The 115,343-nt window shown below is 33.5% G+C and carries 111 protein-coding genes and 1 pseudogene (2 of these 112 running past the window's edge); 44 read left to right on the forward strand and 68 right to left on the reverse strand.

The annotated features are described in order from the left end of the window. The 4 genes in view from BUA89_RS10090 to BUA89_RS23300 are tightly spaced (at most 17 nt apart) and all read left to right on the forward strand, a layout consistent with a single transcriptional unit that may run on beyond the window. Positions 1–229, forward strand: partial view of a hypothetical protein gene (locus tag BUA89_RS10090; RefSeq protein WP_072956655.1) — the 3' portion only. Its footprint begins 224 nt before the window's first position; only the last 229 of its 453 coding nucleotides appear in the window; its start codon lies off the left edge, out of view; the stop codon is at positions 227–229. Positions 230–246: 17 nt separating this feature from the next. Further along, a complete protein-coding gene (locus tag BUA89_RS10095; RefSeq protein WP_072956658.1) occupies positions 247–654 on the forward strand; it encodes a 5-fold beta-flower protein in 408 nt (135 codons plus the stop codon). Between the two features lie 4 nt (positions 655–658). Beyond that, the gene (locus BUA89_RS10100) at positions 659–1,513 is read left to right on the forward strand and encodes a hypothetical protein (protein ID WP_072956661.1); all 855 of its coding nucleotides are present in this window, start codon (positions 659–661) and stop codon (positions 1,511–1,513) included. Between the two features lie 9 nt (positions 1,514–1,522). Then, positions 1,523–2,572 carry a hypothetical protein gene (locus BUA89_RS23300; RefSeq protein ID WP_228420547.1) on the forward strand — a complete coding sequence of 350 codons (1,050 nt, stop codon included), beginning with the start codon at positions 1,523–1,525 and terminating at the stop codon, positions 2,570–2,572. A gap of 159 nt (positions 2,573–2,731) precedes the next feature. Here BUA89_RS23300 and BUA89_RS10110 read toward each other — a convergent pair whose 3' ends face one another. The 5 genes from BUA89_RS10110 to BUA89_RS10130 are packed head-to-tail and all read right to left on the reverse strand — an operon-like array spanning position 2,732 to position 7,975. Then, positions 2,732–3,517 carry a phosphatase PAP2 family protein gene (locus BUA89_RS10110; protein WP_072957138.1) on the reverse strand — a complete coding sequence of 262 codons (786 nt, stop codon included), beginning with the start codon at positions 3,515–3,517 and terminating at the stop codon, positions 2,732–2,734. Between the two features lie 55 nt (positions 3,518–3,572). Beyond that, complete coding sequence (locus BUA89_RS10115; RefSeq protein ID WP_072956665.1) at positions 3,573–5,540, reverse strand: LTA synthase family protein; 1,968 nt, start codon at positions 5,538–5,540, stop codon at positions 3,573–3,575. Between the two features lie 60 nt (positions 5,541–5,600). Next, entirely contained in the window at positions 5,601–6,884 is a 1,284-nt protein-coding gene (locus BUA89_RS10120; protein ID WP_072956669.1) for a sensor histidine kinase, read from the reverse strand. 27 nt (positions 6,885–6,911) lie between these two features. Beyond that, positions 6,912–7,274: a four helix bundle protein gene (locus BUA89_RS10125; protein ID WP_072956672.1), complete on the reverse strand. Its 363-nt coding sequence runs from the start codon at positions 7,272–7,274 to the stop codon at positions 6,912–6,914. 23 nt (positions 7,275–7,297) lie between these two features. Next, positions 7,298–7,975 (reverse strand): response regulator transcription factor, encoded by a 678-nt coding sequence (locus BUA89_RS10130; protein ID WP_072956676.1) that lies wholly within the window; start codon positions 7,973–7,975, stop codon positions 7,298–7,300. Between the two features lie 337 nt (positions 7,976–8,312). Here BUA89_RS10130 and ppk1 point away from each other — a divergent pair, with 337 nt between their 5' ends. After that, the gene (gene ppk1 / locus BUA89_RS10135) at positions 8,313–10,334 is read left to right on the forward strand and encodes a polyphosphate kinase 1 (protein ID WP_072956679.1); all 2,022 of its coding nucleotides are present in this window, start codon (positions 8,313–8,315) and stop codon (positions 10,332–10,334) included. Positions 10,335–10,337: 3 nt separating this feature from the next. Here the strand turns inward: ppk1 and BUA89_RS10140 are convergent, their stop codons facing one another. The 8 genes from BUA89_RS10140 to BUA89_RS10175 form a co-directional block, all read right to left on the reverse strand. After that, entirely contained in the window at positions 10,338–11,069 is a 732-nt protein-coding gene (locus BUA89_RS10140; RefSeq protein ID WP_072956683.1) for a hypothetical protein, read from the reverse strand. Positions 11,070–11,546: 477 nt separating this feature from the next. After that, positions 11,547–11,681, reverse strand: a complete 135-nt coding sequence (locus BUA89_RS23390) for a hypothetical protein (protein WP_262487539.1) — start codon at positions 11,679–11,681, stop codon at positions 11,547–11,549. Positions 11,682–11,721: 40 nt separating this feature from the next. Next, entirely contained in the window at positions 11,722–12,252 is a 531-nt protein-coding gene (locus BUA89_RS10150; protein ID WP_072956691.1) for a hypothetical protein, read from the reverse strand. Positions 12,253–12,259: 7 nt separating this feature from the next. Beyond that, positions 12,260–12,697 (reverse strand): hypothetical protein, encoded by a 438-nt coding sequence (locus BUA89_RS10155; RefSeq protein WP_143152312.1) that lies wholly within the window; start codon positions 12,695–12,697, stop codon positions 12,260–12,262. A gap of 142 nt (positions 12,698–12,839) precedes the next feature. Next, positions 12,840–13,076 (reverse strand): hypothetical protein, encoded by a 237-nt coding sequence (locus BUA89_RS10160; protein WP_072956698.1) that lies wholly within the window; start codon positions 13,074–13,076, stop codon positions 12,840–12,842. A gap of 4 nt (positions 13,077–13,080) precedes the next feature. After that, positions 13,081–13,455, reverse strand: a complete 375-nt coding sequence (locus BUA89_RS10165) for a hypothetical protein (protein ID WP_072956701.1) — start codon at positions 13,453–13,455, stop codon at positions 13,081–13,083. A 49-nt stretch (positions 13,456–13,504) separates the two neighbouring features. Next, entirely contained in the window at positions 13,505–14,068 is a 564-nt protein-coding gene (locus BUA89_RS10170) for a hypothetical protein (protein ID WP_072956704.1), read from the reverse strand. A 94-nt stretch (positions 14,069–14,162) separates the two neighbouring features. Continuing rightward, positions 14,163–14,699: a hypothetical protein gene (locus tag BUA89_RS10175; protein WP_072956707.1), complete on the reverse strand. Its 537-nt coding sequence runs from the start codon at positions 14,697–14,699 to the stop codon at positions 14,163–14,165. A 396-nt stretch (positions 14,700–15,095) separates the two neighbouring features. On the opposite strand from BUA89_RS10175, the gene BUA89_RS10180 reads away from it, so the two are divergent. From BUA89_RS10180 to BUA89_RS10210, 7 genes are read left to right on the forward strand one after another with little or no spacing between them, the layout of a single operon-like run. Then, positions 15,096–15,572 (forward strand): pentapeptide repeat-containing protein, encoded by a 477-nt coding sequence (locus tag BUA89_RS10180; RefSeq protein WP_072956711.1) that lies wholly within the window; start codon positions 15,096–15,098, stop codon positions 15,570–15,572. Between the two features lie 29 nt (positions 15,573–15,601). Continuing rightward, positions 15,602–15,925, forward strand: coding sequence for a hypothetical protein (locus tag BUA89_RS10185; RefSeq protein WP_072956713.1), 324 nt, complete (start codon positions 15,602–15,604; stop codon positions 15,923–15,925). A 44-nt stretch (positions 15,926–15,969) separates the two neighbouring features. Further along, the gene (locus BUA89_RS10190; RefSeq protein ID WP_072956717.1) at positions 15,970–16,533 is read left to right on the forward strand and encodes a pentapeptide repeat-containing protein; all 564 of its coding nucleotides are present in this window, start codon (positions 15,970–15,972) and stop codon (positions 16,531–16,533) included. Between the two features lie 12 nt (positions 16,534–16,545). After that, on the forward strand, positions 16,546–17,142 hold the full coding sequence (locus tag BUA89_RS10195; RefSeq protein WP_072956720.1) for a hypothetical protein: 597 nt from the start codon (positions 16,546–16,548) through the stop codon (positions 17,140–17,142). A gap of 23 nt (positions 17,143–17,165) precedes the next feature. After that, positions 17,166–17,789 (forward strand): hypothetical protein, encoded by a 624-nt coding sequence (locus BUA89_RS22735; RefSeq protein ID WP_083531654.1) that lies wholly within the window; start codon positions 17,166–17,168, stop codon positions 17,787–17,789. Positions 17,790–17,813: 24 nt separating this feature from the next. After that, positions 17,814–18,266, forward strand: a complete 453-nt coding sequence (locus BUA89_RS10205) for a hypothetical protein (RefSeq protein WP_072956724.1) — start codon at positions 17,814–17,816, stop codon at positions 18,264–18,266. Between the two features lie 39 nt (positions 18,267–18,305). Continuing rightward, complete coding sequence (locus tag BUA89_RS10210) at positions 18,306–18,707, forward strand: hypothetical protein (RefSeq protein ID WP_072956727.1); 402 nt, start codon at positions 18,306–18,308, stop codon at positions 18,705–18,707. 29 nt (positions 18,708–18,736) lie between these two features. On the opposite strand, the gene BUA89_RS10215 is transcribed toward BUA89_RS10210, so the two are convergent. The 13 genes from BUA89_RS10215 to BUA89_RS10275 all read right to left on the reverse strand — a co-directional run bounded on the left by BUA89_RS10215 (position 18,737) and on the right by BUA89_RS10275 (position 33,257). Beyond that, positions 18,737–20,227, reverse strand: coding sequence for a leucine-rich repeat domain-containing protein (locus tag BUA89_RS10215; RefSeq protein WP_143152313.1), 1,491 nt, complete (start codon positions 20,225–20,227; stop codon positions 18,737–18,739). A 497-nt stretch (positions 20,228–20,724) separates the two neighbouring features. Further along, positions 20,725–22,662, reverse strand: coding sequence for a leucine-rich repeat domain-containing protein (locus BUA89_RS10220; RefSeq protein WP_072956733.1), 1,938 nt, complete (start codon positions 22,660–22,662; stop codon positions 20,725–20,727). Positions 22,663–22,723: 61 nt separating this feature from the next. Next, entirely contained in the window at positions 22,724–23,338 is a 615-nt protein-coding gene (locus BUA89_RS10225; RefSeq protein WP_072956737.1) for a hypothetical protein, read from the reverse strand. Between the two features lie 79 nt (positions 23,339–23,417). After that, positions 23,418–24,815 carry a hypothetical protein gene (locus BUA89_RS10230; RefSeq protein WP_072956740.1) on the reverse strand — a complete coding sequence of 466 codons (1,398 nt, stop codon included), beginning with the start codon at positions 24,813–24,815 and terminating at the stop codon, positions 23,418–23,420. A gap of 78 nt (positions 24,816–24,893) precedes the next feature. After that, complete coding sequence (locus BUA89_RS22740) at positions 24,894–27,317, reverse strand: ankyrin repeat domain-containing protein (RefSeq protein WP_083531655.1); 2,424 nt, start codon at positions 27,315–27,317, stop codon at positions 24,894–24,896. A 626-nt stretch (positions 27,318–27,943) separates the two neighbouring features. After that, positions 27,944–28,243 (reverse strand): hypothetical protein, encoded by a 300-nt coding sequence (locus tag BUA89_RS10240; protein ID WP_072956744.1) that lies wholly within the window; start codon positions 28,241–28,243, stop codon positions 27,944–27,946. Between the two features lie 271 nt (positions 28,244–28,514). Continuing rightward, a complete protein-coding gene (locus BUA89_RS10245; protein WP_072956747.1) occupies positions 28,515–29,411 on the reverse strand; it encodes a hypothetical protein in 897 nt (298 codons plus the stop codon). A gap of 294 nt (positions 29,412–29,705) precedes the next feature. Further along, complete coding sequence (locus BUA89_RS10250; protein WP_072956751.1) at positions 29,706–30,263, reverse strand: alpha-ketoglutarate-dependent dioxygenase AlkB; 558 nt, start codon at positions 30,261–30,263, stop codon at positions 29,706–29,708. Then, positions 30,253–30,723 carry a hypothetical protein gene (locus tag BUA89_RS10255; RefSeq protein WP_072956754.1) on the reverse strand — a complete coding sequence of 157 codons (471 nt, stop codon included), beginning with the start codon at positions 30,721–30,723 and terminating at the stop codon, positions 30,253–30,255. The genes BUA89_RS10250 and BUA89_RS10255 overlap by 11 nt, the downstream gene beginning before the upstream one ends. Positions 30,724–30,726: 3 nt before the next feature. Continuing rightward, positions 30,727–31,290, reverse strand: a complete 564-nt coding sequence (locus BUA89_RS10260) for a hypothetical protein (RefSeq protein WP_143152314.1) — start codon at positions 31,288–31,290, stop codon at positions 30,727–30,729. Positions 31,291–31,415: 125 nt separating this feature from the next. Next, positions 31,416–32,207 (reverse strand): DUF4261 domain-containing protein, encoded by a 792-nt coding sequence (locus tag BUA89_RS10265; RefSeq protein WP_072956761.1) that lies wholly within the window; start codon positions 32,205–32,207, stop codon positions 31,416–31,418. Positions 32,208–32,339: 132 nt separating this feature from the next. Continuing rightward, on the reverse strand, positions 32,340–32,648 hold the full coding sequence (locus tag BUA89_RS10270) for a hypothetical protein (RefSeq protein WP_072956765.1): 309 nt from the start codon (positions 32,646–32,648) through the stop codon (positions 32,340–32,342). A gap of 51 nt (positions 32,649–32,699) precedes the next feature. Beyond that, positions 32,700–33,257, reverse strand: coding sequence for a hypothetical protein (locus BUA89_RS10275; protein ID WP_072956770.1), 558 nt, complete (start codon positions 33,255–33,257; stop codon positions 32,700–32,702). 450 nt (positions 33,258–33,707) lie between these two features. On the opposite strand from BUA89_RS10275, the gene BUA89_RS10280 reads away from it, so the two are divergent. The 4 genes from BUA89_RS10280 to BUA89_RS23395 all read left to right on the forward strand — a co-directional run bounded on the left by BUA89_RS10280 (position 33,708) and on the right by BUA89_RS23395 (position 35,680). Continuing rightward, the gene (locus BUA89_RS10280) at positions 33,708–34,391 is read left to right on the forward strand and encodes a hypothetical protein (protein ID WP_072956774.1); all 684 of its coding nucleotides are present in this window, start codon (positions 33,708–33,710) and stop codon (positions 34,389–34,391) included. A gap of 18 nt (positions 34,392–34,409) precedes the next feature. Then, the gene (locus BUA89_RS10285; protein ID WP_072956777.1) at positions 34,410–34,772 is read left to right on the forward strand and encodes a hypothetical protein; all 363 of its coding nucleotides are present in this window, start codon (positions 34,410–34,412) and stop codon (positions 34,770–34,772) included. 33 nt (positions 34,773–34,805) lie between these two features. Then, positions 34,806–35,432 carry a hypothetical protein gene (locus BUA89_RS10290; RefSeq protein WP_072956780.1) on the forward strand — a complete coding sequence of 209 codons (627 nt, stop codon included), beginning with the start codon at positions 34,806–34,808 and terminating at the stop codon, positions 35,430–35,432. 125 nt (positions 35,433–35,557) lie between these two features. After that, positions 35,558–35,680, forward strand: a complete 123-nt coding sequence (locus BUA89_RS23395) for a hypothetical protein (RefSeq protein ID WP_262487540.1) — start codon at positions 35,558–35,560, stop codon at positions 35,678–35,680. Between the two features lie 96 nt (positions 35,681–35,776). Here BUA89_RS23395 and BUA89_RS10295 read toward each other — a convergent pair whose 3' ends face one another. The 5 genes from BUA89_RS10295 to BUA89_RS10315 all read right to left on the reverse strand — a co-directional run bounded on the left by BUA89_RS10295 (position 35,777) and on the right by BUA89_RS10315 (position 41,982). After that, positions 35,777–36,940: a serine hydrolase domain-containing protein gene (locus tag BUA89_RS10295; protein ID WP_072956783.1), complete on the reverse strand. Its 1,164-nt coding sequence runs from the start codon at positions 36,938–36,940 to the stop codon at positions 35,777–35,779. A 105-nt stretch (positions 36,941–37,045) separates the two neighbouring features. Continuing rightward, positions 37,046–37,597, reverse strand: coding sequence for a helix-turn-helix domain-containing protein (locus tag BUA89_RS10300; RefSeq protein ID WP_072956787.1), 552 nt, complete (start codon positions 37,595–37,597; stop codon positions 37,046–37,048). A 451-nt stretch (positions 37,598–38,048) separates the two neighbouring features. Next, positions 38,049–38,927 (reverse strand): NmrA family NAD(P)-binding protein, encoded by an 879-nt coding sequence (locus BUA89_RS10305; protein WP_072956790.1) that lies wholly within the window; start codon positions 38,925–38,927, stop codon positions 38,049–38,051. Between the two features lie 77 nt (positions 38,928–39,004). After that, positions 39,005–39,574 carry a Crp/Fnr family transcriptional regulator gene (locus BUA89_RS10310; RefSeq protein WP_072956793.1) on the reverse strand — a complete coding sequence of 190 codons (570 nt, stop codon included), beginning with the start codon at positions 39,572–39,574 and terminating at the stop codon, positions 39,005–39,007. Positions 39,575–39,825: 251 nt separating this feature from the next. Then, on the reverse strand, positions 39,826–41,982 hold the full coding sequence (locus BUA89_RS10315) for a glycoside hydrolase family 97 protein (protein ID WP_072956798.1): 2,157 nt from the start codon (positions 41,980–41,982) through the stop codon (positions 39,826–39,828). A gap of 413 nt (positions 41,983–42,395) precedes the next feature. Here BUA89_RS10315 and BUA89_RS10320 point away from each other — a divergent pair, with 413 nt between their 5' ends. Together BUA89_RS10320 and BUA89_RS10325 are read left to right on the forward strand one after the other, a co-directional pair. Then, complete coding sequence (locus BUA89_RS10320) at positions 42,396–43,199, forward strand: SDR family oxidoreductase (RefSeq protein ID WP_072956804.1); 804 nt, start codon at positions 42,396–42,398, stop codon at positions 43,197–43,199. Between the two features lie 177 nt (positions 43,200–43,376). Next, complete coding sequence (locus BUA89_RS10325) at positions 43,377–44,150, forward strand: helix-turn-helix domain-containing protein (RefSeq protein ID WP_228420548.1); 774 nt, start codon at positions 43,377–43,379, stop codon at positions 44,148–44,150. A gap of 142 nt (positions 44,151–44,292) precedes the next feature. Here BUA89_RS10325 and BUA89_RS10330 read toward each other — a convergent pair whose 3' ends face one another. The 10 genes from BUA89_RS10330 to BUA89_RS10370 form a co-directional block, all read right to left on the reverse strand. Next, the gene (locus BUA89_RS10330) at positions 44,293–44,937 is read right to left on the reverse strand and encodes a response regulator (RefSeq protein WP_072956806.1); all 645 of its coding nucleotides are present in this window, start codon (positions 44,935–44,937) and stop codon (positions 44,293–44,295) included. Continuing rightward, entirely contained in the window at positions 44,937–45,701 is a 765-nt protein-coding gene (locus BUA89_RS10335; RefSeq protein WP_228420549.1) for a sensor histidine kinase, read from the reverse strand. Before BUA89_RS10335 ends, BUA89_RS10330 begins: the two co-directional genes overlap by 1 nt. Positions 45,702–45,766: 65 nt before the next feature. Continuing rightward, the gene (locus BUA89_RS23400) at positions 45,767–45,892 is read right to left on the reverse strand and encodes a hypothetical protein (RefSeq protein ID WP_262487541.1); all 126 of its coding nucleotides are present in this window, start codon (positions 45,890–45,892) and stop codon (positions 45,767–45,769) included. A 281-nt stretch (positions 45,893–46,173) separates the two neighbouring features. Further along, positions 46,174–47,607, reverse strand: coding sequence for a hypothetical protein (locus tag BUA89_RS10340; protein WP_072956814.1), 1,434 nt, complete (start codon positions 47,605–47,607; stop codon positions 46,174–46,176). Between the two features lie 10 nt (positions 47,608–47,617). Further along, positions 47,618–50,419: a fimbria/pilus outer membrane usher protein gene (locus BUA89_RS10345; protein WP_228420550.1), complete on the reverse strand. Its 2,802-nt coding sequence runs from the start codon at positions 50,417–50,419 to the stop codon at positions 47,618–47,620. A gap of 10 nt (positions 50,420–50,429) precedes the next feature. Continuing rightward, the gene (locus BUA89_RS10350; protein WP_228420551.1) at positions 50,430–51,230 is read right to left on the reverse strand and encodes a fimbrial biogenesis chaperone; all 801 of its coding nucleotides are present in this window, start codon (positions 51,228–51,230) and stop codon (positions 50,430–50,432) included. 83 nt (positions 51,231–51,313) lie between these two features. Beyond that, the gene (locus BUA89_RS10355) at positions 51,314–51,859 is read right to left on the reverse strand and encodes a peptidoglycan-binding protein LysM (RefSeq protein WP_072956816.1); all 546 of its coding nucleotides are present in this window, start codon (positions 51,857–51,859) and stop codon (positions 51,314–51,316) included. Between the two features lie 391 nt (positions 51,860–52,250). Next, positions 52,251–52,796, reverse strand: a complete 546-nt coding sequence (locus BUA89_RS10360; RefSeq protein ID WP_072956820.1) for a peptidoglycan-binding protein LysM — start codon at positions 52,794–52,796, stop codon at positions 52,251–52,253. A gap of 202 nt (positions 52,797–52,998) precedes the next feature. After that, entirely contained in the window at positions 52,999–53,541 is a 543-nt protein-coding gene (locus tag BUA89_RS10365; RefSeq protein ID WP_072956823.1) for a peptidoglycan-binding protein LysM, read from the reverse strand. Positions 53,542–53,844: 303 nt separating this feature from the next. After that, a complete protein-coding gene (locus BUA89_RS10370) occupies positions 53,845–54,102 on the reverse strand; it encodes a helix-turn-helix domain-containing protein (RefSeq protein ID WP_072956826.1) in 258 nt (85 codons plus the stop codon). Between BUA89_RS10370 and BUA89_RS10375 the strand changes: the two are divergent. Then, a pseudogene (locus tag BUA89_RS10375) lies at positions 54,067–54,479 on the forward strand (IS1 family transposase); the annotation flags it as partial. The gene BUA89_RS10370 and the pseudogene BUA89_RS10375 sit on opposite strands and share 36 nt — an antisense overlap. A 129-nt stretch (positions 54,480–54,608) precedes the next feature. Here the strand turns inward: BUA89_RS10375 and BUA89_RS23405 are convergent. Continuing rightward, positions 54,609–54,737, reverse strand: coding sequence for a hypothetical protein (locus BUA89_RS23405; protein WP_262487542.1), 129 nt, complete (start codon positions 54,735–54,737; stop codon positions 54,609–54,611). A 445-nt stretch (positions 54,738–55,182) separates the two neighbouring features. Here BUA89_RS23405 and BUA89_RS10380 point away from each other — a divergent pair, with 445 nt between their 5' ends. The 6 genes from BUA89_RS10380 to mobC all read left to right on the forward strand — a co-directional run bounded on the left by BUA89_RS10380 (position 55,183) and on the right by mobC (position 61,966). After that, positions 55,183–55,509, forward strand: a complete 327-nt coding sequence (locus BUA89_RS10380) for an ArsR/SmtB family transcription factor (protein WP_072956832.1) — start codon at positions 55,183–55,185, stop codon at positions 55,507–55,509. Between the two features lie 56 nt (positions 55,510–55,565). Further along, positions 55,566–56,039 (forward strand): DUF6428 family protein, encoded by a 474-nt coding sequence (locus BUA89_RS10385; RefSeq protein WP_072956834.1) that lies wholly within the window; start codon positions 55,566–55,568, stop codon positions 56,037–56,039. A 14-nt stretch (positions 56,040–56,053) separates the two neighbouring features. Further along, entirely contained in the window at positions 56,054–56,665 is a 612-nt protein-coding gene (locus tag BUA89_RS10390; RefSeq protein WP_072956839.1) for an arsenate-mycothiol transferase ArsC, read from the forward strand. Between the two features lies 1 nt (position 56,666). Next, positions 56,667–57,158, forward strand: coding sequence for a GNAT family N-acetyltransferase (locus BUA89_RS10395; protein WP_072956842.1), 492 nt, complete (start codon positions 56,667–56,669; stop codon positions 57,156–57,158). Positions 57,159–57,164: 6 nt separating this feature from the next. Next, complete coding sequence (gene arsB, locus BUA89_RS10400) at positions 57,165–58,196, forward strand: ACR3 family arsenite efflux transporter (protein ID WP_072956846.1); 1,032 nt, start codon at positions 57,165–57,167, stop codon at positions 58,194–58,196. A gap of 1,769 nt (positions 58,197–59,965) precedes the next feature. Beyond that, a complete protein-coding gene (gene mobC / locus BUA89_RS10415) occupies positions 59,966–61,966 on the forward strand; it encodes a conjugal transfer protein MobC (protein WP_072956855.1) in 2,001 nt (666 codons plus the stop codon). A 194-nt stretch (positions 61,967–62,160) separates the two neighbouring features. Here the strand turns inward: mobC and BUA89_RS10420 are convergent, their stop codons facing one another. The 6 genes from BUA89_RS10420 to BUA89_RS10445 all read right to left on the reverse strand — a co-directional run bounded on the left by BUA89_RS10420 (position 62,161) and on the right by BUA89_RS10445 (position 69,243). Beyond that, the gene (locus tag BUA89_RS10420; protein ID WP_072956859.1) at positions 62,161–64,224 is read right to left on the reverse strand and encodes a type IA DNA topoisomerase; all 2,064 of its coding nucleotides are present in this window, start codon (positions 64,222–64,224) and stop codon (positions 62,161–62,163) included. 77 nt (positions 64,225–64,301) lie between these two features. Then, entirely contained in the window at positions 64,302–65,789 is a 1,488-nt protein-coding gene (locus BUA89_RS10425) for a DUF3945 domain-containing protein (RefSeq protein WP_072956862.1), read from the reverse strand. A 103-nt stretch (positions 65,790–65,892) separates the two neighbouring features. Further along, positions 65,893–66,186 (reverse strand): helix-turn-helix domain-containing protein, encoded by a 294-nt coding sequence (locus BUA89_RS10430; protein ID WP_072956866.1) that lies wholly within the window; start codon positions 66,184–66,186, stop codon positions 65,893–65,895. 38 nt (positions 66,187–66,224) lie between these two features. After that, a complete protein-coding gene (locus BUA89_RS10435) occupies positions 66,225–66,488 on the reverse strand; it encodes a helix-turn-helix domain-containing protein (protein ID WP_072956869.1) in 264 nt (87 codons plus the stop codon). A 150-nt stretch (positions 66,489–66,638) separates the two neighbouring features. Continuing rightward, a complete protein-coding gene (locus tag BUA89_RS10440) occupies positions 66,639–67,493 on the reverse strand; it encodes an RteC domain-containing protein (protein WP_072956873.1) in 855 nt (284 codons plus the stop codon). Between the two features lie 46 nt (positions 67,494–67,539). Further along, the gene (locus BUA89_RS10445; protein WP_072956876.1) at positions 67,540–69,243 is read right to left on the reverse strand and encodes a helix-turn-helix domain-containing protein; all 1,704 of its coding nucleotides are present in this window, start codon (positions 69,241–69,243) and stop codon (positions 67,540–67,542) included. Positions 69,244–69,519: 276 nt separating this feature from the next. On the opposite strand from BUA89_RS10445, the gene BUA89_RS10450 reads away from it, so the two are divergent. The 3 genes from BUA89_RS10450 to BUA89_RS10460 all read left to right on the forward strand — a co-directional run bounded on the left by BUA89_RS10450 (position 69,520) and on the right by BUA89_RS10460 (position 71,807). Further along, entirely contained in the window at positions 69,520–69,747 is a 228-nt protein-coding gene (locus BUA89_RS10450; protein WP_143152316.1) for a hypothetical protein, read from the forward strand. 182 nt (positions 69,748–69,929) lie between these two features. Next, complete coding sequence (locus BUA89_RS10455; RefSeq protein ID WP_228420552.1) at positions 69,930–71,477, forward strand: MauE/DoxX family redox-associated membrane protein; 1,548 nt, start codon at positions 69,930–69,932, stop codon at positions 71,475–71,477. 54 nt (positions 71,478–71,531) lie between these two features. Continuing rightward, a complete protein-coding gene (locus BUA89_RS10460) occupies positions 71,532–71,807 on the forward strand; it encodes a DUF6520 family protein (RefSeq protein WP_072956882.1) in 276 nt (91 codons plus the stop codon). Between the two features lie 355 nt (positions 71,808–72,162). Here BUA89_RS10460 and BUA89_RS10465 read toward each other — a convergent pair whose 3' ends face one another. After that, the gene (locus BUA89_RS10465) at positions 72,163–73,425 is read right to left on the reverse strand and encodes a chloride channel protein (protein WP_072956885.1); all 1,263 of its coding nucleotides are present in this window, start codon (positions 73,423–73,425) and stop codon (positions 72,163–72,165) included. An 809-nt stretch (positions 73,426–74,234) separates the two neighbouring features. Here BUA89_RS10465 and BUA89_RS10470 point away from each other — a divergent pair. Continuing rightward, on the forward strand, positions 74,235–75,371 hold the full coding sequence (locus tag BUA89_RS10470) for a serine hydrolase domain-containing protein (protein WP_072956888.1): 1,137 nt from the start codon (positions 74,235–74,237) through the stop codon (positions 75,369–75,371). A gap of 268 nt (positions 75,372–75,639) precedes the next feature. Here the strand turns inward: BUA89_RS10470 and BUA89_RS10475 are convergent, their stop codons facing one another. Together BUA89_RS10475 and BUA89_RS10480 are read right to left on the reverse strand one after the other, a co-directional pair. Then, complete coding sequence (locus tag BUA89_RS10475) at positions 75,640–76,179, reverse strand: hypothetical protein (RefSeq protein WP_072956892.1); 540 nt, start codon at positions 76,177–76,179, stop codon at positions 75,640–75,642. 854 nt (positions 76,180–77,033) lie between these two features. Continuing rightward, positions 77,034–78,152 carry an alkene reductase gene (locus BUA89_RS10480; protein ID WP_072956895.1) on the reverse strand — a complete coding sequence of 373 codons (1,119 nt, stop codon included), beginning with the start codon at positions 78,150–78,152 and terminating at the stop codon, positions 77,034–77,036. Positions 78,153–78,298: 146 nt separating this feature from the next. Here BUA89_RS10480 and BUA89_RS10485 point away from each other — a divergent pair, with 146 nt between their 5' ends. Beyond that, complete coding sequence (locus tag BUA89_RS10485; protein WP_072956899.1) at positions 78,299–78,715, forward strand: winged helix-turn-helix transcriptional regulator; 417 nt, start codon at positions 78,299–78,301, stop codon at positions 78,713–78,715. 73 nt (positions 78,716–78,788) lie between these two features. On the opposite strand, the gene blaOXA is transcribed toward BUA89_RS10485, so the two are convergent. From blaOXA to BUA89_RS10530, 9 genes are all read right to left on the reverse strand, one after another. Then, complete coding sequence (gene blaOXA, locus BUA89_RS10490) at positions 78,789–79,592, reverse strand: class D beta-lactamase (protein ID WP_083531656.1); 804 nt, start codon at positions 79,590–79,592, stop codon at positions 78,789–78,791. Between the two features lie 139 nt (positions 79,593–79,731). Further along, positions 79,732–79,938 carry a nuclear transport factor 2-like protein gene (locus BUA89_RS23305; RefSeq protein WP_072956903.1) on the reverse strand — a complete coding sequence of 69 codons (207 nt, stop codon included), beginning with the start codon at positions 79,936–79,938 and terminating at the stop codon, positions 79,732–79,734. 350 nt (positions 79,939–80,288) lie between these two features. Further along, the gene (locus tag BUA89_RS10500) at positions 80,289–81,251 is read right to left on the reverse strand and encodes a S41 family peptidase (protein WP_083531657.1); all 963 of its coding nucleotides are present in this window, start codon (positions 81,249–81,251) and stop codon (positions 80,289–80,291) included. 42 nt (positions 81,252–81,293) lie between these two features. Further along, the gene (locus BUA89_RS10505) at positions 81,294–81,689 is read right to left on the reverse strand and encodes a hypothetical protein (protein WP_072956909.1); all 396 of its coding nucleotides are present in this window, start codon (positions 81,687–81,689) and stop codon (positions 81,294–81,296) included. A gap of 61 nt (positions 81,690–81,750) precedes the next feature. Continuing rightward, positions 81,751–82,629 (reverse strand): DUF6602 domain-containing protein, encoded by an 879-nt coding sequence (locus tag BUA89_RS10510; protein ID WP_072956913.1) that lies wholly within the window; start codon positions 82,627–82,629, stop codon positions 81,751–81,753. A 149-nt stretch (positions 82,630–82,778) separates the two neighbouring features. After that, on the reverse strand, positions 82,779–84,410 hold the full coding sequence (locus BUA89_RS10515; RefSeq protein ID WP_072956916.1) for a T9SS type A sorting domain-containing protein: 1,632 nt from the start codon (positions 84,408–84,410) through the stop codon (positions 82,779–82,781). Positions 84,411–84,625: 215 nt separating this feature from the next. Then, positions 84,626–87,199 carry an alpha/beta hydrolase family protein gene (locus BUA89_RS10520; RefSeq protein WP_143152317.1) on the reverse strand — a complete coding sequence of 858 codons (2,574 nt, stop codon included), beginning with the start codon at positions 87,197–87,199 and terminating at the stop codon, positions 84,626–84,628. Beyond that, positions 87,133–88,509, reverse strand: a complete 1,377-nt coding sequence (locus tag BUA89_RS10525) for a RagB/SusD family nutrient uptake outer membrane protein (RefSeq protein WP_072956924.1) — start codon at positions 88,507–88,509, stop codon at positions 87,133–87,135. Before BUA89_RS10525 ends, BUA89_RS10520 begins: the two co-directional genes overlap by 67 nt. A gap of 36 nt (positions 88,510–88,545) precedes the next feature. Next, entirely contained in the window at positions 88,546–91,545 is a 3,000-nt protein-coding gene (locus BUA89_RS10530) for a SusC/RagA family TonB-linked outer membrane protein (RefSeq protein WP_072956928.1), read from the reverse strand. Positions 91,546–92,185: 640 nt separating this feature from the next. Here BUA89_RS10530 and BUA89_RS10535 point away from each other — a divergent pair. The 11 genes from BUA89_RS10535 (at position 92,186) to BUA89_RS10585 (ending at position 102,144) form a co-directional block, all read left to right on the forward strand. Further along, on the forward strand, positions 92,186–92,485 hold the full coding sequence (locus tag BUA89_RS10535) for a helix-turn-helix domain-containing protein (protein ID WP_072956931.1): 300 nt from the start codon (positions 92,186–92,188) through the stop codon (positions 92,483–92,485). A gap of 268 nt (positions 92,486–92,753) precedes the next feature. Beyond that, positions 92,754–93,326, forward strand: a complete 573-nt coding sequence (locus BUA89_RS10540; RefSeq protein WP_072956934.1) for a hypothetical protein — start codon at positions 92,754–92,756, stop codon at positions 93,324–93,326. Between the two features lie 414 nt (positions 93,327–93,740). Next, positions 93,741–95,036: an AAA family ATPase gene (locus BUA89_RS10545; RefSeq protein WP_072956937.1), complete on the forward strand. Its 1,296-nt coding sequence runs from the start codon at positions 93,741–93,743 to the stop codon at positions 95,034–95,036. A 1-nt stretch (position 95,037) separates the two neighbouring features. Continuing rightward, positions 95,038–95,604 carry a DUF4276 family protein gene (locus tag BUA89_RS10550; RefSeq protein ID WP_072956940.1) on the forward strand — a complete coding sequence of 189 codons (567 nt, stop codon included), beginning with the start codon at positions 95,038–95,040 and terminating at the stop codon, positions 95,602–95,604. 13 nt (positions 95,605–95,617) lie between these two features. Next, positions 95,618–96,349: a hypothetical protein gene (locus BUA89_RS10555; RefSeq protein ID WP_072956943.1), complete on the forward strand. Its 732-nt coding sequence runs from the start codon at positions 95,618–95,620 to the stop codon at positions 96,347–96,349. 68 nt (positions 96,350–96,417) lie between these two features. Then, positions 96,418–96,927 carry a hypothetical protein gene (locus BUA89_RS10560; RefSeq protein ID WP_072956947.1) on the forward strand — a complete coding sequence of 170 codons (510 nt, stop codon included), beginning with the start codon at positions 96,418–96,420 and terminating at the stop codon, positions 96,925–96,927. Positions 96,928–97,212: 285 nt separating this feature from the next. After that, positions 97,213–98,280 carry an ABC-three component system protein gene (locus BUA89_RS10565; protein ID WP_072957160.1) on the forward strand — a complete coding sequence of 356 codons (1,068 nt, stop codon included), beginning with the start codon at positions 97,213–97,215 and terminating at the stop codon, positions 98,278–98,280. Continuing rightward, on the forward strand, positions 98,267–98,740 hold the full coding sequence (locus BUA89_RS10570) for an ABC-three component system middle component 2 (protein ID WP_072956950.1): 474 nt from the start codon (positions 98,267–98,269) through the stop codon (positions 98,738–98,740). Before BUA89_RS10565 ends, BUA89_RS10570 begins: the two co-directional genes overlap by 14 nt. Then, entirely contained in the window at positions 98,740–100,509 is a 1,770-nt protein-coding gene (locus tag BUA89_RS10575) for an AAA family ATPase (protein ID WP_072956953.1), read from the forward strand. Before BUA89_RS10570 ends, BUA89_RS10575 begins: the two co-directional genes overlap by 1 nt. An 87-nt stretch (positions 100,510–100,596) precedes the next feature. Further along, the gene (locus BUA89_RS10580; protein WP_072956956.1) at positions 100,597–101,058 is read left to right on the forward strand and encodes a hypothetical protein; all 462 of its coding nucleotides are present in this window, start codon (positions 100,597–100,599) and stop codon (positions 101,056–101,058) included. Positions 101,059–101,226: 168 nt separating this feature from the next. Then, positions 101,227–102,144: a hypothetical protein gene (locus BUA89_RS10585; protein WP_072956958.1), complete on the forward strand. Its 918-nt coding sequence runs from the start codon at positions 101,227–101,229 to the stop codon at positions 102,142–102,144. A 7-nt stretch (positions 102,145–102,151) separates the two neighbouring features. On the opposite strand, the gene BUA89_RS10590 is transcribed toward BUA89_RS10585, so the two are convergent. Then, entirely contained in the window at positions 102,152–103,057 is a 906-nt protein-coding gene (locus tag BUA89_RS10590; protein WP_072956961.1) for a putative phage abortive infection protein, read from the reverse strand. A gap of 260 nt (positions 103,058–103,317) precedes the next feature. Between BUA89_RS10590 and BUA89_RS23110 the strand changes: the two genes are divergently transcribed. Beyond that, entirely contained in the window at positions 103,318–103,458 is a 141-nt protein-coding gene (locus BUA89_RS23110) for a hypothetical protein (protein ID WP_178362450.1), read from the forward strand. A gap of 42 nt (positions 103,459–103,500) precedes the next feature. On the opposite strand, the gene BUA89_RS10595 is transcribed toward BUA89_RS23110, so the two are convergent. The 5 genes from BUA89_RS10595 to BUA89_RS10615 form a co-directional block, all read right to left on the reverse strand. Then, complete coding sequence (locus BUA89_RS10595; RefSeq protein WP_072956964.1) at positions 103,501–105,642, reverse strand: DEAD/DEAH box helicase; 2,142 nt, start codon at positions 105,640–105,642, stop codon at positions 103,501–103,503. Then, positions 105,639–106,955 carry an ATP-binding protein gene (locus tag BUA89_RS10600; RefSeq protein WP_072956967.1) on the reverse strand — a complete coding sequence of 439 codons (1,317 nt, stop codon included), beginning with the start codon at positions 106,953–106,955 and terminating at the stop codon, positions 105,639–105,641. Before BUA89_RS10600 ends, BUA89_RS10595 begins: the two co-directional genes overlap by 4 nt. Next, a complete protein-coding gene (locus BUA89_RS10605; protein ID WP_072956971.1) occupies positions 106,945–108,414 on the reverse strand; it encodes a tellurite resistance TerB C-terminal domain-containing protein in 1,470 nt (489 codons plus the stop codon). The genes BUA89_RS10600 and BUA89_RS10605 overlap by 11 nt, the downstream gene beginning before the upstream one ends. 274 nt (positions 108,415–108,688) lie before the next feature. Further along, entirely contained in the window at positions 108,689–111,388 is a 2,700-nt protein-coding gene (gene ligD / locus BUA89_RS10610; RefSeq protein WP_072956975.1) for a DNA ligase D, read from the reverse strand. Positions 111,389–111,478: 90 nt separating this feature from the next. Further along, entirely contained in the window at positions 111,479–111,670 is a 192-nt protein-coding gene (locus BUA89_RS10615) for a DUF3606 domain-containing protein (RefSeq protein WP_072956979.1), read from the reverse strand. Between the two features lie 295 nt (positions 111,671–111,965). On the opposite strand from BUA89_RS10615, the gene BUA89_RS22750 reads away from it, so the two are divergent. Both BUA89_RS22750 and BUA89_RS10625 read left to right on the forward strand, forming a co-directional pair. After that, complete coding sequence (locus BUA89_RS22750) at positions 111,966–112,178, forward strand: response regulator (protein ID WP_083531660.1); 213 nt, start codon at positions 111,966–111,968, stop codon at positions 112,176–112,178. Positions 112,179–112,445: 267 nt separating this feature from the next. Next, positions 112,446–113,042: a Crp/Fnr family transcriptional regulator gene (locus tag BUA89_RS10625; RefSeq protein ID WP_072956982.1), complete on the forward strand. Its 597-nt coding sequence runs from the start codon at positions 112,446–112,448 to the stop codon at positions 113,040–113,042. Positions 113,043–113,470: 428 nt separating this feature from the next. On the opposite strand, the gene BUA89_RS10630 is transcribed toward BUA89_RS10625, so the two are convergent. Beyond that, positions 113,471–114,730: an exodeoxyribonuclease VII large subunit gene (locus BUA89_RS10630; RefSeq protein ID WP_072956985.1), complete on the reverse strand. Its 1,260-nt coding sequence runs from the start codon at positions 114,728–114,730 to the stop codon at positions 113,471–113,473. 125 nt (positions 114,731–114,855) lie between these two features. Next, positions 114,856–115,343, reverse strand: the 3' portion of a protein-coding gene (locus BUA89_RS10635) for a hypothetical protein (protein ID WP_072956988.1). The gene runs 52 nt beyond the window's last position; the window shows 488 of its 540 coding nt (coding positions 53–540); its start codon lies beyond the right edge, outside the window; it ends in the stop codon at positions 114,856–114,858.

The raw sequence follows: 115,343 nt of genomic DNA on the forward strand, positions 1-115,343 counted from the left end.
CGGCGATATTTTTTATTCAGAATTTGGTCAGGCACAAGTTCCGGTGTATTACATGGAGACAGATGCTGGAAAACCATGGATTGTTTTCGGAACTGCCGATTCGGAAGAGAAATTTTTATCAGAACTTATGGATAACGAAGATAATGACGATTTACAGGCTTTAAACCCGATAGGAAATCCGATAAAAATCAATGCTTATTTCGTCACTTCAAACGATTTTAACGTTTAAAATAAATATAAATTCTTATGAAAAAACTATTAACTTTTGCTGTCGCTTTAGCCGGCATTTCATTTGCCAACGCACAAACTATTGAATCAGGAAGCCGCAGTACAGCCGGTTACATCAAATCGGACGGAACAATTGAAAACAGCAGCCATTCCACAGTGGGCTACATTAAAAGTGATGGCTCTATTGAAAACAAAAGCCACAGTACGATTGGCCGCATCAAAAGCGACGGAACCATAGAAAACAAAAGCGGTTCCACGGTTGGGTATGTTAAAAAAGACGGAACGGTAGAAAACAGCAGCCATTCAACGATTGGTTACATTAAAGATAATGGAACGGTGGAAAATAGCAGTCATGGAACTGTGGGGTATGCCAGTGGAGTTAAAAAAGAATGGGCAGCAGTAGCTTTTTTCTTCTTTAAACTATAATTGAATGGCATCTTTATACAACGCAAAAGTAAAATCAATTGATGCTGAGAACAAGATCGTTGTTCTGGACTTAGATACAATTCATCCGGATGCTATGTATTTCAGTAATAATCTGGCATTTGCGCTTCGGTTAATTCATGATGCGGCGTTGGGTGATTCACCGATTGCAAAAAGCTTCGATGCATATTGCCTTTTCGATAAGAATTGGCTTAAAGATAATACCAAAGGTTATATTTCAAAATGCGAACTCGATGAAGTACGAGCCCCTGAAGTCACTGAAATCATGAACGATGGGAAAGAATCTTATTGGCGGGGTGAAACAAGCCACGCCCATGCTACAATGACGATTCATTTTACAAGTCATTGGTGGATGAAACACCTGAATCCAAAGTCGAACTGGAAATGTACAGCTTATCCTGCCGACGTGGATTTTATCGATCGTGCTCCCATCGATCCTTCTCATGAAGGATCAGATTTTTCGGAGGATTATAAAAATAGTGGCGGGTGGGTTTTAGTAAAATCAGACACACTGAGAGGTGCAGAAAGCTTTTGGACGGAAGAAATGTTTATCCCGATTTACACCGAAAAGTCATACCGACGAATCAACAAGCTTTCCGGAGCAGATTTGAATAAATCGACACTCGACGCCTTGTTATACAAAACAGTTTTCTCTTTGGGACGTAACGGATTTAAAAATTTCGGTGTGTTTGTTCCAGCAGATGAAAACCGATACGGAATCATTTCTTTTTCTAAAGGAGGTTACTCGGGAGCATATTACGAAATAGCTGATTTATTGACTTTAGGAGCAAGTGAATTTAATATTAATGACAGTACAAAAGCGGTAAGGTTCGAGGTTTAATTAAAAAGTATGAGCACAAAAATAGCACAAGATACCCATAGACCAGCAGTGCTGGTCTTTCATTTGTCGGAGTTTTTCAGAACTTTTGGGATGTTGGAAAATGATATCTCGAAAGTTGTTTACGATTCTCCTTTCTATATCTATGACCAATCGTATGAGGATGCGGGTCCTAAGTTCGAAGAGGAAGAGGAAATAAGCGATGAAGACTGTACTATTGGTTTTTCAATCATCAGGAAAATATGGACAGAATATGTAGGAAAAGCGAGCACACCCTGCTTTAATTATATTTTTAAAATAATTAAATATCCTGAAAGTGATGGTGACTTTGTAGGGCCTATTCACGGATTTGCTCCCGGCTACACAATGGATTCTGCGATCGAAACCATGATTAAGCAAAATTTTACAGTCATCAGTTGGGATGAATTTTGGAATGAAAATATAATAATTGAAACCGAATCAGAATCAATAGGCGAATTTTATTCAGATAAAAATCAAGGTATTAATTTATTGATTAAAGCCAATACGGTAGATGATATTGCTAAAACGAGTTTTGGAGGGCTTCCGGTAAAAGATTATAATGTACCGTTTGAATGGCCCAAATGCGATTGTGGGACCGAATTGCAGTATCAGGGGAAAATTAAAACCGATATCGGCCTTGAAATGATTTTCATGCAAAACTGTGATGATTGGGGTAATAATAAGGTGGTGATCGTTGAATCTGAAAACTTGGAATTTGTATATCCTGGAGAAAAACAGATTGCATTAAGAAAAGCACAATATGGAGCAAGAACAGTAACAGTAGATGGAGACGATTACAATATGGCTAGAGAATGCTATCCGATTCGCCGCCGCGATATCTTAGGGCAAATAAGCGGAAGTCCTGCATGGTTACAGGATGACGAGACTCCCAAGTGTAATTGTTGTGGCGAGAAGATGCGCTTCGTTGCTCAGCTGGAAGAAGGTCCTGATTATGAAACTGCAATGAATTTTGGCGGTGGATGTGGGTACCTGTTCGATTGTCCAGTTGGCAAAACAGCTAAATTCATTACGCAGTGTTGATTTTAATTTGATATAAAAAGCATTGAAACGTCTTTCTATACCAATAAATAAAAAGACAGCTATGGGTATGATATCTCATTAAATACAAAATATAATCTGATATAACATTAGCACTGAAGAAGTATGAATGTTATATCAGGTTATTTGACAATCAATGGTTCAAAAATTTTTCACCAATCCAATTCCCACAGTTTTGTTCTGGTAGAAAGGCATCATCGTCGTAGAAGAATTTTTATTTTTTCCAGAAAATAGCTTATTGATTTTAGGATACAACCAATACGCTGCTTCCGTAGATAAAATCCCGATACCTGCACCGGCTACTACATCACTGAACCAGTGCTTGTCATTCAGCATTCTGTAAACGCCGGTAAAAACTGCAAAAGAATATCCCGAAATACCCAGCCAGAAATTGACATCCTTATATTCCCGGTACATAAATTGGGCAGAAGCAAAGGCTGTAGCTGTATGACCCGATGGAAATGACAGCCGATTCGACTGATCCGGTCTTTCTTCTTTTACAATATGTTTCAGAGGCATTACCACAGCAGAGGTCATCAATAATGACGTTCCGTAGATGATGCTTCGGTCCCGGAGGTTATGTTTCCCTTCAACTCCCAGAGCATTTAATCCGTAAACCAAAGCTGCCGGGGCAAAGCGTGTATAATTATCCAAATTGATATGATTCGGATTATGCTCATTGATTTCCGTCCTTGTCGAAAAATTCAGCTGTTTTAATTTGTCAAACTTTAAAGTGGCAACGCCATATCCTATGAAAGTGGCCGGAATAATTAGTTTTTTGTAACTGAATTGATGTGTATTATCGATATGGAGTTCAGCAACAGAAGTGCTGTCTTCCGTCATATTTTTTATAGATAAACTATCCTGAGCAAAAATACCCTGAGCGCTCAAAACAATTATTAAAATCCCTGAAAATAGTAGTTTCATAAAGAATTCTGATTTAAAATTAATTAAAGAAGAAACCGCTTGCAAGCTTGTTGGATCACTTTATTTTCATTTTCCCATTTTTAAATCTCTCGCTCGCAGTTTGATAATAGGAAATCGTCTCGGCAATCAGCTTCTGATTTTTGAATTTGACTTCGGATAAACATTGATTTGATTTTTTTACATCAAATTGCTTGACCTTTTTTCTGTCATCAATCTGAGTGAAAATATTGCCTTTCAACATTCCCAGAGTTCTGTAATTTCCGATGAAAGCGCGTTCGTCGCCAACTTTTGTCTGATTAATGTCTTTTCCGTACAAGCTTGTCGTGTAATTCCAACCGAGATAACCAAATAAAGTCGGCATCAAATCAATCTGAGAAGTCAGACGATTGATTTTTTCTGCTTTCTGAGGAAGATTGTAAATAACCGCAGGAATATGGTGTTTATCGATATTGATTTCCCACTTTCCGGCGCTGCTCGCACAATGGTCGGCAACGATGACGAACACAGTGTTTTTGAACCAAGGTTTTGCTTTAGCATTAGCCAGAAATTTCCCCAGAGCATAATCGGTGTATTTCACAGCTCCATTTCTGTTGCCTTGCGGAAGGTCGATTTTTCCAGACGGAAAAGTGTAGGGCTTATGATTGGAAGTCGTCATCACAAACTGGAAAAAGGGCTTGTTTAATTTACTGCTTTTATCAGCGTATTTAATCGATTGTTTGTACAAATCTTCATCACAGATTCCCCAGGCATTTTCAAAACTCACTTCGTTGTCCGGAATATTGAAACGCTGTGTTTTGATTTCGTCTGACAAAGGATTTCCCCGATTCCTGTCTACAATATCAAAGCCCTGTCCTCCGAAAAAATTATTCATATTATCAAAATAACCATCACCACCGTAAATGAAATAAGGCTGATAATTTTTCTCTTTAAAAACCGTCGCCACAGAAAATAGATTCTGATTATCTGGTCTTCGAACGATACTGTTCCCCGGAGTCGGCGGAACAGACAAAGTTAAAGCTTCCATTCCACGCACAGTTCTGGTCCCGGTTGCATACAGATTGGTAAAGAAAATACTTTCGTTAGCCAGTTTATCATAATTTGGAGTGAGGTTATCTTTGTTTCCGAAAGCTTTCAGAAAATCTCCACTGAAGCTTTCTATCGCAATCAGAATGACGTTAGGATGTTGCTCGTTTTCGGATTTTGTAGTTCTGGAAATATCGTCCCATTGGTTGGAAACATAAGTCTGATTTTCCTGCAAAAGATTTTTTTTCAGAACAGAATATGCTTCTTTATCATCGATTTTCGGGTAGAAAGTTTCGTAATCCAACTCATTGGATTTGAAAGCGGTGAAAAATGAGAATGTTCCGTTTTTTCCTAATTCGTTTAAAACCAAATTATTGCTGAAATCTGCTTGTTTATTTTTCAATATTAAACTTAAAATTAAAGCCGGAATCAATACAGAAAAAAGAGCGAATCTTTTTGAAATAGGTATTTTGTCTGAAAATGTACTTCTGAATATTTTTCTTTTCTGAAGGAAAACAAACGTTACAACAATCAATGCGACCAATACAAAAATGATTAATGGCAACGGATAAGATTCGTTGATGTTCGAAATCACTTCGTAAGTATAAATCAGATAATCAACCGCAATGAAATTGAATCTCACGCCAAATTCATCCCAAAAAGGAATCTCCGCCAACAAGCTGAAATAGATGATGAGAAGCACAATTGCGAGATAAACATAGGTGAAAATCTTATCAAATCTGGAACCCATCCACCGTTTCGGAAAAACCAAAAGATAAACTGAATACAGCAGTAAAAACAATGTTCCAACCGCAAAATCATAGCAAAATCCGGTGAAAAATGCTCTTACAATGTAGAACAAATTAAAGTCTACATCTTTCGAAGACCAGAACAAAAATCCAATCCTGATAAGGGTTGAAAATAAAATATATAAACTTAAAATTGAGAATAAAACAGCAAATCTGCTGTCAAATATTTTTTGAAATTTTTTAAGAATCATTACTTTTTACGCGTTTAAAAACGTGTAAAGATGAAACTCAATTTAGAAGAAATTTAGAATTTACAGTTTTACCGAGAAAATATGATTATGATTTTCGAATCTGTAATCAATAGTCCAGTTCTGAGATTTGCAGATTTCTTTTACAATAGCGAGTCCAAGTCCACTTCCGTTATTGTCTTTCGAGAATCTGGAAAACCGTTTGAACAGCAAATCTGAGTTCAGTTTTTCTGTCCCCGAATTAGAAACTTCGAAAACAGAATTGTTTAATTTTATAGAAATCGAACCGTTAATCGGAGTATGGCGGATAGCGTTCAAAATCAAATTATTAATCAAAACTTCGGTTAATCCAATGTTTCCGTTCACTTTTATATCAGAAGAAATTTCGCTGTGAACGGAAATGTTTTTCTGATCAAAATGTTCCTGCAAAATCTCCATACTTTGATTGAGTAATTCGTCCAGATGTATTTTGGAATTATCAAACTGATTGTTTTCAATTTTTGCTAATAATAAAAGATTTTTATTGATTCTTGAACTTCTGGACAAAGCGCGGTTCATTTCTTCCGCAATATGATATTGTTTTTCCGTCAAATCTTCGTTTTGCAAAAGAATATCGAGTTTGTTTTTTAAAATCGCCAAAGGAGTCTGGAGTTCGTGGGAAGCATTTTCTGTAAACTCTTTCTGTGTTTTATACACGGAAACATTATGTTCTATCAGCTTGCTTAATGATTGATTCAGTTCATCAAATTCAGTGACATCGGTTTGCGGAAATTCAATTTTTGTCTGATTATTGAGGCTGAAAGTTTTCAGTTGATCCAAAGTCTCACGGAAAGGTTTCCAAACCGATTTTGAAAGTCTTCTGTTGAGAAATAGCAATCCGCCGACAATCAGAATGAAGAGAATAACCGTGGTTGCGGATATGAAAAAAATAGTTTCCTGAGATTCTTCGATATTGGTTTCGATATTGAAACGATATGGTTTTTTGTTGAGATAAATAATCTTCGACAAACACCTGAACCTGTCAATGTCATTAAAATCAAGAAAATCGTGTGGCTTTTCTACAATGAAAATACTGTCCTTAAAATGGTCGTTTTTATCTAAATTCCGGATGTTTGTGGTGGGTTGTACATCGTTCCACAACTTTATCGTTTCGTTCAGTTTTTCATCGGATAATTTTAAACTGTTGATTTGAGAGCTGGTTTTTTCGGCTACAATTTTGTTGTGCTCATCCAATTCGTGTTTCCAGATCGCATCCACCACAAAATAATACAGCGGAATGCTGATGACCAGAATAATCAGGACATAGATAATGAAGGGTTTTGTGGTTTTGTTTAAAAGCGGCTTCACAAAGAATTATAAGTTATGAATTATAAATTATGAGTTTTTCATTTTGGTTGTGATGATGGCACTACGAATTATTTTCAATATTTCTAAAGCATCATTATTGATGTTTTCATATTCTGTGGATGATAAGAATTCGGTTTCAAATAAAAGTTCGAGCCAATAAAGAGATTCATCACATTCCTTTTGAGCAATAGCAAGCTTATGAATGAAGTCTGCTTTGCTCTCTGCGTTCTGAGCTTCCCGAATTAATGCACCAATTGCGGTTCCGCTTCTCAATAATTGCTTACTTAATACAAATTCCTTTTTATCTGTTATAAGATATTTGTAAAGTTTTACGATTCTTATAGCAAAACTAAAACTCTTATCCTTCAAAACATTTTTCTTTTCACTCATAATTCATCATTTATAACTCATCACTAATTTGATTCCCATTTATAACCAGTTCCGTAAACAGTTTTCAGGTAAGGTTCGCAGCCTGCATCATTCAGTTTTTTCTTTAAGTTTTTCACGTGTGCATACACAAAATCGTGATTGTCCAGCATATCTGCAAAATCTCCCGAAAGATGCTCTGCCAAGGTACTTTTGGATATGACTTTGTTCTTGTTGCCGATAAAATAAATGAGTAAATCAAACTCTTTTTTTGTTAATGCAATGATTTCATTATTGACTGATACTGTTTTTGCCAAAAGGTCGATTTGTAATTCATTTTGATTGATAATATTAGAATTGTTAAACTGTTTTCTTCTGATTATGGAATAAATTCTCGCCATTAATTCCGACAAATGGAATGGTTTCGTCAAATAGTCATCCGCACCAAGTTGCAAGCCTTTTATTTTGTCATCCAACGCATTTTTTGCAGAAACGATGATAACGCCGTCCTGCTTATTTTGCTTTTTCAGCTCTTCCAGAATTTTCAACCCATTCCCGTCCGGCAGCATAATGTCAAGAATAATACAATCGTATTGGAAAGTTTCAATCTTGTACATCGCTTCATAGAAAGTGAAGGCAAATTCACAGAGGTAGTTCTCTTCAGAAAGGTATTCTGCAACACTTTTTGCCAATTCGGTTTCGTCTTCTATAATGAGGATTTTCATCAGTAATTTTTTTAATTAGATCTAAGTTTTTAACTCCGCTAATTTATATTTCGAATTTAGAAGAAATTTTGAACTTCTGCTAAACTTTTTTAATTTACTCAGTTTTATTTTTTAGCAATATCAAAAAACTCTATACTCCTTTTCTAAACCATTTTTTTATTTAAATTATCTGATTTTAAAATCTTTGTAATTTTCATACGATATTCCTGAAGATCATTTAATTTTTGAGTTAACCTGAAATTAAGATAAAGTTCAACTTCAATCGATTATTTCCATGTATCTTTAAGTTTTGATAATTACCTGATATAAGTAGGTGTTTCATTTTAAATTCTGCAACATGGTAAAAAACAGCAAAAAAGAATCTCAAGCTGCTTTTCCGGCTGAGCTTTCATGGTTATCTTTCAATAATTCTGTATTGGAAGAAGCTGCAGACACGAGTAACCCTCTTTATGAAAGAATAAAATTCCTTGCGATACATTCTTCAAATCTTGATGAGTTTTACAGGGTAAAAGTTAATAATCTTTTGATCCGTTCGGGATCTGATAAAAAACTGCTGAAACAGATTAACCGAGAGATTGCGCATCAGCAGGAACAGTTCGGAAAAATATGGAATAAAAAAATTCTTAAGGAACTGGCAGAAAACAGAATTATTTATTATGAAAATCAAGCCATGGAAAATGTCCATCTTGATGAAATAGAAAGTTATTTTAAGAGTAAAATACTGTCGTATATTCAATTGGTATATTTATCAAAAGAGCCCTCTCAGGAATATTTTTTAAAGAACCGGCAGCTTTACTTTTTAGTGAAATTAAAAGAAGGAAACACCGAAAAATACTGTTATGTAAATATTCCTTCTGACAAGCTGAGCAGATATGTATTGCTGAGCAAGGTTGATGATAAAGATTTTATTATTTCGCTGGATACGATCGTTAAAAAATGTCTTCACTATATTTTTATAGGGCAGGAAATTTTAGGCGTGTATGCTATTAAAATTAATAGGGATGAGAATTATTTAATTGAGGATGAGACGTCGGGAAATCTGGTTTTTAAAATCAAAAAGAAAATTGAAGAGCGAAAATCCGGGGTTTCCACAAGATTTTTGTATGATCTGCATATGCCTTCTGAAATGTTGGAAATATGCAGGAAAGCTTTTAGACTTAAAGATGATGAAATTGTAAAAGGAGGCACTCATCATAACTTTTTTGACCTTTTCAAGTTTCCCAATCCCCAATTTCCTGCTTTACAAAACAAGCCTTACCCTGCTATCCGTTACCTGCCGTTTGAAAATAAGAAATCAATTTTTGAAAATCTGACGGAAGCCAATCATTTGCTTTCGTTTCCCTATCATTCTTATCATTATGTTCTTCAGCTTTTTAATGAAGCTGCTGTCAATAATGATGTAACGGATATTAAAGTTACTCTGTACAGAATATCATCACAATCACTGATTGCGAATGCTCTGATAAGTGCGGCTAAAAATGGTAAAAAAGTAACCGTTTTTGTTGAAGTAAAAGCCCGTTTTGATGAAAGTAACAATCTTTTCTGGGCACAGGAAATGAAAAATGCTGGCATTACGATAATTTACAGTATGCCCAACCTCAAGGTACATGCAAAAACTGCTCTTTTTACTTTAAAACCGAAAAATAAGAAAGCCTATTCTTACGCGTATATTTCAACGGGAAATTTCAATGAGAGTACGGCGGGAGTGTATTCTGATTTTGGCTTTTTTACTTCAGACCGACAATATACCGATGATCTGAAACAGGTATTTAAGTTTCTAAAGACTAAAAAGAGTGAACAAACCATTAGTCATCTATGGGTTTCCGGATTTAATCTCAAAGAAAAAATTTTAGAACAGATCGATACTGAAATTCAAAATAAAAAAAATGGAAAAGAAGCTGCAATATTCATTAAAGCCAATGGTCTGGATGAAAAATCAGTCATTAAAAAACTGTCGGAAGCCAGTAATGCAGGAGTTCCCATTACGTTAATAATAAGAGGAATATGCACTCTTCTACCCGGAATTCCCAATTTTTCTGAAAATATTAAAATATACAGAATTGTCGATATGTTTCTGGAGCATTCCAGGATTTATAAATTTCATAATGACGGAGATGAAAAAACATATCTGTCATCGGCGGATATGCTAAGCCGAAACCTCAACCGCCGGATTGAAATTGCATTTCCGATATCAGACAGAGAATTAAAAGAACAATTGAATACGATCATAGATTATCAGCTTAGAGACAACAGTAAAAAAAGAACTCTTAACAGTAAGGGTGTGGCTGTTATTGAAGAAAATGACGATGCTGCAGTTTATAGAGCACAGGCTGATATTTATGAGTTTTTAAAGACTTAGGGATTATTCAGTTGAATTAGTAATAAAAGATGTTATATGATGGGTCTTAAAAAACTCATTCCGAAATTCCGTGTATTCCTGTAACTGTTTTTCATTTAAGACAGTTGTCGTTTCTTTATTTTCTATGACAGACAGAGCCCAAAAAAGTTCTTTTCCTATAAATTGTTCTATATTCTTATTGTTTCCAGATGCAGGCAGTGCATTAAGACGACCTATGAGCATATATTCCAGATCATTATATACATGTGGTTTTTTGAAAAAATTTTTAACCAAATCGGATATAAATTCATAATATTTCCCTCTTAAAAATATACTTTTATCACCCTCATCATTGTTAAAAACATAAGTATCTTCATCAATTCCTCCTATGATAAATGATATGATCCCATTTTCTTGTTTATACTTTTTATACCACTCCATAAAAAGATCACTGGTCATATTTTTTATTAAATGATTACTTGTCCATCTGTTTTCGATGATGCATATTGCCCAATAAAATGGCATTTCGCCTGTTATAATATACACATCATCATAATCTTCCAATGTGTTCAACAGATTTAGAAAATCACTGCGAAAATCATTATCGGGCAATGGTTCTTCAAAAAAATCTGTAATTATGGCGCATACCAATTCATTATACTTTTCTTTAAGAAATGTACATTCATTACCAAATTCGTCTTTATAGATGTATATACTTTCCATTTTATTATTTTCTTTGGCGCGAGCCGTTTCCATTGATGTTTTATAAAAATAAAAACTTTTTGAGAGAGTATTTAGAAAAAAGCCATACGAGAAGGATTTGTGTGGCGACGGGTAAGTTTTTAATAGAAATTTTGCCTTTTTATTATTTCAAATTTTTCAAATATTCAAAATTTTCCAAGTCTTCGGTATATCCCTCGTTTAATAAATCATCTTTTATACTTTTTAAAAGCTTGTTTCATTCACTGATAAAGTAATCAAAATCAACTTCAATATTTAAATCTAATTTTCTGATTTCTTCATTTGTTAAAAATATATCATTATCTTTTATGTTAGCTACAAAAAACTGAGGATTAATTGTAATTGTCTTATTTTCAACTGTGAAATTCCAATATACTGTAAATGTACTGGATCAAAAACCGATTTTAAATAGAGAGTTATTATTACTCAGCTCTTCTTGCATATCTATAATATCATTATAAATATTACTCATATCTCCCCTTTTATCCAGTTCTATCTGATAACCCAATGAATAAATATGTCCGATTTATACTCAGGATAAATTGACCAGATTGCTTCATTAACAGATGTATCTTCCACATCTTTTGCTCCTAATTCTCTTGCTTTATTAAACTCTATTTTAAACATAATTTTTCTTCCATCTTTTAATTTTTATCAAATAAACGGATTACCAAGTTCTACTATCAATTTCAAAAGAATTTTTTAAAATATGCTCTTTTATTTTTTCTAAACTGTCTTCCATTCTTATATAAATTTTAGAATCTATACTGATATTCCCTATAACATATTCATAATCTATAAATTCAGATATTTTAGATATCAGCTTTTTGTGCCTGTCATCTTCAAATAGAGTGTCTTTATGAGCATAGGAGACTACAAAACCTGACAGATATTTATCATTCCATGTTAAGTAATTAATTCCCAAATCATATTGAAAATCCTGATGTCTGTATGTTAGCAATCCCAACCCTTTCCATGAGCAAACCAAATCTACTACCTCTTCATCCGTCATTGATGTATCGAGCCAAATTGGTTCTTTTTCTTCCTCATTTCGATCATCATTAAAAACCATGACTTCAGAATCACTTTTTTCAAGCAAAACATTGATGGATTTTAAATTTTCATTAAAGTTCAGTATAAAGGATTTTGGATCTTTCTTTTCTTTTAATAGGATTAATGTTTCGTAAAAAATGCTCATTTTTCTTTTACTTTATTTGATCTACTATATTCTTAGGGAGATAATCTGTTGGGGATTCAAATTTTCCGGTCCAGGTTTCGTCCGGCAAATACGTTTCTATTTCAATATCACAGAATGCACTGATGTATTCTTTTCGGTCAAAATCAATAAAAAACAGTATTTCGGAGTATTCTTCTGAAAAATTCTCAATAATACTTTTTACTTCCGGAATAGAAATCTGATCTTCTAAAATAGCCGTTAAAAAAGGCTCAAGCTGATCATCGGTTACGTTTAAAGCCCCATTTCTAAAATCCTGACGGGAAACATCCTGTAATATTGAGGGGCTGTATTTTTCATAATTTAAAATCCACCAGGCAATCGGCATTAAATAAAAGTGATAATTATTCTTATATTTTATGCAGCCTACTATATAATTTTCTCGTAATCTTTGTTCTATACTCTTCATGTTATTAAACTTATGATTGTTTAGCTTTCTTCAAATGTCGCAAACAATTTTTGAAAAGTCATTTTTTATCTTTGGTTGAACCAATCCTTCACTTTTTGCCAGAAAGAAGTGTTGTTTCGAGCCGACGCATTTTATAGAGATATCATCTCCATGAAATCATTTCATAATTAGAAAAGTTTATTTTCATATCTTCTATTCTGTCTTCAAGAGTTTTAATACCCTCTTTTAGATATTTTTCTTTTTCAGATTCACTTAGAATATAGATGACATCGAATCCCGGGTTTGGTTTAGGAATAGGAACAGATAATTCAATCATATTATTTCCTTCATAAACATAATATGCCCAATCTTTTTTCTCTAATAATTTTTTTTCACTCATAATTTTAATTTATTAATGAATCTAATAAGTTAAATTTGTTGACATATTCTTCAAACTTTTCCGGGCTTGTGGCCATAATTGATTTAATTAAATCTCCATTTTGGTCATATTCATTTAATAATATTGAATTCGTTGAGTCCCAAATGCAGAGCTTTTCACTTTGTAAATTTCCACTTGGATAATATTCATTAACCCAGCCCATTATTTCTACATATCTGTATTCTTTTTCATACGATATCTTCCCATCAAGAAAATAATCTAATACGGCATATCCTGTGAATAATTGTCCTTTATAACCTAGTTTTTCTTCTGATGTATTAGACATATACTCTAAATCATCAAAATTTATCCTTATCTTTTGTGGTTGTTTGAATGGCATTTTTTTATTTAATAATCTTTATAATATAACTCAGCAGATAAGAAAATATCTATTCGCTAAACTTATACGCATATTTTTGATGGATATTTCCTGACAGAACATCTTCTATCACATCAATTTCATGATAATCTTCCTGATAATAATTTGTTGTTTGTGTGGCAGCAATTACTTTAATACGTTTATTGATTTCAGCAAATACTTTTTTCAATTCTTTTTCATGTGCCAATTCAAAAATATTTTCCCTTACGTAAAAAATAACAGCTTCTATATTTTTGTAATCAAATGATAGAAAAGCAACCAATAAAGTATATCCTAATGCATGTTTATCCTGATTATATCCCCAATGCATGTCATAACTGTAAGATCCTCCTGTAGGATGTTCTTTAAATTCTTCTAAAGTTTTTAAGGCATCTTCTAAAGTTTCTACCATTATCGATTTCGCATCATCAGTATCACTATCTGGACTAGGATCTGTGTCTTCAAAGTAAAAATGAGTATAATCATAAGCAAGTGTGAAATTATTTTCCAGCATAATTTCATCTACGATATTTACAATCTCTTTCGTAAGAGTTTTTTCTATTACTAAAATAGTATCTGTTGAATGACTTCCCATAATTGTTTAAATTAAATCATTAACTGAATATTTCTATTCATAAAATATCATTGAGGATTATTTCAAAATAAATGTCTTTATAATTCATCTCAAATTATCTTAAATACTTCAGAATTTCCTCTATTTCCTCCATTTCCAATTCGTAAGAACTGATATTTATTCTTTCATAAAGATTTTTACAGGCATTTGAAAATTCTTTCATAAAGATATTCCTATTCAGATAAAAAATATCTTTATTGCCTATTTTTATGCCTACAAGTTCTTTTTCTTTCGTTACAAAAACCTCAACAGGCTGATCTGGAAAATAAAATTTCACAGATTTTTTATTATCAATAGTAATCTCATAAATAGCATGAATAAAATAGGAACATAATTGATCTATCAAATCCCAATATCTAAATCCGATGAGCTCTTTTCCAAAATATGTGATACGCACGGCTCCTTCTATATAAAAATCGTCATCCGATAAATACTTCATTAATTCACTTTCAGTCAATTCATTAAAGCGAAGGAAATAAGATTTCCAGTTCTGTGAAATATTTTTTAAATCATCAATGACAATATCTCTCTTTTTTAAGAAAAATTCTACATGAATTTCTTTATTTTGTATACAATTGGTGGATTCTCCCATCTTAAAATCTTAATTTCTGTGGTTAAGTTTTAGATTACTGGTTTATTTTTTTCAATTATAATTAAAATATACAAATCTATAGCCTTCTATCATTCAAAATATAATTTTTCCATAAAAATAATCTACAAATTAAAGTTAATATCTTTACGCAAACGGATGTTATGTGTACGCTCAAGCGGAATCAGAAACACAAAGATGACCCAGTTGTGCATTTTATTTACTTCCGTCACTTTGAATAAGGAGTAAGAAATTTGTAATTTTAAAGATAGATGATCTTCTCGATACATTTTTTCTCCACTTTGTTGCGAAAAAACACTCGAAGTGACGAATTTATGTCAAAATTTTTCAAAGTGTACAACGAGTGATAATAATATGAATGGAAAATTTTAAAACAAGATGGAAAACAGATTTAATTTGTTTAGCGAAATAAAGGAGAAAAATAATTACACTTCCGATGATTTGCCTAATTTTAATGAAATAGAAATTAAAGATTTAATTATTAACGATATTAATCTGGATAACCTGATTTCTGTAAAATCTAAATACATCAATATTGAATTTAATACTCTATCACTTTATTCATCATATTTTGTTCAGACATTGTTTGAAGAATGCATCTTTCAGAATGTTGATTTTACAAAATCAAACTTAAACAACACCTCATTGAAATCCTGTTCCTTTATATCCTGTTCTTTTGCAAGTGCTGAAATAATGGGAGCAGAAATTACAAATTGTAATTTTAAGAACTGTAATTTTACCGATATCATTTTTAGTGATAATACTATAAATGACACTCAGTTTGAGATCACAGACAAATCTTTTTCCGCAATAGGTGATAATGTAGAGAAAAATGTAGTTTGGTTATTTAGCTAAATAAAGTAATCACCACAAATTAATAATCCATGGAAACCGCAAAAAATATGATTTCAAATGAAATCGAAAGGCTCAATGAACTGATTAAGAAAAGCGAAAACAAAGACGAAAACATCAGGCTGAAAAATGAATTGCTTGAAGTTCTGTTTTTAATCAACTTATCTAAAACCTATCATCTTTCTCAAAGTCAGATAGAACATATTTTTAAAATTCCTGAAACCAATACAGGTTATTCTGAATTCCGGATTATCAATGACTGCGAATCGGACGATCCATTACGCTGGGCAGAAGTGATAATTGATAATGAAAATGTACGCCTGAATGAAAATGATATTATTATTAAGTTTAAATAATTGATAAAGTGTTTTTTACCTGAAAAGATCGTAAAATCATCAACATGGAAAATATAAAAGCGAAGATACAGTTGCATAAAAAATGGCTTGATCGCACAGGAGGGCAACAATTGGATATCCAAAATGAAGAATTCAGTCATATCGCATTCGAAGATGAAGATTTGAATACATCTGTATTTGATCATATAAAATTTACCTCAAGTACTTTTAATAATGTTAATTTAGGAGGCAGCTCGTTCTTTAACTGTATTTTTTCTTCAGTACATTTTGAAAATTCTTTTTTACGGAAATGTGAGTTCCATCAATGTAAATTTATCAATTGTACTTTTTCAGAAGATGAAATCACAAAAGCCGAGTTTTATGATGTTTCCATAGAGTTTTGTACCTTCAGTACAATCCAATTAGGATGGAGTTATTTTGGAGATTGTCTTATATCCGACACAACTTTTGATACAACAGAATTAGACCGTTTAACCTTTATTGACAGTAAGTTTAATGCAGTTACTTTTAAAAATGTAAAATTCAATGTTGATTATCCTTTGAAAATCAATCATCATGAAAATATTACCGATATTGATCAGTTGAACGTTTCAATTAAAAATTTATAAAAACCAAATAACATGAATTTAGCCATCTACGATTTTACCCCTTTTGCCAATGAACTCCCTAAGTTTAATTTAAAGCTATTATTAAATATCGAAGATCTGAATAACGCTATTTTTGACGAAGTTTTTAATATCCTCAAACCCCATCAGCAGGAACAGTATCTAATTTTTAAAGAATCTGAAGAGGCTAAAAGTTATCGGGAATATAGAAGTACTCAACTTCCTTATATAGATTTCAATAATTTACCTGAAATCTTGGATGATGGGTTATTGCAAAAAATTATAGTGTATAAAAAAAATAATGAATTAAGAAGGGTTGTGTATGATTTGTTATCAGAAGAACAAAAAGTCCAGATAAAACAGTATGAAATACAAAACCCTGAATTAAAAATCACAGAAGAAATAAAAGAAGCAGAAGAAACTCATGAAAGAAAACGTTATCCCCATAAGTTTAACGGTAATATGGGAGAACCTGCCAATGCGGACGAATTTGTATTAATGTTCGGAGTAAATCCTTTTACGCATGAACCTGAAACTATTAAAAGTTTCTATGAAAAATACGCTATTAATCCTAACGATGGAACAATTTCACCAAAAGAAAAGAAGGAATAACGGCATCTTTAAACACATTAAACATGATTAAAAAATTTGAAATCAGCAGGCAAAAATTATTTGACGGAGCTGAAGAAAAATGTCTTGAAGAGATTTTCGAAATCAGACATCAAAAGATCAGATTAACTGATTTTTACAACAATCCGTTAAGAGATCTGAAAAAGGAAATAGATGAGGAAAGTTTTAATACAATTGTTAAAGGAAGTAAATTCAGCCTAACCAACAGTTTTATTGAAAAGTATACCTCTGAAGATGGATTGGAAGTTAATTACCTCAAAAACAACAACTTTATCAACCTCTTTTCTTATGGCGAATATCAGGCAGGAAGGTATTTGTTATTTTTAGAAAATATCTGGCTTTATTCGGTAAAGAAAAAAATGGATAAAGAAAAGTTTATTTCCAAAATTCAATCGAACAAATCCTGTCATTACATTTATCAGGAAAATGAACGGAATAAAAATACCGGCTTAATAAAGGTTTGGCTATACAATGGGAAGATTATTTTAACATGGGAAGAATGTCCACCAGGATTAATATATGATGAATCTACCTATACAAAGGATGAATTGCACAACTTTAACAGTTTTGAAGAGCTTGAAGCTTTTTTTAATGATCATAATATCCTTTACGAAAATTTCAGTTCTTAATAAATATTCAAACAGAAATATCACATGCAGATATATATTAACAACCTTGAAATCAGTTCCAACGATATATTTTATGACGAACATTTTTACCGAAAATACATCGAAGGAAAAGAAATACATCCTGTCGAAATAAGCATTGAATTACAAGATTTCAATGAAAAAATGAAACCTCAATATCAGGAACTATTGCGTGAACTGATAGAAGATGACGAAAAAATGGGCGAAAATTATGCTTTAGAATTATTCGAAACCCTTGCAGAATATCCCTCTTATGAAGATATTTTAAATACCACCAGAATAGATATGAAAGAAAAAATGAATTTTCTGGATACTTTTTTTCTCTCACAAATTTTTAAGGAATTTCTGTGGCACGGACATTCTATCAGCGGTATCAGCTGGGTTATAAAAGAGGTTTTCTATTTTAATAAAATCGGTGATACTATTGTGATGAAAGGGAATACTCAGAAAATAAATTAATTACAGCCATTAAAAGAAGACATACTAAACACAGAAAACATGAATAAAATTAAGATAAGTGTAGCTATTGAGCAGACAGAAGCAATCCTAATATTTACAATAAGTTTATATAATTTCTCCGAAAAAACCATAACCTCGAGTATCTCTGATGATTCGGGAGGTTTTACAAGAAGAACAGTTAATTTGTATGATGAGAATCAAAATAAAGTCGCAAGAGGAGTCAATTATCTGTCACCCATTAAATACACGGAAAATTTAATTACCCTTGAAGTCGGAGGATCTGCCCAATTTGTTATAAAAGCAAAACTTGAAGAAATCAGCAACAGCTTATTTCTCGATTTCAAAGGGGTAAACTTCAATGTCGTTAAAAATAAAACCTATTATTTTCAAATAGAATATCTTGATTCAGCATCCGAAATGATACCTTTTCATATTAACTAAAGATTTGTAATACATCTAAACTTATCTTTTTAAATCCCAAATTCGTCCCTCTCCCAAATCCATAAATTAATCGTTGGTAATCCACAATAAATCATAATTTCCGGACGATCTAATTGTGCTTCAAAATTTTGTTTTTTATAATTCCATACCAATAAATTAACTTCTTTTAAATTTGGTAAAGAGTTTAGTACCCGCACATCTGTTACTTCGGTCTGGTATAAATCAAGACGTTCAAGCTTTTTTAACGGTTCTAAAGCTGAAATCTCGTTTAAACCAAAGCTTTCCATTAAGTTTAACCATTTCAAATTGGGAAATTTTGAGATTTCTTTTAAATTAATATCACCCCGAACGCATGATAAATCTAATCTTTTCAGGGAAGGCAAGGTTTCAAACGAAGAAAAATCTTTAATTCCGCTATTATCCAAATCCAGCACTTTTAGCTTTTTCAAGTTTTCCAATTGCAGTTTCTTCACTCTCTTAAGACTCAGAAATTCTAAATTCGGAAATCGACTCAATCCTTTAATCTTACAACCAGAAGCATCAAAACTCAACCTTTTCAGAGATTTTATTTTTGGAAGTGTGCTAAAATCACATTTCCCGTCACTGCTTATCTTCAGAGATTTTAAGCGTTTCAAATGTTCAAATCCTTGGTATCTAACATTTGATTCACTATCAATGTCTAAAAATTCTAACCTTTTTAAATTTCCTATATCGATAACCTTCTTTGCTTTTTCTATCCTTATTTTTAATTTTTTTAATTTTTTAAGAGTAAGAATGGATTCTGCAGTCTGTAACGAAACATCAAAACCTATTTTTAAAGATTCCAGTGCCGTAAATTTTTCAATAGGATAGTTTGCAGGTTTATCATGAGATTCATAAAAATCCAGCTCTTTCAGCTGTTTTTTTAGTGGAAGCAATTTTGAAAAATTTCGGATATCTATACTCTCTTCTTCAACACAGTTTAATTTAAAGCTTGTCAAGTTAGGAAAATGATTCAAATAACTATGTTTTTTAATCGCTGAATCACTAATCTCTACGCTCTTGATTTGTTTTGCAATGGGTAAAAATGCATCCACATAAAACTTAGATTTCTCAAATGTAAGACTATGTAACCTTTCAAATTTTTCCAGATTATCAATTGTTTTTCCTTTAAAATTGGTAAAATGTATATGAGTAATATAATTTTTGAGTACCAATAAGTTTTTTAAATCCATCGGCTTTTTACCTTTCTTGAAAAAGTAAAAATCACAGGTAATTTTTTTATTAAAAGGATTTTCCAGTTCCCTTGTATCTTCAACTATAGAATCATTATCGAAGCCAATTTCTTCAAGTTTCTTAAACTCCGAAATTCCTTCAAAGCTTCCTATACGGCATTTTGTAAAATCAATATCCTTTACCGATTTTTTAAAAGGTATAAAAGAAATATCCTCAAACTGTGAGCAGGAAATGTCAATCCGGCGAATTGATTTCTCTTTTATTTTTCTTGGATGATGGGTAAAGGTTATTTCATCCAGCATCAATTTAGACAGACCTGCGATATTACCCAGTTCTTGGATATTATCGATATGACAGTTTTGAATTTTAAAGTATTTATTCCCCTTTTTAGGTCCTGATGCCTGCAAACCGTTCAGACATTCTGCATCAAAGTTCATATTGGAAAAACGAATTTCGTAAGGAAAGTCTTTTATAATATTACAGTCGTTGTTTGTAAACTTCACATTATCCAGATAAAAATAATTGCAATCATCCAACTTCAATAATTCGGAAAAATTGGAAATGGTAGAATCGATGAGATCCAGAGTTAGTACATTCCTGATCAAGGGCAAGATGATAGAAAAATCGTCAGTTGTTAAATTTTTGAGTTTTATTCTCGCTCTTGCATAATCTTTCGAGGGTTCCTCTCCTAAAATTTCTTTTAATCTTTTATAGGCTTCTGATGTTTTATCTGCTTGATAATCTTCTTTTATTATACTCATTGTTTAACTTCTGAATGGTTACTATATTTTTTGCAAGGTTTTTAAATCCCAAATTCGTCCTTTTCCCAAATCCATAAATTCACACTTGGTAATCCACAAAAAATTCCTATTTCAGGACGATCCAATTGTGATTCAAGATTTAATTCGTAATTCTCTACTGCTAAGTTGACTTCCTTCAAATTTGGTAACGTATTCAACACCCGAACATCCGTAACTTTCGTCTGGTATAAATCAAGACGCTCTAATTTTTTTAACGGTTCTAAAGCTGAAATATCATTTATCTCATAGCTTTCCAATAATGTTAACCATTTCAAATTGGGAAATTTTGATATTCCTGTTAAATCAATATTATTTTGAATGCATGATAAATCTAATTTTTCAAGCGATGGTAAAGTTTCAATGGAAGACAAATCTTTAGTATTACTATTTCGCAAATCCAAAACTTTCAGCTTTTTCAGAGTTTTTAATTGCAACTTCTGTATGTGTTCAAGCTTCAGAAATTCTAGATTAGGAAACTGGCTCAACCCTTTCACGGCACAATCTTCATGGCTGTAAAAACTCAATCTTTTTAGAGATTTCATTTTTGGAAGCTTATTGATATTACATTTCCTGTCACTGCTTATCTCAAGAGATTTTAAACGTTTCAGGTGTTCAAATCCCATACAACGGAAATCTGATCCACTGTGAATGCGTAAAAACTCCAAGTTTTTTAGATTTCTTATATCGATAATTTCCTTTGTTTTTCCTATCCATAGCTCTAGTCTTTTCAACTTTTTTAAGGTAAGAATAGATTCAACAGTCTGTAACGAAATTTTCCAACCAATTTTTAAAGATTCCAGTGCTGTAAACTTTTCGATGGGATAATTTGCCGATTTATCCCGAGATTCATGAAACTCCAGCTCTTTCAGCTGTTTTTTTAGTGGCAATAGTTTTAAAAAATCTCGAGAATCGACCATATCATCCTGAGTACAGGAAAAATCAAAATTTGTTAAATTAGAAAAATGGGTAAAATAAATATGCTTTTTGATGGCAGAATTTCTAATATCTATTTTTTCTATTTGTTTAGCAATGGGTAAAAAAGCATCCACGTAAAACTTAGATTTTTCAAATGACAGTTTATTTACCTTTTCAAATTTTCCAAGACTATCAATCGTTTTTTCTTTAAAATTGGTAAAATTGAATTGATGAATATAATTTTTAAGTCCCAATACATTTTTTAAGCTGAATGGTTTTTCCGCCTGAACAAAATGACAGATTATTTCTGTATTAAAAGGATTTTCCAGTTCCTTTGTGTCTTCAACTATCGTATTGGTATCGATCTCAATTTTTTCAAGCTTTTTAAACTTCGAAATTCCTTCAAAGCTTCCTATCTTACAATTTTCAAAATCAATATCCTCTACCGATTTTTTAAAAGGTATAAAAGAAATGTCTTCAAACTCAGTGTTGAAAATATGTATCATCCGGATCGATTGCTCTTTTATTTTTCCGGGATGATGGGTAAAGGTTATTTTGTCGATATGTAATGAGTACAGACCTTTTATATTGCTTAGTTCCTGAATATTATCAACATGACAGTTGTTAATGAAAAGATGTTTGAATCCTTTACTGGATGATGGTAAATGAAGACCACTCAGCCATTTGGCATCAAAGCTCATATTAGACAATCGGATTTGATATGGGAAGGCTCTTATTGTAGTGCTGTCACTGTTTCCAAACGTCACATTATCCAGATAAAAAACGGAACAATACTCTAACTTTAACAATTCTGCGAAGCTTGAAATGCTACAGTTCGTAAGATTTACTTTTATTACTTTGCCGAGATAGGGCAGAAATTTGGAAAAATCATCAATCGTTACATCTTTGAGGTATAATGTACTCTCTTTGTAATCTTCTCCAGGGTTTAATCTTAGAATCTCTTCTATTTTTTTCGTTTCTTCGTCAGTTACTGGTGGTAAATTTATTGGATAATCTTCTTTCATTATTGGTTTTGTTAAATATTAATTTTGGTTTTACAGAATAAATTATGGTTTTTTTCCGAATTTATTCAAAAACTTCAAGCGGTTTCAGAGTAATCTGATCCAGATCTACCTCATTTATTTTTTCAAATAAGAAGCTAAACTTCTGTTCGGGTCTGATAAATACATTTACCTTATGAAATCCTGTTTCTAACATTATTTCAGGAGATTTTTCAAACAATCTTGCCTCTTCTTGGATACGAAATCTTATGCGGTCTTCAACAATGGAATCTAATGTTATTGTTTTTTCAATTCCTCTCATAGCAAGGATTTTTTGCTGAAATTCAAGCATTTCAATATCTCTTTCGTTTACCGTTTCACTTTTGCCCCATTCGCTGCACACTCGTGTAAAATTACCGTAAGGAACCAAAAGTATTTGATCGCCTTCTTCCACATGCAGATAGTTGTAAGTTGCGATATGTTGCCATTTGTCTAAATCAATTTGTGATTGATGAGAGAAAAAATTCAGATGATTAACCGTTCCCTGAGTTGTCATTATATAGACAATTCCTTTCAGAATTAGTTCCGAAAAACTTTCAGGATAATCGTAATTAAACTGTTTTTCGCTGTAATACTGCTTGCATTTTGTTATATTGGCGATCAGCAATACACCTTCGGTATTGAATGTTTTTATGGTCATCTTCTGTAACTTTAAATTAGTTTTTGGTATTGGTGAAATTTCTGAGGTATTTCAAAGAAAATAGTCGCATTTTGCCTGTTTAAGTGCATTGGAAAAATTGTCTCACCAATCGTGTCTTAGGTGAAAAATAAAGATAGTAACTTCCGAACAGTACACCTTCATACAATTCAGCAATAAACTCCATTGTATCTCCATTTTCGTCCTTCAATTCCTGTACATTATAATCGGTTACATAATCTCTTTCCAAAAACGGGTCCTCATACATCATCATATCGTAAGCATCATCATCTGCCTGAACTTCTTCTTCTGTTTTCTCACGCATATAGTCTGTTTGATCCCAAAAAGGTTCCGTACCAATACTTATTAATAATGAATCATACCCTTTTTTAGAATCAGAAGCGGTAAAATAATAAGATTTTTCCGGAATTTCGCCAAAATATGTATCTATGTGATCTTCGCACATGTTAATAAAATCAGGAGTAAAATCGCCCGGTAATTTATCATCAAAACACAAAACTTCATATTTATTATCATCGGTTAATCTGAAATCTACCCAGGTATTGAAAACGGGTACAATTACAAAATGAAATACGAGATCAGCATACTTTTTATTAACGATGGAGCCCGGGAAACTGTACTTAGGCAATAGAATTTTCTTATCAAAATAAAACGGATCAGTAAAGACTTTTGCAGGATCCGACATTTCCTCTAAAACTTCTGTTTCTGACTTTTGATTTTCAATTTTATTAAAATAAATTTCACGACTTCTTCTTTTCGGAAATTGTGAAAACTGCCGAACAAGTTTTGTTTCTCTTGAATAAAAAATATAATGCGACCCCGGAAAATGTGATGCATGCAGACGACAGATAAATTCCAGGGTATTTCCGTTCTCATCTTTGAAAACAGGCAGATCATAGTCGGTCGTATAATAGAAATCTTCATATCCAAATTCACCAGCTTCTTCAAGCTCATTGAAGACTTCTTTTTCTTCTTCCGTAGTCGGGCGTAAGTATGTATCGAAATGCCATTTAACTTTGCCTGTCACTAGCCGGATGTCTTCTTTTTCATATCCAAAGACACTTCCATCGTCTTCACTGTAAGTTGATGATTCGCCTATTTGTTCCAAATGTTCCTGCATAGCTTCGACACATTCAGTTATAAATTCTGGTGTGAATTCAGAAACGGGTTTGCCATTCAAGCCAAGGAATTCATATTTGTTTCCATCTATTAGACGGAAATCGGCATATTCAAAAATCGTTGGAAATGCCATAAAATGAAAGGTTAAGGCTTCCAGCTCAGGTTCTGCAAGAACTCCGGGAACGGAAAATTCCGGAATAAGAATTTTCTGTTCTGTGTATTTTTTATCTTTTTCGACTAAGGTTTCCGTTGGATAACTCGTCACTATTTTATCGGGAAAGTTTTGTGAAGCTCCTGGCGAACCACTTTTTTTGTAATTGGTTATTAGTCTTTGTTTCACTGTATTTTTAGTAATTTTTTTTAAAATATGATGATTACGGAATATATTATTTCGTATTGATTTTTTTTAAAATTTGAATTAATTCAATGCCGATTGGACTTCGGCAATGCGCTGCCCCACTTTCCCGATCATAGTCTTGAAATTAACTTTTGTAACATATTCGTAGAGTTCGTTAAGTTTGAACAAACGTCTTGGAGCACAATCCATTTCCCACAAATCGAGCAGCGCTTTTTGTTCCCATTTTGTGATCTTTTTGCGTTTTTTAAGATTAAAATCCAGAAAATAATCAATCGGATTACGTTCTACAGACCAAGTTAATGAATGTCCAAGATCATACAGGATACGCATCTTTTTTATCTGGCACTCAATTCTGTCCTGATAATTTTTACTAAGCGGTTCATAGAGTCTGTACAATATCGTATTCATTTCATGATTTCCACCCAATTTCAGAAAAGCGTCGAACATTTCTGAGGAGCCATACTCCGCAATTTCTACTATCGACGGATATCCGTGTCTGTTCGGCATATTGATATCAAATCCTATCTCAACCAGTTTTTCAACAACTTCTATTGTTGCAGTTAGTTCAAATGCATTTTTATAGCGATAGAATGTATAAAGAGAATTTTTGTCAGCCCCATACTCAAGTAACAAATCAATGATTGCAGCTCCATTTCTTTTTGACTGCAAAACGTAATGCAAAGGCGTTCTCTCTTCATCCTTATCTTTTAAATTAGGATCAGCTCCGTTTTCCAGCAGATATTGAACAAACCAAAGCATTCCGCTACGACAAGCACAATGCAAGACAGACAATCCTTCCGGCGAAATGGCATTTATATCTGAGCCGGCCTCAACAAGGCTTCTTACCATTTCATCACCAAACTCATTCGTTGCACGGATCGTAAATTCCTGGATGAGCAGTTTATCATAATTTGCTTTATTCGGATCTGCTCCAAAATCGAGCAAAAGCTTCAATATTTCGAGGTGAACAGCTTCAGAACGCCAACTTCTTCCAATGCTTTCAATGGCATAATTTCCGTAATTATCTTTCAATGTATCAGGATGAACTCCGGTTTCTAAAATTTTGGCAATTTTTACAACATCCTTGTTTTCAATAGCTTCAAATACTTCCTCGCTATAATCCTGATTTTTATTTTCATTGATTTTAGCCTGTCTTGTCGCTTGCTCGATTCCTTCTTCGAGATTGTAAGCCGTATCAAAATTTTTATAAATAAGCTCAAAGCCTTCGTCTAATTTCTTGAACGCAAAAGCTTCTGCCCGATTGTTTTCTTCTTTGTAATATCCCGGGCTGATCCCTCCTATCACTTTTCCTTTTGCTTCTGTGCCAATTTCTCCTTCTTTAGCAATCCAACCTCCGCCATCGCTTACATAAAAAAGGAAATATTGAGAAGTTGTTTTATTTTCCAGATACCAAAGTGGAGAAACGTTGAATTCCGGAACTTTAACCCAATTTCCAACCTCGATTGTTTCAAGCATTTCGGGTTCATTTACCGTGATTGTTATTGTTGCCTGCTGTAACTGCTCTCGCATTTCTTCATTAATTTCCTCAAATTCTTTAAATGCTTTTTCTTCCCAAAGGTCTTTTCGGAAAGTCAGATCAAAATCAGAAACGATGTGTGATTTGATGTAATGTCTTGCCGTAGAAATATGATTTTGATCAAAATAAAATACAGAAACCGCATCTTTCCATATAGATGGCGTTTTAGAATTCTCTATGAGCGAGAAAATAATATTGAGTGAATCTGTATGCGTTCGTGGGAAGTCGACATCATGTTGTCGTGTTCTATACATCCTCACTGTAAGTGTATCTTCCGTTTTGTCAAGTACTTTTACAGCACGGAACGAACCTAAAGCATTATAAAAATGGGTATCCAATTCCGGCTTTTGAGCCATACGAACAATTTGTAGCTCAACAGGACGTTCGACGTAACCCGTTTGATATTTCTTCAAAGCAATAACAATTCTTTTCGGAAGGTTGATTTTACCGTTGTTGAACAAATCATAAAGTGTTAATCCATCACGATTTGGTAAATTCGGATCTGCACCATTTTCAATCAGAAATTCGAGGTTTTCGAGCGAAACATAATATCGGCTCGCCGCATGCTGCAACAAAGTATAGCCTGATTCTGGATGCAGTTGATTCAGATTTATTCCTGCATTAATCATCGGTCGAAGAAAACTGTCGACCCCTTTTTGCGGACTTGCAATTTCAAAAATAATGGGTTCTCGATTTACAAACGTAGACGATGGCGTGTCGGGATTTGCTCCATATTCAAGCAATAATCTAAAGTTTGTGTATTCGTTTCGGCTGTATGCCAATGAAAGAACAGGAACGTTAAACTGCGGTTCTACATAGTTTGCGTCTGCACCTGCCACTAAAAGTGCTTCAAGAAGTTCTATCTTATTGAAAGCATCGAAAATATTCTTTCCGTCTGCTTCTAAATTATGTTTTTCGAGAATAGATTTTGCGTATTCGAAAGTCATTTTTTCCGTTATAATTTAGGTTTGTTTTTTTTATTTGTGTTTGTAAAATTCGATTAGTTAAGCGAAGATGTTATTGGATACTGTGGCAAACCCTTTTTTCTAAAATTGGTAATTTTATTGTTTTCATTATGTTTTTGAAGTTTATTCAATGATATTGAATATCTCTCTGTTATTAGTTATATGTGTTTTGTAAATTTTCTATAAACCTTTACATTTTTCAGCAATATAGCAAGTTTAATTGAAATGTATGGTAATTTTTTCTGTGTTTATTATGATTATTCAACAACTTTTTTTAGGACACAACGGATATTTTTTTTATATCTATGCAGTATCTTTTCTATTACGAGAATAGTATTTGTTGTATGGGAACTCATAATTTTTTTAATTAAGTTATTAAATTGAATGCTCTATTCGTACAGATATAATCGGCGATCTATTTCAAAAGAAATATCTGTGTAATTTTAATCCTGCCAATTCTAAAGTTTCGTCCTACAAAAGATGTTCTACCTTTTCTCATTTAAAGTTTTAACCCTCTGTTTTTCAGCCAAATCCCGCATCAACTTATCAACTTCGATGGATTTTTTTGATCATAAATATTTTATTTGTTATTGATAATCGTTGTAGAATTAAATATTTTTTGAATAATGCTCCATACCGTCTTCATCATCTGCCGGTTCAAGATAACGTTTTATGTTTATTGGCTTTTTAAGAGTTTTAAAAGAGAGATCGTCAAGCCCTTCCGGAAATTCGAATTTACTTTTCTTACCTACATCACTGCTAAAAAGATATGATTTTACAATCTTTAAATTCCCTTCTATTCTTGTTACAAATAAACAGTCACCATAAGTTAAAATTCTCTTTGGATTACGTAATGAAAGATAAGCTATATAGACTTCCCCATATTTTTCATTCACTTTTATTTTCATTTAAATTTTTAAGCATATAAATAATGTCATTGTAAGTAACACTTATATCCCATCTTCTGGTTAAATAAATAAAGTAATTTCCAAAAGTCATGGTAACATGCTTATCGTCATCATCTCCAAGGTATATAGAATAGATTGCCTCACTTACTGTCGTATCTTCTGCGTCTATTTTTCCTAATTTTTTTTGTAGCTGTAAATTCTATTTTAAACATAAGCTATTAAAAAAAAATTCTTTTGCTATCAATTGAAAGTCACTGGATGTTTTATAATTTTACTCTTTTAAAAATGTTAAAAACTGCTTGACAGATTTTTTATCTTTATTTTTCTCAATAAAATCTTTTATTAAATCTGTATTTTCGTAACCGGCTTTATATGCAAGATATAATGTATCTTCCTGAATAAATTCATCTTTAAAAGTCAATAGGAATTCATAAAAATTTAAATCTTCTTCATAATATTCACTATACTTGAATACCGACAATATTTTATACAGAACATAAGCATAAGAATCTCCTACCCTTTCATATTCTTTATTTTTTATATATAATATCAACCTATCCCAAAACCTGAAAATATCAATATCATCCATTATCTTAATGACATTAATTATCGTATCACTATCATTACTTTCAAGCCCTTTCAATAAAATATCATCCTTTACATATTGAAAATATTTTTTATCAATCATAGCGAGACCATCAAATAGGTATTTTTCTTCAATCCCTAGAATGTAATTTCTATCATGTAATTGTAATTCTTCTGCTTTTGGATTTAGCATTGATATCAAATGTGCTGAAAAATCTCTACACATATATTCTTTATCAAAAAGCAACATATAAGATAACTTTAATAATTCCTGTTTGTATGGGTAAGTCAGATTTTTAAACTTATCTTCTTCATATAAATATCTTATTATCTGAGTTTTTACTTCCCAATCATTTCCCACATATAAAAAACAAACTCCTAATAGCGGCGTGAGATTAAAACACTGCTTTTTAAATATATAATTCAATAGACTCTCGCTATCATAGCCTTTATGATAATTTGTAATAGTAAGTATTTTTTTAAATAAATACTTTAGTTCTTCATCGATGATTGGTTGATGTATATTGATCGTATTTTTATCTTCATATTTTTGCCTAATCTTAACTTCATTGTTTACATTCAAATTAAGATTAAGATCCAGTAATACATTACTTTTTTCCTTTTCAATATCGATACTAAGTTCATCAACAATACAACCTACAATTTGTAACTGATCTGAGTTGAGAATAATCTTTGTCCCTCGTAAATCGCAAAAGAAAAATGAATGTTTCTCATGTAATTCTATTATTTGATTACTAATTTTTTTGCCTAATATTTACTTCATAATCTTACTTAAATTTCATTTGCATGACCATTCACTTTTCCCCAACTTTTAAAATGCTTTTATAAATGCTCTGGAATAACAAAAGAAGTTATCTTATTCTTGTATTTTTCTGAAAGTGATAGAAATTCGTCTTTCTCTGGGAATTATGGTATTAAACCACTTATCATTTTTTACAGCTTTTATGCCATGTTTCCAATTATATCTTGCTTCTCCGCTTAACAGCAAAATACTTCGGGGTTCTAACAATATTTCCTGTTTTTCTTTATCTTTTGAAAATTGCATAACGCAGGAAGACAAAAGGCTGATAGAAATAATAACGTCTTCAAAACAAGGGATACAATCTATATGATTTGAAATTCCCTGTCCAGGCTCGTATTCATTGACAATAACCTGATTAAAGGATTGTTCCAGATTAAAATTCGTTGTTATTTTTCTTTCCAGTAAAACAAGCCAATCGGGTAATTCTCCTATTTTTAAATCCTGCTTGATATTTTTCTTCTTATAATCATACAAGTATCCATAATGCTGAACTCTGCGCTTCAAATTGGTATCCCAAACTGCATGATCTATTTCTGAAATGATGACTTTCTCTTCCTCAACACTCAGGAAATCATTCTGATAAAGAAGACCGTTGATGATGTTATTCTCCATTTTCAATCGTTAAAATATATTGTAAAAAATCTATAAAATTTTTGTAAACAGGTTGGTATCCGGCTTCCAATTCATTAGAAACCCAAATTGAATTTTCATTTTCCTGCGTGGCATGATATCCGTAAAAAATAACTTTATCACTGTTATCATAATATTGATCTGCCAACAGATAGATATCCGCATCATTCAATAATGGAGTTGTAAGGAGACTTGGATTGAGCCAGTCGTCAAAACTACAAATACTTATATCAAAGCCATCACCATAAATGTTGCACCCTCCATATTCGCTTAAAAAGTAAAAATAAGCATCATCTTTTATGAAGTTAGCATCTTTCATAATACCTAACGTTTCTTCTTCCCAAAGACGTTCTATCTTTTTCTCATTTAAAGTATCAACTCTGTACTTTGCAGCTATTTTCTGCATAAGGTTGTCTACCTCAATCATCTTTTTAATCACCATATTTTATTTATCTTTCAAATATTCATCAAGTGAAAAGCCGTCTCGGTTACCCGGTTCAAGATATCGTTCCGTTTCAATAAATTCCCCCAGTTTTTTGATATCTAAATCTGAAGGATTGTATACACTTGCTTTCCAGCCTTCAACTTTCATCGTTGAGCGGTTTTTATATTTGATCATTGTTCCAATGATTCTTAATTCATCTTCAATTTCACTTATCATGAATGCTTCAAAAATAGTATAAGCCTTAGGATCAGAGTCAGTTGTTGTACTCGAAACATAGGCTACCCAGATATCTCCGTAAATTTCATTTTTATAAGCACTAAGTTTGTATAAATGGCGGGGTTTATATGTGATCGGATTATCTGCTATTTCTTTTTCAGTTCTCGTAAAAATCCCAAAATCAGTTCTTTCGGAAATCCCCAGTCCTTTTTCAACTCCTTCTATTGCCATGCTGCGAAATTCTCTTACCTCCTGATTAAAAGCATCCAGCTCATTTGAATGCAATCTATTCCAGCACTCAGATTCTTTATTCAAAAATTTCAGAATGAATTCTTTTACTTTTTCCAATAAATCCAATTTATATAATGCTTTACCCTTTTATTTTAATTAAAAGCCTGTTTAAACTCATCTTCGATTTTTTCGTACAAAAGTTTAAACAAGCTATGAACAATAATAATTTGACTATCAAAAATTTACAATTCAAGTTTAAAGGATTCCCCTTCCACAAATACACCTTTTGACTGTATGATCTTAATCTTCTGCTCGGCAGTAAAACCTAGAGTTTCCCCATTTTTAAAAGTTACATTGCTGTTGATGACATAACCACAAATCTGGCTTAAATAGGTGTGCAGTTCTCTCAAATCAAGAGGAGCATTTATAAATTCCATTTCCAGTTTATCGAAAGCTTTTAATCCGTAAGAATAGGCACTATTCCCATGTTCTCCTCTTCGGATACCGATGTAAATCCACAAATCCAACGGAACCAAATCTGATTTTAGAGCTTCTGCACTATCCAGATATTGGTCTTTGGGAATAAGCAAAGATTGAGAACCTTGGTATACGCCAATACAGTTGCTTGTCGCAAGAATTGCCGTTAAAACTTTCGTTAAAATCGCAAAACGTTCTTTATCGCTATTATTGCTTGATAATATGGTGACAAGGATGTGCGAATTGTGATCCTTTAAATCTGCAGTTGCTGTTGACCAATTGTAAGCATATTGCGCAGTTCCCTCAATATCTCCCCACGGAATTGGTGCGGCAACTGTTCCCAAGACAACCATTTCGCCATGAACAGAAAAACTCACCGTTCCTGAAGAACCTTCAATATCAGTAACTTCAATCCCCCAATCTGACAAAAGGTAGGAAATGACTTTATCCAGATCAAATGTCTCTCCGTTATTAAACATCGGCATAGCCAATAATACATTGCTTTTAGGAGTTTGTTCTTTCTGTTCCTTCTTTTCTTTCTTTTTAAATAATCCCATTGTTTTTTAATTGTTATAGTTAATTGTTTTAGTTTTAGTGTGAGTAATATCGGATATTCGATTGGTTCTTATTGATTTCCACAATTTCAAATTCATTTATTTCAAGACCTAAATCTGTATCTTTTTTGTTTTTTATAGCCAACTACCATGAAATAATTTCATCTGCTCTACTGTTCCCTGAAACTGTTCTTCTGTAAATGCATCCTGCAAACGCATAAGACTTCCCTTCTGTGCAGCAAAAAAAACAGTTTTCTGATCTGTTATGACCTTAAATAATGACTCATAACCAGCTTCTCTCGAATAAATATACCCAAACTCAACTTTAGTGTATGCTAATTCCGTGAAGTCTTCGCCCTGTTCTAATTGTGTAACTGCTTTATTGGCAAGAATTTCCTTTACTTCTTTGATTTGATCGCCTGAAATTTTGTTTACTTTTTCCACGTTATATTTTTTGTTTTATGAATTATTTTCTATTTAATTGGTTAGAAGTAATCACTTAATTTTCAGCGAGTCCACATAAGCATATAAATAATTTAAAATTTGAGATAAACCTGTTTTTGCTAAATTGACTTCCGGATGATTTTTATTCATCCATGAATTAAATTTTTGTCCTTTCGAACCCACTTCTTTGATATAATTATCATAATCTTCGGTAGGTGCAAGTGTTACCATACTTACTTTATCTCCTATTGTGGCGATGCTCATCTTCCATGTTGGAAATTTCACATCAAGCAATTTCATATACAATGACTGATCTTCTACTAAATAATTGTTTTGATTTTTTTCATCATATTTCTTAATTACCTGAAATTTAGCGTCCAGCGTTTTAGAATCTTCTAAATATTTATTTAAAAATTCATTTCGATCTGTAATTTTAGACGTGAATTCTCTTTTAAATTTAAAATCGGGGGTTAAAATAGACTCTAATTCTTTCTTTTGATAATTGTTAAGATAACTTAGGAATTTATCTGCGGTATTATTTTGTTGTGCAGATAGTGTGATATAATTGATTACTATCGTCAGCAAGCACAGACAGAATTTGATTTTCATAGTTGTTGTTAGCTTATCGTCCTTAAAAAACATCTCTTATAGTAAGATGTTGTTTCAATGATCCATTATGATTTAATAATTTCAAAAACGGGAACACAATATATAAATTAAAATCAAACTGAGGCATAAATTTTTGTTTAAATGTATATTGGTCATCGTAATAAAAATATCCGTTTAAATAAGATCAATATTCAGGAAACACATAAAAATTCGTAAACTTCTGAAAGTTCCAAATAAATTTTCGCTTAATTTTTTACTATTCGGATTTAAACTATATCTTTAACAGAAATAATAACCTTTACTGACCGATATGAAACAATCCTTTGCTTTCCAATCTTTTCATAGCTATCATTTTTCGCATATTTTTTCTTAACATTTTAATCGCTATTTTTCAAATACTTTACGTGAGAAGGACTGGCTTAATTATTAGAATTAATATATCAAAAAAATATGAATGAAGTTTGTATAGAGGAAATTGACAATTTTACGATTGAGGAATTGAGTCAATACGTTTTTGGAGCTAGCGATCTTAGCCATAAAATTGCTCATAAGAAAATCGGTGAAGTAAATACAACAGATTTATTATATTTGCTCAGGCACTCAACATATACAGAAATCGCTGTTCTTTTGGCAATCAGGGAAATTGAAACCAATGGTTTTTATGGTCATAGCTTTAAATATGATGATAATTCAATAACACAGCAGGACATCCTAAAAGAACTCATCCTATTGCCTGATGATTTTTGGGATTATAATCAGCGCTCTTATCACAAGCTAAAACCAATAGCAGAAAAAAACAGTATACATGCCAACGTTTCACATAAAATTGTGAAACAGTTTTTAGAATTAGAACCTCAGCCAATTGTATGGACAAAAAAAGAGATAAACGACATTTCCTATTTTGAGATAATTGGCATATTGAGTATGTTTGAAACGGGCAAAGATAGTGTGAGAAAGCTTAAACGAGCAGTTGATGAAGGCATTAAAGTGACGTTGAATTGGAAAGAAAAAATAATTGAAATCAGAAGTAAATCGGAGATAAAAGAACATATTATCCCATTACTTACTAAAGATCCTGACTATCTTGAAGATTTTGAGGAAATCATTGAAAATGAAGTTAAAATACTTTTTTAGAAATTAATCTTAATAACTATGAAGAATATACAATTAACACAGCTTGATAAATACAAAGAAAATCCGAATTACGAACTGACAGAGGGCAATATCTATAAAGATATTGAAGAAAACCATTACGTTTTTTCTTTGAGTTATGAATTGGAAGAAAACGAAGATTCACAATATCCGCTGGAAGATATTCTGGATAAATTTTACCTTCATGTCTCTGATTTTATTGATGAAGACAATTACTATACTTCAAAAAATATTATCCTGGAATTAGGTGGTGATTTGGAAGATGTAAAAGCAGCCATAAGTAATATTATTGGTAAGCGTGTTTACAATGAAGAATATAATGATGATGAAGGTGTAACAAGAGTAAAATTAGTAATCGTTTAAAAACTAAAACTTTACATAAAATCAGATAATAAAATGAACAATAACGACGAGCAATATATAACACACTACAACCTGAAACAACAGGCAATTGAGAACATATTAGGAACTTCAGCAGAAGTAATTGGCCATGCTATTATGCCCTTCAGAGTGCTTGCAGGCATGACATTCGGATCTGTGGATATGCACTATTTTCCCAATCATATTGAAGGAACAGGGTTTACCACCATGGAACTCATCAATCCTGATGGCACAGGCCCAAAACCTAATGAAAAAGGTACTTACGAATTGGTAGCTTTTACCAAACAACCTTTCAATGATATTAATGAAGAGCCTTCTACTCCATTCAATACCATCGAAAGACGTATGTGCGAAAACTTTACACAAATTGCAGGAGCAGCACACAATAAAGTTTTCAATCCGTATGAGATATGCCAGATATCCGGCAGTGATGGCAAACCCAGATACATCATTTTTGATATATACAAAGAATTTGAGGTCGAAAACCACAAACACCACCTTTTGTTATGCATGGAAATATTTGAAGAGGAACTTGTTACCGTAGAAAATTTTGGACATCAGGGATTTCTTGAAATGTTGAAAATGATCAATATTTATCCATACAGCGATTTGGACAGAAGTTGGGTAGGCGTAAAAAAATAATCTAAAATGGCAAAAGAACTCATATTATCACCTTCAAAAAAGAATTGAAGGTTTTCCGAGCCTGAAAAGTTGTATAACTGATATAAAAGGCTTCAATAAAGTGCTGTTACCCATTGTGAAACTTGATGGCAGTATTATTAATGAAAAATGGGAAGGCATTCCGTTTACTTTCATCATTCAGAATGTCGATGTTAGTCGTCTATTACTTAAAAAATATTATCGAAATTGATAAAGTATTGCCTTATTAAGATTAGTTTGAAGTTCTTGTTTTCCTCAAGATTTTTTTAAGTTGTATTTCACGTAATAAATATATGGTTTTATTATAAAATTATCAAAAGTTATTTTCATTCTGAATCTCTATCCAAATGTCCCAGCCATTTCAATGGCGAATAAGTATCTCCTATACAAAGCTTTAGAATCTTTGCGTTGTTCTTTTCAAAGTTTTCACTGTTGCTGAGAATAACCACTGCTGTTCCGTTTTCGGGAAATGCAACAGCATAATTCTGGTTGGCATCACCATGTCCTGTATGGAAAAAGGCCTTGCCAAAAGGCGAAGCGAACAGTCCCACTCCTAATCCCCAAGCCAGACGAATTTCATCATTCTCATTGGTGATACTGTCTTTCAAAGGACCGAACCCCCTCTTACTTTTTACCATGATCTGTGGTTTAAGCATCTGAAGATAATTTTTATCGGTTAGCCCCTTTCTCTTCATCAGGTTGATCATAAAATTCGCATAGTCCTTCGCTGTGGTAGACATTGAACCCGCTGCCCTGCTGCTCTCTCTTCTTTCAGATCCATATTTCTTTCCATCTTTGAAGTAAGCATTGGAGAAATTGTCTGTAAATCTATCTTCCCAAATCATGCTTGTATGTCTCATTTCCAGAGGTCCGAAAATCTCTTCATTCATAATCTCTTCAAGTTTCTTTCCTGTGTACTCTTCGATCATAAATCCCAAAAGATTGATTCCTTCGTTGGAGTAATAGAACTTTTCTCCCGGCTTGGCGATAAGGTTGACTTTGTTACCGTACAATTGCCGAAGAACTGGTAGCCCGGAACTATGGCTTAAGAGCATTCTGGGGGTTATCTGATTGAAAGATTTAGAATCATGTGCAAGATCTTTCCATTTTGTATAATCACCTATCGGTTTCTTGAGGTATTTATAAACAGGCTGATCAAGGCTGAATATCCCTCTGTCTACCAAACGTATAAAAATGTATGCACTCACGGGTTTGGTAAGCGAGGCTGCGTACATCACTGTACTGTCGTTCAGTTTCTTTTTACTTTCAACATCCCTGTAACCGAAGCTCGACGAATAAACCAACTTATTATGGTTGACAATGGCAATCTGCAGACCGGCAATCTTAGCGCTATCTACCAAATGCGATAACCGCTGCTCCAGAATTTGCGAATCGATAGTTTTCCCATCGAGATGTCTGATTTTAATATTTTTCTGAGCAATTAGAGGCAATATCCAAATCAGGAATAAAAGAGTGAAGCATTTTTTCATGAGGAAAAGATTTGTGACAAATTTAGCAGCAAATCAATACATATTACCACGACTCTTTCACGACATGTGTACGTCATTTAGCTATTTATGGACATTTTGAAAAGGTTATTTTAAAAATTGATAGTTCAAAGGATAAAGTCTGCTTCTTTTATTGATACTCCTGAAAATGTTGATGACACACATCACGAAAGCATAAAGATAGACGATCAGTAGCAGTGGAAAGCCAACAGAAAATACGAAAACCATCAATATAATCAACGGTATAAAAAGAAGTGATAGGGTAATCTGAAAATTAATGACCGACTTCCCTTCAAGATCGTAAGTCCGGGATTCGTCTTTCTTTAAAAACCAAAAAACTAAAGGAAGAATGATATTGAAAACGGGGAAAAAAAGTCCAATCAGCGCTAACAGGTGAAAAATTGGTGTCAGTTTATCCACATCCTTAATTTCCGCGGATTCTGGCAACTGTCGACTTATCGTTAATTCTTCAGTTTCTATTTCGAGTGCGTCTGCAATCATCTTTAGTGTTGCAGGATGCGCCTCGGCCTTTCCGCTTTCGATGCGTTGTATCGTTCTTGCGCTCACCCCTGAAACATCAGCAAGCTGCTGCTGACTTAGTCCCTTATTACGCCTGTATTCCGCTAATTTTGAATTCATTGTTACACAAAAATAATAAATTATTACGGTAATGATATACTTAATAAACTCTTAATTAATACAATACAAATTACCCACAAACATTTGTTCCCATCTAAAAATTTTACATTAAAATTGTTATATTAAAGTAAATTAAACTCACGGCACTAAGTCAAACGGCATTTATTACAGATGAACGGCAGGAAAATATATATATATTTGAAATGATTATATGATCTTTTTGTTTGTGTCTACAAGACAAACATAACCAAATAGATATTTACTATTACATACAGTTCCTTATTGATTTTTAAAGCTAAATTACAAACATAATCTAAGGGAGTTACTTTGATAAAATAACCTTTGTAATTTTTTAATCTGGCTTAATCTTACCTTATAGCTTATTGAATTGAAGCGGTAAAGTGAGTTTAAATAATAATTTCCTTTTTCCGTTGATGTATCACTACTTGTTTCACTTTAATTTAGAAACCAAATTTTCATTCATCCACTCTCTAATGGTTGTTGGTGTTGAATTAACTACTGCTCTTTGCTCAATTTCATATAAGCCATTATCAATCGCTGTCAGCATTTCCGTCAAAGAGATTGCAAATGCCTCGCTCGTATGGTGTTGCTCCAAAAGTGTTTTTATATATTGATCTTTTGATACCTGCAGAAAACGAATGTTTTTTCCTGTCAGTTCACTCATCTGTCGGGCAATTTCGTTGTAGCTAAGATCTTCCGGACCGAGAACCGGAAATCCTTGAACGCCTGTCCAGGTCGCATCCGTCAAAAACTCTACTGCTTTGGATGCAATATCCTTTATGGCGATTTGCGGGGATTTATGATTTCTATCCATTGGTAAAGAGAATACGCCTTTTTCTTTTAGAGATGACATCTGGTACAGGATGGTTTCAAAAAATACCGGGCAACGCAGTGCTCTTACTGCTGCCCCTGATTGGCTGATAATATCTTCAGCCCTGTGCAGTGCTGTTACAAGACCTGCCTGCAAATTACTTTCTTTACCTCCGCTGGATAAATAGACGACTCTATTTGTTCCTGCATTTTTAATTGACCGCGAAGCCACTTTTGCAAAATCTTCATAATAAGCATTTACATCTTTCTGCGTATTGCTTTGAGGCACACAAAAGTAAAGCGTATCACAGCCTTTCAATGCATCTGTAAATTCATCTTCGTTGAGTAGAGAGCCCGTGGTAACTTCTACTTTTTCTAATATATCAGCAGATATTTTTTGAGGATCCCTTAAAAAAATTTTAACCTGCTGCCCCTGCTGTACCAATTTCCGAAGGATCATAGAGCCTGTATTACCGGTTGGCGTTGTTACTAAAATCATAATTGAACTTTTAATTGTTACTTAAGCACAAAGATGATAATAGTTAATATTGTAAACGTTGTCCTATATTCACATTTTCAGATCTTCGATTTTAATCTGCTTAAGGTTTGAGGCGTTAATCCTAAGTAAGAGGCCACCATTTTATTGGATAGCCTTGTCAGCAATTTTGCCTGATTTGTTAAAACCCAGCGGACTTTTTCTACCGCATCCAAACCTTGAAAACAATAGATTCTTTCCTGCGATTTTATGTAGGCTGATTCTAAAATCTGTCGGTAAATAAAACCAAACTGTGGAATGGTGCCAACCAAATGAAAGAAATCTTCGCGGTTTATCACTAAGAGTTCCGAAGCTTCAATGGTCTGCATGAATTCAAAAGAAGGGCGCTCATTGATTAGACTGGACAGTGCGGTACCTAAGGAATCTTCAAAATGAAAATATCTTGTGGCTTCTTCTCCTTCTTTATTGATGTTAAAAAGTCGAATACAGCCTTTGTTGACAAAGTAAAAATTCTTACAGATTTCACCCTCTTTCAGGAGAAATTCGTTTCTTTTGTTTTTTTTGAATTTGAAATGCGGGTAAATATAAGAAAGTGTCTTATTGTCAATTTCAGTTCTTGAGGTCAGATATTTTTCTAATTGTGTATACACTTTGTTTGTTATTATTTAATTTTCATAAAAGAGGCAGTGAACCGCAAAATTACGGATTATCACGATCTAAACTGTTGGGCATATTTCGAACCTGTTTAAACTTTTATTTTCCCTAATAAACAAAAGAGAGAGTGCTAATAATGAAGACTCGTACAGGTAATATTTAAATTTTCAATATCCATTAATAATCTTGTAAAAACATCGAAAGACCTTAAGTCGTTCGTAATTTGATTGATTATTTAAGGGTGTATTTACTTCTTTGATGTAAGACTGATTGCGAAACCTCCACTTCTTGCCATTTTAAATTTAATCTTTGATTTGTTTGTAACCGTCTTCTTGTAGATATTATAACTCTGCGGATTATCTATATAATCTGCATCAGCAGCATCTTCATAAATAATTGCGTTATATTTCTTATTGTTATCTAAAAAAGTGAAATCAACGACAAATTCCCTTTTGTTTTCGTCTGTAATACCCCCTACAAACCAATTCTCACTGTTTTTTGCTTTTCGCGCTGTAATAATATAATCACCTGGTTCTGCCTGTAAGATCTTTGTGTCATCCCAATCTGCAGCCACATCTTTGATAAATTTAAAAGCATCCATATGCTTTCTGTAATTCTCAGGTAAATCGGCTGCCATCTGAAGAGGCATATACATCACAACATACAATGCAAGCTGCTTGGCCAACGTTGTTTTTACGAATCGTTTGTCTCCTGGAAAATAATAATCAAGCTTAGTCTGAAAAATCCCCGGTGTATAATCCATTGATCCTCCTATCCAGCGGGTAAAAGGAAGAATTGTCTGCTGATCCGGGTTGTTTCCTTTGAATGCCTCATGCTCAGTTCCTCTTGCAGCTTCTGCAGTAATCCAGTTGGGATAAGTCCTGCTTTCGCCGCCTGGTCTTATCGATTCGTGGGAATTGACCATAATTTTATACTCGTTTGCTTTTTCAGCAATTCGATAATAATGGTTAACAGTCCATTGAGAATAATGATGTTCCCCTCTTGGAATAATGTCACCAACGTAACCTGTCTTCACAGCATCGTAACCATATCTATTCATGAGCTGAAAAGCTTTATCTGCCCAACGCTCATAATTGCTGGCCGACGCGGATGTTTCATGATGCATGATGAGCTTTATTCCTTTACTGTGTGCATATTGGTTCAACATCGCAATATCAAAATCAGGATAAGGCGTAATAAAATCAAAAACAAATTCCTTATCATGGCCCATCCAATCTTCCCATCCTACATTCCAACCTTCAATCAGCAACCCGTCAAAACCGTTTTCTGAGGCAAAATCTATGTATTCTCTCACCTTTTCATTGTTTGCACCATGCTTTCCGTTAGGTGTTAGTTTTGTATAGTCTGTCTCACCTAATTGTACGCTGGAGTTGGTGGAATACGCCCATTTAGATTTTCCAATAATCATTTCCCACCAAACCCCCATGTATTTAGTAGGATGAATATATGAAGTATCCTGGTATTTAGTTGGCTCATTAAGATTAAACAAAAGCTTTGAATCTAATATCTCTGCGGCTTTGTCAGATACTATAATAGTTCGCCATGGTGTAACTGCCGGAGTCTGGAGGTATGCTTTGACCCCCAATCTATTTGGTGTTAAATGTGTTTTAAACTTAAACTTTTCAGCATCTACTTCCAAATGAGATGCCGGATAATTAAGCACCGCAGCTTCTGCAACATTAATATACAGAGAGTTCTTACCTTCTTTTTTCAATAATAATGGGGATTGAACAGCATTTTTCACCAAAGTCTGGGAAGAATGCTTGTCGTAAGCTTTAACCCATTGCTCGGGAATCTGAGAAATTAATGTGGTCTGCGGCTGATACTCCTGCGAATCATAATCAGCAACAATCCACCATGCTTTCATATCTGTGGGAAAATCAAATTCTGTGTCTTCTTCCCGGATCCGAAAATGCTCAAAATTTTTCTGATATGGAAATTCATATCTAAACCCCAATCCGTCGTTGAACAGCCGGAATCTCACTACAAGATTTCTATCAGATGATACCTGGTGTAGTGTAACGCTCAGTTCGTTATAATGATTTGTATACGATTTTTTTTCGCCGAGAACAGGATTCCATATCTCATTTTTCTGACTCCTCTGTTCAGATATTTTGGTAAAGCCACCTTCAAGATCTGAGCTGCTGCCTGATGGTTTTTCTTCCTCAGAAGCAAAATGGACATAAGTATCATCAAATAAACGTAAGCCCAGCCTTGAATCCTCAATAACAACCGTACCTTTATACATCAAATTATAAAAAGGAATTCCCTCCTTAATGGTAAATGACATTTCAAGTTTTCCATTGGGCGACTGTAATTTCTGTGCCTGTAGAAAATAAGGTGTAAGTAAAAACAGAACGAGGTTGAACAAATAGCTTTTCATTATACAGAGGATTTGGAGTGATACTGATTATAACGTAAAGTATACAAGTAAAGTACCAGATCTTAGATATGCTGAATTTAATTTCCATTAGCTTATTATCAGCAATAAGAAGTACAAATATGCTCAAAGAATTGAAGAATTACGAATAGCTATTTTTTTGGTCATCTTTAAATCAACCTGTTTAAACTTAAAAAAATAATATGACTAAAAACAGGAACTATCGCGCACATAACATATTAAGGTTTTTTCAGAAAAAGACCCATGATAGATTGAAACATCAATAGAAATAAATCTTTAAGTTTTTTTATTGACATCTTTAAACGTTTACTCCGATCTGGAAACATATTTCTCTAATTTGGAAACACTTCATAACCTCAAATGCCTGACCTTTGCCGAAACAATTTACAAAGCAAATGCAAAAAACAATATTTATAACCGGCGCATCTACCGGATTGGGCAAAGCAACAGCAAAATTATTTCAGCAGAAAGGCTGGAAAGTTATTGCAACAATGAGAAATCCAAGCATAGAGGAAGAACTTTCAACCTTAGAAAATGTCCACTTGCTGTCTCTGGATGTAACAGACCTAGAGCAGGTTAAATCAGCGGTAACTGCGGCAATTGCGTTAGGTAAGGTTGATGTGGTATTTAACAATGCTGGATATGGGCTTTTGGGAGCCATGGAAGCTTTTGAAGATGAAGATATCGTAAAAGAATTAAATACAAACGTCTTGGGTGTTTTCAGAGTTACCCAGTCGTTCATCCCTCATTTCCGTGAAAACAAAAGTGGACTTTTTATAACCACCACATCACTTGGTGGGTTTATAGGTTTCCCCTTAAATGGAATATATAATGCTACTAAATTTGCACTGGAAGGCTGGTCTGAAGGAATGTCCTTTGAGCTTGCACAACATAATATCGGAATCAAGACTGTAGCACCAGGTGCCATTGCCACAGATTTCGGCGGCAGATCGCTGGACAAAAGAACACATCCTGCTTATAAGGAAACTGAGGATAAACTTTTCGCCACTATTGACACAATGCTTGCGGCGGCTGCAAGTGCAGAAGAAATTGCGCAGGTTGTATATGAAGCTGCCACGGACGGCAAAGATCAGGTATCGTACATAGCAGGTGCCGATGCAACCGCACTTTGCCAAAGACAATCGGAAATTGGACGTGAAGCCATGCGGAAAGAACTGGGAAAATCCATCTTGGGATAAATTGATGAAAAAATAAATTTTCTACCGTACCTTTGTGAGATCATGATGAATATAATACATTCAATCTCTGCATACCATCAGCTGATATCAATTCGCCCGCCTACACATCCTTTGATTAGTGTAGTGGATCTGTCAAAGATTCGATTTATTGAGCACAAGCTGTGGGAAAATTTTGCAATGAAGTTCTACTGTATATCCTTAAAAAAAAATATCACGGGCAAGACAAAGTACGGCAGAGAATATTATGACTATGATAAGGGAATCATGACCTTCGTTTCCCCAATGCAGACACTCTCTCTTGAAGGCCCGCATATGGAAACCGACAGGTCGGCGTCGGGATTTGCTTTATTTATACACCCCGATTTTCTAAGCGGGCATTCCCTGTCCACAATGGATAAAGACTATGGCTTTTTTTCATATTCAGTCAATGAAGCTCTTCATTTATCTGAAAAGGAGGAGGAAAATACAATTGAATTATTTTTGAAGATTGCACAGGAATATGAGTCAACTGATCAACATTCCAGACAGATACTGCTCGCACAGATTGAGCTGCTGTTAAGTTATTGCAACCGGTTTTATATGAGACAGTTTGAAACCAGAAAGGTACATAATAATAGTATTATAGACAAATTAGACCATTATCTGAATAACCATTTTGATGCGCAGGACAGCTTAAGGGTCGGGATTCCCTCTGTAGAAGCTATCGCAGAAATGTTGAACGTCTCAACTCATTATTTAAGTGATCTAATGCGATCCATGACCGGATATAATACACAGCAATATATTCAGAACCGACTTTTAGAAAAAGCGAAAGAATATCTGCACAAAACTGATCTTTCGGTTGCCGAAATAGCCTATCTGCTTGGCTTTGAGTATCCCCAGTCATTTAATAAACTGTTCAAAAAGAAAGTTAACTTGTCTCCCTTGGAATTTAGACGTTCCTTTTTATAGTACTTTTATGAAACGCTCGAGAAATGACATGCCAAATATGAAATGTAAGCTCTTTTGTTAATTCCAAAGATATGGGCCATTCATTGAGATAAGATTGAATTTTTTATGCTTTCGTAAAAACAAAAACGCTGTGATAGAGACTTTACTGATTATATAGCCTAAGAATCTCTACCAATTCGGGTATGGACCGTATTTTCAGCTTCTCAAACAATCTGTTTTTATAGGTGCTGATCGTCGATGAATGGAGATTCAATTGATTAGAAATTTCTTTAAGAGGAAGACCTTCCGCAAGCTTATTGGCAATTTGCAATTCGCGGTCTGATAGTGCTTCAAAGGGAGAATTTTTGGCTGTTCCATTTAATGATTCTAAAAAAATAGCTTCTTTTACACTATCACTTACATATCGGCCTTTGCTGAGCATTGCAGTTAAAGCAGTTTCAATGACTTCAGTAGAGCTTTGCTTGCTTAAATAGCCACCAGCACCCATTTTTAGGTAGCGTATGCCATACAACTCTTCATCCTGTGAAGAAAATATTAGAATTTTTAGTTCAGGTCGGTGAATTTTTATGTAATCTATTGCTTCCTGAACAGTCCCATTAGGCATGTTAACGTCCATAATGGCCAGATCCAATTCTTCTTTCAGAATAAGTTTGTACAACGATTTGTAATCCTCTACTTCAAAAATTACGGCATCGGGCATGAGTCGTTTGATTGTTTGTATCAAGCCCATTCGGACGATACCATGATCATCTGCTACCGCAATATGAACGTTTGTTTTTGAACCCATCACTCTATAAATTTACTTAAAAAAATGGAAACCGTTGTGCCTTTATTTTCAGCGGAAATGATTTGGATGTTTCCATGCAGCAAGGATATAAAATTTTTTACAATTTTCAAACTTAGTCCAACTCCTTTCTCGCCAGAAGTTCCCAGGAATATAGGAATATTATAAGTGTAGATCCCAGATAAATATTTTTCATTCATTCCCGTTCCGAAATCAGTTACAGAAAGCACTACCTGATCATCTTCTGTAATCACCTGTAAATAAACATCTTGTCCGGGAAGGGAGTATTTTGCCGCATTGTTGAAAATTTTGTCTAAAATATATTCGAGCAAGATCCGATCGCTTGTGACAAAGGTATTGGGATCTCCTTTAAAATAAAAATTAATGTTTTTTTCTTTTAACTGAGCAGCATATCTTTCTTCTAAATAGTGAAAAAGATCCATCACTCTAATTTTAACGGGTTTAATCTTAAACTCCCCGTATTGTGTTTTTAGCCAGGCAATACTGTCCTGGACAGTTTGCAAATTTTTTTTTGCATCATTTTTTACCTGCGGCAACAACGTAAAAAAATCTTCCTCACTTATGTTTTTTTGCTCTAGCTCTTCTATAAGGAACAAAAATGTTCCAAACAGTTCTTTTGAGTCATGAGACAATATCGAGATCAGTCCGTTTTTGAAATTGATTTCGTTTTCCAGTCTTTCGATTTTTAACTGCAGTTCGTTGACAACATCATCCATAAATCTAGTATTAATGCTTAAAAAATCCACTACTGCCTTTTTAAAGCACGGTTAACTATTATTTTTTTATTCTATGCCAAACCATTCTTAAATCCTCAGACCATATTTTTGGTATAATTAAGGTTGATTAATCTCTGATTCAGGTTTGCAGACATTTTTTTCTCACAAAGAGGATTTAACGCCAATAATGCAATAATAGGTAATTCAATTGTCTTTTCCAAGACTATTTTTTGATTTGATACCAAAAAGACGGATGAGTCTGATTATAAAAGATAGTGTTGGCGCCTGAGCATACTTCTGAGATGAAAACGAAGTACTGGAACATAGAAAGATAGGCGTAGTATTCATGATACGACGTTATATTGATTTTTGGCAGCAGCGCAAACTGATAAAGGAAAAACACCAAAATATTTTTTCCCAGCAATGAGATCCAGGATATTATTCTATTCCTATGATTGATTTCAGCTTATATCATCTAAAATAAAAAACTTTAAAACTACTGTTAAATTGCGGTAAAGCTATAATAAACATTAATAGAGTAAGTGGTATTTTCCTTTCCAACCAAACTTTGGGCACCCGCAGCCGGTATGGTGTATCTTACGTTGAGTCCGCGATCCAAAACAGGTGTTCCGTTTAAGAGTATTTTTTGGGGAGTTTTGGATAGAGGAACATTTACAGAACTTCCATCCAAGCCAATTTGTAGTATATTGGAATTGATGTCGGTCTGAATACCACCTTTCTTGAAATAATTTTCGTCCGATTTCACATAAACCTCAAAACTTTCATTATTGGATAAAATAATCTGGTTGGGGATCATTTGTGACTGGCCGTTGTTGTACTGGGCAGCAGTATTGAAATTGAAGTTTACATTTCTCCCGGAACTGGGGATGATGATCTCCGACAGAGGAAGCACCTTTAACTGAACAGCCGTATTTTGTAAACTGTTAATTGTATTATCTGTACTTTTAGCATTGAAGTTCAGTTCAAACGTATACGTTCCGGCTTCAAAAAAAAGGTTTTTAAAATCGTCCGCATTCACATAAAGCCCCGGAGTGAAGTTATTTCTGTTTCCTGCTACGACATTGAAATTAGCTGCGGAAAAATTCTGAAAATCGGCAGACAAAGCCTTGGTCGTAAGTGCAGCTCCACTGCTACCTAATTTAATGGATGCTATACTTCTGGTTCCCGGAACACCTTTTGAAGAAGTGAACTGAATATTGGCAGCAGCAGCTTTTGCCCAAAAATTAAAATCAACTGTATGTGCAATTTCCGTATTCCCCAAATCCCACACCTTCGTGCTCGTATTGCGGTAGTCGTTTAAAGAAGATATTTCTATGTATTTTGTTAAAGATGTTGTGATCCATCTGATGGATGAAGGAATAACTAAAATTGTTTTAAAATTACGCGGTGTAAAATCATTATAATTCTGAGTAATATCCATTGAGTAATTCCCGGCCCGGAATGCATTGGCTGTAAACTGAGCAGCTGGTATTTTAAACGTAAAATTGATATTTCCTTTGTTAAATCCCCCTCCGACACTGATCGATGGCGGTTCAAACCATTTTAGAGCACTTGTACTGAACGACTGAAAACCTGGTAAAGAACCTGAATATCCTGTAGACGGCAGCTGTCCTCCCATACTTTCTAACTGCCACAGAAGTGTGGTGTTGGGTAAGGTGGATGAGGAAGTAGAGTGCGTAAAAGTGGATCCGGATACAGAGGTAAATGTAGGAGCTGTTGGAAGTAATCCCAAAAAGGCATAATCCCAGTTTGTTCTGTTGGCATTCGACATTACCCTTGTAGGTACTGAGGTAAATTCAACCCTGTTAAAAATATTATTTTCAGGAACCGACAGGTACACATCCTGAGCTTTCGTGATCGTAGACCCGGAAAACACAATAAAAATTCCTGTTAAAAAAGCCCTCATCGTTTTCATACTTTTAAATTTAAAACTTTTTCACCTTAATATTGGTGTCTTTCTTCTTATATTCAAAAATTACGGTTTCCGCATAACCTTCTTTTGTCACCTTAATAGTTTGGATTGGGTGTGTGTAGCTGTATTTGTCATTTTCAATATAGAGATCGTATTTTCCGTCTTTCAGGAAAAACTCAAACTCATTTTTTTGATTAACTACTGCGGTATAAATTTTACCATCTTCACCTTTTGCATACACCATAATTCCCGTTACATCCGTTTCTACAGTATCGTAAGCTTGTTTGATTTCCGTTAATTTCCCACTTACCCTGATGTTTTTTACCAATCCCACTTTGCGGTTGATATTTTTATTTACCATAATGACAGGATCCATCATCAGCTGAGCACCCGCATTTTCGTTTACCTTCAGCGTATAATTACCTTCAGGCACATTCTGAAAAACGACTTTTCCGTTTTTATCTGTCAATGCGACAAAATTGTCCAGTTTCACTATTTCATTGGCAAGTACCGATTCACCAGGCTCCAGAAGTCCATTGAAATTTTTATCTTCAAAGAACTGGAACGTCACTTTATGATTTCCAAGCGTCGTAGCTGCAGTAAAATATTTTTTAATCCCCACTCTGAACTGATAATAACTGTCACTGCTTGTATATTCACCGGTAGATTTATATCCTGATAGGTTAAAATAACCTGTAGTAGACCAGGAAGGCGAAATTTTGTATTCCAGATTACCGCTCACATTGCTGTTTAAGTTTCTATAAAGTTCCGAATAGGAAGTCCCGGCTGAAAAAGATCCGATCAGATTATGATTAAGCATCTGAAAATTATACGAAGCATATACATTATAGTTGGCGAAATTACGGTCTGTATTGTAATAAGAAGTTAAATCAAAGACATTGACTGCGTTCCATTGAGCAGTTCCGTTTAGGGAAAAAGATTTATATCTGTAAGACAAAGTTGTTTTCAGACTGTTGAACCAATCGGTATGATTTTTCTCTTTTGAATAAGAATATTCCGCCGTGAAATTCAATCCGTGAGCACCAAACGTAGCACTTATGTTGGTTTCTAACCGATAAGAAAAAAGCTCCTGCGATGTATAAAAATTTGCTGTTTTCTGCCTTTCAACTTTTGGAGCCAGCAGAAAATTCCACTTATTTAAGGAAAACTGGTAACCTGATCCCAAAGATTCTGTACTGTTGAAATAATAACGAAGATTAGCGCTATTCCCAGATTGGATGGGCGCACTCTGGAAACTCAGGAACTCAGGATCTACCTGCGAATTCTGATATTGTATAAAAGCACGCTGAGAATCAGAAAACTGGCGGCTGATCCGCTGATTTGAGATAAAAGATCCCCTTCTAATTCCTGCATAACTTTTGGTAGCAAAGGAATTAACAGACTGGATATCCCATTTCCCTATTTTTCCTTCGTAATTGGCTCCTATTAAAGCTCCCGTGTTTTCATCTTTATTTGAAAGACCTTTTTCTTGGCTCAGCCCCAGCTCAGTACGGATAGCATGTTTATCGTTAATTAAATATGATGCCGTCGCGTTTGCGACCTGCGTATCTATGTTAAAGCGCGGATCATGGTCGAAGATATAAGACACTTTTCCATTGAAAGATTTAGCATTTCCAAAAGCATATTTTGCACCCGCCATGGTAGACCCTTTTGTTTGCTGAAAATAAGTACCGTAAAGATTATAATTGTTTTCCAGCCCAAGAATTTCAACCTGATTATTTTGACCAAATTTTGTGGAAATTTTCCCACCTCTTCCGAAAACCGGGTAATCGTAATCATTACTATTAACATTTCCCACCCTTAATAGCGTATTCTTTCTCTCCAATTCTAACCATGTATCATACAAATTATAACGGCCATCAAGATAATAATCCACACCCATATTGAAGCGAGATTTCATATTTTCAGTTATCTGAAATGCTGTGTTTCCCCTCAATTGAAGGTAATTAAAGCCTGAACTGTTTTCATTATAGCTGAATTCCGCAAAATTACTTCCGCTCACCGATTCGTTTCCGCGAGAAACTTGCCTATTGTGCGATAAAATGACCAAGTAGAGCGTGTTGCTTCCCACGATTTTATTATCAAGCAAATCTGTGGCAGTTGCATTAATATTAAATTCAGGATAAAGCGTGTTCTGTTGTCTGACTCTGATTTTAATCTCAATTGTTTGTTTTTCCAAACCTTCCAGAGATACGGTTTGTTGTTTGGGCATCATCTCTAAACCATCAGGAATGGACTGCAAATCAATCTTAACGGTTTTTTGACTATACCCCTGGTTTTCTACAATTAGCTGAATTGAGGATTCAGGGAGCGCAGGATTAATAAAATTCTCATAAGCTGCCGTATAAATTGCGACGTTTTTGTTCTCTTCTTTTACAACAAAAAATGAAGCACTTTCAGTCTCGGTTACGGTTGGCGTCGTGTATGAAATGTTAAATTTGATCTCATTGGACCTCAGTTTCATAAAATCCACGTTGGCAATAAGCTTCACGGGAAGATTTTTAGACTGACCGGCATCTAAGGTAAATTCATTTTTAGGATAAAAAAGCAATCCCGGATATTTTTCTGCAGGGATAATATTCTGAATGGTAATCGTTTCGGAACTTTCATTTTCAATAACCAAAAAATCAGTAAAAGTAGAGCCTTTCTCAACTGCTACACTTTCATTCTCAAAATGGATGTGGATGTCCTTCTTTTCCTGTGCAAAAGCCAGCGAAAAGTTCAGAAGAACAAAAGCAAAAAATAAGATTGTTCTTCTTAGGACTGATATCGATATTCCATTCTGTGGTTTCAAGATGTAATTTTTAAAATTTAAAGTTTTTTTCGCCTACACGTAAATCATTGGATTCTGCCATTTTGATAATCGCCACGCCAAGGAAATTCCCTGATAGATTCTCTGGCAAAGAAAATTGAACGGTCTGATTGGTATCAGGAAGCATCGAAATGGAAATGGCAGGTAATTTTATTTCCTTACCGCTATCTGTGTCGGTTAATTCAAACGTTACGGTGGCATCATTGATGGTGTTTCCATCATTATGAATACTTACTGCAACTTTTCTGTCCGCTGCATTGTTATTACTTACTTCTGAAATATTCGTAATATCCAGACTTTTTACATGGTTTCCCGGTGGCGTATAAAAGATGTGAAGTCCCACCTCAAATAAGGTGATAATACCAATACCATTCTGAATACGTGCTTTATCTGCCTGCTGAGGTAGCTGGGTGAAAAACAACATGCTGTTGGTAACGGCAGACTTTGATGCATTTGCCGGAATCTGCATGGTTACTACAATCTCCTTCGTACTCTTCGCAGGAACTGTTACAACGTTTTCCAAAGTTGAGATCCAGGAAGCATTGGAAGTTTTTGAACTGCCAGCATCAAGATAAACCTTATTTCCGTCTTCTTCTCTCATCCAATCTTTATAGTTGAGATTAAAAACATAATCTTTGTCCGAGCTGTTTTGAAGTGTGACTGTCTGTGTCACTTTTTCTCCCGGATTACCGGTAAAAAACAAACGTGTAGGAGACATAGAAATGCTTTGAGCCAAAATTGAAGAAGATCCTGTAAGGATGAAGAAAATGAAAAGGTAAATAAACTTGTGCATGGTGTAAATTATTTAAAAATAAAAGATTCCCAAAACTACTGAAAACGTAACAAAAGGGAACCTTTACAAGCTAAAAAAATTTATTATAAAGCGGTCGCTGTATAAGTTACTGTTTGCGTATACGTTCCGGCCGGTTTACCTAAGATATCAGAAGATGACGATTTTGACGCTGGAATCATGTAGTCCAAATTCAGTGTTAAGGCACTTCCTAGCGGAGCGTTTGACACCAAAGTCTGATCTGTTGCAGATAAAACGACAGCGCTTTTTGTTCCTCCCATGGTTCCTGAAGCTGTAGCGGCCTTGATGGTCAGTACGTTAACAGGGATAAAGTTGGTTCCATTTATGAAATTTGCACCTCCTGCTTTAACTTTTACATTAAAGTTTTTTGTTGAAGTCACTTTCAAAGAGTTGGCTTTAGTGATGGTTTGATCAGAATTATAATCCGCTGCAGTAACATAGTTAAAGTCAACTGTGTTCCCGATTGCAGTACTTCCCGCATCGATGGAAATTACATCATTCAGGGTGATATTTACGGTTGTTGTAGCGGTAGTATTCTGAGCCTGAACATTGCTAGTTCCTAATATGATGGCTCCGAAAGTTAAGGCTGCGATTACGATTTGTTTTGTCATGATAATATTATTTTTAATTTTTATTCTTTTTTAATTGTCCTCTTTTGACATTACAAATCTACAGCGGCGGTAAAAGTTTCTTTGTAGTGGAAAATGTAAGTTCATGTAGTAAAATAACTACACGTACCAGTTAATAGAAAAGGTCTCAACTTGCTAAGTGTTGAGGGCGTATATGAGTTGCTGTTATTTCTATTATAAAGCTGTCGTAATATAAATTACCGTTTGGGTATAATTTGTCTTTAGATTTTACAAAAAATATTTATGGGTTGATAAATTTGCTACCATCTTTTTGAATTTTCTCTATAGCGGAATCAATACAAACAAAATCAAAGGCCTCCTGCAGGAAGCCTTCGAAACACCAAATCACAAAATATTAATATGAAAAATTTATTTATAAAGCTGTTGCTGTATAAGTTACTGTTTGAGTATACGTTCCGGCCGGTTTACCTAAGATATCAGAAGATGACGATTTTGACGCTGGAATCATGTAGTCCAAATTCAGTGTTAAGGCACTTCCTAGCGGAGCGTTTGACACCAAAGTCTGATCTGTTGCAGATAAAACGACAGCGCTTTTTGTTCCTCCCATTGTTCCGGAAGCAGTTGCTGCCTTGATGGTCAATACATTGACAGGGATCAGGTTGGTTCCATTCATGAAATTTGCACCTCCTGCCTTAACTTTTACATTAAAGTTTTTTGTTGAAGTCACTTTCAAAGAGTTGGCTTTAGTGATGGTCTGATCAGAATTATAATCCGCTGCAGTAACATAGTTAAAGTCAACTGTGTTCCCGATTGCTGTACTTCCTGCATCGATCGAGATTACATCGTTAAGGGTAATATTTACCGTTGTTGTTGCAGTAGTATTCTGAGCCTGAACATTGCTAGTTCCTAATATGATGGCTCCGAAAGTTAAGGCTGCGATTACTATTTGTTTTGTCATGATAATATTATTTTTAATTTTTATTCTTGTTTAATTGTCCTCTTTTGACATTACAAATCTACAGCGGTGAAAAAAGTTTCTTTGTAGTGGAATATGGAAGTTCATGTAGTAAAATAACTACACGGATCATTCATTGGGTTTAAATAAAAAACCCTCAACACTTTTTAAATGTTGAGGGCTTATATAAAATTGCTTTGTTTACCTACAATGCAGTGGCAGTATAAGTTACTGTCTGCATGTAGGTTCCCTTAGGTTTTCCAAGAAGTATGTTTGATGCTTTTTCTGCCGAAATAGAATAGGCAATATTTAAAGATTGTTTGGCACCTGAACTTGCATTACCTACCAGGACTTGATCGGTTGTAGATAAAGTGACTTGATTCAGGGTTCCTGTTAAACTTCCGCCCGGTATCGCTTTTACCTGTAATATATCAACCGGAATTGCGTTGGTACCACTTACAAAGTGCGCGCCCTCAGATTTTACTTTTACATCAAAATTTTTGGAAGAAATAATGACTAAACTATTGGGGACTGTCACGTTTTTTGAAGAATTATAATCTGATGTATTCCCATAATTAAAATCTACAGCACCTCCCGAAGCAACAGATCCTGCATCCATTGAAATAACATCCCCTAAAATAATATTTACTGTTGAACTGGCCTGTCCCGAATTTTGTGCCAGAAACAGGTCGGTTCCTAAAGCGATTGCTCCCAGAGATAAAATAGTGATAAAGACTCGTTTTTTCATGATTGCCAATTTGAAGATTTGTGATATAATATTGTCATTTAAAATTAATTAGCCTGACAAATATCATTAAAATCAAATTTAATAACATTCTGTGACATGACCAAAGCCTTTTTAATCATTGACTAAAGTATTATCATCATAAAGTCTACGAATATTTCAATTTAATAGTTAATCCTACACCCGGTTTTCAGATTGCAGAAATCCTTATCAGGCCCTATACAGCAGAAATACCGGCAGTCCGTAATCTCATTGGAGCTGACAGGGATTGATTTTATTTTGATTATAATAAAAAATTTACATCTTTTAGTTTCCTTTATTTTGTTCACTATTTCTTAACTGATTGATAAAGTATGAAGGGGTAACTCCTGTTTCCTTTTTAAATGCATTGGCAAACACCTCTCTGGAAGCAAAACCGCAGTATTCCGCAAGATAAGTGATTTTATATTCCCTGAATACCGGCTCTTTGTACAACTGTTCTGTAAAATGCTGAATTCTCAGACCGTTCAGATAACTATTAAATCTGGGGATCCCATAGAAATCGTTGAGCTGGATGAGATACATAGTTATATCCAGAATAAAAAAACTACTGCTTGACGTGGATTGATGTTGATAGATTTGGAAAACGCTTCGTCGATTTTGTTTGTGGAAAAAGAAGCACGGCAACATTCAGGAGACTCTGGAACCGTTTGAAATATGATGATATTAATGGCTTTTGCAGTGATTACTGGAAAAGCTATTCAGAATTAATTCCTGAAGAAAAGCATTGCGAATCAAAAACAGAAACCTTCACCGTTGAAGGTTACAATTCCAGAATCAGACATTATTTGGCAAGATTTAAAAGAAAGACAAAGTGTTATTCTAAAAAACAATATATGTTAGAGAACTCATTAAAGCTATTATTTTTAAAACTTAATAAACAATTAGATATTTTAATTTAACAACATCATTATTTTTAGTTCGATTTACTTCATTAATACAGCTTTTTTGAAAAGTGTCGTGGATGAGTTGTCTTTTTTCGTCACCAACATCTAAATTATTACTTTGATTAATATTGAATTTACGGTGTTTTAAACTTGCTGAACATTATTGTCGTATCTGTTTTGGTTTGCTATCATTGGGTTTCCTAAACATGAAATACTTAGTTGCTTCGGATCATGATATTGTGTAGTGTTTAGAGAAACTATTGCACCTTTCATAGCCAATCATATTTCCGTTAGAATCCAAATATCATATCGGTTATAAAATGAATTGTACTTTTTGGTTGTAGTTTGAGAAAAACAAAAAATTCCGATTAGCAGACATACGGAAATAAACATCTTTTTCATAGATGAATATTTTATTCACCCAGCCCCCAAAGTTTAAGGTTTAATTAAATAGAAAGCGTAGGATTCAAGCTTACTGTTAATGAGTGGTATACTAGATACACAAATAAACTAAGCCAACGCCATAGCATGGGCATGAGGTCTACTATCTCGTACATCTTTAAATTAACAGTTTTCAGTAATAAGAATAAATAGCTAACGCTTTGTTTTTTTCGTTAAAACTCTAAACACAAATATATAAATTTTGCAGTTGTTGATTAAAAAGTTTTGTATTTAAATAATTAATCGTAATATTGCGATATAATAATTATTTGAAATTATGGGAGCAACCAAAACTGACCATTTTACAGATGAACAAAATAAAATTGCTATAATAGCGAAAGCTTTAGGACATCCTGCAAGAATTGCAATTATTGAGTATCTGTTGAAAGTAAATACTTGTATCTGTGGTGATATTGTTAATGAATTACCGTTAGCGCAAGCAACCGTTTCTCAACATTTAAAAGAATTGAAGAATGCGGGTCTTATTAAAGGAAACATTGAAGGAACAGCTATTTGCTACTGTATTGATGAAAATACTTTTGGAGTGCTAAAAGATTACTTTTCAAATATAATCTTAAAGACTACAAATCAGAAATGCTGTTAAAGCATTTTTTCAAGCATATTTATCGCAATATTGCATTTAACCAATAAATAAAATTTATGAAACTATCTGAAATTAAAGAAATCTTACCAACATTAGATAATGTTGAATTTCAATTAGAAAATGGAACTTTTGTTCCCGAACACTTCCATGTAACAGAAGTAGGAACTGTAACAAAACATTTTATTGATTGTGGTGGAACTATTAGAAATGAAAAAGTAGTAAACTTTCAATTATGGAATGCTGATGATTTTGAACATCGTTTAAAGCCCGCAAAACTTTTAAACATTATTAAGTTATCAGAAGAAAAACTTGGTATTGAGAATGACGAAATTGAAGTTGAATATCAAAATACTACCATAGGAAAATTTGATTTAGAATTTAACGGGAAAAACTTTGTTCTTAAAAATAAAACAACAGCGTGTTTAGCTCAGGATGCTTGCGGAATTCCAACGGAAAAACAAAAAGTAAACTTATCTGAACTTTCTAATAATCAAACTTCTTGTTGCACTCCAAATTCAGGGTGCTGCTAAATTCAAATAATACTATGTATCCAAAACTATTAAAAACAATAGAATTACTGAAAAATCAGGAAATCAGTGAAGAAAGGAAGGCTACTTTAGCACCATTGGTTGATTTTATCCAAAAAAGATTGGAAGAGCAAAAAGAAATAACCATTAACTTTATTTGTACTCATAATTCAAGGAGAAGTCATTTATCGCAAGTTTGGGCGCAGGTTGCGAGCGCTTATTATGATATTCCGAATATCACCTGTTATTCAGGGGGGACAGAAGAAACTGCAATGTTTCCCAAGGTTGCAGAGACTTTGCAAGAACAGGGACTTTTTATCAGTAAAATTTCTGGTACAGATAATCCTGTATATGCCATTAAGTATGATGAAGATAGACACCCTATTATTGGTTTTTCCAAAAGATATGATAGTTCATTTAATCCTACTAACGGGTTTGTTGCAATTATGACCTGCTCTCAGGCGGACGGCGGCTGTCCTTTTATTGCAGGCGCAGATAAACGGATTCCAATAACTTTTGAAGACCCTAAAATGTCAGATAATACATCTGAACAAACAAAGGTTTACAATGAAAGAAGTTTGCAGATTGGTGCTGAAATGTTCTACGTCTTTTCACAAATAAAAAAATAAAATGGAAATAATTTCAATCAAGAAACATCACTATCAAGATATTGCCAATATTTACAAACAAGGCATTGAAACAGGTATTGCAACATTTGAAACCTCAGTACCAACATGGGAAACTTGGAATGAAAGCAAACTATTACACAGTAGATTTGTAGCTGTTGATAATCATGATGTGTTAGGATGGGTTGCTTTATCAAAAGTTAGTAGCCGTTGTGTATATGAAGGCGTAGCAGAAGTAAGTATCTATATTGCTGAAAAACATAGAGGAAAGGGAGTGGGAAAAATGTTATTGGAAAATGTTATTAAGGAAAGTGAAGCTAATGGTATTTGGACTTTGCAGTCAGGAATGTTTGCCGAAAACGAAGCAACCATAGCATTACATAAAATAGTTGGATTCAGAATCATAGGTTATCGAGAAAAGATAGGCAAACTTGGAGGAGTATGGAAAGATAATGTGATTATGGAAAGAAGAAGTAAAGTCGTTGGAATAAATTAAAATGAAATGCAAACAAAATTAAAATTTCTTGATAGATTTCTCACTCTTTGGATATTCTTAGCAATGTTTTTAGGAATTGGCTTAGGATATTTCTTTCCTAACATTTCTAATATAACCAATTCCTTATCAGTAGGAACTACTAATATTCCATTGGCAGTCGGTTTAATCATTATGATGTACCCGCCGTTAGCAAAGGTTGATTATTCATTGTTGCCTAAAGTTTTTCAAGATAAAAAAGCAATTGGAGTTTCTTTGTTACTGAATTGGATTATCGGTCCAGTTTTAATGTTCTTGTTAGCAATTATTTTCTTGAGAAATGAACCTAACTATATGATTGGGTTAATTCTTATTGGATTAGCGAGATGTATTGCAATGGTACTTGTATGGAATGATTTAGCAAAAGGTAATCGTGAGTATGGAGCATTATTAGTAGCTCTGAACAGTATATTTCAGGTATTAAGTTACAGTTTTATGGTTTGGCTCTTTATCAATGTTTTACCTGCAAAATTAGGTTTGGCTAATTTTAATGTAACTGTATCGATGAGAGACGTTACCGAAAGTGTTTTGATATATTTAGGAATTCCTTTTACAGCAGGTTTTTTAAGCCGTTATTTTTTAGTTAAATCAAAAGGTTTAGAATGGTACAATAGAAAGTTTGTTCCTATAATATCTCCACTGACTTTATATGCGCTGCTATTTACGATTGTACTGATGTTCAGTATCAAAGGAGACAAAATTTTAGAATTACCATTTGACGTTATAAAAGTAGCTGTACCTTTAATTTTGTACTTCTTGCTAATGTTCTTTGTGAGTTTCTTTATCAACAAATCGCTAGGTGTTCCCTATGATAAAAATGCTTCAATAGCTTTTACCGCTACAGGAAATAATTTTGAATTAGCAATTGCAGTGGCGATTGCAGTGTTTGGAATCCACTCTCAACAGGCATTTGTAGGAGTAATCGGACCAGTAGTTGAAGTTCCTGTTTTAATATTACTTGTAAGAATAAGTTTATGGTTGAAGAAGAAATATTATAATTAGCTCAAAACTGCAAAAAGAATTTAATAACCTTAACCATCTTGCGTTAAGGTTTTTTATTGTGAAAAGGTGTGATAATCATTACCTCTGGTTTCGTCAGATGTTCCAAAATCAATGATTTGAAAAAATGTCTACCTATGTCGTCACCTCAAAATTTTTATATAGGCATTGTATATCTTTTAATCTTCCGAGTTTTATTATTATTGATTGGGAAGCTACGGCAGGAAATATTATATATGATTATTTTGAGAGTTCGGGATATTATTTCAAATCTTAAAAATTATTCTATATTTGTTATGACAGATATAATTTTTATATGTCTTAGTATTCAGATTAATTTAATCAAGTTTAAGCAGATTAAAAAAAGAATATTTCTAAAATTTGGGCACCTTGGGACATAAAACAAAAAAGAGAAAATGCAATTATTTAATTTTCAGTAATTTACAAATTCTCTTTTCATTCAATTAGTGACCGCAGCGGTAGATTTTTCGAACACTTTTGTAGAAGATTTGAATGAACTTGCTCAACTCTCATCCCTAATCTAATTATAAAAAACAGATTGTATCAGAACTCTTTTTGAAAATATAACAAGATGTATAGCTTATTGTAACTCTGTTTTTGTAAAATTGGGATGACTTTACTCCATGATGATCCGCTCCATGAACCAATATAATTGTTGGTTTTTCTTTTCCTGTAACTGAATTTGCAGATTTTGGTCCGGCAAATGACAGTAAACTTATTAAAGCGAAGATTCTAAAGATCATTTTAAAAACAATTAATTTTTGGCTGAAATGATTAATCTTTACATATTCTTAGTATTTACCAATCAAAGTAAATAACTAATAAAATTTACAGTAAATAATCTTTAACCTTTATAATTAATAATCAAAAAAAGAAACATTTACAAGCCAAAGATGTATGCAAAAGCAATGGAGTACTAAATTTCAGCACTCCTTTTTTATCATTTAAAAAATAATTTTTTATTATGACTTGATCTCCTCTTTTCTGGCTGATATGATACCTAATTTTCATATAATTTATAATATTTAACAATTAAAAGCACAGAAATACATTTCATGGAAAAATTTATTTTTATAATTTCTTAAAGCAGAAATATTAATTACAAAAGAAACGTTACTATCTGTAGTATTTTTTGCGGATATCATATTATAAAATCTATTAAAAATTGATGTATGTTAACAAATGTTGATTATTAAATCGAAGTCAGAAATCGGGCATACTGCTAAAACAATCGCAATGGTAATCATTCCTTACAATCATATGCTCGATTTATTATCGTTATATGGATTCCAACAATTTTACCATCTTCTCTCCGACTCCTTTGCGGGAATATATTTATTGTTTGTAGATTGGTACCCATCTTTTTTTTCAGATATTCCTTTCCTCATAATTTCGACTTGATAGTTTTATTCTCAATATTTGTAATTTATTAGTGAGATTTAGAGGATATATAACTGTCTTTCAAAATCAACAATTAGCTTCTTAATGCATCAAGATCTACAGATAGCAAATCGCATCTTCAAGAGCTTAAATACTTAGTAAAATCTCTTCATTCTAAACTTACTATCATTTTAATCTTAACTCTTCTTATAAAATTAAGTCTAAGCGTCTAGAAAGAATATTCCAGTTAAATAGAGTCTGTTAAAACTATATTAAAAGAGGAAAAGCAAATAGAAGCCATAGAACGACAGTAAAAAGAATCAATACCCTACCCTATTACTTTTGAGCATATCAATTTAAAACACAGAGTTATGCAGGGAGAAGATGATTTAAAAGGCTTAGCCAAGATTATGGGATTCATGAGGGCAGTGAGTATTATACTGTTGTTAACGCATTTTTACTGGTTTTGTTATACTTTTTTTCTTGAGCAAGGGTGGGTTTTAGAGATTATTAATAAAATACTATCTAATTTTCAAAAGACTACAGGTTTATTTTCACATCCTTTTTACACTAAATTATTTTCTATAATCCTCCTTTCCTTAAGTTGCTGGGGGACTAAAGGTGTTAAGAATGAAAAAATCACCTGGAAAAAGATTTATACTGCATTAGCAATCGGAGCTCCATTATTTTTTCTTAATGGATTACTATTAGACCCTTTTTTTAAATATTCTACTTTTTACTATATCCTAACTGCCTCCTGCGGCTATATCAGTTTAATGATGTCCGGTGTTTGGATAAGTCGTCTTTTAAAAACCAATCTGGTGGAAGATGTTTTTAATAATGAGAACGAAAGTTTTCAACAAGAAACAAAACTAATGCAGAACGAATATTCCGTTAATCTTCCTACCAAGTTTTATTATAAAGGTCAGTGGAATGATGGATGGATCAATGTAGTAAATCCATTCCGGGCTACTATTGTTTTAGGTACACCTGGTTCGGGTAAATCTTACGCTATCATCAATAATTATATTAAACAGCATATTGAGAAAGGATTTTCAATGTACATCTATGACTTCAAGTTCGATGATCTCTCGACTATAGCATATAATCACTTACTCAAGCATTCTGACAAGTATACGGTCAAACCTAAATTCTACGTGATCAACTTTGATGATCCCAGCAAAAGTCATCGTTGTAACCCTTTGAATCCTGATTTCATGACGGATATCTCGGACGCTTATGAGGCAGCTTATACCATTATGCTCAATCTCAACAGAAGCTGGATCCAAAAACAAGGTGATTTTTTTGTAGAAAGCCCAATCATACTATTGGCTGCTATTATTTGGTTTTTAAAAATCTATGATAACGGGAAATATTGTACATTCCCTCATGCTATTGAATTATTGAATAAAAAGTATGCTGATGTATTCACCATTTTAACAACCTATCCCGATTTAGAAAACTATCTTTCACCCTTTATGGATGCATGGCAGGGAGGTGCACAAGATCAGCTACAAGGACAGATTGCTTCTGCAAAAATTCCTTTATCGAGAATGATTTCACCACAATTGTATTGGGTAATGACGGGTGATGACTTCACATTGGATATTAATAATCCAAAAGACCCCAAAATATTGTGTGTAGGAAACAATCCGGATCGTCAAAACATTTATTCAGCAGCATTGGGTTTATATAATTCAAGAATCGTAAAGCTTATCAATAAGAAAGGCCAGCTAAAAAGTTCGGTAATCATTGATGAGCTGCCCACTATCTATTTTAGAGGTCTCGACAACCTTATTGCTACAGCCAGAAGTAATAAAGTAGCAGTGTGTTTAGGATTTCAGGATTACTCACAGCTTATTCGCGATTATGGAGATAAAGAAAGTAAGGTCATTCAAAACATCGTAGGGAATATTTTTAGTGGGCAGGTTGTGGGAGAAACAGCTAAAAATCTTTCTGAAAGATTTGGGAAAGTACTTCAAAAACGTCAAAGTTTAAGCATCAACAGAAATGATACTTCAACTTCCATCTCCACCCAGTTAGACAGTCTGATTCCGGCTTCTAAAATTTCGACTTTGACCCAAGGAATGTTTGTGGGAGCTGTATCAGATAATTTTGATGAACGAATTGAACAGAAAATATTTCGTTCAGAAATTGTTGTTAACAATGAAAAAGTTGCATCTGAAGCAAAAGCATATCAGAAAATACCACAAATTATGGACTTTGCCAATGAGTTTGGAGAAAATACCATGAAAGAAGATATCCATACCAATTACCAAAGAATCAAAACTGACGTCTTATCTATTGTCAAAGAGGAATTAGAAAGAATTGAAAACGACCCTGCCCTTCAGCACCTGATACAAAAAAACTAAATAATAAAATTTCCAGCGTAGCTAAATTAAAAGAGCGGAAAAATTTAAAATTTTCCGCTCTTTCAAATACTTGAACATAAAGTGTTTCGTTACTGTTATAAATGTAATAGCCACGACCTTATCTGACGGTTAGGGTTTAAAATAATTGTCAGTTATCCAATACTGTCCTTACTTCCAAAAGTAAGGGTTTGTTTTTAGAACTCAAAAGAAGATTCAGCAATATCATTTAAGACCAAATATGCATCGAAACTTTTGCCCGCCTTACTTTTCATTCCTTTAATCAGTGAACTTTTTCCCGTTTCTATCAGTAATTGAATATCACTGACAGACAATATTTTTCCACAAATCATTCTAAACTGTGCCCAATTACAGCTTTCATCTTTGCATCTTACAATTTTATCAAGAATCCGTACCTGCTGACTTTTACATTTTGGACAGATTAACTTGGGCAAATCACTTCTTACAATAGCTGATTGCAGTAATTCCTTTGTAATAAGGGAAGTATAGGCTTCTATTCGTTTCTGAAAGTCTGAAAAATTCTTTTCGTTAGCTTCAATCTTTTGAAGTTCTAACTCCCATTCTGCAGTCATTACAACATCAGCTATTTTTTTATCTTTAATAAGTTCGTAAACCAACAAACCTTTATCCGTTGGAATCAAGGATTTCTTTTCTTTTTGGATATAGCCTCTCTTAAAAAGAATTTCAATTGTTGCCGCTCTTGTAGCCGGAGTTCCAATTCCAATATTCTTTAATATTTTCCTTTGTTCGTCCTGTTCAATTTTACTTCCTGCATGTTCCATAGCTGCTAACAAGCCGGCTTCTGTAAACAAGGAAGGAGGTTGAGTTTTCCTTTCCAACAGGATCGGTTCTTTTACTTTCAGGTCATCTCCTTTCAGGACTTTTGGTAATTCCTGAAGTTCAACATCTTCGGTATCAGAGAAATTTCCTTTTATCATTCTCCATCCTGGGTTAACTACTGTACTTCCATTTGAAATAAAAATATAGTGAAGAACTTCTAAAGATATTTCAGTCAATTCCTTGATGCAAGCATCAGAAATTGCTTCAAGCAATCTAAAAGCAATCAAATCATAAACAGCATTTTCTTTCGCGGATAATGCTGAAGGTATTTTTTCAGTAATCAATAAACCATGATGATCTGTTACGCCAAGATTATTTACAATTCTCTTATTGAATTGTCCCCATTTAACGTGATCTACTGCATGTTTGCATGAATCTCTTTCTTTTAGAGACCTTACCAAGTTAGGAATTTCAAGCCACAAATCATCGGGAATATATTTACTTCCTGTTCTTGGATAGGTGATAAACTTTTTCTCGTATAGAGTTTGGGCAATATCTAAAGTTTCAGATGCTGAAAGATTTAACTTTTGGTTGGCTTCTTTTTGCAAACCTGTTAAATCAAATAAAAGAGGAGCCTGTTCTTTCAAAAGTTTTACAACCACAGACTCAATTTTTGCCTTACCTTCTCCTCTTTCAATTATTTTAATCAGATCCCGGGCTTTTTTGGGATCATCAAATTTAAATTGTGATGTACTTTTAAAAATTAGGGTACCTTTCTGATGACTCAATTGAATCTGCCAATATTTTTGACTAACAGAATTTTTATTCTCTACAAATCTTTCGCATAGTAAACACAAGGTTGGGGTTTGAACCCTTCCTAAAGAATAAATTCCATTTTCAGCTTTGATAGACAATGCCTGTGAAGCATTTATTCCCAACAGCCAGTCTGCACGACTTCTTGCTACAGCGGCATGATAAAGTCCGTCAAAATCACTTCCCTTTTTCAGATTTTCAAAACCTTGTCTTATTGCTTTATCAGTTAAAGAACTGATCCATAATCTCTCAAAAGGTTTTTTACAATTCAAATATTCATAGATATATCTGAATATCAGTTCTCCTTCCCGTCCTGCATCGGTTGCTACAATTATGCTATCACAATCATTGATTACCTGCTCAATAATCTTCAGTTGTTTTAATGCTCCGGAATCGGTTACATAATTTTTCCCTTTTTTGATTTTCTTCACTGTTAATTTAAACGAATGAGGGATTATCGGAAGTGAATTTTCTTTATAATTTGCTATACCATAATCTTCAGGCATGGCCAAGCTAATTAAATGTCCCAATGCCCAGGTTACACAATATCCGTTTCCTCTGAAGAAACCTTCTTTTTTGTCCGTTGCTCCTAAGAGCGCAGCAATTTCTCTTGCTACACTTGGCTTTTCTGCGATAACTGCTTTCATATTTTTATTTTTGGTTTAATAAAAAAACCAATGAAATCTCATTAATCATTGGCTCTTATCATGTTGAATACGTACTACTATATTTTTCTTATTCGAGATCTAGTGGGCTGTTTATTTTTTTGCTGTTCCTCCGACTGTTTTTGGTTTCTGGGATTTGTTTGAGCAGATTGCAGGGGCTCATTTATATTTTTTGTAGCTTCGTTTATCTTTCCTTCTGAATTGACTGCCACTTGTGTTTTATGAGCTTCATCAGGCTTAGCTTGCTTAGCAACATTAGGATTTGTAAAAGAAAAGTCTGTCACCCCATCTTCTTTACTGAATGTAATATAACCGCTGTAAGAACTGCCTTTTTGGTCTATCAATCCTCTTAGATAAACTGACTTTCCCTCTTTTAAACTTTCAAGTTGCTGATCGGTCAACTCTCGTCCTCTAAAAACTTTCTGTGGCTCTCCCTTTTCATATTGTAAGCTTTGGCTTTGATCTCGTTTTGTATTGTGATTTATTAGAAACTCCACATATCTTTTTTCAGCATTAAATTGTACAGTAGCGTCAAAAGATTCACCTTTACTGGAGATCATTCCTTCAAGATAAAGAGGCTTACCCTCACTCAAAGTTTGCTTTTGATCAGCATTAAGAGTAACACCCTTTATTTCATCGGGGATTTTCATATAACTGGTATTTAATGCAATTAGCTCATTGGTAAGGCGGTCTTTGCTAATAATTGACGGGACGATTTCATTTGTTTTAGGATTGACCAAATCAACCACTCTTCCCATATTTCCTGTACTTCTAATATTTTCTTTATCTTGCTCTGAAAATTCATGACCTAAAAACTTCATTTTAAAGTCAGGTTCTTTTCGAATGCCGTGAAGATTAATCAGTACCTGCCCGCTATCATTGGTTTGCAATGATAAACGCACATCCATTCTACTTACGGCATTCCCTAAATTAATTGTTACAGGAACAAGCTTATGTGATTTAAATCCTCTAAGCAGACGATCCAATACGTTCATCTTAGTCAATTTTTCCTGATCCAATCCGAATTTTGCCATGATCTGCCAGTCAATTTGTTCGGGTTGATACCGATATTGCGTATGTTCCTGTGAATTTTGATTTTCTGTTTCGGGTGTCTTTGTTGCCATTTTGTTTCGATTTTTATGGGTTAAACTATTTTGAATCTTAATCTCATAACCTTTTAGGGTTTCCAGTTCTTCGGGTGATGCCTTATCGACATAATCCTGCAGCTCCATTGCAGCTTGCATGGCACCGAGTTCTGAAATTTTAAAAAATGAAAAATCAGTTGGATTTTTAAGTTGACTAATGAAATTGGAAAAAAAGTTTGAGAAGAAATCTCCTCCTCTGTCAATGCGGATAAACTGATTAGAATTTTTCTTTTGAGGGTCTACGATCAGGTTTCCATTCTCGTCAATTCCGTTAACGAGTCCTACTTTTTTTGTCTTTTTATCTAACGCTAAAAGCGTATCAGACACATTATCTCGGGAAATGTTTCCTGGCTGCGCAATGTGTTCCTTCAGTTCTAATTTTTCTTTTTCTGAATCGTTCATCAATTCTCTTATTTATGATGATGAAGATAAGGGACCGAAGGAAGGGTAATTAAAGAAGTGTCATCAATGGCGAATTTTGTCTTTGATTGACCTATCATCCGTCTCATTGTTTAGCATTCCCATTGAAAGAATCCCTAATAAATTGATGTACATCAGAGAGTTTATAATATAATTTTCCACTGATTGTATAATATGGTAATCGTTTTGAAGTCCGGTAACGTTGCAGTGATCTTGAACTTATCTTGAGCATTTGCAGAACATCCTGATTGTCGAGAAGCTGTTCCCCGTCAATTTCAAAATTCTGGATTTTCATTTCTTTTACTTTATCATCTAGCAGATTAAAACGCTCCATTAGTCTTTCCATCCATGCATTAAATTCTATTCTGTCAATATTCATAAGATTAGATTTAAAAGTTATACGTAAAAAAACTTGTATTACTTATTTCCAACGAGAAGTTTTTCAATATCACCGTATTTATAATAAAGGGTTCCACCAATTTTTTTAAAGGGTAAGGTTCCGTTTAATCTGTAATTCTGAAGAGTACCCGATGAAATTTTCAAGAGCGTCTGTACTTCTGAAGACTTTAGCAATTCATCTTGATTTATTTTAAGTGTGTTAAAAATTTCTTTAATCTCTTCCAATAGGTCATTCTTAAAGTCATCAAGATCCTGTTTAGTCAAAATTGAAATTGTTTGCATTTTGTAGTATTTTGTTTTCACAAAGTTTGAAAAATGCACAGAGAATCTCTCGGTAGTACTTCGGTACTACCGAAAGAAAGTTTAAAAATAACTGAAAATCAAAACAATACAAAGCACCCTTTATATAAAATCTATTCTATATCAGATTAATCATATAAATTCGTTATCAATATTCTTAAAATGTTGATCAAGATTAGCAGATATCATATGTAAAAATTTTGTTCTGCCATTTTTTCTGTCTCTGATTTCGGTTATTGTTTTGTAATAGTTTCCAAGATCAAAATTCAAAGTTTTCTCAAAAAATCGAATGATTTCACTAAACTCGATGTTTCCTCCGTTGAAGCAATTACTTTGGTGCAGGGCGTAAGCAAGTTCAATAAATGCCACTTTTGAGGCAGACCATTTAAGGCTGGTCGCCGAGCTTTCATTTTTAGCCAATAAATTGTAATCTTTTTCAGATTCTTTTTTAAGGAATTTTTCCAGGAGGTCATTAGCTAAAATATGAGCAACCTTATCACAGTGGGATGTTGTAAAATTTTCATCAAGATCGTAAAGATTAAAAGAAAGTTTCATTTTAAGATCAAATGAATTCCTCACAAAATACTTATGATCCATATAGGTTGCCTTTCTGCGATAATAGTTGTAAAAATCAGCGTTATCACGATGATATTCTTTAAGTTTTTCCCATTCATTTTCATAATACTTTTTAAGTGTTTTTTCGTTTGAATGAGGTACAGATGAAACAATACTCAGCACTTTCATGAAATAGATATACTTCGAAATAAAAAGTGGTTTCAGCTGCTTAAAGAAATAAACCTCTTCTGCTACTTCATTGAAAATTACCGGAATAATCAGGCTCTTTAGTTCTCTAATAGACTGATCAATTGTAGAAAGAGATTCTTCTGCTACTCTTATTGGGTCATCATGTGCATCTGCTATTATTTTTAAGTCTCTTTCTAGATGATCGTACATCTTTGTGATTGTTCTGAAAAGTTTGTTTACCATGTCCTTTTTAAGAAATTTACAAACTTTCAGGCAATTACAAAATAAACTACTTGTTATTTAACTCTTTGAGTCTCATTTTAATAAAATCTGCGGGTCTCATTCCGTTTATTTCAAAAAATAGGTCAGAAAAGTTCTGACGAGAAGCAATTCCGCATTCTGCCGCCAAGGCCTTTATTGTGTAATTAAGATATTTCCTGTCAGAATTCAAAAGTTGGGTGATATAATTAATTCGCAGCTCAGCCAAATATTTATTAAAGTTAACTCCCTTCGTCTCATTTATATAGGTGGATAGATAGTGAGAATTGGTTTTTAATTGTTCCGCAAGTTTAGTACAGATAAGCCCTTTTTGAAGAAATTGATTTTTCTCTTCAAAAACAGCAAGTTTTTTTCCTAATTCATAAGCTTTATCGTCACTGACAACCTGTTTTTTCGGTTGCGCAATATCTTCATGGATTTTTTCGCTGGTCTTTACTTTATTTTTGTAAACAATGAGCCTTTCCTGTAATTCGTTATATTTTTTCTTTAAATTTTGTTCTTGGCAGTGACGATAAATGAGAGCTGTTACTGTAATACTCACTATTATAAACCCAATAATAAAAATGATTAGTCTGGAACTTTTCAAGCTTTCTTTTTCGTCTTCCAGCTTCCGACCGTCATATTCACGAAACATTTTCTTGGACAGATATTTGAAATCTTTCACGAGTATATTATCTACACATAGCAGCTGTTTGGTATAGTATAATTCTTGTGCAGCATTATTTTCCTGTTTATAATAATCAACTAAAAAAGTATAGTTGTTTCTGATTTCAGGAAATATAAATCGATGTTGATTAAAAATAGAATCCACTTTGGTAAAATAAGAGATTCCCTTTTTCTTTTCATCATTATTGATGAAAATATTTCCCAAATAGTAGTAGATTACACTTACCCATATTGCATCATTCTTTTTAAGAATTTGAGGTAATGCTTTATCAAGATAGTATATTGCATCATTAGGCTTATTGTTATTAAAATAGAGTATTCCTTTACATTTAAGAAAGTACGAATGCTCCAGTTGAAAATCATCTTGCTGCCTTGTTAAATTAATCCCCAGTTCAATGAGACTATCTGATTTTTCAGCTTCATTCAGATTACCGTAACATATAATCATCTGATGGAGGAGATTGTAATATCCTTTTTTAAAATTATATTGGGTGTTAGGATTTACGGAGTGTTTGGTACCTGACTCAAAATAACTGACAGAACTGTTAAAATGTCCGACCGCCTCATCATAGTACCCCAGATAACTTTTTACATTTCCCAAATGGTAATTTACTTTATGTTTTAGATAGTCATCTTTACTAATGAGAGAATAACTGTAGGCTCGTAAAAATTCGTCTAAAGCCGGTTGATATTTTTTTAAGTTGAAAGAATACAGAATCCCTTTTCCGGTATAAGCATCACTGATTAAATCATTATTTTTTGTCTTTAAGGCAGCTTGAATAGTACTGTCGGCAAATTTCAGTTTTGCGTTGATATTTGAAGAATAAGCAACAGCATCCCGATATCCTAATGCCAATGCTCTATAATCCTTTTTCTCCTTACCCATCTTTATAAAAGCATAGATATCCGGCCAAGCAGTATCATCATTCAACTCTTTACTTTCATAATGCTTTCTAAACTCCTGATAGGATTTAGAACTTTTAACCTGTGAAATGCAAATGATGTGATACATCAATAACAACAGTGAAAGCATCTTGGATTTTGTCATTCGTAATATTTTGATCTGGGTGTTGTCAAAATTAATCAAAATGCGCTAGAATAAAGGCCATTTCGCTCTAACATCGCCGCAATATCTACAAAATACGCATATACGTATTGCTGAACTCGATTTTCACGATCCAATCCTGTCCTAATTTTAAAATTGCGACGTCTTAATTTTAAAAAACAGCCACAGTAGGCTTTTTTCACGCCTTTGTACCTTTTACTTTTGGCTTAAGAATTCTTTCAAATCCGGCCGGGATAAACTAACAAAACAGTAGAAAAAATGACAAAATTTATCCCAATTTTAATTACGATGCTTTTTACAGCTGTTGTAACAAGCTGTACAAGAACTTTAGATATTCAGGAAGATGTAAATGATAATATTAGCCGACAAACGACTTATAAAATTCACGCCAAAGAGTCTGACTCTGCGTTTTCAAGCGGTGATGAGCTATATCCAGACCCTGACGTCCCTATAAAAGACACTCACGACTGGAAAACAAAACCATAACAATGGATAATCTAAACTAACAATAAATAAATTAAAAACATGATTCCTCATACCTCCATATTTTGTACAACCGGCCAACCATGTCCAAGAGGTGGTATATGGCAGAGTATGGGGAATTTCAAAACCACTTATCCTGTAATGAAAGGCTGTAAAATGCCGGACTACTGTGGAAAAAAAATAAAATGGGTTCTCATCCTGGAATGCTGAAAAATTCATCATCAAAAAATCCAAAGCATAAAGCCATGAAAAAACTGATTCTATATATTCCGAAAGTTGTAAGTTATTTTTTTATTCTCCTCTTTTGCTATGCTGCGATCAGCAAGGCAATAGACTTTGAAAATTTCCAGGTTCAGATTGGGCAATCTCCCCTCTTGAGTGCTTATGCAGGATTTCTTTCTTATGCAGTTATCATACTGGAGCTCTTTATTGTCCTACTGCTTATATTTCCAAAAACTAATCTCCCAGGACTATATGCATCTACATCCCTGATGTCAGCTTTTACCATCTACATTTTTCTCATCTTGAACTACAGTGACTTTGTACCATGTTCTTGTGGCGGAATCTTGGAAAAAATGGGCTGGGCTGAGCATTTGATTTTTAATTTGTCTTGTGTAATTATCGGTATAGTTTCAGTATTTTTTACTGATATAAATGCCGGGCGTTCAAAATTTAGCATTACGGCTTTGTTATTTTTGTCTAATTTCTTGTGTTGCTTCATCGTATATATACTGTACGTACGCTCGGAAGGAATTATTAAAGAGGATAATAACTTCACCAGGAGATATTTAATGCATCCGATCATTGAAAAGAAAATATCAAATCTAGATAATTCATACTATTATATATCGGGCTCTGATGACAAACATATTTACTTAGGAAACATCAAATTACCGCAGCAAATCTTGGTTATCGATTCAACACTTGTTATTAAAGAGATAATTACTATCGAATTGGATATAAAAGAATTTCCCTATCGAAAGATAGAAACAAAGGTTGTAGGCAAATATTATTACGTTTATGACGGGACCGTTCCAGTAGTTAAGAGAGGATTGTTAAGCAGTTCAAAACCACAAACCATCAGCCAGGATGATGCCTACTTCTCACAACTTGACATCATCAATAACTACAATTCATATGTATTGAGAACACAGAGCAGTAAAAGTAAGAATTTACTCATAGCTTCACTTCATACTGGCTCACAGAACAAAGTGGAGTTATGGCCTGACTTTCTTCGTAAGCAAACGGACGGTGTCTTTGATAGTGACGGCGTGCTTAATGTTGACAGAAAAAATGGAGACATCATTTACACGTACCGTTACAGAAATGAATTTATTGTTGCTGACTCAACTTTTAAAATAAAACGACGGTTAACTACAATAGATACGGTCAGCATCGCACAGATTAAGCTCGTCGAACTTAATGGCGGTAAATTCAAGATGAAAACGCCACCTCTCAATGTTAATGGTTTTTCTACCGTTCACCGGGGTCTCCTATTCAATCAATCTTATTTAAAAGGAAAATATGAATCCAGCAAAAGATGGAAAAATTCAAAAGTGGTCGATGTCTATAAGACTGACTCAAAACTATATATAGGAAGCCTATACCTAGAAAACAGGGGTGATACTGCTGTTAGCGATATCATTGTAACTGATCAGTTTTTATATGCCATCGCCGGAAAAAAACTTATCCAATACCAATTAACCGAACCGCTGCTCAAGCATTTAAAATAAGGGGAAGCCGAAAACCTTTACCAAGAGTAGGCATCAATACAAATCCTTTTTATTATGAAAAAGTTCATTTTTCCTGTAGTCCTGGTATTAGTGGGCACAGGGTCTGCTTTTGCAACCAAGATGGTTAAAGAAAGCAACCAAGCCATCGAAGCTGGTTACCGTTTAGTAAACCACGGTGAAGGCCAGTTTGAATGTATCAATGCAGATAAAGACTGCAGTACTGTTGCCACAGCAAATGTATGCACGTGGAGCGCCGATCCCTCTGTTCAGTTGAGAGCAGTTGGCTCTGAAACAATGTGTGGCGAACTTCTCTATGAAATACAGCCCTAACTAAAAATTGAAGGATGTCAACTTGGCGTCCTTCTTTTATTTGCAACACAAAATAAAAAATGATGATTAAAATTATAAAGTATGCTCTGGTCCTCTACAGTTATTGGTCTTAGCAACACCATTTATCCTTATGGGCTAACCTTCTTTTACAATCAAAACTGATTATGAAAGGTTCCTTAAAACAAGGAATGATTTTCGAAATGATCCATTAGGTACATATTTTTCCACAACAGGAAAAACAGTAAGGAAGAACCAACAAGAAAGAGTTTTAAAAATACATTAGTCCATTATTTTCCAATGCAGAATTTATTTAACAAAAAATATTTTCTACTTTGATTCATCTTAACAATTCAAATCAGGTATCTAACTTAGCTTTTGGATTGTAAGTATAAACGTTATAAGGAATAATTTTCATGGCGAAATTCTTTGAAATCCAACATCCTAATAATATGGGGAAAAACAACACATATCCATTAGGAGCCAAGTTACACACTAAAAAAAGAGCTGTAAAAGGAGCAGATATCGATGCTGATAAAGTAGCAGCTGCTCCAACCAACACAAAATTGACATAGATTAGAGATGTTCCAAAATATGTATTACAAAATAAGGCAAATGCAAATCCAAGGAAAGCTCCTGCTACGATGCTGGGAGCAAAAACACCTCCGTCACCTCCTGCGCCCAAAGTTAAAGACGAAGCGAGCGGTTTAAAAAAAATAAGTAAAAGTAAAAATATAAATGAATAGCTTTGAGGATGGCTCAAAATTTCCGAAAGCGAATGATAACTATCTCCATACAAAAAGGGAAAACAAAATATTAGAGCTCCAACGATTATGGCTCCTAGGTTCACTCTAATAAAGTTATTAGAGATTGCAGAAAATAAATCTTTAATTTTAATGACCAACAATGTAAAATAAACTGATAATAAACCTGACAATAAACTTAATACAACAAAAAAAGGAACTGCCACCCATTTCCATCCCGTAATTGCAAAATCGATTAGTGGCTCATTTTTCACAAAATAAATAAACATTGCCGAGAAAACTGCAGAAACAGTACAACTTATAAAAAGTGTTCTATTAAATTTTCTAGCAATTACTTCCATGGCAAAAAGCCAGCCTGCAATAGGAGATCCAAATAGGATAGCCACACCTGCTACAACCCCCGCACAAATAAGTTCAAGTTTATATCTATGTGCAGAAAACTTCTTCTGATAAACTGCATTTCCAATAGTTGCCGATGCAACAACAGTAGAAACCTCAATTCCTGTAGAACCTCCAAAAATAACGGTCAGAAATCCATTAAAATAGTGTGAAGGAATTTTAAACAGTGGTAAATGATCTTTTCTTTGATCAACAGTTTTATAAATTTCCGTAATGCCTTTATTTTTTCTATTAAGAAAAAGATATTTTCGTAAAAAATAGATCATTGTGATTCCTATTGTCGGAAAAATAATAAAAAGAGCTAAACTCTTTTTTTCCGCAAAAAGGAATAATATTTTTTGAAAATGTTCAGTGATCAACTTAAGCGTTAATCCCAATACTGAGGCTAAAAAGCTTATGAGAAGAGAAACTAAAATTAATCTAAAATAATAGTGTCTTTGTATTTTTTTTCTTTTCATATATTTAAATTCAAGATTCCACAAAATTAGAAATTGGCTACCCTTATTCAAAAAATCCTATAATGATATTTCAACATAGTATAAGGTTTAATTGTCATATTTTGGTACGCTTTAAAGACTGAAAATGAGCCTGTGAAATGATATGGCTATAGCACGATCATTTATCGAGAATTATTTAGATGCATATCATTATATTTAAATAAATAATCAGAAATTGCTATAAAAACATATCAAACATTCAGCAATTTACAATCTAATTGTTTTTGCGACAACAATTCCTTTTTTCCACAGTAAATTATTTGTTTATGCAGTCTTATTAGGATTCTAATATTATTACGCTGTTATACATTAATTAGTGATTAAAAAATAAAATAGATGTGTAATAAAACGAGATTATATGAGCGAATATAAGATGAAATAGTTACAACAATGCATAAAACTATGGCAAAAGATATAGTGAATTTTAGACCTACCAGAATATCTATTTCTCGAAGATCTTAATAAATCATTTTGCTGATTCGGGAATTGATTTGGTTTTAAATGAGATAAAGTCTGTAAAATATCAAAAACCCCTCTCATAGTTGGAGCTTAAACAGCATGCATAGAAATCACTGCATCATTATATAATACAAAAAATACAGCTTAATTTCTGATTTATTTCTGAGCGTTCACTTCTCATTTAACAATAACTTGATCGTATTAAGCATTATATTCATGTAGAACTGGGGATTATAATTGATTTTATTATTTTTAGCGGCACACCCTTTGAGTAATTGTAATTACATTAGTTTAAGCAACGCAGTAATTCTATGAAAAAAAAGGCAACCGTTTTCTTAGGAAGTATTTCAGCCGTTATAGGTTTAATCTGTCTGTCAGGATACGGATACCTTTTCAAAGCCCTTGTTATCAACTTAAAAAAAGGACCATTAACACCATCTACGGATGACGTGGAAAAATTCCCTTCACATATTGTTAAAAATGCGAATCCAAAGCAGTGGAAAAAAAGTTTACGTTATAATAAGCTGCCTCTTACCGAAAATATTATACAAGAACTAAAAAAAACAAGAGCTTCCTCACTTCTCATAATTCACAACAGTAAGCTTGTCCATGAACAATATTGGAAAGATAAAAATCCTTATTCTTTAACGAACTCCTTTTCAATGGCAAAAGCAATACTATCCATCTTAGTAGGATTTGCAATTGATGACGGATATCTCGAATCTGAAAATCAGCTGGTTTCAGATTTCTTACCTGAATATAAAAAAAGTAACTACGGCAGATTCTTGACGTTTCGTCATCTGATGACTATGCAAGCTGGACTGGACTGGGAAGAAGAATATCATCATCCTTTTGCAGAAAATTCTAAACAGTATTTTGTCAATAATCTTGAAGAACAGACATTGGGAGTAAAAATGAAACAAATGCCCGGTGAAAGCTACGAATATCAGAGTGTATCAGCGCAATTACTTGGTATTGCTTTAAAAAAAGCAATTGGTAAAAGTCTTGCAGATTATCTATCAGAAAAACTTTGGAAACCTCTACAAATGGAGTTTCCTGCAAAATGGAGTGTTGATGAGCAGGGACTTGAAAAAGCATTCTGTTGTTTACATGCAATTCCTAGGGATTTTGCAAAAATTGGACAACTAATTATGCAGGATGGCAACTGGAATGGTAAACAAATTCTTAGCAGGGAATACTGCAAAAAGCTTCAGACTCCTACAAGAGAGAATAATGCCTTTTGTTTCAACATTTGGGCTGATGAAGACAGCACAACAAAATACAGATTCTTTTATGGTTTTTTAGGACAGTTCATTATAATGGTTCCAAGCAAAAATTTAGTTATTGTTAAGAGTGGCTTTTACAACCGTTTGGAAGTAGATGATAAAAAACGTCCATTACAAGTCCGTTTATTAGTAGAAGAAATTATTGGATTATTTAACCTCTGATAATAACCAATGTTATCAAATGTTATTTTCGCTTGTCTTACTGAGTATTAGAAATCAAGCTTGAATTCTATATTACCCTCTTCATTTGTACTAAATAAGGCTTCGTAAACTAATTCTTGAAACATTCAAAATCAATAGTAAGTTTTTCTCCTTCTTTAATGTACCAGAATTCTTATGTTCCCAAAATAATAACTAACGAGTACTTACCTTAACTATGATGTGAGGCGGATTCGTTAGTAAATGCCATTTTTTTCCAATGAATCGCGACTTATTGTACTTTAAATTCTATTTTATTATCTGCATTTTTACCTTTGATATTGGTGTAAATAAAGTTCCTATTACATTTGTCTGATCCTAAAAAATCAATCCTATCATCTGCAAATAATGAATAATTTCCTGCTTTGTTTAGTTGTACTTTTATTTCAAGCTCATAGTAACCATTAGCAGAATTATAGGTGACATTGTACCAGTTTTCTGCTCCATTTTTCTTGCTTCCCTTTATATAAGTAATGTTATTGCCGTCAAAAAGCTGAGTAGCGCTTGCAATATACCAGCCATTGGATGTTCCTGTTTTCTGATAAAGGTCGACCGGATCTCCGAAATAATTGTTTTGAGAAGGAATTGTTAACTGATAAATAATTTCTTCTCCTTGATTGTATATCTGTTTTAACGGACTTATTGTAATGAGATCGGGAATAGTTGCGGAAGCATCTTTACCGTCACAAACTTCCTCCCCGATATTCGGACAACTTTGTAGTACTGATAAAATCAACAATACAAAGAAGATTTTTAAAAATTTAGTATCCATAAAAAGGTTTTAATTTTAGATGATTATTAATGATAAGCCGACATTAAAGGATTTTTAATGTTTTCTACAGATTAGACATTAATTAATTATATCCAGTAAAATCTGAGTGCTGAGTCTGGACATAGGATTTGTTTTATCATTTCAAGGCTTTGCAGATAAGATTATTTTATGGTAATAATCCATCTTTTCCGCCCAGATAACATTCTGCCAGCCTATAAACGCGAGTCCAAAAAGAAAAAAATACTGGAATTTTTTTCACGATTGAAATTGTGTTTAAATTGTTAGTTTTCAGGTTATGCATTTTGTCTTACGAATATAGATAATCCCTGATAATAAAATTAAATTTTATGAATTAATTTCCTATGTAAATGAAATAAAAAAATAAGTTTCTCACAACTGCGAAGTGAGATGGATTTATATTTTTGTAAATTTTTAATTTATTATTAAAAAAGAAAAGTTCTCCTTTTAGACATCTTTCTATCTTAAATAGTGCGACAAAGCATCGTTTTTTAAGATTTTTTGCTGTTGCACAAGTTTGCAAAACACATCAAATATTCAGCAATTTAATCGACACGAATAGTAACTATTTATCATTTTGCAGAATTTTTGGAGAATTAATATCTCTGTTTAACAAATTTATATGATACATTAAACATTCAGCAATTAAATAAACTGGAGGAATTATTTAATCATTTTTCAAGGTCCATTTCTCAAAATTACAAAAACCAAATTGTAATATCTTTGAATCCTGTTGTCAAGAGTCCATTTTCAACCTTAAACACGTAAAAAAAAGAGGCTCCTTCATTAGAAGGAATCTCTTTTATCCTATATCGGATTATGTTTTGAATATGTACTTAAGACTTAAGATACACTGTTTTTGGATAGCTGATGTATCCATTTTCGTCTCCCGAGTAAAATGTATTTCTATCACTTTCTGATAAAGGTAAATTATGTTTAAAACGTTCAACCAAATCAGGATTTGCAATAAAAGGCTCACCGAAAGAGACTAAATCCGCATTACCTTCTTTTAGAATTGTATCGGCAGTCTGTTTTGAAAAACCTAAGTTAGCCATTAATCTGCCACTGTAATGATGACGGAAATGTTTAAAATAGCTCTCCTGTAATTGTTCAACCGGAGTTCCTATTAAGTCTTCGGATGGTCCTACTATATGTACATACGCCAAATCATAGCCATTCAATTTATTTAAGATATACTGGAATATTGAAATAGTTTCTTCATCAGGTTGAACAATGCCAACATTACTTAACATAACAGGGCTAAATTTAATAGCTATACGAGTACTGTCCCAGACTTCTTTAACAGCATCTAAAATTTCAAAAATAATACGAGCACGGTTTTCAATATTACCACCATATTCATCAGTACGCTTATTGGTTGCTATGCTAAGAAACTGTGGAATTAGCATACCCGCTATTGCATGTATCTCGATACCGTCAAAACCTGCATTCTTTCCGTTTTGAGCTGCTTGTCTATAATCCTGTATGGTTTTTTGAATATCAGTAACAGTCATTTCCCGTGGCGTTACAGTATATTTAAAACCTTCCGGAGTAAAAGATTGTGATTGTATATTGATTGCAGATGGCGCTATCGGAAGTTCACCATTTTGAAGATCGGGATGCGCTCCAGCACCAATATGCCCCAATTGCAAAAAAATTAAACCACCTTTGTCGTGAACAGCTTTGGTTATAATTTTCCATCCTTCTATTTGCTTTTCGGTGTAAATTCCAGGAACATTTATAAAACCAATGGATTGTGAATTTACCCAGGTGCCTTCTGATAAAATTAGACCGGCAGAAGCCCGTTGCGCATAATATTCTGCCATCATCGACGTGGGAACTAGGTCTGGATTAGTAGCTCTACCACGAGTTAATGATGCCATTACCACTCTATTTTTTAATTTCAAATCTCCTAATTGATATTCCTCCAAAAGATTTGGCTGTATATTTTTCATCCGTTATTTATTTTAAATTTTAACGAGGTAAAGGTCGGTCAATCACAGATCCGGAACAATATAGGAGAAATTAAGATCGTAGGGATAAATTTATCCCTATGAACAAATCGGTAAATATGTCATAACTTTGTACAAATATCAGACTAATGTACGAAAGAAAGATTCCCCTTACGATAGATTGTGGTTTGCACTTGACCAGAGAAATACTCAGCGGAAAATGGAAACCTGCATTACTTAATGCGATTTCTATGAATATAAAGCGTCCCAGTGAAATTTTGAGAATACTGCCTGATGCTACCCGTCGGGTTTTAAATGTACAATTGAAAGAACTTGAAGAGCATGGAATAATAGAAAAGAAGACCTATCCGCAACTACCTCCTAAAGTGGAATATTCTCTTACTGATATTGGATGGTCGTTGATGCCCGTTATTAATGCGATGAATATTTGGGGTGACGAAAATCGTGATTTTTTGGAGAAAGTCATCAAGCAAGATCCAAAAATTAGGGAAGTTTCAAAGTCTCCTTGTGAGTTCATTCAGCTAAACGCAGCCGAGGGAAAATAAACTCATTACATACATTATTTTTTCAGATGATCATGACAATCGTTTTTTGAGACTTAATTATAGTTTATTTGTTTTAATAAACTTTCAAGTCAGCGAGAATATCATTTAGAATTTCAAACCTAGCTTTTCCAAAATCCTCTCTTTTTTCCATAGACTGAATGCAGTTTGAAAAATAATATACATTATCTTTTATAGTAACATAACCTACATACCATCCAACATACTGCTTTCCCTGTTTGCCGGCACCAGGCTTTGCTCTAGTAACTGTACCCAACGTATCATTTACAATCATAATATCTTTTACAATGTCCATAGAACGCTGTGAGAAGGGAAGTTTATTATCATGAAGCCTCCGTAGAAAATTAATTTGTTGATCAGGCGTGATCCGAAGATTTCCAGATAACCAGAAAGCGTCGATTGGTCCTGTAATATCAGCGTTACCATAGTTAGCTTTAGTTAGCCACTTTTTCATTCTATCTTCACCTATTCTTCTCGCTAATTCCTGATAGTACCACACTGTAGAATTCCTAAAAGCATTTCTCATATCTGTAGCCTGATTCCATGCTTTCATTGCCCTTTCTTGTCCATCCCATTTAAAAATAACATTTTCATCTTTTACAACTCCTGTCTCCAAAGAAACTAACGAGTTGCATATTTTAAATGTTGACGTCGGTGTAAATGGTTTATATCTTTGATCTTGGTTATATATCGTATATCGATCATTCTTTTGATCATACATTACAAACGATCCATCTACTCCATATTTATCATAGTACTTTTTAAAATCATTCCTAACTATGGTTGAAGGCAGTGATGTATAAGACATAGCCAGGAGAAATAGAATCCCAACAAAAAAAGTAATTTTTACAAATTTCATTTTATATAAATAGTTTTAATTTATTTTAATCGTTTTTTGAGATCTCATTCTCCTTCAAAATTTTCAAATATGTGAAATACTTTGGTATAAATTGATTTTCAATCGTGAAATCGTACAAATTAGCAACTGAAATTTTGAATTATCCAGCTGTGCCGCTCAAAACAAATTCAACATCAATATGATTATCTCCGGATGGAAAGGTTTTTATGACTTTGTCTGTTACATCAGGACACATGTTACTTAGCCTGGTATATTTTTCAATAATTTGCTGTTTAGTCTGTCTTACAATACCTTGTGCTAATGTCGGATCTTTAAACTCAGCATTTTCTGTATACATATTTGCCATTTTATCCAATCGTGATTGTTGAAATGTTCAAAATATTGTTTAATAGATTATTTATCTATTTAACCTGAGTTCGGGTTAAGGAATTTAAATAATCAACAATAAATCAAATGCTTATATTTAATTGTCGTGTTTTTTAGTCCATTCACTTATTTTTCAGGATAGAAAATGGATGAGAATAGAAATATTAAATTCATTTTTTTATAAAATTTCATAGAATAAAAATCTAAAACACTAATGATTTAACAATATACTGCTCATTATTAACAACTTAAAAAAAATCACTACTATTGTTTTCTTATCCCGAACTCAGGTTATTTAGGCAAAAAATTATTTGATAACAAAATAATTCGCTATTCAGAAAGCCATTTAATAGCAGTTTTAACTACATTGTCGTTTTTGGTATTTGATAAGTCAGATACGACGACATCGGGTGTAATTTCTCCTTTGTAGCTTTTGCCTGTTCTATCCGATACATATGTCCTTGCTAATAAGAGCTCTCCACCATTGGACAGTTTAAAAGTATAATTAGCGGTTGTATATCCAGCTGATTTTTGCCCAAAGGATTTCACATTAGGTAATCCAAAAAAGGAAATCGCAGTCATTTCTCCACTGCTTCCAGTGTTTGCATCGACTAAAACTGCAATTTTCACCCTACTATTTTTTATTTTGTAAGTTGTTACAGACTTTGGTTTACCGTTAATTTCACCATTATTATTTGACCAAGGCGCTTTGTATTTTCCTTGAACAAAGTAACCTGCAGTTCCGTCTTCAATAAGTGCATTTAAACCTGCTAACATTGGCCACATATTACCACCACCATTGTGACGCAAATCGACAATCCAACCAGTAATTATATTTTCTGTATCAATTTTTTCAATGATAGAGCGAATTGTATTAGCAAACAAAATGTCTTTATTTTCATCAAAAGTCATTAAACGCGGTACTTTAACCCAACCAATACCATTACCCAAATATTCTCCTTGTGGAATTTCGGCTGCAGTGGCATTACTAATTTCGCTAATTTGTTTTGAAGAAATAAAAAACGAATGCTTGTCACCAACTTCTCTTAGTTTTTTGGTGTAGAAATCATAAATTATTTTTTGATTATTAGCATTATCGTCATTATAGACAAGTGCTTTATTTTCAGCTTCAATATTTTTCCAATTTAAAGAATCTGTAAAAAGTGAATTTTTCTTGATGATTTTGAAAATCTCTTTATTCAAAGCAATCGCTCGCTTCTCAGTTTGACCGTTTTGTGCCTGAATTTTAGAAGCAATCAGCATTGCTATTGTAATAAATATAAATTTTTTCATTCTATTTTTATCGTTTTGTGAGACTCTAAAGTCGGTTTTTAATTATTTTATTGGGATAACCATCCTGTCTTTTGCTTCCATAGACCACTGAACTTGCCATACTCTACCATCAATTTGATCAACTAGAATAAAATTATAGATGTTAGTAGTTGGATAAAGGAAAAATCTACCATTTTTTTCCTCTTCTTCAGAAACAAGATATACTAAGGACAAAGGAGTTTCAAATTGATTGCTTTTTGTATCCCACTGAACTTGCCACATCTGACCGTTCCTTGTATCTAATTTAATAAATGTATACATATTACGTGTTGAAAAAAGTCTAAACACAACATTATTATCAGTAGAGATATTTTGAACAGGCGGTTGTGATTGATAACTATTTTGAGCAAACGAAATTTTTGCAATCAAAATAAAGATAAGAATTATTAGTTTTTTCATCAGATTTAATCATTTTGTGAGACTTTATAAAAAAGATATCATCAGAGAATTGATTAACATATTATGGAATTATTTTTTTTATCTCATCTAATGTTCTAAATCCAGAAATATCTTTTGCTTCTACTTTCTCTTTATTATATACCAAAATATCTTTAGAAATATAGTTTGAAATAGAGAAAGGCTCAACTTTGCACCGGTTTAAATGACGTATTAAAACATCTAGAAAAACCGATAAATTTTCTGATGGAATTCCTTTGTAATTCAATATATTTTCGATTTTATCAGCATCATCTGATACTAAAGGTTTAAATTTACCATCTATTATGGCTCCGTGAAATCTGCAACCATTATTTAGAATTATAATGTCGTTTGTAAATATATCTATAGGTTCGCCAATTTGAGTTTTGTCCAAAATGCCATCTATAGCAAATACGAATGAATATAATGGGTTTTTATACTTCTGATTTATATCGAAGTTTAAAACATCTCTAATATCTGCTTTTATGGCAGAAAGCCCATGAAAAGTATTTTCTTTTAATTTACGCTTCATCACATGTTTGAAATGGTAAATGCTTTTTGCAAATTCTTTTGTATGTTTAGGAGTTAAGGTTTTTTTAATTTCACCTATTGCCAAAACAGATTCTATCGGATAATATACTGTACCATTTCTACTTTCGAAAAATTTTGGAGTGCTTAACCTGTCGAAAATAATTATATCAAACTGATTACTGACATTTCCTTCATCATCAATAATTTGTCCTTGTTTTACTAAATATCTTTCAGGTAAAAATAGACTTACTTTTGAACGTATCAAATCTTCAACTTCATCTCCGGAAGATCTTATATTAGATGATTTATGAATAGATTCTGCCTTTAATTTTGCTAAATTTATCTCATTAATTATATCTTCAATAGCGTCTTTAAAACTGAATTTTTTCATAGTATATTGTTTACTCAAATGTAGTTATAATTAATCTTTTCATGTAGGGATATAATTTAAGATTTCTACTTTAAATATAAAAACAATTCCAAATCATTTATAAAATAAAATTTTCTAAAGCTTTAATTTTTCTTTTAAATACAACATATTCAATTTTTCAAAAACTTTTTTACAAAACTTTTCTGTTTTTGCGTTATACCTTTTAACAAATATTCACCATGTGAAAGGAACGGTAAATCAATTGATTTCGCAGATGGGATTTTTATTATTAACTTGCCGTCCAGTGAATATAATTCTATTTCCATAAGTTGCTCAGAAAAATAAAAAATATCTTTGACTGGGTTAGGATAAAGGGAAATAGCGTTTTTAGCCGTAAAATTGTCTACTCCTAAAGATTCCGTACCGAGTTGATAAAGTAACAAATCAAAAGTATTCTGGCTATTGGAGCTTGAACGCCCGACAGCAACATATCCATTATTTATTGAATAAATATCTGTAATATAATCATCGTGCTGTCCTCCTAAGGTTTTCTGCCAGATTATATCCCCACTTCCGTTTAATTTAAGTGTCCAATAATCGTAATTAAAATTTGCTCCAAAACGTTCTACAATCTGACCATCAGTGGAGCCGGTATGCCCAGCAATAAGATATCCTCCATCCGATGTTGATTTTGCTGACATCGCCATATCAGAATTAGTCCCTCCAAAACTTTTTTCCCACTGAATATTTCCAAATCCATCTGTTTTTACCACCCAATAATCAGGAGATGGAAAAGGTGCTGTGGGTCCAAAATGAAAGCTCACATCACCATCTCCAGAATTACCCTCTCCTGCAAAAATGAATCCACCGTCCGGTGTCAGTTCTACTGAATTAGATATTTCGTCATTGCTTCCCCCCAAGCTTTTTTGCCATTGAATATCTCCATTTGCATCTGTTTTCACAATCCACATGTTAGAAAAATAAGTTGTACCATGATGACCATTTACTATGTCTCCATCATTTGACCATGAATCTGCAGCTAAAATATATCCTCCATCGGGTGTCTGTTTCAAATCTTTAAACATATCATCACTTGTTCCTCCTAATGATTTACTCCATAATACATTCCCTAATGGATTGATCTTAATCATCCATGAATCTATTGTTGATTGAGAACCATGATGTCCGTTTACATCACCGTTGTTGGAATATGAGCTCCCTGCAATAACATAATTACCATCAGCAGTAAGGATAACTGTATTTGCATAATCGCTAAACGTGCCACCAAAACTCTTTTTCCATTGCAAATTTCCTAAACTGTCTAATTTTATAACCCAACAATCTGCGCTACCAGCAATACCCTTATGATCAGTAACATCTCCATCATTTGATAATGAGACACCGACAAGAATATATCCTCCATCAGGAGTTTGTTGCACGTCGTATGCGCGATCTTCATTGGTTCCACCAAAACTCTTGGTCCATTGTATCGTACCATTACTATCCGTTTTCAATATCCAATAATCGGGACGTGTTGTACTCCCCTGATGATTCATAAAGATATTATCGATATAAACAGACTGGGTTGAACCTGCAAAAATATATCCTCCATCATTTGTAATTTTCATGGCATTCACAGCTTCCTGCTGGCTTCCTCCAATGTATTTATTCCACTGCACAGAAGGTGCTTGGCTATTATAAAAAGTAAAATTTATCAGAAGTAAAAAAAATATAAATTTTTCATGATTATTAATTAATGCAAAGATATATGCTTTTAACAGGATAATTACTAAACTGAACAACAAAATTATATTTAGGAGAATTCAAACTTGCATCGTCATTTTTTGAGATTTTTTATTAAAGATCCATTTAACAACAATTAATTATCAATTTTGTCTAACATGGGAAGTATACTTCATGTCGATTTTTTAAGTTACTTATTATCCCTTTTAGATTACGCAAGTCATACGTTATAACAAAAAAGAACGTCTTAAAACGTTCTTTTTATCATTGAAATTTAATAGCTAATCATTTCTTTTCTAATCCACTCCACATCTTTTTTACCCTTCAAAAAAAAGTCCCACCACTCCATCACCCTCCGATTCAAATCAAAAGTCTCAGGCGTCATAAAACCTAAGCTATGAGATTGATCCCTGTAATGTAAAGCAATGACAGATTTTCTGTTTCTTAACAATCCTACATAAAAAGCTTCAGTCTGCTCGGGAACCACATTTGTATCTTTGCTGCCAGCCCATAAAAGCACTGGAGCATTCACATTCTGAACATAATTGACCGGATTATTCTGATCATATAGTTCCCGGTTTTCCGAATACGGAACATTCATATCAAACTGACCGTATTCATATCTTGCATAATCAGGAACCTCAAACAGCCTGTTGTATGAAAAATATGCCTGTACGGTATTTGCTACGGAGGAGCCCGAAATGTACGCTGCAAATCTTTTCGATTGCGTTGCTATAAAATTCGTTTCGTATCCTCCCATCGAATGCCCCATCAAACCTACCTTTGAAAAGTCAATTGACGAGTGAGCCTCCAAGGCACCCAATGCTTTATTGACACAATCCAAAGATGAAACACCTGTTCCCCGATGGTCAAATACAATATCAGGCTGAAACACAAAATACCCCTTTTCAATCAATAGTCTTTTGCTGAATCCATCCTGCCCAACATCGGCGGATATGTAGTGAGATGACGCTGACGACTGCCTCTGATAAACCCGTACAACCATAGGATACTTCCTGCCTGAGTCATAATTTACAGGATATGTCAAAATACCTTTCAACAGCACACCCAAAGAATTACGATAATGCACCACTTCCACCTTCAGCTTTGAAGCAGCGGTGTCCTGAGGATTGGTTTGATAAAGCAATTTCTTCTTTTTACCAGAACCCGCAATATAATATAAACCGTCGGGAAGATTAAAATTTTCCTCTATGCTAAAACCCCATTTATTTTTACCATTCCCACCAAAAATAATTTTTCTAATTCTTCTATCTGTTTCAGGAACAAGAACCATTGCTTTATTCCTCTTCCACTCCAAAACCGACGTAACACTTTTCACCGAATTATAAAGCTGCAGTCGTACAGGTTTTGCGGTGTCTACCGTAAACGTATTAAACTTGGTTTCCAAATGGGTAAAACCCATGATGACTTTCTTATCTATCACTACCACTTCAGAATCTTTTGAAATATCCAAAGACTTTAAAACACCAGTCTTCAGATCAAAACAATAAAGATCAGTCTCGCCGCTAAAAAACAGTTTTCGTCCATCCAAACTAAAAACAGGATTTCGAAGATCAGTGCCTTCGATATCAATCATCTTCTGATCCTGAAGATCAAACAATTTCCAGATCTTTTCCTTTCCGTCCAGCGACACTGCATACCTTCCATCCGCAGAACCGAAGATTTCGGCGACCTGCGGATAGATCAAGGTATAGGTTTTCAACTCAGTATCATACAGAAACATATTGTACCTGGGATTAGCGTGTACATAGTCAAATTCCTCCCTATTACTAAATGCCCATAAATAACGGCTGTTATTTAGTGGCGTAAATACTTCAAACCTGTCTGTAGGAAGTTCTTCAACCTTTTCAAAACCATCCGTCAAAAACCAAAATCGATACTTAGTCTTTCCATTCTTGGTAAACCGAAGTTCTTTATCCGTTCCATACCAAAGTTTAACCATCGGAGTATCCGAAACTGGAATTTGAATTTCCGCAGTGATTAAAAAAGATTTACCATTTTCAACCTCTGTTACCTTAACCACTCTCTCAGGAATATTCTGAATTTCCAAAGGAGCAATCACCTTCCTCGTCAAACAATCAAGAATCTTCATAGATCTTGTATCTGATTTTACCTCCGTTTCTCTTATACTCAAATACCTACCCGAAGGCAGCAACTCAATTTTGTCAATGCTCAGACCGGTGGAATATATAATATCTCCCTTTTGTCCATCCCAGACCACAATCAAAGATATTCCATCTGATGAACCCTTCACCAATACCATTTTATGCTCATCTCCCACCACCTTATCAACACCATCAGCACGATACAAAACATCTCCTTCCAAATCATATACAGTCAACATTTTTTTACGGTCTACAATATAATACTGTCCTTTGCCTTTGATCACACCTGCATTTCGTACAGAATTATAATCCAATTTCTGTCCCGTGCTGACATTGACAAGTCTTGCTTGATTAACACCAACAGCAAACAAATGATTATTCGTCACAAATGATCTTGAAATCGTATATCCTACAAGAGTATCAATAGGATTTTTGCGCTTATGCGAAAACACAAGCACCGTATCAACATTTCCCATGTAAGATTTGGTCACTGTAGCGTAGGATGCATCATCGTTTGTGGTTAAGAGATGTAAAGACGAAAACTGCGAGACCCATTTTTTCAACCCTTCATCCGTCATATCCTGCGCATTGACCAGATACAAAGTCCAAAACAACAAAACTCCACTAAGCAGAATCCGTGTACACTTCCCTATCATCAGTATCCCGTATTTTGAGGATTCAGCTTCGAATTCAGCAGCAGTTCCTTTTGAGGAATCGGCCACAGCTTATGAAACTCTTTCCAGTTAGGCTTTGCAGAAGCAAGCTGGTTTAATTGCTCATTCCTCTTCAAATCCAGAAAACGGTGTCCCATCTCAGTAAAGAACTCCCTCCTGTTTTCATTCAGGATTTCAGTCAACAGTACATCCTTGGTAATTCCGGCATTCAAAACCGGAAGCCCAGCACGCTGCCTTATCTTATTCACAAAAGGAACAGCATCCGCAATGTTGTTCTGCTGTGTCAATGATTCAGCAAGAAGAAGATATACCTCCTCCAATCTGAACACCACAGAATACTCCAGAGTATTCGCTGAACGAAGCTTATATTTTTCAGCCCTGTACCAAGTATTCCCACCCACGATTACAGCAGCCATCCAATTCTGTTTACGCAAGTCACCCGCAGGAAAACTTCCAACCAAAGAAGGCGTCAGCGAAAAAGCAGTAGGTGCCGCATTCACAAAATAATAAATCGAAGCTTCCTTCGTGGCATCTCCCGAGTTTTTCGGCTTCAACTGCCAAAGAATATGGGTGCCCGATTTCTGGAATACCTTGGTAATATCATTCTGAAAAGTATACAAAGGACTCTGGAGAATATTCTTCAGCAACAGTTCCGCATGCCCATACTTTTTACGGTGCATAAAAACCTTTGCCAATAAAAGCTCAGCCGTCTTCTTATTTACAAAAATACGCTCCGCATTTCTGTAGGTATCATTCAGCGCTAAAACAGCCTCCGACAAGTCCATTTCCAGACGATCCATCACTTCATCAGAAGGCGTCTTGGAAATCGTCTGATTGATTGAATAATTTGTTGTCACCGGATACGGAATATCCCCAAAGACCTGCTGCAGATAAAAGAACAGCAAAGAACGAATGGTTAAAGCTTCAGCCTTGATCCTTACCTTGTCCTTATCCGCAATTCCGGTGGAACTCTCAACCCCTTCCAAAATACTGTTTGCGTAATAAATCTTCTGATATGCAGCCGTCCAGAATGAGTTTACAGGAATACTGGAGTCAATCAGCGTATTGTTATAAATCTCGGGAAAACCATTGTTGGTAGCCGTTGTATGATACGTCAAATCATCGGTATACATTCCCAAAAGCCTTCCCGACTGATCCCCAGATACCGGAGAATCGTCCCAAAGCCCTGCATACAGCGCAGACAATGCTGCATTAGCAGTCTGCACATCATTAAATACATTCTCCGTATCGATCTGATTCTGGGGAAGGTCAGTCTCAATCATCTTCTCACAGGAAACACAGGTTGTCATCAGGCACAACGCTCCTGCCATGGTCAATATATAAATCAATAATTTCATTGAATTTCTTTTTTAAAGTTTAATAGGATTTTAAGATTACAGGGACAATGTTGCCCCAAATGAATATGTTCTTAAAGGCGGCAGAAAACCCACTGAACTAAACTCAGGATCCACCCCGAAGTATTTCGTCCACGTATACAAGTTCTGTCCCTGGAAATAAAGCTTCACCTCCCGGAACACTTTCCCCTGCAGAGGAAGACGGTATGCCAGCTGAACATTCTTAAGACGGATAAAAGAAGCATCAGACACCGTCGCATCACTTACCTGAAACAGCTGATGTGAAGCAGTCGGTGCCACATGATACGGCATATAAAAACCATTGGGGTTCTGAGGCGACCAGAAATCCAGCGCTTCTACAGGAAGATTATTCATCAGCCCCGGCGAAGCCATTAAACTATTGTAGTTCCTGCTTTCCTGCTTCACAAACTGCAACAAAACAGACAGATTCCAGTTCCCATACTTAAAATCATTCGTCAGACCCCCATAAAATTGCTGTCCCAGATTCCTAATCACCTGACGGTCATCAGGCGAAGCAATCTTACCGTCACCATTGAAATCCGTAAACGCATACTGCCCCGTAGAAGGATTAATACCATTAAGCTGATACAGCTTTATAATATTGACAGGCTGTCCAACAACATACGTATTGGCATAGGAAGAACCTTCAAGCCCAGGAAAAGACAATAGTTTATTTCTCGGAAAGCTGATATTGAATCCAGCATCCCACGAAAAAGAATCAGCAGACCCCCTCACCAAATCCCCTTTCAATTCAAATTCCCAACCCTTGTTCTGAACCGTTGCCCCAAGGTTCGCCAACACAGAAGTAAACCCAGTCACTGCCGACAGCTGATAACCCAGCAGCTGACTGGAAGACCTGTTATCATAAAACGCAGTCGTCACATTCAACCTATTTCTAAATAGCCCAAGTTCCAGCGCAGTTTCAAACTTCAACGTCTTCTCCCAGCTGAAATCAGGATTATACAACCTCGACGAAATCAGTCCCACCACACTATTGTAAATCAATGTTGAGGTCACATACGTGTTGAGGAATTGGTTCTCCCCAATATTGTCACTACCCGACGAACCATAACTCCCTCGAAGCTTTCCGAAACTCAACCACGAACTCTCCTTCAAAAAGTCCTCTTTCGAAAACAGCCATGCAGCCCCTACAGCACCAAATGTCGCAAACTTATTGTTAGGTCCAAACCTGCTGCTTCCATCCCTACGCCCTGTAAAGTTCACAATATACTTTCCGTCATACTGATAATTAACCCTACCGAACAAAGCAGCATAGCGGTATTCCGTTTTCACATCATCAGACACCACCTTCGTCTGAGCAGCACCAATATTATTGATAAACACATTGCTCTCAAAACCGAACCCCTGAATCGCGGAATTCGTATTCGTGTCCCGCTGATACGTTCCGCCAACAAGAACATCAACCGAATGCTTCCCTGTCTTAAAAGAATAATTAATCTGCGGTTCAACTACTACCGAAAAACGATTCTGATTACTTTTAGAAGCCGCAGACTGAGCCGAAGTCATCCCCGATGACGGATTGTTTGCTGTATGCGGACGCAGCGACCACTCCTCAAACGTCTGATAAGTCAGTCCTCCATTCAGCCTCAGCTTCAGATTCTTGAGCACCTCATATTCCGTGGTAATATTATTCAGGAATTGAAGCTGGTCATTGGTATAGGTATTCCGGTAAGTAGCCAAAGGATTATTGAACGTATTATTCTCCCAATTCAGATTCCCAGAAGAATCATACAATGACGGTGCATTCGGAGGAAGCAAATACGAAGTATTGGTGATATCCGAAGTCAGCACATTATTGTCCAAAGCAGAAAAAAGGTTTGACATATTCAGGCTAAACTTCCTGTCCTGAGAACGATGCGCTATATTAGCGGAAACTGTATTCGTTCTGTACTTAAAATCCTCACCAAACACCGTAGTCTGTTCATTATGCCCCAAGCTCACCAAGAAAGAAGTAGTATCACTACCTCCACTCAAAGAAAGCTGTGAATTTGAGAACGTCGCATAGCTGCCAATCAATTCCTTTCTCCAATCCGTAAAACGATTCTGATCCCAAGCACCGTTCACATCATACGCATTGGCAGGATAAACAGAGATATTATCATTGGCAAAAGCCTGTTTACGCATCGCAATGTATTGCTCCGTATTCATCATCTCCAATCCCGATACCGCATGGCTCAAACCATACGAAGAATTCAATGTCAGCCTGAGATTCCCTTTCTTGGCTTTCTTGGTTGTTACCAATACTACCCCATTCGCACCACGGGAACCATAAATAGCCGTAGCATCCGCATCCTTCAGAATCTCAAAACTCTCAATATCATTCGGATTAATACTGTTCAGGGGATTCACATTCGCCAAAGCCAGCACCGTTCCTCCATATCTTGAATTCACGCCACCCCCTACAGGCACACCATCCACAATATACAAAGGCTGATTACCATCAATCTCAGAATTAGATCGAGTACGCAATGAATTCCTGCCCCTGATCTGAATATCAAATCCACCTCCCGCAGTTCCTGAATTCTGAGTAATCGAAACACCTGCCATTCTACCTTGCGCAGCCGCAAGAACATTCGTTACAGGCTGGTTCTCAATCTCCTTAGCAGAAACCTTAGCAATACTTCCCGTTCTCTCCCTCTCCTTAACCTTATAATAACCAGCATTAAGAACAACTTCCTCAATGCCTTTCACTTTTTGACTAAAGACAATATCTACTACACTCCGTTTATCAACAGCAACAACTTGCTCCGCATAATCAGAATGCCTAAAAACAATCGAAGGATTATCCCCTGAAATACTAAGATGGTAAACACCACTTTCATTAGTAACCGAACTCTGATCACTACCCTGCTGTGAAACAATAACACCCGATAAAGGTAAATTCTCTGCGGTAACCTTACCGCTAATCGTCTTGGTCTGAGCCCTAGCCGAACCACAAACAATGGTTAGCATAAAGACAAGACTCATGCTTCCTATGTTATAATAGGATTTTTTCATAGTTTTGTATGGGTTTTTAATTAAACTCCTTGATAAACTTCGGCTCTTTCCTCATGTCTCCAAACTGTAAGGAAAGGGCTTCTTTATTCAAAGGATGATCTTTATTTCATTTCTTCTCTTTATTTATAATATCTCTGTTTATCTGACTTTCAAAGTACCTTTCAGTATACTCAAACTATATAGAAATGTATAGCCAGAAACCAAAAGGCACCAAAAGTCTTAATTAATATGAATGAAAATTGTGTCCCGAGTAAGCTTTAAAAAGCCGCAATAGGTTGTACATTCCTATTGTATCGTGTAGTCTGATACTATTTTTAGGAAGCGGGCTTAGATTTTTTATGTAGAAAGAGCGAACGGCATGGGAAATAAAACGGCATGGGACTCTACATTATCAGCTTAGGGGCACTGGTATGCCTTGGAACAGATAAGAGAGCCCACGCCTAGGTCGTGAGCTTAATACTTATCCTCTCGTTCCGTAAATTACCAGTTTTCTAAGCGAGATTCTAAGCAATAGCTTCTATAATTCTTTGAAGTATCGCAAAGTTACATTACAGTAACTTATTTTACAAATATAATAAAATTTTACAAACTGTGACATATTTGTCAATGATAAATTTGACAAATATGTCACTTTTATTTAATGAAATATATTGAAGATAAATACTTTATTGCAATCTCTGATTATATAAAAAATGTGATTGAGGAAAAGAATATTGACATATCCGACTTAGCAGCAGCAGCTAATGTAGATAGAAAACAGGTTTATCGATTGATTAATAAAGAGAATGTCCCCAAGCTTTCAACATTAATAAGAATCTCATTAGCTGCTGGAATTGAACCTCAAATTCTTTTCTCTTTAAAATTTGATTTTGAATTTTACATGAAAGAAAATAATATATTAAAAGCCACACCTAAAAAAATAAAAAATCCTAACCTTTAAGTTAGGATTTTCTTTTATTTACCAATTGCTTTGTAGTAACGCTCCGAACATTGTTGGAGAACTTGTTTTTGTTTCTTTTAATTTATTTTTAGTTGCATAAATCCAATCTAAAGTCCTTAGAGCAAGAAATGTTGCCATAATCCTGTAAATTTTTTAATGCTTTCATATTTGTGATTTTGTAGAGATAAAAAAAATAACAATTCATATCGATTTGAAAATTTTATACATTTGATAATAGTTTTTAAGATTAAACCTAATATTTTTTAATGTGAAAGATTTTTTTAATACATATATATTACCATCAGGAGTTCTTCTAACTTTCGTTGCAACTTGCATAAATATTTATTACACTAGGCAAAATTCTAGAAAAGCCAAGTATATTGATACAATAACATCAGAACGTATTAAATGGCTATCTGTAATCAGAACTGAAATTTCTGAATTAATATCTGTTATTTCAGAAACTTTGATATTTTACAAAAATGAAATTGACCAAATAGAATCGCAAAATCCAGATGAGAATTATATTGCAGATGCTAGTTATAAATATCAATTGCATTATTTTGATTCTATGACAAAGAATTCATTAAAATTTAAGGAGCAAGTTGATTATGAAACCATTGCAAAAAAATTATATATTTTACAATTACGTTTTAATCCAACTGAAGATTCTGGAACGTTAAATTTGATTCGTTTCTTTATTAATTTTTACAAAAGTGAATACAAATCGAAGTCAGATATAGAAGATGCAGAAAAAGTAATTGATGAATTAGTAATTAATATTCAATCTATGCTAAAAAACGAATGGGAAAAGGTTAAAAGAGAATCGAAAGGGGAATAATTACGTATACCTTCCATAAAGCAGATTAACAGAACAGCTATTATAACACTTCCTTCATAATAAATTACACTTAATAGAAAACAATGATTCTCATAATTATGTTTTTACTTTCCAATTTCTTTGCAATGAGGATTAGAACATTATTGGAGAACGTCTTTTTACTATTTTATTAGCGGAAAATTGATAATAAAATGAGATAAGAGATAGATTAACGCATACTTTATAAATTAAATTTATTAACTCAGTAATACAATCTTATTATAAAAAGATCATTTTTTAAACAAGAATATTTTAGTTACAATCATTTATTTAAAACTAAAATTACCGCAATAAATTTTAGTTTACACATCACATTCGTTTTTTAACACTTCGAACTTTATCAAACATTTTGTAAATTAGCTTCAAATTTATTTAATGAACAAAGCTGAAAAATTATTCATATCTAACACAAATTTAGCAGGTTATAAATCGATAGAAAATTTATCTACTACACTAAAACCAGGTTTGAATATAATTATAGGAAAGAATGCAGTGGGTAAAACAAATTTTTTAAATTTTTTCCATAACTGCCTAAATTTTAGTTTCACTCATTCTAATAATTTTAGTGCAAATTTCTCTTTGAATTATAATCAAATTGACTATTCTTTTTCATTTAATAAGAAAACAGTATTACAAAATGATATTGAATATATTGACGACAAATCTGAGAGATTTAAAATTAGAAGATTTCAACCAAATTTTTTAGCACAATTATATATTAAGGATTCCAAAAATAATATTACAGGTGATTTTTCAAGTGAAGAAGAAAATCAATGTGGTGAGTATTTTAAAAAACAATTGCTATATGATGGAATTGAAATAAAATCAACACTTATAAAACACGGTTTACCTAATAATTACTCTATTGTTGATTCTCCTCTTAATATTGAATTGTGGGATTCCTTTATTTCAGATGAATTTCTTAATTTATATAATACCAGTAATCAGAGTGTTTTCTTTAAAACATTGCTGTCAGCAACTTTAACAGATAACATTTTAGATCCAGACTTTTTTAATAAAAAATTTAGAAGTGAAAAATCTATTCAAAAATTTGTTTCAGAAAAGAAAAGAGACTACAAAAAAAATGTTTTAGATAGTCTTGAATATTTAACTGATTTAAAAAACTTATTGAAAGAATATTCTCCAATTGAAGACTTCAGATTTAATGAAAGTTTTTCTATTGATATTGATCTAGAAAATGAAAAAATTAGTTTAAGAAACTTTTTTTTAGAATTTATGGTCGATAAAAAATGGTTTTCTTTCGAGGACCTTTCAGATGGTACTAAAAGAATTTTCTACATAATATCTGAAATTTTCATTTTAGATAGAAACAATTTTATGGACAAATTAATTAATGACTCTGTCATTAACAATCTGAATGTAATTTTCATTGAAGAACCTGAATTGGGAATTCATCCCTATCAACTATTTAGATTAATGAAATTTTTAAAAGAAAAAAGTCGTTCTAATCAAATAGTAATAACTACACATTCTCCTTTATCTTTGGATATTTTGGAAATTAATGAGTTAGATTCAATATTAATCGCAGAAAAATCTGATGGGCAAACACAACTAAAAAGATTGTCTAAAGAAAAAATTGAGAAAGCTAAAATGTACATGAGTGATCTCAATTTAAGTGATTTTTGGTTAAACTCAGATTTAGAAGATTAATATGAAAATAGGTTTAGTTGGTGAAGCTCCAGCAGATACACTTTCTATAAAGAATTTGCTGTCTAAAAAATATAAGGATCTTAACTTCGTTGAGTTATTAAAAAATAAAATTACAGGTTCATCTTTAGAGAATCAAAAGACTAAAACAGAACTTCGTATCGAATGTATTACACAGAGACCAGATATTGTTATTTTCATAAGAGATTTAGATGGTCTATTAACACCTGAATATAGAAAAAAAAGACTTCAAAGGCAATATTATTATAACAGTTTCAAAGGATGTACCCAAGTAAAAAAAACCATATTCTTTTTAAATATTTGGGAAATAGAGGCATTAATTTTATCTGATATAAATTCTTTTAACAAATATTATAAATGTAATGTTGAGTTTAATGGAAATCCCATGTCTATTGAAGAGCCTAAAGAACACTTATTTAGTTTACATAATAAATACTCCGAGTCACACAATGGCAATATTATGGAAGGTGTTGATTTCGACAAAGTTTATGAAAATTGTGCGTATTTTAAGAGTTTTATAAATAAGTTTGATAGACTTCTTGTTAGCTAAATGTAGATATTTTATGGACGAGAAACATTCTAAAATGTTAACAATTACTGAAAAATATTTTAAAGAAATTGAACTATTTGGTAGTAATTCATTAAAAGCAAGGGAAGCATCGTTAAAAAGATATAAAATAGAAGAATCTAAAATTTCAAAATTACCGGAATTTAGAATTATGCTAGATGGTCTTATTTTAAATATTTCTCATAACTTTCATACGCCTCCTTCTCAAATTGATGACAACATTTCCTACAGAATTGGTTTATGTGCTTCGTACCTGAGAACACATTTTATTATTAATGATTTAATTTTATCTGGAGATATAATTGAGTCAACGACACTTGTGCGAAAACAACTTGAAGCTTTTACAAGATTAATAGAGCTTGAAAAAAAAGAAGTATCTAAGTTACACAAAAAAACACCGAACGTAAATAATACATTTAATGGAGTTACTAAAGATTTATATTCTAAATTGTCAGAGATTGCTCATTCAGGAAGTGACGATGTAGTTGATTTAATCTCTAATTTTGAAGAAAATAATAATCGTACAGAAGCAAATATTTATCCTTTATATTCACAGAACTCTTTAGAATGTTACAAATTTCATTGTTACATCGCTATGGGATTTGTAAGTTATTTTATAAAATTTGCAAAGACAATTTATAAAGACTACGACGATTTAGAAGATATTGAAATGTTTTTGATATTATCAGAAGTGCATGGTGAAATTGATTTTTTGAATAACAAATAATTATCAAATTTGAACATAATCTGTATGTACAAAATAAAAATATTCGTACATTAGATGAAAACTAAACCGTGGATGAAAAGCAATTAAATTTAATTATTGAAATTCTAAAAGCCTCTGTACCAATTTTTTCTATTATTGCAGTTATTATTGCTGCCTATTTAAATGCTAAATTTAGTAGAAAACAAAAAATGAGAGAAGAACTATTTTCTTACAAAATTAAATCGTACATGAAAATAGCCGAAAAAACCCATTCGATAAAATCAGATTACGCCGAAAAGCTTAAGAACCTCAAAAATGAGAAACAACCAGTAATTGATTTAACATTACAAAATGATTCAGAGAGATTTTTTGGAGAAGAGTACAATGCTAATATTCTATTTATAGAGCCTAAAATGGATACTGAAGTGAGGGCAATTTCTCAAAAATTATTAGAATTGTTACAACCTACTTTTTTTTCAGATACGCAACAATATAAAAAAGAGTCTGAAATCAAATTTTATAAAGTTATCGAGCTGTGTGACGATCTTATATTTTTATTACAAAACGAAATTGGTTTATATAAAATATCAACAAAATAAGCCATCTAAAGAAACTAAGATCACTCGCACTAATAAAATTGCTACTTTTCTACGAAATAATATTATTTATTTTTTCACTTTAAAGTTTATGTTCATAGAGTTGTTAGACATAAACAAATATTAACAATATTTTTAAAATCAGTAAAAATACTGACTAACGATCTACAGTGTTTCTTTTACTTTTGCTGTGTGCGGGAAGCCGTAAAAAAATGTGATGAAAAGTCAATATATTTGTTCATAATCGAAAGAATAATCAAAAGGAATCCCCCAATAATATCAAATACGATGTCAGAAAAAAAGTTTACTTCAAATTTTGAGGTTACTAATGGAGCAAATATTGTCCCTCTCAAAAGAATAGAGATATTCTCACCAGAAGAGTGGGAATTATTTACAAAAGAGTATTTAGAAGTTCTCCAAGATGATTATGTTGAAATTGAGAGGATTGGCGGGGCTAATGACAATGGACGAGATGTCATCGCATATATTGAACCTTCAACAGTAAAAGGTTACAAGTGGGATTGTTTTCAGTGCAAACATTATGACCATTCGCTTCATCCTTCTGACGTATATGTTGAAATAGGGAAAATATTGTACTATACTTTTAAAAAAGATTATCCGATTCCGCAAAATTATTTTTTTGTTGCGCCTAAAGGTTGTGGTACTTCTCTATCTAAACTTCTCACAGATAAAATTCTACTAAAGCAGAAAGTTAAAGATAATTGGATACAAAGTTGTGAAAAGAAAATTACCAAACATTTAGACGTTAAATTAGAGGGCTCATTTTTAGACTATTTCGAAAATTTTGATTTTCGGATCTTTAAGAAGACTAATATTAAAGATATTTTAGATAAGCATAAAAAGCATCCTAATCACATCATAAGATTTGGTGGTGGTCTTCCAAGCAGACCTAAACTTGATGAAGCTTCTATTGATCAAATTAAAGCAAATGAATTGGTATATGTTGAACAATTATTTCTTTCTTATGGAGACGAATCAAAAATCAAGTATGAAAATATAAATGACTTAAAATCAAATCTGAGTTATCAAAATCACTTTAATAGAACTAGAATTAATTTTCATTACGCAGAACAACTAAGGAACTTCTACAGAGATAGTTTACCAATCAATACGTTTCAAGATTTTCAGGATGAAATTTATCACGGAATTATTGATACAGTTGAGGATACACACGAAAATGCATTTAAGAAAATTAAAGCCTCCGAACAGTTAGCCTCAACGCTACAATTATCATCAAATCCTTTGACAACAGTAAGCATTGTAAATGATAGAAAAGGGATTTGTCACCAATTAGTTAATGACAAAAAAATAATATGGAAAGATGACACCAAGTAATCCATTCAACAATCAATTAGAAATAGGTCTAAGATTGCTTTCTATACTAAATGAAGCATTTCCAAAAAAAATTAATTTGCAAAGTTTAATTTACATTGATTACATAGTTATTCACTCCGGTGACTTTGATAATGCTACTCAAAGTATTCACGCTCCTGTACCATACAGAGAAAGTGAGATATTAATAAAAAGAAATCTCATTAAAGACAGCTTGGATTTCTTACTTTATAAAAATTTAGTTGATATAAGTTATGATTCTGATGGAATCACCTATGTAGCAACTGAAGATTCTACACCTTTTTTAGACAAATTATCTGAACAATACACACAAGAATTACTGATTCGTGTGAAATGGTTTTTTAGTAAGTACGAATCTACTGACGAGCTATTATTAAGAAATATTTTTAGCACCAGAGATAATTTAACTAATACAGAATTTAATATTGGAATTTTAAAATAATGGCTGGATATATCTTTAAAGAATTACGTTTGACAGGCGAAAATAAGAAAGACGCCTTTGTTCAATTTAAACATGGTTTAAATGTTATTTCCGGACCATCTAATACTGGTAAGACATTTATATTTGATTGTCTTGATTTCATGTTAGGCTCATCAGATAAGCTGAAAGCAATCCCAGAGATAAAAGGCTATTCTAATATTTTTCTTGAAATAGAAGCTGATGACCAATCATATACAATTGAAACTGAAATAAAAAATAATAACACTTATAAACTATATCGTTCTAAAATCAATAAGTTAAATACCGAACCTGAAATTTTAAAACGAAAGTTAGATTCAAATACTAAGAATAATTTAAATAGCTTTTTTCTAAACTTAAACAAAATTGACAATAAAAAGATAAGAAAAAATGCTAAAGGAGACACAACTAGTTTATCTTACAGAAATGTTGTCAAGTTTGCTTTAATTGACGAAGAACGGATCATAACAAAAGAATCGCCAATTGTATCACATTATACTCGAGAAACTGAAGAATCAAATACTTTAAGATTTTTTCTTACAGGAAATGATGACAGTAGTATTATAAAAAAAATCTCGAGCCAAGAGATACAAAGGAGAAAAGGAAAGATTGATTTATTACATGAATTTATCAATAATGCCAATGTTGATCCTAATTTGAACAGTGATGAGATTGAAGGTCAATTGGAAAGAATTAATGTTTCTTTAATTAATTTCACACTTAATTTTAATAGAATTAAAAAGGATTATTTGTCTGTTGAAACTGACTATACAAATAAAAATATTGAATATGTAGAATTCAATAAACGTCGTAGCGAAATAACAGAATTGTTAAAAAGATCATATATACTAGAGCAACAATATAATAGTGATATATTAAGATTAAAATCAACAATAGAGTCAGGTCTATTTATGTCCGAAAATAGTGATGCATCATGTCCAACTTGTAAACAGGAAATCACCACTAAAACACTGGACATCGAACAAATTATTATTTCTTGTGAGTCGGAAATTCAAAAAATAACTTCTCTTTTAAAAGAATTAAAAGTTTCACAAACTTTAATTAGTGAAGAAGAAAAAGATAATGAGAAAAAACTATTATCTACCATTACTGAACTTGAGCAGCTAAGAATAAAATTACAAGACGGAATTGGAATTGAACTAGACAAAACAATAGAAACTCTTACAAATTTAAACAATAAAAAAAGTCAACTGATCGGAATTCAAGATATTATTAGCAAAACTAATTCTTTCTCACAGACTATCAAGGAATTAGAATCATCGATTCCAATAACTAAAGGTAACTACCCAACTCTTACCTCGGATGTGACAAAAAAGCTTTGCAAAAAGATGTCTGAAATATTGAAAGAAATTGGAGAAAACAAAACAGTTAATTACAGTAGTGAGTCATTTGAATTTGAAATAGGAAATAGTTTTAGGAATACCTATGGAAAAGGATATAGAGCTATTTATTACTCCGTATATATCATTGCTTTACATGAAATAATGGAAGATAATACTTTCAAAATAGGTGTACCAGTACTGGATTCACCATTAGTTACTTATAAGAAACCCAATGCAAGCGGAGAAGGCATCGATTTGAATCTTGCGATGGATTTTTACAGATATTTATCTAAAACAAAAATTAGACAAACTATAATTATAGAAAACGAAGTACCACCACAAGATATTTTAAATAAAGTAAATCACATTCAATTTAAGGGATTCGGAGATGGTTTCATTCCAAAATAAAATACATTATTATATTTGCTAATAATCAATAATGACACATAAAATTAGTTTACTAAAATTAAAAATATACACTAATTATTTTTTGCCATGACATCATCTGATATAATTGCGATCATAACTACAATCACTTCCGTGTCTGCATTTGCTATTGCAATTCTTACTTTTAAGAAAGATCGTAATAAATCAAATCAGGATTTTCTTTTTCAAGAAAAGGTGCTTGCATACAAAGAATTGATTTTTCATGTCAATTTTATATTCGAATCATTTTTTGACATAATGGATGAAATGTTAGATCACGAAGGTTCAAATATAAAATGGGAAAAATTTTTGAATAAAGAATCAGAATATTATGATGGTCTGATAGCTGATTTTTACAATTCAATATTCAGCGCTCTACCCACTATTCCGAGCGACATTTATAAGGAGTTAATAAAATTCGGTCAGGATTCCACACAATTTATTACCTCTGCTTTTGACAAAAATGAAGCTCTTACAATAGAAGCGCATGAAAAACTTGACAAAAATTTAATAAACATATTAATCTTGTAAGAAAAGATTTAAATGTCGATAAATTAAATGTCACTTTATCCAAAAGATTAAAATAGTAAGTGTTGTAAAAACTTATAGGATTCTAATAGTATTCTTTACGTTATATAATTGTTTAACGTTCTCTATTAAAAAAGTAATTGATATTTTAAAGTTTCGTAAAACATTTATATGATTACTAACATACCAACTTATGATGATTTTGAAAAAGTTTCCAAAGAATGTTTAATACAGGCACTTGAATTATTTTTCAGAATCTACTCAAGCTACAAAGAGTATAACGACGAAAATATTTATGAAGAAGTTCCTTTAAATGAGATATGGGAACATAATAAGCCAACCCTGAGAACATCTGTGATTTTACTTCATCAAGGCATCGAGACCTATATGAAAAGTGTCATTGTAAAGAACTCACCCTATTTGCTGCTGGAACAAAAAAGAGCAGAATGGCCAACTTTACCAGAAAGTAAAGATGTGGACTATGCTTCTATGTATACATTTGCAGGTGAAAACTTACTTCACACCTTCTGTGCTGTAAGTAGTGATAAACTTACCTCTGATAAGGTAAAGTTTATTGAAACCATCCGACAAAACAGAAACAAAGCTATTCATGGAGCTGGTAATATATTAAGTGATCCTAAAATAATAATACAAGACATATTAAGAGCTTACACTTACTTCTTTGGAAAAGACCATTGGTTTAACGATATAAGGAAATGGAATCAATCCAATCCTCTTTTTGGATATTATGATTGGGGCTTTGAAAGTACTTTGTCCTATAAATTTTTAGATTTTTTGGAAATAACAATAGGGATAAAGCAACTGCAAAAATATTTTTCTTTTGATATATCTGGCAGGAGATATTTATGCCCAACCTGCCTCTATGAAATTAGTTCAAAAGATGATCAGCTTTTAAGCAAATGGGCATTTCTGATTCCGAACACTCCGACTTCCAATAAAATTTTTTGTATTAACTGTGATTTTGAAAGCGAAATTGAAAGAGTACATTGCAAGATAGAAAATTGTAAAGGTAATGTCATTGACATGAGCGGAATTTGTCTCACTTGTGGAGAAAAACAGTTAAGCTGATATTAAATCAGGAGGTTGAAGTTGAGAAAAATTTATCACTTTGTGTAACATAATCATTTAAAAATTGTTTCTGTTTATAGTTCAGAAAATGATTTGGATTCACAATTAACTTAACTTCTAGATCATTGACAATAGAATACCTATCTACCAATTTTCTAAATTCATTATTTGGATCTTGCGATATAGTTTGATAAAAAACTACTAAAGTTTCATACTTTGTAAAATGTGATTTTAAGATCGATATATAAAAAAACTTATCATCGATTTTAGCTTGATCTACAAGTTTTAATATGATGATAATGGTTGAAAAATATTTTACAAATTCATCTTCTAAAGACTTATATCTTCTTTCATAAATAGTTACAAGTTCATTAATTGTTAGTTTAAGTTTCTCCGCTTCTAAATTGTCAAAAAATTTGTCTTCAACATTATCATTGTTTTTTTTGAAACGATTTTTCATGAAAGTATTAATATCATCATTTAATTTTTTATTGAATGCTTGAAATAATGGTTTCCCCTCACTTTTCACACCTTGAATATCTACTGTCATTTTTTCTGTATTATCTCTATACATTGAAATCATTTGAAAAAATGTGTTTTCAAATTGTTGCTTAGTGAGTGTTTCATTTTGCTGATTAAATTCTAGCCTGGTAAGCTTCATTTCTTCTCTTGTTAACTCAAGTTCTTTCCTTTGCAATTTTAGTTCTTGGCGTTGTAAAAGAATAGCTATGATAACTCCAGTAAAAGAAAGCCCCGTAAATAAAGCGTTAGAAGCTCCAAACATATCACCAAAAATACCTTGCTTATCAGAACCTAAATGTACTGCATACATATAATTCTCATAAAGAGTAAATCCCATAAATATCAAAGAACCTATTCCAATAAGCCAAAATAAATAGTTATCATTTTTCATGTTATTTTTTCTCAAATATATTAATTCATAAGCTACGCTAACAAACTTCTACTCGCAGAAATTTGCTATGTTAAGTAAGAGCGCATACGAAGAGTGGTTCAAGAAAAAACAATCATCAATCGGTTAATATTTTTAATTCATCATAATAAAATACTCAAATACGGTTTCCCATAATAAATCAAAGCCTTAAAAAATTACTTTTGACTTGATATTGATCTATTTTAATATCATGAACGTAATCATTAACTAATTTTTTTGCTATGAGCACAATCCAAGCAATCAAACCAGGACCCAAACCTAAAAAACCAGACGGGGAACCTGATCGTAGGAGAAGAGTTACTCCTCCAAACCAGCCAAAACACCCAAAATTAAAACCTCATGAACATGAGAAAGGAGATTAATATTGGGTAAAAAAGAATAAGCAGCTTAATGAGCTGCTTATTTTAATTATTCTCTACAAGTCTAAGGTTCTGTAAAAAATTAAAACATCCTTCAAAATCATATTCTATCTTTTTAAGGATTTCAATTTGAAACTTCAAAGGTAGGTAAGCTCCCCATTTTGAAACATTAATCAATGTAGGATTTAGTTCCAAATGTTTTCTGATAACATCATTTATTTGAGAATCACTCATAGTAAAGGATATTATTGCATGGACAGAGTTAATTTCAGTATTTTTTCCGAAAGTAAACAAAGATTGGTGATCAAAATACTCATGCTCTACTCCTAAGTAATCATATATAAACCCAATCGATTTATTAATTTTAGACCCTGCAAAAGAAAACAATTCTAAATTATCATTGCTATTCATCAAAGGTCGTTGCGTTTCAAAATCATTTACTGAAAATACAGCAAATTCACTTCGCATATCATCAAGAATCATTTGCCCTTCTTTATCTAAAAATTCATACTGTACATTTGAAAATAACACTTCCAGCATCTTCTCCCGTATTCTCTGAGCAGTATCAGCACCATCACTTAAAAATATTGGTTTCTTTCCATCACGAGCAGGAACAACTTCAATTTTATTCATTTCATAATCCACATATTTGATCTTCCAGATCTTCGCAGACAAAAATATGTTTTCATTTTCCTTTATCTGCGGACTTAATGGAAGCTCTCCTATTTTCACTCCCTGACTTGACACCTTAAAGAAAGTGGGTGTATGAAACATGCTATAGAAGTCTTTGTGATTGACAACTATTTCACCTTCTACACCAATGATGTATTCATGACCTAACTTCTCCAAAAAGTCAATTTTCTGGAGATGTACAATAATTTCTTTGACCTCATCTTCGGTTATATGATTAAAAGTAGAATTAGCTGCTATTTTTGTTAGAAGTTCATTCAGATATAAGCCTGAACTTCCTTTCACAATCGATAGAATTTGATGTACTAAAACATCGTAAGGCTTTTCGGTAATCTGAATGGGCTCAATATACTGCTCAGAGTATAATAACCAGCATGCAATAGACTGCAAAAGACTCCATCGGTCAGTCGAATACAAATAAAGATTGCTGGATTTACCTTCTCTTCTCCCACTTCTCCCAACACGCTGTATTAATGATGCAATACTGTGTGTAGCATCAATCTGCACCACCTCATCAACATTTCCAATATCAATTCCTAGTTCTAATGTTGAGGTGCAGGAAATACAGAAATTCTCAACTTTAGCACTCTTTGCAAAAAATTCAACATACTCACGTACTTCTTTGTCAACCGATGAGTGATGCGAAAAATAATTCTGATGTCCTCCTACTCTTTCTGAAATCTTTTTCAACTTAACTGCCACTTCTTCCACCCGTCCTCTTGCATTTGGAAAGACCAAAATTTTAGAATCCCGGGTTCGGACATACAAATCCTTTAGAAGATCAAGAGGCAGCTCTTCAACACTTCCAGGAAAATATTTAAAAAGCGCATTAATGGGTTTTGGAGTAGGATCACGAAGGATTGTTGTGTTTTCAGAATTCCCTAAATAATCTTTAAGTTCAGCGTATTGGTTCACATCACTTACGGTAGCGGATAGTCCAACTACGCTAAAACGATTGCTATTAACTTGCTGAAGCCTGTTTAAAAGCGATTTCAGGTGTATTCCTCTTTCAGAACCTAAAAAAGAATGGATTTCATCAATAACAACATAATCTAATGATGAAAAGAGATGATGAATATTCTGCGGTCTGTTGACAAACATTGCCTCCATAGATTCAGGAGTAATCAAAACAATTCCTTCGGGATTTTTTATCAAATGATCTTTTTGAGCTTTAGAAGCTTCACCATGCCATTTCGTGACTTTCACATCTAAATAGTCACAAAGCTTCTCAACCCTTATGAATTGGTCATTAATCAATGCTATTAATGGAGAAATATATAAAACTTTTACTCCTTTTTCTTTAAAGTTGACTTTTGATAAAATAGGAAGAAAAGCAGCCTCGGTTTTACCTGAAGCTGTTTTTGATATAATGACATAATTGTTATCTGTTCCCAGAATTCTCGGAATACTGGCTTCCTGAATTTTTCTCAAACTCTCCCAACGCTGATCTCTGATGTATTTCCGTATTGGCTCCGAAAGTAAATTGAAGGCTGTCATAACTCTTCGATACTGTCTAAAATTGCCAGATCATTCGGTCTTTCGTCTGAGATTTCTATTTCACCAAACAAACGTTTTTTATCAACCTGAGGATTTTGCCTAATAATATTTAAAATATTCAGAAAATCCCTGATAACTTCTCTGGGTGTTAGGAACTCAGAAGCACCTGGCTTATTGAACATTTCTTCCATAAAGGCAGAAATATCATCATCTGAAACATTTAATGCTGTGTTGTAATTAAAATCAAAGATGAATTTCAATTTTTTCAACAGTACAAATATTTCGTTATGGTCTAATGGCTGTAATTTAATTACTGGTTGAGCATAATCTCTTATCTCAAGACTTTCAAATTTATTACTTTCAAGTCTAGACTTTAGCGCCTGATAGCTAAATAATCCTCTCCTTTCGTTTTCAAGAAATTCTTTAGTTCCGGCGAAATTGATAAATAGATTAGAAACTTTTCCCTGAAAACAGTCGTTATAAATACTCAATATTTTTTCGTAGTTTTTTTCACGTACGGCAGAAGTAGAAATTTTATAAAGATTAATGGCTTCATCCATATTAATCATAAAACCGCTATATCCCATATTCACAAACAGTTTACAGAAATTCTTCAGCATATCATAATAGTTGCTGTCATTAATAATTTCCCTAATTCCTAAATCCTGTCGTGCTTCAGTTTTTGTAGCATATTCTCCTTTAAGCCATTTAAGTGCATTTCTTCTCAGAAGTTCATCGTGAGTAATATATCCATCATAATATTTTACAATGACAGAACCAAAATCAAAACCTCCAACTTCAGTAATTTCGTTCACTGTTTTCATAATGGAATTTCTGATCAAATCTCTATATTGTTCATTTCTAATGTCTGTTAGAGAAATTCTATTTTCCTCAGCTGTTTTTGTGATAACCTGCTCAATCCATTTTTCAAGAAGTGTCGGCAATGCACCGCCTTCAGGTTTAGTCTGGATGGCTATATTATCCATTATCGCAGAATATAAAATAACACTTTTGCCATCATTCGAATACAATCTGTTATCTGGAGTAAAATCAGCGTTTGCAACAACAAACTTCTGCTTCATGGCAACTGTATTAAGAAGATGGAGCATAAATGACTTACCGCTTCCAAAATCTCCTATCCAGAATTTGACAATACTGTGGCCATTCTTCACTTCTTCCAGTGAAGTGATGGCAGCATTCACTTCTTCTGATCTGCCCACCGCTATATGTTGCACACCTATTTTAGGTACAACGCCTCCGGTTAAAGAATTGATTATCGATGTTGCTTCTTTTGGTTTAATATTACTGATCATTGTTAAGTAGTTTTTTAAAGTATTCTTGGTTTATTGTAAAGTATTCATCATCTTCTTCAATAAGAAGATCATCTAGTATATCATAAAGAGTATCATTAATTGCTTCGAGAGTAGCGCCCATAAAAAGGTGTTTTGACCTCATGTAATCTTCAAGTTCTGACTGTAAAATGCTGAAACTGTTTCTTTCGAAGAAATCTAGAACGTCCATTTGTACTTCTGAAAGTGCGAGACTTTGCAGATATTTAAGAATCTTATTTTCAGCAGATGGATTCAGAACGTGCAGTTCTATATTTAAATTTTCTTCAAATTCTATTACAGCCATCTCTTCTTCCTGCATTTCATCATCTGCCAAAAGATCGCCGAGCTTTTGCGAAATTTCAGAATCAAGCCTTTGAACTCGATCAATAGCACTTCGATCAATTACAATTTTCTTTCTTTTGGGTAGATATATATTTGCAATTTTCTGAAAAGCGGATTGTAAATCCCGCGTTATAACAAATTCATTAACAATCTTTTCAAAATCTTCAATCTGATCCTTTGTTGAAAACAAATTTTTCTGTATTGTTTTTGTATGATGCTTCCTATCAAATCGATTGCTATTTAAATCTTTTTCGAGATAACGTAAATAAAGCTTTAGCGAAACAATTTTATCGTGGGTACTTATAAATTTTGAAGCATCAAAATATATTGTATCCAGCGAAGGATTTTTAATATTCACTTCTGCCAACCTCTCAACCTCTCTTTCGAATGATATAGCATTGCTGTAATCAGAAACGATTAAATCAAATTTTTCTTTCCAACGGTTAGTGTTGTTTTCATTGAGGATAATATTAGTTCTGTAATCTGCATCTAAAATTTGGTGTCTGTTACTCTCCAGAAAGATCTCAGCTTTTGACACAATTTTTTTGTAAAATTTTTCTAAAATCGTAGGCTTTATATATTTAAAATCTGTACCAATTTTTCGTTTTATAGAATAAACATCCCTTACATTATTTTCACATAATTTGAGAAGATGATTTAAAATTTCAGACTGAATGGATTCAAAAGTATACTTATAGTTTAAACTGTCTTTTCTGTAGTTGAATTCTAATACAATAATAATTTCAGTGAGTTCATCAATGACTGAAGAATAAGCTCGGTTGACCGGTTTACAGTCTCTTTCGAGAAACTCTATCGTTCTCATAAATTGCTTTAAAATCTGAATACGACAATAGTCGATCTCATTAAAAACATTATTATTAAATGATAAGCGATTAAGAAGTGCACATTGATCTTCGGTTAGAGAAAGCTTTTTTAAATACTTCTGACCGATTTTCCATTCGTTATATTCTTGATTGTATTGAGTATTTATATTGTTTGACATGGGATTTTCCTCATAATTGATCCGAATTTCAGGCATGTCTGAAACATCAATAATAAAATCATTTCCTGATAATGAATTAGGATTTGAGTTTTCCATTAGACGAAGGTTATTGTTTTACTAAGATAATAAACTTTTATTTCTTCATCTAATGTATTAAAAAAAACGAAAATCCTTATCTTAAATAATGAGAATTTTGAGTTGCAGATGAATTCTTATTATAATTATTTTACATAACATCACTGGACTGTACCTTCTCATTTGCTCACCGTGTGCATGATCAGCAAAGTCAATAATCCTATCTAAAACATCTGTTTTGTTCATGATAAAGTATTGTGTTGAAATCTAAATTGATGCACTAATCAATACGATGTTATTCATCCCGAAAATTTGATAATACTCCCATCATATCAATGCCTTTTCCAAGTAAGGGTTTGAATAAATCTCCTACTTCTTTCAAGCGGTCTACAGCGTTAAAAATGGTAAAATCAGACATTTTTAGTCCTCTTTTTACCTCATCCCAATGAAGTGGCATTGACACTGTTGCTCCCGGTTTTGGTCGGACAGAATACACTGAAGCAATGGTTGCATGCGGACGGTTTTGCAGAAAATCCAGATACATCTTTCCCTTTCGATCGGATATCTGTCTTTCAATGCTTGTTATTTTTGGCAGTTCCTGATGGACCATCTTTACAATAATCCTCGCAAATTCCTTGCTCTGTTCATACGTATATTTATTGCCCAATGGAATGTAGATATGAAGACCTGTGGAACCGCTGGTCTTGCAATAACTCGGTACGCCTAGGTCATCTAAAATCTGTTTAGTTACAAGCGCAGTGTCAATGACATCATCGAATGTATTTTTATCGGGGTCAAGATCAATAATACAATATGTAGGATGATCAGGTTTCTTTACGGTACTGTTCCAAGGATTCATTTCAATACAGGCAAGATTTGCCATATACAGTAAGGTGGCTTCATCACTGCCGACCAAATATTGTTTTTCTTTCTTATCAGTCTCGCTTTTATATAGGTACCGTTCAATCCATTCAGGTGCTTTACCGGTAATATCCTTGAAATAAAACCCCTCTTCCGCGATACCGTTCGGGAATCTGTTCATACTCTGTGGTCGCCCTTTAAGATATGGCAGAATATATGGCGCTACCTGATAATAATAATTAATCAAGTCGCATTTTGTGATTTTATCTGCAGGCCAGAAGATCTTATTGAGATTGGTAAATTTCAGTTCGTGCCGATTAATTTTTTTGACCTGTGTGGTTTCTGTAGGATTGAGCAAGGTTCTGCGTTCAGACTTGGACCTAGGCTTTACTAGTGTTTGAGACGAATCGACAATTTCTTCGGTTTGTTTTTCAGTTTCCAACACTACCGTCTTTGCCTTCTTGTCAGTGCGGACTCCTTCAAATGATGGGTGTCTCATCACTCCGTCACTGGTTAACTCAGTATAACTGACCTCACCGATCAGCTCAGGTTTCAACCATGTAACACTGGCATGAGGCGGATTGGGTCTAAAACGGGAAGGTTTATTGACATCCGGTTCCTCAACAAAAGGCACTTTTCTAGTAATCAGCGGTTTAAAAAGCTCCATCATCTCTTTTTGCATTTTTGCATTAAATCCTGTACCTACTTTTCCCGTATAAATCAGTTTTTTGCCTTCATAGACTCCAACCAGCAGGCTGCTGAATAATTTGCTGGAATCATCATTCAGCGTATAGCCACCAATGACGACTTCCTGCCGCTTATTGGCTTTGATTTTAAGCCAGTCTTTTGTTCGATTCTCAGTGTGGTATAAGCTGTCTTTCTTTTTAGCCATAATTCCTTCAAGTCCCATCTTTTTGGCTGCTGCAAGAAATTCAATGCCCGAAGTATGAAAGTCCTGGCTCAACAGAATAGAATTACTCTGTGGCAATACTTGTTCCAGTATCATTTTTCGTTCTGTAAGTGGCAAATCCTTTAAGTCTTTTCCCTTATACCAAAGAATATCAAATACATAATACACCAGGTCACCATCGGCTTCACTTCGCCAGTTTTGCAGCGATCCGAAGTCAGCGGTCCCTTTCTTACCTAAAACGACCACTTCCCCATCGATTATTGCATTAAGGTTCATCTTTTCCAATTCCTTTTGTATAGGATAAAATTTTTCAGAAAAACTTTTGTTGTTTCTTGACTTCAGCTCTACATTTTTGCCGCTCATGAACGCGACCGCACGATAACCATCCCATTTGATTTCATACAGCCAATCTTCACTGTCGAATGGCTCATCAACTAACGTAGCAAGCATAGGTTTAACCTCATGGTAAAACTTTTCTTCAGGTACTTTTTTAAGAAGTGTGTTTATTTTTCGGGTTGAGCTTCTTTTATCATTTGGCTCTACATCCAGCTGGGACTTAACAACTTCAACAGCTTTGTCTGTAGTGACGTTCTTATCTTTTACTGTGCTATTGCGTTTTATAATATTTTCACCATACACCTTATCTGGAGATTTCTCCATTTGGGCGATGGTCTTTTTTGAAACAACAGATTTATCTTTTAAAGTGATATCGGCTTTTGTCGCGTAGCGGTCTTCAAGTTTCATCAAAAGCCATCCATTTTCTCCTCTACCATAGGCTTTTACCAATGCAAATTCCCCTTTGAGTTTTTTACCTTTCAGCTTAATTTTAAGTTTGCCCGAATACAATTGATGCAAAAGATTTTTTTCCTGTTTTTTCAAATCACCTTCTACAGGTTCAGCAGCTTCATATGTACCTTCATCCCAGACAATTACGGTACCTCCGCCATACTGTCCCTTAGGAATTATTCCTTCAAAATTCTTATAATCATACGGATGGTCTTCAACCATCATGGCAAGTCTTTTAATGTCCGGATCAAGCGAAGGACCTTTTGGAACGGCCCAGCTTTTCAAAACGCCATCCATTTCTAAGCGGAAATCATAGTGAAGATGCGAAGCATCATGCTTCTGAATAACAAATCGAAGCTCCGTTCCTGAAGGCTGACCTCCAAAAGGTTCAGGAGTTTTATCTTCCGATCTTTTTTTATGGTAAGCAGATAATTTCATACTGATGGATTTGGATAAAAAATCTTTCTGACCTATGCCAGAAAGATAAGTGTTAATGATAAGCTTTCTGTTATAAAGCTTTAATCAAAGTTATTTTTTATGCTTTTCTTTTAGATAAGCTTCAAGCACTTTACGGTCATTTGACCCCGTCGCACGAATAGCTCCGGTAACTGCTTGTGAACTGACATTCATTTTATCTTTGAAATACTGGATTTCGTAATTTTCCGAACCGCTTACTTTGCTGCGGTCACGCTGATCTTTTTTTGACTTGTTATCTGCCATAATATAATTTTACGTTTAGATGAACAAATAAAATGCCAGCAAATCGTTAAGAATCAATGTTATTGATTAAGATGGTTCAAGGAATATGACTCAGTCAAAGAGTTCAAGTATTGGTTTAATTATTGCTTTGGCAGATGTATGAAGAAAATTTATATTGTTGAAGATAACCCTTGAAATCAGAGATATTTTAGGTATTTCTTACGTCAGAAGGATTTAGCATTACAACTTTTGAAAATATAAAAGACTTTAACAGTCGAAGCTCACAGATAATTCCTGATCTCTACCTCTTAATGTCATGCTTCCAGATGGCTCAGGGTTAGATATTTGTAATCAGATTAAAAGTAATCCTGAGATTACAGCACCAGTAATAATTATGAGCGCTACTGCTAAAATTGATCAAATGAAAAACCATTGCTACCCTGATGACTTTATCGCAAAGCCCTTTGACCTTATGAAATTAGTGGAACGTATCAATGATCTGACTACCAGCAATTCTTTACAAGAATAGTTTTTATTCCGCGAATTAGTGATGGAATCCTAAAAATTTGGCAAATATTTATTGAATTTTAAAAGTAAAAAACTTACTGCATCATTCTAATCAGATCCTGAATATCACATTTTTTAAACAACTCCTATGATTTTCTTGGATTCCATCACTTTAAGAAAACAATTTCGACTGCTGCTATTTTTCTCAACAGTGAGCAAATTCTGTATTGTCATTTTTTTTTGCAATATCTTATAATTGATTATCTTTAATACAATAAACTGAGAACTTATGCTAATCAATCAGGAATTACTGTTTTCATACGGTGGTGAAGTTGCTACATTTAATACCAAAGAATATATTTTTGAAGAAAATCAGACCCCCAGGTATTATCATCAAATAATTTCGGGAGATGTTAAACTTAATCACGTTAGCGAAGATGGTAAGGAACTTATACAAAGTATTCACACAGTTGGCGATAGTGTGTGCGAACTGCTGCTGTTTATTGATGAAAAATATCCTGTAAATGCGGTGACCATTTCTGAATGTACGGTAATGAAAGTTGCTAAACCGGATTTTCTTACCATGCTAAACGATCACCGTGATGTTTCGGAGAATGTCCACAAATACATTTCTTACCGACTATATGAAAAGTTTGTGATGATGCAGAATATCGCTGCCAATTCCGCAGACACCAGAGTAAGAGGGATTCTCAAGTATTTCAAAAACTACAGTAAAGATCAATCTCCTTACTCGTATGAAGTAAAGCTGACACGCCAACAGCTTGCAAGCGTCACCGGGCTCCGGGTTGAAACTGTTATCAGAAGCCTAAAGAAGCTTGAAAAGGAAAAATTGATCACCATAGAGAAAGGTAAGGTGTATTATTGAATCTTTCGTGATACATTTGACTGGACTTAGCCAACACGAAAAAATCTTTACACTTAAGGCACTCATCAATTATCGGACTACAGAAGGAGGGTTGGTATGTCCGGTATCCAATGAGTTCCGTGCTTCATTTCAATTTCCATTTGAGCTTCAAAGGTACATAGGCATCCACAACATCGAAGAAGAAGAACTTATTTTCCCGGTGATTCTGTGAACGTTGAAATAACCTTATTAAATGCTGAATCATTCTTAGGAAGTTATATAAAGGAATGGATTTGAGCTTTCAGATCATTAACGATAGGAAATGGCGTTATAATGGAGGTTTATACTGAAAAATGAGGTAATAACTTCTGAGGAAAAATTTAAATGTAGATAAATTAAATATTGCTTTATCTAACAGGTTAAAGTAGGAACTTTTAATTTGTATAGGATTATCCAAACACTTTCGCCAATAAAAATCCTATCATTAAAGCCACAATGGCCGCAATAATTATTTTGGTATAATCCTGCTTACTTTTCGCTGCTTCGGTAAGCAGTCTTTCATTTTCTTTCTCCAAGACCTCTAATCCCGCTTTCAGGAAAGCCGTTTTCTCGTTAATGGCAGATTGTAGATTCTTTTCATGAAGAAGGGTGATCTGCTTTTTATCATTTTCCATCTGAAGCTGGCTCTGCTTCTGTTGTTCGGTAAAGTTTTTCTGTGTTTCCTGTAGCTGTCTGGCGGAGATTTCCTGAAGTTTTTGAAATTCCTCAGTTTTTTTTGTAAGCTGCTCCGTAAGGGTTTTTACCTGCTCAGAAAACTGTTTGGCAACATCTTTTTTTACTTCATCAATAAGTAAAGCCCTTGAATTGGATTTTTCGTGTGACAGCTTCTCCACAATGGCATGCAGACCTGCCCCGTAATCATGCGGCAGATGAAAGCGCTTATCTGCCAGTTTATCCAAAAGAGTTTCATCAACCGTATGTCCGATAGCCGTTACCGTAACCGCTGATAAATGAATAAAGAGTTTTGATAATTCAATGTCACTGAAGGCTTCCATGCTTTGGCGGTCTCCCCCGCCCCTTACCAAAGCAACAATATCATATTCTGAGGCAGATACCGTTTTGAGCTTATCGGCAATGGATGTTGAAGAAGTGATATTACAGGTATATTCTGAGAGCTGAAAATATTTCTGCGAGACATCAAGCCCTTCGGCGAAGTCTCGTTGCACAATAGCGTTATGTCCATAAATATTAGCAATCCTTATGGGCTCGCCCTTCAGTATTTTATTGCGTATCACGGTCTCCAGATCCTGAGAACCTTTTTCAAGCTTTTCCTGAATCAGCTCATACCGTTGCAGCTCTTCCTCCGAGATCGCTTTTTCCTCCTGCTGAATAATCTCATCCACCACAAACCTGAGCTCAATGGAAGAGTTCTTTATATTTTTTTCAATATAGCCTCTTAATGTATAGACTTCATTGTTTTGAATCTTGGTTCTCAATAATGCGGAGATACGGACAACAATAGCAGTATTATCCGACTCTGAAAACAAAAGGTCGTAGTAATAATTGCCATACGCCTTGCCTAAACCAAAAGAATACCTCCCTTTCAGATACACAAGATTCACGGTTGCATTGATTTTAAGGGCATTACTGAATAACCCCAGCACAGAAGCGGGTGAATAAATCGGATAGGTTGTTTCCTCGGTTTGCATACGTAAGATTGTGATACAAAGGTATTATATTAAAGGGTAACAAATGAGCCCTAAAAATAATTTTAAGTTGCAGCAAAGGTTGTTTTTAAGAGTTATAGATCATTATAAGCACTCAGAGCAGATTATTAAATTGCTACATTTACTATTTGTTTAAGATCAAAAACTTCGGCCGGTAAGAAAGAAGCCTTATTTTCAAACGTTAAAATATCTCCGTCAAGTTTGAAATTTTTAAAGTTGGCATCCGACATTGTTCTCCAAACTTTCTCATAATCTCTAAGAATAAACCTTTTTTCGTCAGAATCCCTTAGCAAAGCCAACTTTGCATTTTCTACTGAAATATCCATCACAATGCTGTACGTTTCTTTATTATACTTCAGTTTTTTCTTAAATAAAAGACCGGCGTGTTTCCATTCTTCATTTCTAAGTTCTTCTAATGAATCGATAACTTCAGATTTATCTGCTACAAAATAGTCGTCAGACAAATTATTAAACAGAACCTTCCATTTCTCTATCAGAAAATCTTTTCTGTCCTGATCTGAAAATAAATTCCAATCTCTATTTTTTGTAGATATTGATAAATTTATAATACCACCTTGAACATTTTTCCCGTAGT

The organism is Chryseobacterium arachidis (genome assembly GCF_900129245.1).
Taxonomy (GTDB): Bacteria; Bacteroidota; Bacteroidia; order Flavobacteriales; family Weeksellaceae; genus Chryseobacterium; species Chryseobacterium arachidis.

Coding starts and splice junctions, on each gene's coding strand:
- BUA89_RS10380 (WP_072956832.1), top strand. CDS start 55,183: ATGGGAGCAACCAAAACTGACCATTTTACAGATGAACAAAATAAAATT.
- BUA89_RS22750 (WP_083531660.1), top strand. CDS start 111,966: ATGCTTCCAGATGGCTCAGGGTTAGATATTTGTAATCAGATTAAAAGT.
- mobC (WP_072956855.1), top strand. CDS start 59,966: ATGCAGGGAGAAGATGATTTAAAAGGCTTAGCCAAGATTATGGGATTC.
- BUA89_RS10175 (WP_072956707.1), bottom strand. CDS start 14,699: ATGGGAGAATCCACCAATTGTATACAAAATAAAGAAATTCATGTAGAA.
- BUA89_RS10455 (WP_228420552.1), top strand. CDS start 69,930: ATGGGTTCTCATCCTGGAATGCTGAAAAATTCATCATCAAAAAATCCA.
- BUA89_RS10395 (WP_072956842.1), top strand. CDS start 56,667: ATGGAAATAATTTCAATCAAGAAACATCACTATCAAGATATTGCCAAT.
- BUA89_RS10250 (WP_072956751.1), bottom strand. CDS start 30,263: ATGGAGAATAACATCATCAACGGTCTTCTTTATCAGAATGATTTCCTG.
- BUA89_RS10140 (WP_072956683.1), bottom strand. CDS start 11,069: ATGGAAACGGCTCGCGCCAAAGAAAATAATAAAATGGAAAGTATATAC.
- BUA89_RS10565 (WP_072957160.1), top strand. CDS start 97,213: ATGTCAGAAAAAAAGTTTACTTCAAATTTTGAGGTTACTAATGGAGCA.
- BUA89_RS10505 (WP_072956909.1), bottom strand. CDS start 81,689: ATGAAAAAACTAATAATTCTTATCTTTATTTTGATTGCAAAAATTTCG.
- BUA89_RS10185 (WP_072956713.1), top strand. CDS start 15,602: ATGGAAACCGCAAAAAATATGATTTCAAATGAAATCGAAAGGCTCAAT.
- BUA89_RS10475 (WP_072956892.1), bottom strand. CDS start 76,179: ATGGATACTAAATTTTTAAAAATCTTCTTTGTATTGTTGATTTTATCA.
- BUA89_RS10165 (WP_072956701.1), bottom strand. CDS start 13,455: ATGCCATTCAAACAACCACAAAAGATAAGGATAAATTTTGATGATTTA.
- BUA89_RS10630 (WP_072956985.1), bottom strand. CDS start 114,730: ATGCAAACCGAGGAAACAACCTATCCGATTTATTCACCCGCTTCTGTG.
- BUA89_RS10280 (WP_072956774.1), top strand. CDS start 33,708: ATGAATGAAGTTTGTATAGAGGAAATTGACAATTTTACGATTGAGGAA.
- BUA89_RS10160 (WP_072956698.1), bottom strand. CDS start 13,076: ATGAGTGAAAAAAAATTATTAGAGAAAAAAGATTGGGCATATTATGTT.
- BUA89_RS10555 (WP_072956943.1), top strand. CDS start 95,618: ATGGACGAGAAACATTCTAAAATGTTAACAATTACTGAAAAATATTTT.
- BUA89_RS10625 (WP_072956982.1), top strand. CDS start 112,446: ATGCTAATCAATCAGGAATTACTGTTTTCATACGGTGGTGAAGTTGCT.
- BUA89_RS10180 (WP_072956711.1), top strand. CDS start 15,096: ATGGAAAACAGATTTAATTTGTTTAGCGAAATAAAGGAGAAAAATAAT.
- BUA89_RS10370 (WP_072956826.1), bottom strand. CDS start 54,102: ATGTATCTCATCCAGCTCAACGATTTCTATGGGATCCCCAGATTTAAT.
- BUA89_RS10360 (WP_072956820.1), bottom strand. CDS start 52,796: ATGACAAAACAAATAGTAATCGCAGCCTTAACTTTCGGAGCCATCATA.
- BUA89_RS10600 (WP_072956967.1), bottom strand. CDS start 106,955: ATGATCAGTAATATTAAACCAAAAGAAGCAACATCGATAATCAATTCT.
- BUA89_RS10095 (WP_072956658.1), top strand. CDS start 247: ATGAAAAAACTATTAACTTTTGCTGTCGCTTTAGCCGGCATTTCATTT.
- BUA89_RS23390 (WP_262487539.1), bottom strand. CDS start 11,681: ATGTTTAAAATAGAGTTTAATAAAGCAAGAGAATTAGGAGCAAAAGAT.
- BUA89_RS10465 (WP_072956885.1), bottom strand. CDS start 73,425: ATGAAAAGAAAAAAAATACAAAGACACTATTATTTTAGATTAATTTTA.
- BUA89_RS10330 (WP_072956806.1), bottom strand. CDS start 44,937: ATGGGTTCAAAAACAAACGTTCATATTGCGGTAGCAGATGATCATGGT.
- BUA89_RS22735 (WP_083531654.1), top strand. CDS start 17,166: ATGATTAAAAAATTTGAAATCAGCAGGCAAAAATTATTTGACGGAGCT.
- BUA89_RS10460 (WP_072956882.1), top strand. CDS start 71,532: ATGAAAAAGTTCATTTTTCCTGTAGTCCTGGTATTAGTGGGCACAGGG.
- BUA89_RS10255 (WP_072956754.1), bottom strand. CDS start 30,723: ATGGTGATTAAAAAGATGATTGAGGTAGACAACCTTATGCAGAAAATA.
- BUA89_RS10525 (WP_072956924.1), bottom strand. CDS start 88,509: ATGAAATTATTGATTTATATATTGACCATGGCAGGAGCGTTGTGCCTG.
- BUA89_RS10445 (WP_072956876.1), bottom strand. CDS start 69,243: ATGACAAAATCCAAGATGCTTTCACTGTTGTTATTGATGTATCACATC.
- BUA89_RS10290 (WP_072956780.1), top strand. CDS start 34,806: ATGAACAATAACGACGAGCAATATATAACACACTACAACCTGAAACAA.
- BUA89_RS10320 (WP_072956804.1), top strand. CDS start 42,396: ATGCAAAAAACAATATTTATAACCGGCGCATCTACCGGATTGGGCAAA.
- BUA89_RS10275 (WP_072956770.1), bottom strand. CDS start 33,257: ATGAAAATCAAATTCTGTCTGTGCTTGCTGACGATAGTAATCAATTAT.
- BUA89_RS10615 (WP_072956979.1), bottom strand. CDS start 111,670: ATGGCAGATAACAAGTCAAAAAAAGATCAGCGTGACCGCAGCAAAGTA.
- BUA89_RS10470 (WP_072956888.1), top strand. CDS start 74,235: ATGAAAAAAAAGGCAACCGTTTTCTTAGGAAGTATTTCAGCCGTTATA.
- BUA89_RS23300 (WP_228420547.1), top strand. CDS start 1,523: ATGAGCACAAAAATAGCACAAGATACCCATAGACCAGCAGTGCTGGTC.
- BUA89_RS10390 (WP_072956839.1), top strand. CDS start 56,054: ATGTATCCAAAACTATTAAAAACAATAGAATTACTGAAAAATCAGGAA.
- BUA89_RS10325 (WP_228420548.1), top strand. CDS start 43,377: ATGAAGTTCTACTGTATATCCTTAAAAAAAAATATCACGGGCAAGACA.
- BUA89_RS10550 (WP_072956940.1), top strand. CDS start 95,038: ATGAAAATAGGTTTAGTTGGTGAAGCTCCAGCAGATACACTTTCTATA.
- BUA89_RS10355 (WP_072956816.1), bottom strand. CDS start 51,859: ATGACAAAACAAATCGTAATCGCAGCCTTAACTTTCGGAGCCATCATA.
- BUA89_RS10580 (WP_072956956.1), top strand. CDS start 100,597: ATGACATCATCTGATATAATTGCGATCATAACTACAATCACTTCCGTG.
- BUA89_RS23405 (WP_262487542.1), bottom strand. CDS start 54,737: ATGAAAGGTGCAATAGTTTCTCTAAACACTACACAATATCATGATCCG.
- BUA89_RS10155 (WP_143152312.1), bottom strand. CDS start 12,697: ATGAAGAGTATAGAACAAAGATTACGAGAAAATTATATAGTAGGCTGC.
- ppk1 (WP_072956679.1), top strand. CDS start 8,313: ATGGTAAAAAACAGCAAAAAAGAATCTCAAGCTGCTTTTCCGGCTGAG.
- BUA89_RS10295 (WP_072956783.1), bottom strand. CDS start 36,940: ATGAAAAAATGCTTCACTCTTTTATTCCTGATTTGGATATTGCCTCTA.
- BUA89_RS10450 (WP_143152316.1), top strand. CDS start 69,520: ATGACAAAATTTATCCCAATTTTAATTACGATGCTTTTTACAGCTGTT.
- BUA89_RS10350 (WP_228420551.1), bottom strand. CDS start 51,230: ATGCACAAGTTTATTTACCTTTTCATTTTCTTCATCCTTACAGGATCT.
- BUA89_RS10125 (WP_072956672.1), bottom strand. CDS start 7,274: ATGAGTGAAAAGAAAAATGTTTTGAAGGATAAGAGTTTTAGTTTTGCT.
- BUA89_RS10220 (WP_072956733.1), bottom strand. CDS start 22,662: ATGAAAGAAGATTATCCAATAAATTTACCACCAGTAACTGACGAAGAA.
- BUA89_RS10595 (WP_072956964.1), bottom strand. CDS start 105,642: ATGACAGCCTTCAATTTACTTTCGGAGCCAATACGGAAATACATCAGA.
- BUA89_RS10500 (WP_083531657.1), bottom strand. CDS start 81,251: ATGAAAAAATTTATATTTATTACAATAGCAATGCTGATTGCTTCTAAA.
- BUA89_RS10115 (WP_072956665.1), bottom strand. CDS start 5,540: ATGATTCTTAAAAAATTTCAAAAAATATTTGACAGCAGATTTGCTGTT.
- BUA89_RS10530 (WP_072956928.1), bottom strand. CDS start 91,545: ATGAAAAAATCCTATTATAACATAGGAAGCATGAGTCTTGTCTTTATG.
- BUA89_RS10110 (WP_072957138.1), bottom strand. CDS start 3,517: ATGAAACTACTATTTTCAGGGATTTTAATAATTGTTTTGAGCGCTCAG.
- BUA89_RS10315 (WP_072956798.1), bottom strand. CDS start 41,982: ATGAAAAGCTATTTGTTCAACCTCGTTCTGTTTTTACTTACACCTTAT.
- BUA89_RS10130 (WP_072956676.1), bottom strand. CDS start 7,975: ATGAAAATCCTCATTATAGAAGACGAAACCGAATTGGCAAAAAGTGTT.
- BUA89_RS10480 (WP_072956895.1), bottom strand. CDS start 78,152: ATGAAAAATATACAGCCAAATCTTTTGGAGGAATATCAATTAGGAGAT.
- BUA89_RS10485 (WP_072956899.1), top strand. CDS start 78,299: ATGTACGAAAGAAAGATTCCCCTTACGATAGATTGTGGTTTGCACTTG.
- BUA89_RS10285 (WP_072956777.1), top strand. CDS start 34,410: ATGAAGAATATACAATTAACACAGCTTGATAAATACAAAGAAAATCCG.
- BUA89_RS10150 (WP_072956691.1), bottom strand. CDS start 12,252: ATGAGCATTTTTTACGAAACATTAATCCTATTAAAAGAAAAGAAAGAT.
- BUA89_RS10420 (WP_072956859.1), bottom strand. CDS start 64,224: ATGAAAGCAGTTATCGCAGAAAAGCCAAGTGTAGCAAGAGAAATTGCT.
- BUA89_RS10210 (WP_072956727.1), top strand. CDS start 18,306: ATGAATAAAATTAAGATAAGTGTAGCTATTGAGCAGACAGAAGCAATC.
- blaOXA (WP_083531656.1), bottom strand. CDS start 79,592: ATGAAATTTGTAAAAATTACTTTTTTTGTTGGGATTCTATTTCTCCTG.
- BUA89_RS10585 (WP_072956958.1), top strand. CDS start 101,227: ATGATTACTAACATACCAACTTATGATGATTTTGAAAAAGTTTCCAAA.
- BUA89_RS10195 (WP_072956720.1), top strand. CDS start 16,546: ATGAATTTAGCCATCTACGATTTTACCCCTTTTGCCAATGAACTCCCT.
- BUA89_RS10590 (WP_072956961.1), bottom strand. CDS start 103,057: ATGAAAAATGATAACTATTTATTTTGGCTTATTGGAATAGGTTCTTTG.
- BUA89_RS10570 (WP_072956950.1), top strand. CDS start 98,267: ATGACACCAAGTAATCCATTCAACAATCAATTAGAAATAGGTCTAAGA.
- arsB (WP_072956846.1), top strand. CDS start 57,165: ATGCAAACAAAATTAAAATTTCTTGATAGATTTCTCACTCTTTGGATA.
- BUA89_RS10575 (WP_072956953.1), top strand. CDS start 98,740: ATGGCTGGATATATCTTTAAAGAATTACGTTTGACAGGCGAAAATAAG.
- BUA89_RS10435 (WP_072956869.1), bottom strand. CDS start 66,488: ATGCAAACAATTTCAATTTTGACTAAACAGGATCTTGATGACTTTAAG.
- BUA89_RS10300 (WP_072956787.1), bottom strand. CDS start 37,597: ATGAATTCAAAATTAGCGGAATACAGGCGTAATAAGGGACTAAGTCAG.
- BUA89_RS10605 (WP_072956971.1), bottom strand. CDS start 108,414: ATGGAAAACTCAAATCCTAATTCATTATCAGGAAATGATTTTATTATT.
- BUA89_RS10225 (WP_072956737.1), bottom strand. CDS start 23,338: ATGACCATAAAAACATTCAATACCGAAGGTGTATTGCTGATCGCCAAT.
- BUA89_RS23395 (WP_262487540.1), top strand. CDS start 35,558: ATGGCAGTATTATTAATGAAAAATGGGAAGGCATTCCGTTTACTTTCA.
- BUA89_RS10340 (WP_072956814.1), bottom strand. CDS start 47,607: ATGAAAACGATGAGGGCTTTTTTAACAGGAATTTTTATTGTGTTTTCC.
- BUA89_RS10190 (WP_072956717.1), top strand. CDS start 15,970: ATGGAAAATATAAAAGCGAAGATACAGTTGCATAAAAAATGGCTTGAT.
- BUA89_RS23305 (WP_072956903.1), bottom strand. CDS start 79,938: ATGGCAAATATGTATACAGAAAATGCTGAGTTTAAAGATCCGACATTA.
- BUA89_RS10510 (WP_072956913.1), bottom strand. CDS start 82,629: ATGAAAAAATTCAGTTTTAAAGACGCTATTGAAGATATAATTAATGAG.
- ligD (WP_072956975.1), bottom strand. CDS start 111,388: ATGAAATTATCTGCTTACCATAAAAAAAGATCGGAAGATAAAACTCCT.
- BUA89_RS10100 (WP_072956661.1), top strand. CDS start 659: ATGGCATCTTTATACAACGCAAAAGTAAAATCAATTGATGCTGAGAAC.
- BUA89_RS10205 (WP_072956724.1), top strand. CDS start 17,814: ATGCAGATATATATTAACAACCTTGAAATCAGTTCCAACGATATATTT.
- BUA89_RS10385 (WP_072956834.1), top strand. CDS start 55,566: ATGAAACTATCTGAAATTAAAGAAATCTTACCAACATTAGATAATGTT.
- BUA89_RS10240 (WP_072956744.1), bottom strand. CDS start 28,243: ATGAAAATAAAAGTGAATGAAAAATATGGGGAAGTCTATATAGCTTAT.
- BUA89_RS10545 (WP_072956937.1), top strand. CDS start 93,741: ATGAACAAAGCTGAAAAATTATTCATATCTAACACAAATTTAGCAGGT.
- BUA89_RS10305 (WP_072956790.1), bottom strand. CDS start 38,927: ATGATTTTAGTAACAACGCCAACCGGTAATACAGGCTCTATGATCCTT.
- BUA89_RS10440 (WP_072956873.1), bottom strand. CDS start 67,493: ATGGTAAACAAACTTTTCAGAACAATCACAAAGATGTACGATCATCTA.
- BUA89_RS10265 (WP_072956761.1), bottom strand. CDS start 32,207: ATGGGATTATTTAAAAAGAAAGAAAAGAAGGAACAGAAAGAACAAACT.
- BUA89_RS22740 (WP_083531655.1), bottom strand. CDS start 27,317: ATGACTTTCGAATACGCAAAATCTATTCTCGAAAAACATAATTTAGAA.
- BUA89_RS10430 (WP_072956866.1), bottom strand. CDS start 66,186: ATGAATATTGACAGAATAGAATTTAATGCATGGATGGAAAGACTAATG.
- BUA89_RS10170 (WP_072956704.1), bottom strand. CDS start 14,068: ATGGGAAGTCATTCAACAGATACTATTTTAGTAATAGAAAAAACTCTT.
- BUA89_RS10425 (WP_072956862.1), bottom strand. CDS start 65,789: ATGAACGATTCAGAAAAAGAAAAATTAGAACTGAAGGAACACATTGCG.
- BUA89_RS10365 (WP_072956823.1), bottom strand. CDS start 53,541: ATGAAAAAACGAGTCTTTATCACTATTTTATCTCTGGGAGCAATCGCT.
- BUA89_RS23110 (WP_178362450.1), top strand. CDS start 103,318: ATGAGCACAATCCAAGCAATCAAACCAGGACCCAAACCTAAAAAACCA.
- BUA89_RS10535 (WP_072956931.1), top strand. CDS start 92,186: ATGAAATATATTGAAGATAAATACTTTATTGCAATCTCTGATTATATA.